At 67.2% G+C, this 112,086-nt stretch carries 106 protein-coding genes, 1 pseudogene and 1 riboswitch (2 of these 108 only partly in view); of the genes and pseudogenes, 60 read left to right on the top strand and 47 right to left on the bottom strand.

The window, feature by feature from the left end:
* The 3 genes from AC6RIC_RS25090 to AC6RIC_RS25080 form a co-directional block, all read right to left on the bottom strand.
* Positions 1-689 carry the start of an ABC transporter substrate-binding protein gene (locus AC6RIC_RS25090; RefSeq protein ID WP_499734389.1) on the bottom strand. 904 nt of this gene lie to the left of the window's left edge, so only the first 689 of its 1,593 coding nucleotides appear in the window; it begins with the start codon at positions 687-689; the stop codon falls past the left edge of the window.
* 283 nt (positions 690-972) lie between these two features.
* Positions 973-1,638: a GntR family transcriptional regulator gene (locus AC6RIC_RS25085; protein ID WP_454658665.1), complete on the bottom strand. Its 666-nt coding sequence runs from the start codon at positions 1,636-1,638 to the stop codon at positions 973-975.
* A gap of 52 nt (positions 1,639-1,690) precedes the next feature.
* Entirely contained in the window at positions 1,691-3,097 is a 1,407-nt protein-coding gene (locus AC6RIC_RS25080) for a flagellar biosynthesis protein FlgA (protein ID WP_499734388.1), read from the bottom strand.
* Positions 3,098-3,249: 152 nt separating this feature from the next.
* On the opposite strand from AC6RIC_RS25080, the gene AC6RIC_RS25075 reads away from it, so the two are divergent.
* The 6 genes from AC6RIC_RS25075 (at position 3,250) to AC6RIC_RS25050 (ending at position 9,363) form a co-directional block, all read left to right on the top strand.
* Positions 3,250-4,284: a 4-hydroxythreonine-4-phosphate dehydrogenase PdxA gene (locus tag AC6RIC_RS25075; protein ID WP_499734387.1), complete on the top strand. Its 1,035-nt coding sequence runs from the start codon at positions 3,250-3,252 to the stop codon at positions 4,282-4,284.
* 69 nt (positions 4,285-4,353) lie between these two features.
* Entirely contained in the window at positions 4,354-5,349 is a 996-nt protein-coding gene (locus AC6RIC_RS25070) for a Bug family tripartite tricarboxylate transporter substrate binding protein (RefSeq protein WP_454658662.1), read from the top strand.
* Between the two features lie 192 nt (positions 5,350-5,541).
* Entirely contained in the window at positions 5,542-6,030 is a 489-nt protein-coding gene (locus tag AC6RIC_RS25065; RefSeq protein ID WP_499734386.1) for a tripartite tricarboxylate transporter TctB family protein, read from the top strand.
* A gap of 18 nt (positions 6,031-6,048) precedes the next feature.
* Positions 6,049-7,560, top strand: a complete 1,512-nt coding sequence (locus tag AC6RIC_RS25060) for a tripartite tricarboxylate transporter permease (RefSeq protein WP_499734385.1) — start codon at positions 6,049-6,051, stop codon at positions 7,558-7,560.
* A gap of 34 nt (positions 7,561-7,594) precedes the next feature.
* A complete protein-coding gene (locus tag AC6RIC_RS25055) occupies positions 7,595-8,512 on the top strand; it encodes a dihydrodipicolinate synthase family protein (protein ID WP_499734384.1) in 918 nt (305 codons plus the stop codon).
* 131 nt (positions 8,513-8,643) lie between these two features.
* Positions 8,644-9,363 (top strand): ribonuclease activity regulator RraA, encoded by a 720-nt coding sequence (locus tag AC6RIC_RS25050; RefSeq protein WP_454658658.1) that lies wholly within the window; start codon positions 8,644-8,646, stop codon positions 9,361-9,363.
* A 28-nt stretch (positions 9,364-9,391) separates the two neighbouring features.
* On the opposite strand, the gene AC6RIC_RS25045 is transcribed toward AC6RIC_RS25050, so the two are convergent.
* The gene (locus tag AC6RIC_RS25045; RefSeq protein WP_499734383.1) at positions 9,392-9,865 is read right to left on the bottom strand and encodes a hypothetical protein; all 474 of its coding nucleotides are present in this window, start codon (positions 9,863-9,865) and stop codon (positions 9,392-9,394) included.
* Positions 9,866-10,080: 215 nt separating this feature from the next.
* On the opposite strand from AC6RIC_RS25045, the gene AC6RIC_RS25040 reads away from it, so the two are divergent.
* The 10 genes from AC6RIC_RS25040 to AC6RIC_RS24995 all read left to right on the top strand — a co-directional run bounded on the left by AC6RIC_RS25040 (position 10,081) and on the right by AC6RIC_RS24995 (position 21,442).
* A complete protein-coding gene (locus AC6RIC_RS25040; protein ID WP_499734382.1) occupies positions 10,081-10,737 on the top strand; it encodes a helix-turn-helix domain-containing protein in 657 nt (218 codons plus the stop codon).
* A 173-nt stretch (positions 10,738-10,910) separates the two neighbouring features.
* A complete protein-coding gene (gene ccoN / locus AC6RIC_RS25035; protein ID WP_454659064.1) occupies positions 10,911-12,533 on the top strand; it encodes a cytochrome-c oxidase, cbb3-type subunit I in 1,623 nt (540 codons plus the stop codon).
* A 12-nt stretch (positions 12,534-12,545) separates the two neighbouring features.
* Entirely contained in the window at positions 12,546-13,310 is a 765-nt protein-coding gene (gene ccoO / locus AC6RIC_RS25030; protein WP_499734381.1) for a cytochrome-c oxidase, cbb3-type subunit II, read from the top strand.
* Between the two features lie 11 nt (positions 13,311-13,321).
* Positions 13,322-13,477 carry a cbb3-type cytochrome oxidase subunit 3 gene (locus AC6RIC_RS25025; protein ID WP_055728507.1) on the top strand — a complete coding sequence of 52 codons (156 nt, stop codon included), beginning with the start codon at positions 13,322-13,324 and terminating at the stop codon, positions 13,475-13,477.
* Positions 13,478-13,479: 2 nt separating this feature from the next.
* On the top strand, positions 13,480-14,367 hold the full coding sequence (gene ccoP / locus AC6RIC_RS25020; protein ID WP_454658654.1) for a cytochrome-c oxidase, cbb3-type subunit III: 888 nt from the start codon (positions 13,480-13,482) through the stop codon (positions 14,365-14,367).
* A 1-nt stretch (position 14,368) separates the two neighbouring features.
* The gene (ccoG, locus tag AC6RIC_RS25015) at positions 14,369-15,823 is read left to right on the top strand and encodes a cytochrome c oxidase accessory protein CcoG (protein ID WP_499734380.1); all 1,455 of its coding nucleotides are present in this window, start codon (positions 14,369-14,371) and stop codon (positions 15,821-15,823) included.
* A gap of 20 nt (positions 15,824-15,843) precedes the next feature.
* Entirely contained in the window at positions 15,844-16,365 is a 522-nt protein-coding gene (locus tag AC6RIC_RS25010; protein ID WP_499734379.1) for a FixH family protein, read from the top strand.
* Between the two features lies 1 nt (position 16,366).
* Positions 16,367-18,565: a heavy metal translocating P-type ATPase gene (locus tag AC6RIC_RS25005; RefSeq protein ID WP_499734378.1), complete on the top strand. Its 2,199-nt coding sequence runs from the start codon at positions 16,367-16,369 to the stop codon at positions 18,563-18,565.
* On the top strand, positions 18,562-18,735 hold the full coding sequence (gene ccoS, locus AC6RIC_RS25000) for a cbb3-type cytochrome oxidase assembly protein CcoS (RefSeq protein WP_454658650.1): 174 nt from the start codon (positions 18,562-18,564) through the stop codon (positions 18,733-18,735). Before AC6RIC_RS25005 ends, ccoS begins: the two co-directional genes overlap by 4 nt.
* Positions 18,736-19,108: 373 nt before the next feature.
* The gene (locus tag AC6RIC_RS24995) at positions 19,109-21,442 is read left to right on the top strand and encodes a DNA translocase FtsK (protein WP_499734377.1); all 2,334 of its coding nucleotides are present in this window, start codon (positions 19,109-19,111) and stop codon (positions 21,440-21,442) included.
* 171 nt (positions 21,443-21,613) lie between these two features.
* Here the strand turns inward: AC6RIC_RS24995 and AC6RIC_RS24990 are convergent, their stop codons facing one another.
* From AC6RIC_RS24990 to AC6RIC_RS24910, 17 genes are all read right to left on the bottom strand, one after another.
* A complete protein-coding gene (locus AC6RIC_RS24990) occupies positions 21,614-22,438 on the bottom strand; it encodes an inositol monophosphatase family protein (protein ID WP_499734376.1) in 825 nt (274 codons plus the stop codon).
* The gene (locus tag AC6RIC_RS24985; RefSeq protein WP_499734375.1) at positions 22,435-23,277 is read right to left on the bottom strand and encodes an endonuclease/exonuclease/phosphatase family protein; all 843 of its coding nucleotides are present in this window, start codon (positions 23,275-23,277) and stop codon (positions 22,435-22,437) included. The genes AC6RIC_RS24990 and AC6RIC_RS24985 overlap by 4 nt, the downstream gene beginning before the upstream one ends.
* 10 nt (positions 23,278-23,287) lie before the next feature.
* Positions 23,288-24,151, bottom strand: coding sequence for a carbohydrate ABC transporter permease (locus AC6RIC_RS24980; RefSeq protein ID WP_454658646.1), 864 nt, complete (start codon positions 24,149-24,151; stop codon positions 23,288-23,290).
* Positions 24,148-25,026 carry a carbohydrate ABC transporter permease gene (locus AC6RIC_RS24975; protein WP_499734374.1) on the bottom strand — a complete coding sequence of 293 codons (879 nt, stop codon included), beginning with the start codon at positions 25,024-25,026 and terminating at the stop codon, positions 24,148-24,150. Before AC6RIC_RS24975 ends, AC6RIC_RS24980 begins: the two co-directional genes overlap by 4 nt.
* A 10-nt stretch (positions 25,027-25,036) precedes the next feature.
* Complete coding sequence (locus AC6RIC_RS24970) at positions 25,037-26,326, bottom strand: ABC transporter substrate-binding protein (RefSeq protein WP_499734373.1); 1,290 nt, start codon at positions 26,324-26,326, stop codon at positions 25,037-25,039.
* Between the two features lie 53 nt (positions 26,327-26,379).
* Positions 26,380-27,417: an ABC transporter ATP-binding protein gene (locus AC6RIC_RS24965; RefSeq protein ID WP_499734372.1), complete on the bottom strand. Its 1,038-nt coding sequence runs from the start codon at positions 27,415-27,417 to the stop codon at positions 26,380-26,382.
* A 171-nt stretch (positions 27,418-27,588) separates the two neighbouring features.
* Complete coding sequence (locus tag AC6RIC_RS24960; RefSeq protein WP_499734371.1) at positions 27,589-28,869, bottom strand: acyl-CoA thioesterase/bile acid-CoA:amino acid N-acyltransferase family protein; 1,281 nt, start codon at positions 28,867-28,869, stop codon at positions 27,589-27,591.
* A gap of 10 nt (positions 28,870-28,879) precedes the next feature.
* Entirely contained in the window at positions 28,880-30,451 is a 1,572-nt protein-coding gene (locus tag AC6RIC_RS24955) for an ABC transporter substrate-binding protein (RefSeq protein WP_454658641.1), read from the bottom strand.
* Entirely contained in the window at positions 30,448-31,467 is a 1,020-nt protein-coding gene (locus AC6RIC_RS24950) for an ABC transporter ATP-binding protein (RefSeq protein WP_499736656.1), read from the bottom strand. The genes AC6RIC_RS24955 and AC6RIC_RS24950 overlap by 4 nt, the downstream gene beginning before the upstream one ends.
* 2 nt (positions 31,468-31,469) lie before the next feature.
* Positions 31,470-32,459 carry an ABC transporter ATP-binding protein gene (locus AC6RIC_RS24945; RefSeq protein ID WP_499734370.1) on the bottom strand — a complete coding sequence of 330 codons (990 nt, stop codon included), beginning with the start codon at positions 32,457-32,459 and terminating at the stop codon, positions 31,470-31,472.
* A complete protein-coding gene (locus AC6RIC_RS24940; protein WP_454658639.1) occupies positions 32,456-33,358 on the bottom strand; it encodes an ABC transporter permease in 903 nt (300 codons plus the stop codon). Before AC6RIC_RS24940 ends, AC6RIC_RS24945 begins: the two co-directional genes overlap by 4 nt.
* Complete coding sequence (locus AC6RIC_RS24935) at positions 33,355-34,329, bottom strand: ABC transporter permease (RefSeq protein ID WP_499734369.1); 975 nt, start codon at positions 34,327-34,329, stop codon at positions 33,355-33,357. The genes AC6RIC_RS24940 and AC6RIC_RS24935 overlap by 4 nt, the downstream gene beginning before the upstream one ends.
* A complete protein-coding gene (locus tag AC6RIC_RS24930; protein WP_499734368.1) occupies positions 34,329-35,783 on the bottom strand; it encodes a SidA/IucD/PvdA family monooxygenase in 1,455 nt (484 codons plus the stop codon). The genes AC6RIC_RS24935 and AC6RIC_RS24930 overlap by 1 nt, the downstream gene beginning before the upstream one ends.
* The gene (locus AC6RIC_RS24925) at positions 35,780-36,736 is read right to left on the bottom strand and encodes a LysR family transcriptional regulator (RefSeq protein WP_499734367.1); all 957 of its coding nucleotides are present in this window, start codon (positions 36,734-36,736) and stop codon (positions 35,780-35,782) included. The genes AC6RIC_RS24930 and AC6RIC_RS24925 overlap by 4 nt, the downstream gene beginning before the upstream one ends.
* A gap of 1 nt (position 36,737) precedes the next feature.
* Positions 36,738-37,319, bottom strand: coding sequence for a peroxidase-related enzyme (locus AC6RIC_RS24920; RefSeq protein WP_061966413.1), 582 nt, complete (start codon positions 37,317-37,319; stop codon positions 36,738-36,740).
* Positions 37,316-37,795, bottom strand: a complete 480-nt coding sequence (locus AC6RIC_RS24915) for a hypothetical protein (protein WP_499734366.1) — start codon at positions 37,793-37,795, stop codon at positions 37,316-37,318. Before AC6RIC_RS24915 ends, AC6RIC_RS24920 begins: the two co-directional genes overlap by 4 nt.
* A gap of 159 nt (positions 37,796-37,954) precedes the next feature.
* Positions 37,955-38,734 (bottom strand): DUF899 domain-containing protein, encoded by a 780-nt coding sequence (locus tag AC6RIC_RS24910; protein ID WP_499734365.1) that lies wholly within the window; start codon positions 38,732-38,734, stop codon positions 37,955-37,957.
* Between the two features lie 116 nt (positions 38,735-38,850).
* Between AC6RIC_RS24910 and AC6RIC_RS24905 the strand changes: the two genes are divergently transcribed.
* Both AC6RIC_RS24905 and AC6RIC_RS24900 read left to right on the top strand, forming a co-directional pair.
* Positions 38,851-40,071 carry a helix-turn-helix domain-containing protein gene (locus tag AC6RIC_RS24905; RefSeq protein WP_499734364.1) on the top strand — a complete coding sequence of 407 codons (1,221 nt, stop codon included), beginning with the start codon at positions 38,851-38,853 and terminating at the stop codon, positions 40,069-40,071.
* A 34-nt stretch (positions 40,072-40,105) separates the two neighbouring features.
* Entirely contained in the window at positions 40,106-40,744 is a 639-nt protein-coding gene (locus AC6RIC_RS24900) for a Vgb family protein (protein ID WP_499734363.1), read from the top strand.
* A gap of 160 nt (positions 40,745-40,904) precedes the next feature.
* Here AC6RIC_RS24900 and AC6RIC_RS24895 read toward each other — a convergent pair whose 3' ends face one another.
* Positions 40,905-42,068, bottom strand: a complete 1,164-nt coding sequence (locus AC6RIC_RS24895) for a M20 aminoacylase family protein (protein WP_499734362.1) — start codon at positions 42,066-42,068, stop codon at positions 40,905-40,907.
* A 193-nt stretch (positions 42,069-42,261) separates the two neighbouring features.
* On the opposite strand from AC6RIC_RS24895, the gene AC6RIC_RS24890 reads away from it, so the two are divergent.
* Complete coding sequence (locus tag AC6RIC_RS24890) at positions 42,262-42,966, top strand: SDR family oxidoreductase (protein WP_454658629.1); 705 nt, start codon at positions 42,262-42,264, stop codon at positions 42,964-42,966.
* Positions 42,967-42,984: 18 nt separating this feature from the next.
* On the opposite strand, the gene AC6RIC_RS24885 is transcribed toward AC6RIC_RS24890, so the two are convergent.
* Genes AC6RIC_RS24885 through AC6RIC_RS24875 form a run of 3 tightly spaced genes read right to left on the bottom strand, consistent with a single transcriptional unit; the run spans position 42,985 to position 45,940 of the window.
* Positions 42,985-44,499: a tripartite tricarboxylate transporter permease gene (locus AC6RIC_RS24885; RefSeq protein WP_499734361.1), complete on the bottom strand. Its 1,515-nt coding sequence runs from the start codon at positions 44,497-44,499 to the stop codon at positions 42,985-42,987.
* Position 44,500: 1 nt separating this feature from the next.
* The gene (locus AC6RIC_RS24880; protein WP_454658627.1) at positions 44,501-44,926 is read right to left on the bottom strand and encodes a tripartite tricarboxylate transporter TctB family protein; all 426 of its coding nucleotides are present in this window, start codon (positions 44,924-44,926) and stop codon (positions 44,501-44,503) included.
* Positions 44,927-44,968: 42 nt separating this feature from the next.
* The gene (locus AC6RIC_RS24875; protein WP_499734360.1) at positions 44,969-45,940 is read right to left on the bottom strand and encodes a Bug family tripartite tricarboxylate transporter substrate binding protein; all 972 of its coding nucleotides are present in this window, start codon (positions 45,938-45,940) and stop codon (positions 44,969-44,971) included.
* Between the two features lie 211 nt (positions 45,941-46,151).
* Here AC6RIC_RS24875 and AC6RIC_RS24870 point away from each other — a divergent pair, with 211 nt between their 5' ends.
* The 5 genes from AC6RIC_RS24870 (at position 46,152) to AC6RIC_RS24850 (ending at position 51,683) form a co-directional block, all read left to right on the top strand.
* Positions 46,152-47,603, top strand: coding sequence for a bifunctional 2-methylcitrate dehydratase/aconitate hydratase (locus tag AC6RIC_RS24870; RefSeq protein ID WP_499734359.1), 1,452 nt, complete (start codon positions 46,152-46,154; stop codon positions 47,601-47,603).
* A gap of 6 nt (positions 47,604-47,609) precedes the next feature.
* Complete coding sequence (prpB, locus tag AC6RIC_RS24865) at positions 47,610-48,542, top strand: methylisocitrate lyase (protein WP_499734358.1); 933 nt, start codon at positions 47,610-47,612, stop codon at positions 48,540-48,542.
* A gap of 105 nt (positions 48,543-48,647) precedes the next feature.
* Positions 48,648-49,598 carry a Bug family tripartite tricarboxylate transporter substrate binding protein gene (locus AC6RIC_RS24860; protein WP_454658623.1) on the top strand — a complete coding sequence of 317 codons (951 nt, stop codon included), beginning with the start codon at positions 48,648-48,650 and terminating at the stop codon, positions 49,596-49,598.
* 78 nt (positions 49,599-49,676) lie between these two features.
* Entirely contained in the window at positions 49,677-50,159 is a 483-nt protein-coding gene (locus AC6RIC_RS24855) for a tripartite tricarboxylate transporter TctB family protein (protein WP_499734357.1), read from the top strand.
* 3 nt (positions 50,160-50,162) lie between these two features.
* Positions 50,163-51,683, top strand: coding sequence for a tripartite tricarboxylate transporter permease (locus AC6RIC_RS24850; protein ID WP_499734356.1), 1,521 nt, complete (start codon positions 50,163-50,165; stop codon positions 51,681-51,683).
* Between the two features lie 6 nt (positions 51,684-51,689).
* Here the strand turns inward: AC6RIC_RS24850 and AC6RIC_RS24845 are convergent, their stop codons facing one another.
* On the bottom strand, positions 51,690-52,457 hold the full coding sequence (locus tag AC6RIC_RS24845) for a GntR family transcriptional regulator (RefSeq protein WP_454658620.1): 768 nt from the start codon (positions 52,455-52,457) through the stop codon (positions 51,690-51,692).
* A 66-nt stretch (positions 52,458-52,523) separates the two neighbouring features.
* Positions 52,524-52,722, top strand: a riboswitch (cobalamin riboswitch).
* Between the two features lie 122 nt (positions 52,723-52,844).
* On the opposite strand from AC6RIC_RS24845, the gene AC6RIC_RS24840 reads away from it, so the two are divergent.
* The 8 genes and pseudogenes from AC6RIC_RS24840 to AC6RIC_RS24805 all read left to right on the top strand — a co-directional run bounded on the left by AC6RIC_RS24840 (position 52,845) and on the right by AC6RIC_RS24805 (position 60,138).
* Positions 52,845-54,791 carry a TonB-dependent receptor plug domain-containing protein gene (locus AC6RIC_RS24840; RefSeq protein WP_499734355.1) on the top strand — a complete coding sequence of 649 codons (1,947 nt, stop codon included), beginning with the start codon at positions 52,845-52,847 and terminating at the stop codon, positions 54,789-54,791.
* On the top strand, positions 54,788-55,648 hold the full coding sequence (locus tag AC6RIC_RS24835; protein WP_499734354.1) for an ABC transporter substrate-binding protein: 861 nt from the start codon (positions 54,788-54,790) through the stop codon (positions 55,646-55,648). Before AC6RIC_RS24840 ends, AC6RIC_RS24835 begins: the two co-directional genes overlap by 4 nt.
* Positions 55,645-56,658: a FecCD family ABC transporter permease gene (locus AC6RIC_RS24830; protein WP_499734353.1), complete on the top strand. Its 1,014-nt coding sequence runs from the start codon at positions 55,645-55,647 to the stop codon at positions 56,656-56,658. Before AC6RIC_RS24835 ends, AC6RIC_RS24830 begins: the two co-directional genes overlap by 4 nt.
* Positions 56,659-56,729: 71 nt before the next feature.
* Positions 56,730-57,446 (top strand): annotated as a pseudogene (locus AC6RIC_RS24825) (ABC transporter ATP-binding protein); the annotation flags it as partial.
* 72 nt (positions 57,447-57,518) lie between these two features.
* Positions 57,519-58,157 (top strand): lysophospholipid acyltransferase family protein, encoded by a 639-nt coding sequence (locus AC6RIC_RS24820; RefSeq protein WP_499734352.1) that lies wholly within the window; start codon positions 57,519-57,521, stop codon positions 58,155-58,157.
* Positions 58,154-59,104: a phosphatidate cytidylyltransferase gene (locus AC6RIC_RS24815; protein ID WP_499734351.1), complete on the top strand. Its 951-nt coding sequence runs from the start codon at positions 58,154-58,156 to the stop codon at positions 59,102-59,104. Before AC6RIC_RS24820 ends, AC6RIC_RS24815 begins: the two co-directional genes overlap by 4 nt.
* Positions 59,101-59,490: a hypothetical protein gene (locus tag AC6RIC_RS24810; protein WP_499734350.1), complete on the top strand. Its 390-nt coding sequence runs from the start codon at positions 59,101-59,103 to the stop codon at positions 59,488-59,490. Before AC6RIC_RS24815 ends, AC6RIC_RS24810 begins: the two co-directional genes overlap by 4 nt.
* Before the next feature lie 3 nt (positions 59,491-59,493).
* A complete protein-coding gene (locus AC6RIC_RS24805) occupies positions 59,494-60,138 on the top strand; it encodes a CDP-alcohol phosphatidyltransferase family protein (protein ID WP_499734349.1) in 645 nt (214 codons plus the stop codon).
* 12 nt (positions 60,139-60,150) lie between these two features.
* Here the strand turns inward: AC6RIC_RS24805 and AC6RIC_RS24800 are convergent, their stop codons facing one another.
* The 6 genes from AC6RIC_RS24800 to pdxR all read right to left on the bottom strand — a co-directional run bounded on the left by AC6RIC_RS24800 (position 60,151) and on the right by pdxR (position 67,775).
* The gene (locus tag AC6RIC_RS24800) at positions 60,151-61,296 is read right to left on the bottom strand and encodes an iron-containing alcohol dehydrogenase (RefSeq protein ID WP_499734348.1); all 1,146 of its coding nucleotides are present in this window, start codon (positions 61,294-61,296) and stop codon (positions 60,151-60,153) included.
* On the bottom strand, positions 61,296-62,678 hold the full coding sequence (locus AC6RIC_RS24795; RefSeq protein WP_499734347.1) for an aldehyde dehydrogenase family protein: 1,383 nt from the start codon (positions 62,676-62,678) through the stop codon (positions 61,296-61,298). The genes AC6RIC_RS24800 and AC6RIC_RS24795 overlap by 1 nt, the downstream gene beginning before the upstream one ends.
* A gap of 50 nt (positions 62,679-62,728) precedes the next feature.
* Positions 62,729-64,096 (bottom strand): glutamine synthetase family protein, encoded by a 1,368-nt coding sequence (locus AC6RIC_RS24790; RefSeq protein WP_499734346.1) that lies wholly within the window; start codon positions 64,094-64,096, stop codon positions 62,729-62,731.
* A gap of 92 nt (positions 64,097-64,188) precedes the next feature.
* Entirely contained in the window at positions 64,189-64,533 is a 345-nt protein-coding gene (locus AC6RIC_RS24785) for a RidA family protein (RefSeq protein WP_499734345.1), read from the bottom strand.
* 57 nt (positions 64,534-64,590) lie between these two features.
* Positions 64,591-66,201 carry a GMC family oxidoreductase gene (locus tag AC6RIC_RS24780; RefSeq protein WP_499734344.1) on the bottom strand — a complete coding sequence of 537 codons (1,611 nt, stop codon included), beginning with the start codon at positions 66,199-66,201 and terminating at the stop codon, positions 64,591-64,593.
* Positions 66,202-66,233: 32 nt separating this feature from the next.
* On the bottom strand, positions 66,234-67,775 hold the full coding sequence (gene pdxR / locus AC6RIC_RS24775; RefSeq protein ID WP_499734343.1) for a MocR-like pyridoxine biosynthesis transcription factor PdxR: 1,542 nt from the start codon (positions 67,773-67,775) through the stop codon (positions 66,234-66,236).
* A 134-nt stretch (positions 67,776-67,909) separates the two neighbouring features.
* On the opposite strand from pdxR, the gene AC6RIC_RS24770 reads away from it, so the two are divergent.
* From AC6RIC_RS24770 to AC6RIC_RS24740, 7 genes are all read left to right on the top strand, one after another.
* Entirely contained in the window at positions 67,910-69,016 is a 1,107-nt protein-coding gene (locus AC6RIC_RS24770) for a mandelate racemase/muconate lactonizing enzyme family protein (RefSeq protein ID WP_499734342.1), read from the top strand.
* The gene (locus AC6RIC_RS24765; protein ID WP_499734341.1) at positions 69,013-70,506 is read left to right on the top strand and encodes an aldehyde dehydrogenase family protein; all 1,494 of its coding nucleotides are present in this window, start codon (positions 69,013-69,015) and stop codon (positions 70,504-70,506) included. The genes AC6RIC_RS24770 and AC6RIC_RS24765 overlap by 4 nt, the downstream gene beginning before the upstream one ends.
* Before the next feature lie 20 nt (positions 70,507-70,526).
* On the top strand, positions 70,527-71,825 hold the full coding sequence (locus AC6RIC_RS24760) for an NAD(P)/FAD-dependent oxidoreductase (protein ID WP_499734340.1): 1,299 nt from the start codon (positions 70,527-70,529) through the stop codon (positions 71,823-71,825).
* Positions 71,826-71,980: 155 nt separating this feature from the next.
* The gene (locus tag AC6RIC_RS24755) at positions 71,981-73,042 is read left to right on the top strand and encodes an ABC transporter substrate-binding protein (protein WP_499734339.1); all 1,062 of its coding nucleotides are present in this window, start codon (positions 71,981-71,983) and stop codon (positions 73,040-73,042) included.
* Entirely contained in the window at positions 73,039-74,178 is a 1,140-nt protein-coding gene (locus AC6RIC_RS24750) for an ABC transporter ATP-binding protein (RefSeq protein WP_499734338.1), read from the top strand. The genes AC6RIC_RS24755 and AC6RIC_RS24750 overlap by 4 nt, the downstream gene beginning before the upstream one ends.
* Positions 74,175-75,089 (top strand): ABC transporter permease, encoded by a 915-nt coding sequence (locus AC6RIC_RS24745; protein WP_454658599.1) that lies wholly within the window; start codon positions 74,175-74,177, stop codon positions 75,087-75,089. The genes AC6RIC_RS24750 and AC6RIC_RS24745 overlap by 4 nt, the downstream gene beginning before the upstream one ends.
* A gap of 1 nt (position 75,090) precedes the next feature.
* Positions 75,091-75,906 (top strand): ABC transporter permease, encoded by an 816-nt coding sequence (locus AC6RIC_RS24740; RefSeq protein ID WP_454658598.1) that lies wholly within the window; start codon positions 75,091-75,093, stop codon positions 75,904-75,906.
* Between the two features lie 48 nt (positions 75,907-75,954).
* Here the strand turns inward: AC6RIC_RS24740 and AC6RIC_RS24735 are convergent, their stop codons facing one another.
* Positions 75,955-76,242: a hypothetical protein gene (locus tag AC6RIC_RS24735; RefSeq protein WP_499734337.1), complete on the bottom strand. Its 288-nt coding sequence runs from the start codon at positions 76,240-76,242 to the stop codon at positions 75,955-75,957.
* Between the two features lie 693 nt (positions 76,243-76,935).
* Positions 76,936-77,562: a GNAT family N-acetyltransferase gene (locus tag AC6RIC_RS24730; RefSeq protein ID WP_499734336.1), complete on the bottom strand. Its 627-nt coding sequence runs from the start codon at positions 77,560-77,562 to the stop codon at positions 76,936-76,938.
* A 223-nt stretch (positions 77,563-77,785) separates the two neighbouring features.
* On the opposite strand from AC6RIC_RS24730, the gene AC6RIC_RS24725 reads away from it, so the two are divergent.
* From AC6RIC_RS24725 to AC6RIC_RS24665, 13 genes are all read left to right on the top strand, one after another.
* Positions 77,786-78,652 (top strand): ABC transporter substrate-binding protein, encoded by an 867-nt coding sequence (locus AC6RIC_RS24725; protein WP_499734335.1) that lies wholly within the window; start codon positions 77,786-77,788, stop codon positions 78,650-78,652.
* The gene (locus AC6RIC_RS24720; RefSeq protein WP_499734334.1) at positions 78,652-79,671 is read left to right on the top strand and encodes an NAD(P)H-quinone oxidoreductase; all 1,020 of its coding nucleotides are present in this window, start codon (positions 78,652-78,654) and stop codon (positions 79,669-79,671) included. The genes AC6RIC_RS24725 and AC6RIC_RS24720 overlap by 1 nt, the downstream gene beginning before the upstream one ends.
* A 64-nt stretch (positions 79,672-79,735) precedes the next feature.
* Entirely contained in the window at positions 79,736-80,569 is an 834-nt protein-coding gene (locus AC6RIC_RS24715; RefSeq protein WP_454658592.1) for an amino acid ABC transporter permease, read from the top strand.
* An 11-nt stretch (positions 80,570-80,580) separates the two neighbouring features.
* On the top strand, positions 80,581-81,399 hold the full coding sequence (locus tag AC6RIC_RS24710; RefSeq protein WP_499734333.1) for an amino acid ABC transporter ATP-binding protein: 819 nt from the start codon (positions 80,581-80,583) through the stop codon (positions 81,397-81,399).
* 19 nt (positions 81,400-81,418) lie between these two features.
* Complete coding sequence (locus AC6RIC_RS24705; RefSeq protein ID WP_499734332.1) at positions 81,419-82,261, top strand: ABC transporter substrate-binding protein; 843 nt, start codon at positions 81,419-81,421, stop codon at positions 82,259-82,261.
* Positions 82,262-82,330: 69 nt separating this feature from the next.
* Complete coding sequence (locus AC6RIC_RS24700; protein ID WP_499734331.1) at positions 82,331-83,203, top strand: polysaccharide deacetylase family protein; 873 nt, start codon at positions 82,331-82,333, stop codon at positions 83,201-83,203.
* 151 nt (positions 83,204-83,354) lie between these two features.
* Entirely contained in the window at positions 83,355-84,785 is a 1,431-nt protein-coding gene (locus AC6RIC_RS24695; protein WP_499734330.1) for an amidohydrolase family protein, read from the top strand.
* A gap of 58 nt (positions 84,786-84,843) precedes the next feature.
* On the top strand, positions 84,844-85,749 hold the full coding sequence (locus AC6RIC_RS24690; RefSeq protein WP_499734329.1) for a LysR family transcriptional regulator: 906 nt from the start codon (positions 84,844-84,846) through the stop codon (positions 85,747-85,749).
* Between the two features lie 194 nt (positions 85,750-85,943).
* Positions 85,944-87,245, top strand: coding sequence for a Zn-dependent hydrolase (locus tag AC6RIC_RS24685; protein ID WP_499734328.1), 1,302 nt, complete (start codon positions 85,944-85,946; stop codon positions 87,243-87,245).
* 54 nt (positions 87,246-87,299) lie between these two features.
* Positions 87,300-87,959 carry an aspartate/glutamate racemase family protein gene (locus tag AC6RIC_RS24680; protein WP_499734327.1) on the top strand — a complete coding sequence of 220 codons (660 nt, stop codon included), beginning with the start codon at positions 87,300-87,302 and terminating at the stop codon, positions 87,957-87,959.
* A 16-nt stretch (positions 87,960-87,975) separates the two neighbouring features.
* Positions 87,976-89,457 (top strand): dihydropyrimidinase, encoded by a 1,482-nt coding sequence (gene hydA / locus AC6RIC_RS24675; protein ID WP_499734326.1) that lies wholly within the window; start codon positions 87,976-87,978, stop codon positions 89,455-89,457.
* A 207-nt stretch (positions 89,458-89,664) separates the two neighbouring features.
* Positions 89,665-90,876: a M24 family metallopeptidase gene (locus tag AC6RIC_RS24670; protein ID WP_499734325.1), complete on the top strand. Its 1,212-nt coding sequence runs from the start codon at positions 89,665-89,667 to the stop codon at positions 90,874-90,876.
* A gap of 149 nt (positions 90,877-91,025) precedes the next feature.
* Positions 91,026-91,544 carry a hypothetical protein gene (locus AC6RIC_RS24665; protein ID WP_499734324.1) on the top strand — a complete coding sequence of 173 codons (519 nt, stop codon included), beginning with the start codon at positions 91,026-91,028 and terminating at the stop codon, positions 91,542-91,544.
* A 33-nt stretch (positions 91,545-91,577) separates the two neighbouring features.
* Here AC6RIC_RS24665 and minE read toward each other — a convergent pair whose 3' ends face one another.
* The 10 genes from minE to AC6RIC_RS24615 all read right to left on the bottom strand — a co-directional run bounded on the left by minE (position 91,578) and on the right by AC6RIC_RS24615 (position 102,961).
* Positions 91,578-91,844, bottom strand: a complete 267-nt coding sequence (minE, locus tag AC6RIC_RS24660) for a cell division topological specificity factor MinE (protein ID WP_454659062.1) — start codon at positions 91,842-91,844, stop codon at positions 91,578-91,580.
* Between the two features lie 2 nt (positions 91,845-91,846).
* Entirely contained in the window at positions 91,847-92,662 is an 816-nt protein-coding gene (minD, locus tag AC6RIC_RS24655; protein ID WP_454658581.1) for a septum site-determining protein MinD, read from the bottom strand.
* A gap of 33 nt (positions 92,663-92,695) precedes the next feature.
* Positions 92,696-93,430, bottom strand: a complete 735-nt coding sequence (minC, locus tag AC6RIC_RS24650) for a septum site-determining protein MinC (RefSeq protein ID WP_499736655.1) — start codon at positions 93,428-93,430, stop codon at positions 92,696-92,698.
* A gap of 306 nt (positions 93,431-93,736) precedes the next feature.
* Positions 93,737-94,738, bottom strand: a complete 1,002-nt coding sequence (locus AC6RIC_RS24645) for a D-cysteine desulfhydrase family protein (protein WP_499734323.1) — start codon at positions 94,736-94,738, stop codon at positions 93,737-93,739.
* 111 nt (positions 94,739-94,849) lie between these two features.
* A complete protein-coding gene (locus tag AC6RIC_RS24640; protein ID WP_488848860.1) occupies positions 94,850-95,731 on the bottom strand; it encodes an ABC transporter permease in 882 nt (293 codons plus the stop codon).
* Positions 95,732-95,744: 13 nt separating this feature from the next.
* Positions 95,745-96,686: an ABC transporter permease gene (locus AC6RIC_RS24635; RefSeq protein WP_499734322.1), complete on the bottom strand. Its 942-nt coding sequence runs from the start codon at positions 96,684-96,686 to the stop codon at positions 95,745-95,747.
* Positions 96,687-96,860: 174 nt separating this feature from the next.
* Complete coding sequence (locus AC6RIC_RS24630; protein WP_454658577.1) at positions 96,861-98,462, bottom strand: ABC transporter substrate-binding protein; 1,602 nt, start codon at positions 98,460-98,462, stop codon at positions 96,861-96,863.
* A gap of 103 nt (positions 98,463-98,565) precedes the next feature.
* Positions 98,566-100,035: a M81 family metallopeptidase gene (locus AC6RIC_RS24625; RefSeq protein ID WP_499734321.1), complete on the bottom strand. Its 1,470-nt coding sequence runs from the start codon at positions 100,033-100,035 to the stop codon at positions 98,566-98,568.
* A gap of 186 nt (positions 100,036-100,221) precedes the next feature.
* Complete coding sequence (locus AC6RIC_RS24620) at positions 100,222-101,763, bottom strand: ABC transporter substrate-binding protein (protein ID WP_499734320.1); 1,542 nt, start codon at positions 101,761-101,763, stop codon at positions 100,222-100,224.
* Between the two features lie 49 nt (positions 101,764-101,812).
* On the bottom strand, positions 101,813-102,961 hold the full coding sequence (locus AC6RIC_RS24615; protein ID WP_499734319.1) for a C45 family autoproteolytic acyltransferase/hydrolase: 1,149 nt from the start codon (positions 102,959-102,961) through the stop codon (positions 101,813-101,815).
* A gap of 93 nt (positions 102,962-103,054) precedes the next feature.
* On the opposite strand from AC6RIC_RS24615, the gene AC6RIC_RS24610 reads away from it, so the two are divergent.
* A complete protein-coding gene (locus AC6RIC_RS24610; protein ID WP_499734318.1) occupies positions 103,055-103,954 on the top strand; it encodes a GntR family transcriptional regulator in 900 nt (299 codons plus the stop codon).
* Positions 103,955-103,974: 20 nt separating this feature from the next.
* Here the strand turns inward: AC6RIC_RS24610 and AC6RIC_RS24605 are convergent, their stop codons facing one another.
* Positions 103,975-104,757 carry an IclR family transcriptional regulator gene (locus AC6RIC_RS24605; protein ID WP_499734317.1) on the bottom strand — a complete coding sequence of 261 codons (783 nt, stop codon included), beginning with the start codon at positions 104,755-104,757 and terminating at the stop codon, positions 103,975-103,977.
* A gap of 142 nt (positions 104,758-104,899) precedes the next feature.
* On the opposite strand from AC6RIC_RS24605, the gene AC6RIC_RS24600 reads away from it, so the two are divergent.
* From AC6RIC_RS24600 to AC6RIC_RS24570, 7 genes are all read left to right on the top strand, one after another.
* Complete coding sequence (locus AC6RIC_RS24600) at positions 104,900-105,562, top strand: amino acid ABC transporter permease (protein WP_499734316.1); 663 nt, start codon at positions 104,900-104,902, stop codon at positions 105,560-105,562.
* Positions 105,559-106,209 (top strand): amino acid ABC transporter permease, encoded by a 651-nt coding sequence (locus AC6RIC_RS24595; protein WP_499734315.1) that lies wholly within the window; start codon positions 105,559-105,561, stop codon positions 106,207-106,209. Before AC6RIC_RS24600 ends, AC6RIC_RS24595 begins: the two co-directional genes overlap by 4 nt.
* On the top strand, positions 106,196-106,927 hold the full coding sequence (locus AC6RIC_RS24590) for an amino acid ABC transporter ATP-binding protein (RefSeq protein ID WP_499734314.1): 732 nt from the start codon (positions 106,196-106,198) through the stop codon (positions 106,925-106,927). The genes AC6RIC_RS24595 and AC6RIC_RS24590 overlap by 14 nt, the downstream gene beginning before the upstream one ends.
* A gap of 39 nt (positions 106,928-106,966) precedes the next feature.
* A complete protein-coding gene (locus tag AC6RIC_RS24585) occupies positions 106,967-107,749 on the top strand; it encodes a transporter substrate-binding domain-containing protein (RefSeq protein ID WP_454658568.1) in 783 nt (260 codons plus the stop codon).
* A 233-nt stretch (positions 107,750-107,982) separates the two neighbouring features.
* A complete protein-coding gene (locus AC6RIC_RS24580) occupies positions 107,983-109,020 on the top strand; it encodes a succinylglutamate desuccinylase/aspartoacylase family protein (protein WP_499734313.1) in 1,038 nt (345 codons plus the stop codon).
* Positions 109,020-109,964 (top strand): threonine ammonia-lyase, encoded by a 945-nt coding sequence (locus AC6RIC_RS24575; protein WP_499734312.1) that lies wholly within the window; start codon positions 109,020-109,022, stop codon positions 109,962-109,964. The genes AC6RIC_RS24580 and AC6RIC_RS24575 overlap by 1 nt, the downstream gene beginning before the upstream one ends.
* Positions 109,965-110,007: 43 nt before the next feature.
* On the top strand, positions 110,008-110,475 hold the full coding sequence (locus AC6RIC_RS24570; protein ID WP_454658565.1) for an MmcB family DNA repair protein: 468 nt from the start codon (positions 110,008-110,010) through the stop codon (positions 110,473-110,475).
* A 13-nt stretch (positions 110,476-110,488) separates the two neighbouring features.
* On the opposite strand, the gene AC6RIC_RS24565 is transcribed toward AC6RIC_RS24570, so the two are convergent.
* Together AC6RIC_RS24565 and AC6RIC_RS24560 are read right to left on the bottom strand one after the other, a co-directional pair.
* On the bottom strand, positions 110,489-111,055 hold the full coding sequence (locus tag AC6RIC_RS24565; protein WP_454658564.1) for an ActR/PrrA/RegA family redox response regulator transcription factor: 567 nt from the start codon (positions 111,053-111,055) through the stop codon (positions 110,489-110,491).
* A gap of 84 nt (positions 111,056-111,139) precedes the next feature.
* On the bottom strand, positions 111,140-112,086 hold the 3' portion of the coding sequence (locus tag AC6RIC_RS24560) for an ActS/PrrB/RegB family redox-sensitive histidine kinase (RefSeq protein WP_499734311.1). It continues 406 nt past the right edge of the window; only the last 947 of its 1,353 coding nucleotides appear in the window; the start codon falls outside the window, past its right edge — the gene reads right to left on this strand; its stop codon occupies positions 111,140-111,142.

Raw genomic sequence — 112,086 nt, 5'->3', positions numbered from 1 at the left:
GCCTTGCCGGCCCAGTAATCGGGATTGGCCTTGTAGCGGATGATCGCGTCCTTCTGGTACTGCACCAGATAGAACGGGCCGGTGCCGACCGGGTCCTGATCGAGCTTCTCCGGCGTGCCCGCCTTCAGCATCGCATCGGCATATTCCTTCGACTGCACGCTGGCATACTGCATCGCGAGGTCGGCGAGGAACGGCGCTTCCGGCTGGTTCAGCGTGATCTTCACGGTGTAGTCATCGACCTTCTCGACCGATTTCAACAGCTTGGGCATGGCCATGTCGTTGAAATAGGAGTGGTTTGAGCTGGTCACCTTGAAGAACGGGTGGCTTTCCTTCCACTGCCGCTCGATCATGAAGATGATGTCGTCGGCGTTGAAGTTGCGGGTCGGCTTGAAGTTCTTGTTGGACTGCCACTTGACGTTCTTGCGCAGGTGGAAGGTGTAGGTCAGGCCATCGGCAGAGACATCCCATTTCTCGGCGAGCGCCGGCTGGACCTTGGTGCCGCCCCGCTCGAACTGGACGATCGTGTCATAGATCTGGGTGTTCGCATCGAAGGACGTGCCGGTGGTGTTGACGCTCGGCGCGAAGTTCTCGGGGCTGCCCTCCGAGCAATAGACCAGGGTCTTGGCCATCAGCGGCTGCGCCGCCATCAGCGCGGAGGCCGACAGCGTCGCCAAAAGAATTTTCTTCATGGATGTCTCCTTGAACGCCTCTCCGCCCTGTCCGGGCGGTGAACGGCCCCGTTGTATCGGAAGCTCCTGGGGCGAAAGTCCCCGGGCCGCCTTGTCTACAGCTTATTAAAAGAACGGGGGCGCGGATAGCTGTCTCGGAGGGCGCGAAGGCCAGCTCCGGGGAGAGGGTAAACGGTCGTGCGGGAACGGCTTCCGGCTGGAGCGAGGGGGCTTTTGCCGGCCGCCGTGAGCTTGTTCGAAAGTCTATGGGCTCCAGCAGGGCCCGCGGTTCCCGGACGGGCGCTCAGAGCACCTCGCGGACCCGCACCAGCGTCGTGTCCATATGGCGGCCGATCGCCTCGGCGAGGGCGTCGCCGTCGCGCTTCAGCAGGGCTGCCATCATGTCCTCGTGTTCGGCGACCGCGCCTGCCCATTTCTCCGGGCCTTCATTGCCGACGAAGCGCAGGCGCTTGATCCGGGCCTGCAGGGTGGTGTGCATCTCGGCCAGCACCGCATTGCCGGATGCCGCGACGATGGCGCTGTGGATCGCCTGGTTCAGTTTGAAATAGTCGAGCCGCTCGCGCGTCGCATAGAGCGCGAGCATGTCCTCATGCAGCTTGTGGATCGCCGCGATCGTGGCGTCGCTGGCTTGTGCGCAGGCGATCCGGCCGCCGAGCTGCTCCAGGCTCTTGATGACCTCGAGGATATCGGCGAGATCGCGCGCCGTGAACTTCCGGACGATCGCGCCCTTGGCCGGCAGGATCTCGACGAGCCCCTCGCTGGCGAGCGTCTTGATGGCCTCGCGCAAAGGCGTCCGCGAGACGCCGAGCTGGGCGCCGACCTGGCCCTCGTTGATGCGCTGGCCCGGTTCGAGCCGCCCTTCGATGATCATGTCGCGCACGCGCTCCAGCACCTCGTCATGGAGGGTGCGGCGCGTGATCGGGATATAGTCGGCCGCCGTCTCGCTCATCGTTGCTCCCGTGTTCCCGGCCTCTCCGTTACGGCATGCGGATTCCGCGCTGTCAAACGGACGCGCCGTTGTCGGCCGCGAAGAGCGCATCCTGCCGCCGGCGCATCGCCAGCAGGCCGGAATCGGCGGCGATCTCGACATCGCCGAGGCGGATCGCCTCGCCGGCCCTGACCGGACGGACGAGCGTCCGGTTGGCGACCAGATAGAACGGGGCAGGGCGCTCGGTCGCGAGCGCCGCCGCGGGCCTCACCTCCGCGCCGACATTCTCGATGCTGTGATGGTGCCCGCCCATCGTGAGCACCGCCCCGGCGGCGAGGTCGCGCTGCGCGACCGCGACGAGGTCCTGCCTTGGTCGGTAGTCGTCGCCATAGCCGGAGCGGCCGAGCCCGGCCGCGTCGAGGATCGAGGTCGCGACCTCGACGCCTAGCAGGTGGCGCGGCAGGTAGAGCGCGGCAGTTTTGCCGCTGCGGCTGACGACATGGCCCTTGCCGGCCAGCATCTCCCAGGTCTCGTCATTGTCGCAGCGCACGACGATGAAGACGCCGCCGGCGAAGCTCGCTTCGTCCGCTAGCCGCAGATGGTGGAACACGTCGATCCGGCGCGTGCCGCCCATCAATCCGCCCTCGCTGCGCTCGGCGAAGAGATCGGCGAGTTCCGGGATGCGGGCCGGCGGCGCATGGAAGCCGGCAGCGTCGGCCGAGAAATCCAGCGCATTGGCGACGAGCGTCATCTCGCAGAGATCGGGCACGGCCCTCAAGGGGAAGGCTTCGCCGAGGATTCGCGCGCGTTCCGCTGCGGTGGCGACGACGGAACGCGAGCCCGGCAGCCAGTGCTCGCGCAGTGCCGGCAGGGAGCGGGTCACGCCGTTGCAGGTGACGTCGCCGGTCGCGGCATCGAGCACGAAATCGTACTCGCTCGACTTGCCGGCGGCGATGATCTCGAGTCCGATGACCTCGGCCCAGCTCGCGAGCGCGATCAGCAGGCTCGGCTGGTCGCCGTCGACCGGCGTCACCACGACGCCCTTGTTGCGAGCGAGTCGTGCCAGCCCCGGTCCGATGACGCTGTCGGCCTCCTTCGAGACGAGCGCGACATGGCGGCTCGCATCGATTGCGGCAAGGCTGTGCCGGGTCGCCGCTTCCGGGCTCCCGGTCGCCTCGACGAGAAGCGCGAAGGGCAGTTCCATCACGACATCGAGGCTGGACGCGGCGACGCAGCGCCCGGCATTCCACGCGGCCTTTGCCTCGGCCCCGGTCGAGCACAGCGCGATCTCGTGAGGCTCGAAACCAGCCGCAGCGAAAGCCTTGCCGGCGGCTTCGGCCGTGACGTCGACTGCTATGCGCGCATTGACCAACCGCGTCCGGCGCGACTGCGCGAGATAGCTGCGCCCGAAGCTGCCGCTGCCGACGAGGCAGGTTTCGACAGGCTCCGCGATCCCGGCGTAATGCGCATGAAAATTCATTCGGCTCTCCTCCGGCGCAGCCCGATCCGCAGCTCACGCCTGCCGAATGAGTACATCGGTTTTGATATGCTGCATACAGAATACTTGAGTGGATCGGCCGCCTGTGTTAGCCAACGGAACCAGAAGAGCAGACAGGCAGCGGAGTGGCAGTCATGAATGAGCGGACGAATGACGCCTTGCCGGTGATTGCCGTGGCGATGGGCGATCCCTCCGGCATCAGCCCCGAACTGACGGCCCGCATCCTGTCGGAGGCCGATCTGCGTGGCGCGGCCCGCTATGTCGTCTTCGGCGACAAGCGCCTGCTCGATCTCGGCATCAAGGACGGTGGCGTCGATCCGCAGGTCCAGGTCGTGAAGGGCGACGACGCGCTGCCGCTCGGTGACCGGCCCGTCTTCGTCGATCTCGCCAACCACGACCCCGCCGATCTCAAGCGCGGCACGGCGACGCTGGCCGGCGGCAAGGCTGCGACCGAGAATTTCCGCCGCGCGCTGCAATTCGCGGCGTCAGGCAAGGCCGATGCGGTGTTCTTCACGCCCTTCAACAAGGCGGCGATGCGCTTCGCCTATCCCGGTTATGACGACGAGATTCGGTTCGTGCGCGACGCGATCGGCTTCGAGGGCGCGGCGAGCGAGTTCAATATCCTCGACAAGCTCTGGAATGCCCGCGTCACCTCGCATATTCCGCTGTCGGAAGTGGCGCAGAACATCACGCAGGAGCGCATTCTGCGGGCGCTGACGCTGGCCGATGCCAATCTGCGCGCCGCCGGCTTCAACCCGCCGCGCATCGCGGTCGCCGGAATCAATCCGCATGCCGGCGATGGCGGCAATTTCGGCCGCGACGAGATCGAGACGATCGAGCCGGCGGTGAAGGCGGCGAAGGCCAAGGGCTTCACGGTCGAGGGACCGTTCCCGTCGGATACCGTCTTCCTGCGGGCGAAGAACGGCGATTTCGACGCCGTGCTGACGATGTATCACGACCAGGGCCAGATCGCGATGAAGCTGATCGGCTTCGACCGTGGCGTCACCCTGATCGGCGGCTTCCCCTTCCCGATCTGCACGCCGGCTCATGGCACGGCCTATGAGATCGCCGGCAAGGGCATCGCCAATCTCGGCGCGACGCGGGCCGCGCTCGCACTCGCGATCAAGATGGCCCGGGACGGAAAGGGCAAGACCCGCGCCGCCGCCTGACATTCAACGTTTTTGACAAAGCCGCCGGCAAGAGCGGCCTCGCGCAATCAGAACCCAGGGAGAGAAACCATGAAGACTATTGCCATTTCGGCTGTATTCGCCGGCGCGCTCACGCTTGGCGGCATCGGTGCTGCACAGGCCTGGGAGCCGACCAAGCCGATCGAGTTCGTCGTGACCTCGGGCGCCGGCGGCGGCACCGACAATTTCGCCCGCATCATTCAGTCGATCATCACCAAGCACAAGTTCACCGAGCAGCCGATCGTGGTGGTGAACAAGGGCGGCGGCTCCGGCGCCGAAGGCTATGTCTATGGCAAGGGCGCCAAGGGCGATCCGAACCGCGTCATTTTCGGCACCAACAACGCCTATCTGCTGCCTTACGTCGCCAAGCTCGGCTACAAGGTCTCGGATCTGACCCCGGTCGCAGCGCTGGCGCTCGACGAGTTCCTGCTCTGGGTCAAGGGCGATGCGCCCTATGCCGACGCCAAGAGCTATCTCGAGGCGGTCAAGGCCAAGCCGATGGGCTTCAAGATGGGCGGCAGCCAGTCGAAGGACACTGATCAGACGCTGACCTCGATGATCCAGGACGCCACCGGCGTGAAGTGGATCTACGTGCCGTTCCAGGGCGGCAGCGCCGCGGCGGTGCAGCTCGCCGGCGGCCATATCGACTCCAACACCAACAACCCCAACGAGAATATCGGCCAGTGGAAGGCCGGGCAGGTGAAGCCGCTCTGCGTCTTCTCGCCGGCCCGCCTCGCCAAGGGCGAGCCCGTCTTCGAGGGCAAGGGCTGGGGCGATATCCCGACCTGCAAGGAAGCCGGCCTGCCGCTGGAGACCTTCCAGATGCCGCGTACCGTCTGGCTGCCGGCCGACGTCCCGGCTGATGCCGTGACCTATTACGCCGGCCTGCTCGAGAAGGTCTCCAAGACCCCGGAATGGCTGGAATTCGTGACGCGCACTGCCCAGACCGCCAAGTTCATGAAGGGCAAGGAGCTCGCTGATTTCGTCGCCAAGGACGAGGCGGCGAACAAGAAGGTCTTCGAGAACGAAGGCTGGGTCGCGAAGTAAGGTGGGATCGGCGCACGCCGATTTACCTCGTAAACACGCGGTCATCCCGGGCTTGACCCGGGATCCATGCCGGAACCTCGACCGGGTACGCTCAGGCATGGATCCCGGATCTCCGCTTCGCTCCGTCCGGGATGACCCGCTTCTTCTTTCAGCCGTGCCTTCCCGCCGCTCCCGCAAGGAGGAACCCACTGCATGGTCACCCGCTTCTGGGCCGAGATCGGGACCGCGATCCTGACGCTCGTCTTCGGGCTCGTCATCGTGAAGGGCTCGCTCGAATTCGGCATCGGCTGGGATACGTCCGGTCCGCAGCCCGGCGCCTTTCCCTTCTACGCGGGCGCGCTGATCGCGCTGGCGAGCCTCGGCACGATCGCCGTGACGCTCGGTCAACGCATCTCCGGAAAGGCCGTGCTCGCCGAGGCGTTCCTCGACGCCGAGCGCGGCAAGCGGGTGCTGTCCTTCCTGCTGCCGCTCGTCGCCTTCGTCGTGGTGAGCGCGACGCTCGGCATGTATGTGGCGACGATCCTCTATCTCGTCTTCGCGATGCGCTTCCAGGGTGGTTACGGCTGGCTGCAGAGCCTTGGCACCGCCTTCGTGACGGCGGCGTTCTTCTATTTCGCGCTCGAGAAATTCTTCCAGATCGGCCTGCTCAAGGGCCCGATCGAGCCGCTCATCGGCCTCTGAGACGGCGGGGATAGCAGCATGGACAACATCGCCAACCTGATGCACGGCTTCTCGGTCGCGCTCACCACGCACCATGTCCTGCTGATGATGGCGGGCGTGCTGCTCGGCGTGCTCGTCGGCGTCCTGCCGGGGCTCGGCGCGCCCAATGGCGTCTCGCTGCTTTTGCCGCTGACCTTCTCGATGGACCCGGTCTCGGCGATCATCCTGCTGACCTCGCTTTACTGGGGCGCGCTCTTCGGCGGCTCGACCACCTCGATCCTGTTCAACATCCCCGGCGAGCCCTCATCGGTCGCGACGACCTTCGATGGCCATCCGATGGCCAAGCAGGGCAAGGCGACCGAGGCGCTCTCCTTCGCCTTCCTCTCAGCCGGCTTCGGCGCGCTGGCCGGCGTCATCCTGATCACGCTGCTCTCCGGCTGGGTCGCGAAATTCGCGCTGCGCTTCTCCTCGCCCGAATATTTCGCCGTCTATTTCATGACCTTCGCGAGCTTCATCGGGCTCGGCGGCGCCTCGCCCTTCAAGACCGTCGTCTCGATGGCGATCGGCTTCGCGCTGGCGACGATCGGCATGGACTCGGTCTCCGGCAATGTCCGTCTGACCTTCGAGTTCGACGTGTTGCTTGCCGGCGTCAGCTTCCTGATCGCGGTCATCGGCCTGTTCGGCATCGGCGAGTTGCTGCTGACGATGGAAGAAGGGCTGAAATTCGAGGGCGTCGCCGCGAAAGTCCGCGTTGGGGATGTTTTGCGGACTGCCATGAAGCTGCCGCGCTACTGGCTGGCGCTGCTGCGTTCGTCGCTTATCGGCATCTGGATGGGCATCACGCCGGGCGGGCCGACCGCGGCCTCTTTCATGAGCTATGCCATGGCCAAGCGCTCCTCGCGCCATCCCGCCAAATTCGGCAAGGGCGAGCCCGAGGGCGTGATCGCGCCGGAGACCGCCGACCATGCCGCCGGCTCCGCCGCCATGCTGCCGATGCTGGCGCTCGGCATTCCCGGCTCGGCGACCGCGGCCGTGATGATGGGCGGGCTGATGATCTGGGGCCTCAATCCCGGTCCGACGCTCTTCACCGATCGCCCGGATTTCGTCTGGGGCCTGATCGCCTCGATGTATCTCGGCAATCTCGTCGCGGTCGTGGTCGTGCTGGCGACGGTGCCGCTCTTCGCCTCGATCCTGCGCATCCCCTTCTCGATCATCGGGCCGATCATCGTGGTGATCTGCTTCATCGGCGCCTTCACCGCCGCGAGCAAGGAATTCGACATCTGGCTCGCGTTGATCTTCGGATTGGTCGGCTATGTCTTCAAGAAGCTCGACTATCCGATCGCGCCGCTCGTGCTGGCGATGGTCATCGGCGACAAGGCCGAGGACGCCTTCCGCCAGTCGATGATCTTCAGCCAGGGCTCGCTCTCGATCTTCTGGTCGAACCCGCTGGTCTCGACGCTGATGACGATCGGCCTCGCGCTGCTGGTCATGCCGGTTCTCGGCTCGATCGCGCGTCGTGTGCGCGGCACCAAGGCCGCCAGCGCTGTCTGAACCCGCCTCAGTCCGCCACCGATGAGATGACGCCATGACCGAACCCTACAAGGGCATCCTGCCGATCGCGCCGACCATCTTCCATGAGAATGGCGACCTCGATGTCGAGGGCAACAAGCGCGTCATGGACCTGATGGTCGACCAGGGCGTCGACGGCATCTGCATCCTCGCCAATTTCTCGGAGCAGTTCCTGCTCACAGACGAGGAGCGCGAGCAGGTGATGCGCCTCTCTTTGGAGCAGGTCGCGGGCCGGGTGCCGGTCATCGTCACGACCTCGCATTTCTCGACGCGCATCGCGGCTGCCCGCGCCAAGGCGGCGGCCGATGCCGGGGCCAAGATGCTGATGATGATGCCGCCCTATCACGGCGCGCTGCTCAAGGCCGACGAGCAAGGCATGATCGAGCATTTCAAGGCGGTGGCGGATGCCTGCGGTATCCCGATCATCCTGCAGGACGCGCCGCTCTCGGGCGTGACCATGACCGTGCCCTTCATGATCCGGCTGGCGAAGGAGGTGCCGCTCGTCCGCTATTTCAAGATCGAGGTGCCCGGCACGGCGAACAAGCTGCGGGCGCTGATCGAGGCCGGGGGCGATGCGGTCGTCGGCCCCTTCGACGGCGAGGAGGCGATCACGCTGATGGCCGATCTCGATGCCGGCGCGACCGGCACCATGACATCGGCGATGATCCCCGACCTGATCAAGCCGATCCTCGCGGCCCACGCTGCCGGCGACCGCAAGCAGGCGGCGGCGCTCTATGCCCGCGTCCTGCCGATCATCAATTACGAGAACCGCCAATGTGGCCTGCGCTCGGCCAAGGCGGTGATGAAGGAAGGCGGCGTGATCCGGTCGGAGGCCGTGCGTCATCCCTTGACGCCGCTGCACCCGAAAACCCGCGAGGGCCTGATCGAGTTGGCGCGCGAGCTCGATCCGCTGGCGCTGCGCTGGGGCAAATAGGCGAATACTCGCCAGGAAGGGGCGGGGTTGCGTATTTCGCGTCCGCTCCGCCTTTACAACGCGGGCCGGATCGCGGGAACCTCCTTGCCACCTGCCGCCCGGCGGGAGCCATGGACGGAGAAGGTGAACGCATGCCCAGTCTCAAGCCGGAAACCCGCGAGAAGCTGCGCACGGTCTCCGTCGCCACGCTCTGCACCGCCCTGTTCAAGCGCGGCCTGCGCAACCAGTTCATCCAGGACGTCCGCCCGCTCAATCCCGGCGCCGGCACCATGGTCGGCGAGGCCTTTACGCTCCGCTACATCCCGGCGCGCGAAGATTTGAACCAGCTCTCCGTTTTCCAGGACCGGGCCCATCCGCAGCGCAAGGCTGTCGAGGATTGCCCGCCCGGGGCCGTGATGGTGATCGACAGCCGCAAGGACCCGCGCGCGGCCTCGGCCGGCGGCATCCTCGTCTCGCGCCTGATGAAGCGCGGCGTCGCCGGTGTCGTCACCGATGGCGGCTTCCGCGACTCCTACGAGATCGCGGGATTGCCTTTCCCAACCTATCACAACCGGCCGTCTTCCCCGACCAACCTGACCCTGCACCAGGCGATCGACATCAACGTGCCGATCGGTTGCGGCGATGTCGCGGTGTTTCCGGGCGATGTCGTGGTCGGCGATGCCGAGGGCGTCATCGTCATCCCCGCCCATCTCGCCGACGAGGTTGCGACTGAGGCCGTCGAGATGACCGCCTTCGAGGATTTCGTCACCGAGGAAGTGCTGAAGGGCCGCTCGATCCTCGGCCTCTACCCGGCGACGGAGGAGCAGACCAAGGTCGATTTCGCGGCCTGGCGGAAGGCCAACGGCCGCTGATCCGGACCGGTGTCCGGTTTGAGGTAGGTCAATTGGGGGGCGTCGGCGCCAGTTGTGCCCGGCCCAGCACCATCATCCGGTCGACCTGGAAGCCCGAACGCTGGAGCGCGTCATGGTCCTGCGGCCAGGCGGCGGAGCGCTCCAGCGAGATCGCGATCCGGGGCAGGTCGAGCTCGACCGCAAGCTGGTTGGCGAAGCGCAGCAGCGCATTCACCAGATAGGTGCCCGGCAGCCGGAGCATCGCGAGCTCCGATATCTCCAATGCTGCGCTTCCGGAGATCGTCTGCGCGACGCGGAAGGTGAAGACGGCATGCGGCATGGCGCGCGCATCGCGCAGCGCGAAGACGCCGCGTGGCCTGGCGCCGTCCTGTGAATTGTCGCGCACGAATTCGGCCCAGCCCTCCGGCGTCACCTCCGGATGCAGCATGGCGACGAGGCTGAAGACCGTGTCGGCGCCGGCCGGCGCGATGCGCGCGACCTCGAAGATATCATCGCCAGTCACGAACACTCTCCGGAATTGGGAAGACGCACCGTGATTGCGCGGCTAGTGAAGGCGCATTGATCTGGATCAAATCAGCTGCCTGCGACTGGAAGCGCGCTTTGTTGGCTTGAACCCATGCGGTATGGTCCGCCGATAACTTGGAAGGTGCGATCGTGAACTGTCACCCCACGGGCTGCAGTGCCTCAACCTGTAGCGATGGCGGCTGCCGTAGCTGCATGGTGCGTCTGGTCAGCGTCTGCGCGTCTCTGACGGATGACGAACTGGCGCTGCTGGAATCGCTCGCGCATCCCACACGTTTCGCCTCGGGCGAGACGCTGTTCACGCAAGGGCGCGAGGCGCATTCGGTCTACAACGTCACGGCCGGCGTCGTTCGCCTCTACAAACTTCTCTCCGACGGTCGCCGTCAGGTGGTGGGTTTCGCGCTGCCGGGCGACTTCCTCGGGCTCGCAATGCGCGACGCCTACGGCTTCTCGGCCGATGCCATTGGCGAGGTCGCGGTCTGCGCCTTCTCGCGCGGCGCCTATACGGCGCTGGTCGACGCCAAACCGCATCTGTTGAAGCGCCTGCACGAATTCGCCACCCATGAGCTGACGCTCGCCCATGAGCAGATGATGCTGCTGGGCCGGCGGACGGCCGAGGAGAAGCTGATCTGCTTCCTGCTCGGCATGCAGCAGCGCTGGGCCCGGCTCGGCAAGCCCTCGGTTACGGTGCCCTTGCCGATGACGCGGCAGGACATCGCCGATTTCCTCGGCCTGACCATCGAGACAGTGAGCCGCACCTTCACCCGCCTTGCCCGCGAAAAGACGATCCTGATCGTCCCCGGCGGCGTACGCGTGATGAATGCCGAGCGCATGAGCGCCGTCGCGGCCTGAGCCTGCGCTACCGCGCCGCACCCCGCGCGGCGCCCCCGTTGACTTGAATCAACGCCCCGCCTTCTCCCGCTCGTTAAGCCTCCCGCGAAGGGCGCGCTCATGCGCCGGAGACGAAGCGGGAGTCGGATGTGACGGCAACGGCAAGCCCTGTCAGGCAGGCAACTGTCGGCGAAATGATCGGGATGCTGATCGCGGCGGCCTGCGTGCTGCCGCTGATCGTGATCGCGGCGCTGACCGAAAGTTCCGGCTACGCCTTCCACGCCATGCTCGGTGTCGTGGCCTCCGTCGCCAGCATCGTCCTGATCGCCAATCGGTGCTTCGACGGAACCGCGCCGGCCGAGCCGCAGGAGATCGACGGCAAGCCCAACTACAATTTCGGCCCGGTCAAATTCGCGACCGTGGCTGCAATGGTCTGGGGCATCGCCGGCTTCACGGTCGGCCTGCTCATCGCCTCGCAGCTCGCCTTCCCGGCGCTGAACTTCGATCTGCCCTGGATCAATTTCGGCCGGATGCGGCCGCTGCATACCTCGGCGGTGATCTTCGCCTTCGGCGGCAACGTGCTGATCGGCACGTCCTTCTACGTCGTGCAGCGCACCTGTCGCGCGCGGCTCGCGGGCGTCCTGTCGCCCTGGTTCGTCGTGCTCGGCTACAATTTCTTCATTGTCATCGCCGGCACCGGCTACCTGTTGGGCATTACCCAGGGCAAGGAATACGCCGAGCCGGAATGGTATGCTGATCTCTGGCTGACCATCGTCTGGGTCGTTTATCTCCTGGTCTTCCTGGGTACGGTGATGAAGCGCCGGGAGCCGCATATCTATGTGGCGAACTGGTTCTATCTCGGCTTCATCCTGACCATCGCGGTTCTGCATATCGGCAACAACGTCGCCGTGCCGGTCTCGCTCCTGTCGCCGCGCTCCTACGGCCTCTGGTCGGGCGTGCAGGACGCGATGTTCCAGTGGTGGTACGGCCATAACGCGGTCGGCTTCTTCCTGACCGCCGGCTTCCTCGCGATCATGTACTACTTCGTGCCCAAGCGCGCGGAGCGGCCGATCTACAGCTACCGGCTCTCGATCATCCATTTCTGGGCGCTGATCTTCATCTATATCTGGGCCGGCCCCCACCATCTCCACTACACCGCTTTGCCCGACTGGGCGCAGACGCTGGGCATGACCTTCTCGATCATGCTGTGGATGCCCTCTTGGGGCGGCATGATCAACGGCATCATGACCCTGTCTGGCGCCTGGGACCGGCTGCGCACTGATCCGGTCCTGCGGATGATGGTCGTCTCGCTCGCCTTCTACGGCATGTCGACCTTCGAAGGTCCGCTGATGTCGATCAAGGCGGTCAACGGCCTGTCGCACTACACCGACTGGACCATCGGCCATGTCCATTCCGGCGCGCTCGGCTGGGTCGCCTATATCTCCTTCGGCGCGATCTACTGCCTCGTGCCCTGGCTCTGGAACCGCAAGGGGCTCTACTCGCTCAAGCTGGTGAGCTGGCACTTCTGGATCTCGACGCTCGGCATCGTCTTCTACATCTGCGCGATGTGGGTCTCCGGCATCCTCCAGGGTCTGATGTGGCGCGCCTACACCTCGCTCGGCTTCCTCGAATATTCCTTCATCGAGACCGTCGCGGCGATGCATCCCTTCTACGTGATCCGCGCACTGGGCGGCGCCCTGTTCCTGATCGGCGCGCTGATCATGGCCTTCAACCTCTGGATGACCGTGCGCTCCGAGAGCGCGGCCGAGATGCCGCGTGCCGACGATGCACCGGCGCCGCTGGCCATGGCCGTCTGAGGAGTTTCCGGAATGACGAGCATCGAACACAAGCCCGCGCGCAAGTCGCTCTGGGCTAAGCACAAGATCTTCGAGACCAACTCGATCATCCTGGTCATCGGCGTGCTGCTGGTGATCTCGGTCGGCGGCCTCGTGGAGATCGCGCCGCTGTTCTACCTGAAGAACACGATCGAGACCGTGCAGGGCATGCGGCCCTACACGCCGCTCGAACTCGCCGGCCGCGCGATCTATGTCCGCGAGGGTTGCTATAACTGCCACAGCCAGATGATCCGGCCGCTGCGCGACGAGGTCGAGCGCTACGGGCATTACTCGCTCGCAGCTGAGAGCATGTACGACAAGCCCTTCCAGTGGGGTTCCAAGCGCACCGGGCCGGACCTCGCCCGCGTCGGCGGCAAGTATTCCGACGAGTGGCAGCGGGCGCATCTGGCCGAGCCGCGCGCGGTCGTGCCGCAATCGATCATGCCGGGCTATCCCTTCCTGGCGAAGACCGAACTGAAATACAGCGACATCGCCGACGAATTGCGCGCCAACCGCGCCGGTGGCGTGCCCTACAGCGACGAAATGATCGCCAAAGCCGAAAGCGACCTGAAGGCGCAGGCGACGCCGGACCATCCCGGTCAGTCCGATCTGGAGAAGCGCTACCCCAAGGCGCAGTCGCGCGATTTCGACGGCGACCCGCAGCGCATCACCGAGGCCGACGCCATGATCGCCTATCTCCAGGCGCTCGGCACGCTCGTCGACTTCAAGCTCTACGACGACAAGGCCAACATCCGCTGAGCGAGGCTGCCATGCAAACGACCTATCACTGGCTTGCCGGCTTCGCCCAGTCCGTCGGCCTTCTCTACTTCGTCGCCGTCTTCCTCGGCGTCTGCGTCTACGCATTCTGGCCGAAGAACCGCGCCCGCTTCGAGCAAGCCGCGCTCAATCCGCTGCGCGAGGACTGATCATGGACCAGAAGAACCACGACGCCCCGCATATCGACCCGCATACCGGCATCGCCACGACCGGCCATGAATGGGACGGCATCCGCGAGCTCAACACGCCGCTGCCGCGCTGGTGGCTCGGCATCTTCTACGCCAGCATCCTCTGGTCGATCGGCTACTGGGTCGTCTATCCCGCCTGGCCGCTCCTGACCGACACCACAAAGGGCGTGATCGGCTATGCCAGTCGCGCCGATATCAGCGCGGACATGGCGCAGCTGAAGGCACAGCGCGCGGTCCAGGCTGCGGGCATGGCGGACGCGACACCTGCCCAGATCAAGGCCGATCCGACCTTGTTCCAGATCGCGATGGCGCAGGGCAAGGCTGCCTTCGGCGACAATTGCGCCGCCTGTCATGGCGTCGGCGGGGCCGGAGCCAAGGGCTATCCGAACCTCAATGACGACGACTGGCTCTGGGGCGGCTCGCTCGAGGCGATCCAGCAGACCATCCTCCACGGCATCCGCGCCGCCGGCAATGACGAGACGCGGGTCAGCCAGATGCCGGCCTTCGGCCGCGACGGCCTGCTCAAGCGCGACGAGATCAATGCGGTCGCCAACCATGTCCGCGAGCTCGCGGGTCTTCCGACCGAGCCCAAGGCCAATCTCGCGCTCGGGCGTAAGCTCTTCGCCGACAACTGCGCCTCCTGTCATGGCGAGGCCGGCAAGGGGAACGTGGAGATGGGCGCGCCGAATCTTGTCGATGCGATCAGCCTTTACGGCATGGACATGGCCTCGCTGACCGAGACCATCTCCAACAGCCGCAACGGCGTGATGCCGGCCTGGGGCGGTCGCCTCGACGCGACGACGATCAAGGCGCTGACCGTCTACGTCCACTCGCTGGGGGGAGGGCAGTAGCGTGAGCACGGCCGGGACCGATTCCGACGACCTGCCGCTCTTCGCGGCGTCGCGGAAGGTCTATCCGCAGAGCGTGTCGGGCCCGTACCGGCGCGCGAAGTGGCTCATCCTCTTCCTGTGCCTCGGCATCTACTACCTGCTGCCGTTCCTGCGCTGGGACCGCGGCCCGCACTTGCCGAACCAGGCCGTTCTGGCCGACATCGCCAATGGCCGGTTCTATTTCTTCTTCATCGAGATCTGGCCGCAGGAGGTCTATTACTTCACCGGCCTGCTGATCCTGGCCGCCTTCGCGCTCTTCCTGATGAACGCGCTCGCCGGTCGGGTCTGGTGCGGCTATCTCTGCCCGCAGACGGTCTGGACCGACCTCTTCCTCGCCGTCGAGCGTGTCTTCGAGGGCGACCGGCGCGAACGCATGCGCCTGGATGACGCGCCCTGGAGCTTCGACAAGCTCTGGCGCAAGGTGGCCAAGCACGCGGTCTGGATCGTCATCGCCTGGTGGACCGGCGGCGCCTGGGTGCTCTACTTTGCCGATGCGCCGACGCTGGTGCGGGAGCTCGCGACATTCACCGCGCCGCTCTCGGCCTATGTCTGGATCGCGATCCTGACCTTCACGACCTATTCGCTCGCCGGCATCATGCGCGAGCAGGTCTGCAAGTTCATGTGCCCCTGGCCGCGCATCCAGGCGGCGCTGACCGACGACGAGGCGCTCAACGTCACCTATCGCTACGACCGCGGCGAGCCGCGCGTCTCGGTCAAGCATGCTCTGAAGCTCAAGGCACAGGGCGCGCCGGCCGGTGACTGCATCGATTGCCACCAATGCGTCGCCGTCTGCCCGGTCGGCATCGATATCCGCGACGGCGCCCAGCTCGACTGCATCCAGTGCGGGCTCTGCATCGACGCCTGCGACACCGTCATGGCCAAGGTCGACCGTCCGAAGCGATTGATCGCCTATGACACCGAGACCAACGTCAAACGGCGGATGGCCGGCCTGAAGGCGATCTACCGCCCGTTCCGGGCGCGCACGGCGATCTATGCGGCACTCATCGTCGTGGTCGGCGGCGCCATGCTCTGGCAGCTCGCGACGCGCCGCACCGCCGATATCTCGGTGCTGCACGAGCGCGCACCGCTCTTCGTGACCTTGAGCGACGGCTCGATCCGCAACGCCTATGCGGTCCGCCTGCTCAACAAGCGTCCCGAGGTTCGCCCCTTCGCGCTGACTGTCGATGGCCTGCCGGGCATCCGCATCGAGGCCGTCGGCGTAGCGCCCACCGCCGATGTCAGGCCGGTCGTGACCGTCGATCCCGATTCCTCCCGCGAGGTGCGCGTGCTCGTCACCGTGCCGGCCGGCGTGCCGCTGGAAGCGTCGCAGGCGATCACCATCACCGCCTCCGATCTCTTCGCCGGGGAGACCGTGCGCGCGGCCGACCACTTCATGGCGCCCGGAGCCAAACCATGAGCTGCTGCGGAGTTTTCCTGATGTCCTGCGACACCCCTGCCGCCCCGCGCCCGCGCCGCCCCTTCGAATTGACCGGCTGGATGGTCGCCGCGATGCTGGTGCTGTTCTTCGGCGTCATCATCTCGGTCAATGCGACGATCCTGACGCTGGCGCTGCGCACCATGCCGGGCGTCGAGACCAAGAGCACCTACGAGACCAGCCAGCATTTCAACGAGGAGATCGCCCGCCAGCATGCGCGCGATGCCCGCGGCTGGAAGGCGGCGGCCACGCTCGCCCGCCAAGGCGGTGGTGCCACGCTCGGCGTGACCATGGCGGACAGCCTCGGCCAGCCGCTCTCCGGCTTCACGGCCACGGCGCGGCTGCGCCACCCTGCTACCTCGGCGCGCGATCACGCCGTCACACTGAACGAGCGCCAGCCCGGCCGCTACGAGGCGAGTTTCGATCAGATCGAAGCCGGCTCCTGGATATTCGAACTGCAGGCGAAGCGCGGCGATGAGGTCGTCTTCGTCTCGCGCAGCCGCATCACCCTGCCGGAGAAATGAGATGGCGGCGCAGGATCTCTCCGTCTTCGTGCGCCACCGCGACGGCGGCATCGCCAGCATGGAGCTGGCGGTCGACGGCATCCGCTGCGCCGGCTGCATGCAGGCGATCGAGAGCGGGCTCGGTCGCGAGCCCGCCATCCTCGGCGCCCGCGTCAACCTCGCGCTGAAGCGCGTCTCGGTCGAATGGCGCGAGGCGCTTTTGCGGCCGGAAGCTGTCGTCGACAAGCTCGGCGCGCTCGGCTTCAAGGCCTATCCCTTCGTGGCCGAGCGGCAGGAGGACAGCTCTGTCGCCGAGGAACGCAGCCTGATGCGTCGCCTCGGCGTCGCCGGCTTCGCCTCGATGAACATCATGCTGCTTTCGGTCGCGGTCTGGGCCGGCAATAGCGGCGACATCGACCCGACGACGCGCGACTTCTTCCACTGGCTCTCGGCGCTGATCGCCCTGCCGACGGCCGCCTATGCCGGCCGGCCCTTCTTCGAGAGCGCGCTGCGGGCGCTCCGGGCCGGCGCCGTCAACATGGACGTGCCGATCACGATCGGCGTCGTGCTGGCGCTCGTCATGTCGGTCGCGGAAACCTGGACCCATGGCCGTCACGCCTATTTCGACGGCGTGGTGATGCTGCTCTTCTTCCTGCTGATCGGGCGCTATCTCGACCAGCTCATGCGCCGCCGCACCCGCGATCTCGCCGGCAATCTCGCTGCCCTCAAGGCCGAGACCGCGACGAGGCTCACTGACGATGGCAGCTGGACGATCACGCCGATTGCCGCGATCCAGCCGGGCGACTGCGTTCTCGTACGCCCGGGCGAGCGCGTCTCGGTCGACGGTCTCGTCGAGACCGGCCGCTCCGAGCTGGACCAGAGCCTCGTCACCGGCGAGACCGCGCCGGCTGCGATCGGTCAGGGCGAGCGCGTCCATGCCGGCACGCTGAACCTCACCGGCGCCCTGACCATCCGCGTCGAGGCCGCAGGCCAGGGCACGCTGCTCGACGAGATCGACCGGCTGATGAGCCAGGCCGTCGGCAGCCGCTCACGCTATGTCCACTTGTCGGACCGCGCAGCGCGGCTCTACGCGCCGGTGGTCCATACCCTGGCGGCCGCGACCTTCCTCGGCTGGCTTGCCTGGGGGCTGGCCTGGCCGGAGGCGCTGCTGATCGCCGCAACCGTGCTGATCATCACCTGCCCTTGCGCGCTCGGCCTCGCGATCCCCGCCGTGCAGGTCGTCGCCGCTTCCGCCCTGTTCAGGCGCAAGATCATGCTCAAGGAGGGCGATGCGCTGGAGCGCCTCGCCGAGGCCGATATCGCCGTCTTCGACAAGACGGGGACGCTGACCCTGCCGGAGCCCGATATCCTCAACCCCGAAGCACTGCCGGCCGAGCGCCGGGCGGAGATCGGTGCGCTTGCCATGGCCAGCACCCATCCGCTGGCGCAGGCTTTGGCGCGCGCTCTCGGCGCCACCTCTCCCCGAACAGATGTTCACGAAGAGCGCGGGCAGGGCCTGTCGGTCGGCGAGGGTGATGGCGAGCAGAGGCTCGGCAGCCTCGCCTTCTGCGAAGCCGCAGCCGAGGCCGTCTCGGTCAAGGCGCAGCATCCCGGCGCCTCGCTGATCGCCTATCGTCACGGCTCCTATCGTACCGTGCTGGCGCTCGGGCAGAGCCTGCGTCCGGATGCGCGCGCGACGATCGATGTCCTGCGCGCGGCGGGGCTCGAAATCGCGATCCTCTCCGGCGACCGGCCGGAAGCGGTGGCGCCGATCGCGGCCGCGCTCGGCATCGCGCATGTGCAGGCGGGCCTGCTCCCGGCCGACAAGCTGAACCTGCTCGACGCCATGGCGGCCAAGGGTCGCAAGGTTCTGATGGTCGGCGACGGGCTCAACGATGCGCCGGCGCTCGCTGGCGCGCATGTCTCGGTATCGCCGGTCAGTGCCACGCATCTGGCGCAGGCTGCCGCCGATATCGTCTTCCTCGGCGACAGCTTGGCGCCGGTCTCCGCAGCGCTCGAAATTGCCCGCAAGGCGCGCGGGCTGATGCTGCAGAACCTGTGGTTCGCCGTGCTCTACAACGCGGTCGCGGTGCCGATCGCGATCGCCGGGCTGGCGACGCCGCTGGTCGCTGCCGTCGCCATGTCGGGCTCGTCGCTGGTCGTGACCCTCAACGCCCTGCGCGCGCGCGGCCGCAAGGCATTGCCGGAGGCAGAGGCATGAACATCATCGTCATCCTGTTTCCTCTCGCGCTCGGGCTCGGCCTGCTGGGCCTGGGTGCCTTCTTCTGGTGCATGCGATCAGGCCAGTTCGCCGATCTGGAAGGGGCCGCCTGGCGCGTGCTGCAGGACGATGACGCTGCAGCGCCGTCCCCGGAAACACAGGCGCGTTGACGGCCGCGGAGGGGCTAGGCGCGCCACCTCGGACACCGAAAAGGAGACCGCCGGAACGGTCTCTTAACCCTGCCGGGCTAGCACTGGGTCTCAGGTTAACGAAGCGTAGTGTTCGCCTAAGCCCATGCAAAAACTGGATCGCCTCCGCCGCGCGAACGCCGTTGTTTCCGAGGATAATCGCCTCGCTCAACCACAGCAGACCGCAACACCCCACGCCTCTGCCGCTGAGCCGTTTCGGACTGAAACAGCGTCATCCAATCTCTGGCCGACCTATGTCCGTCCCTCGCGCGCTGCCGACGCCCAGCGCAAGCTGGCACAGGCCGAGCGAGAGCTCTCCGCCTCCCCGGTTCTCGGGCAGCGATTCGACATCAGCATGTCCCCGAATGCTCCTGCGTCGGGCGAGAGCCGCGTCCGTTTCTGGCGCACGCCGGATCATCTGATCCGGCAGGTCTGGGGCGCGCCCGGCACCGAGCCGACGCCCGAACCCGTCATGGACGAATCGGCCGATGTCGAATTGACTTTCGACGCGGACGAGAATGCCTTCGTCGATGAGATGCAGCCTGCCGAGATGGATTTCGAGGCCTCTCCGGAGGTCGATGCCTTCCCTGAACAGCCCGTCGCGACGCCGCTCGATTTCATCTCGGATCACGCTTTCTGGGAATGCGTGCCCGAGGCGGAGCGCGACGATGCCGATTTTGCGTTCGATCCCGTTGTTCGGTCGACGGCGGCGGATGCGATGGCTCATGCTCCGGCCCCTGTCTTTGAAGAGCCTCAGGCCGCCATGCGCGAGGCCGTGCCGCTGGCGATGACGGCTCCGGTCGTTGCGCCTGCCTGGTCCGGCTGCGGTTGGGGGCAGAGCTATCAGGTGAGCTTCCAGATCGCGACGCCGTCCTGGTCTGTGCCGGCCACTGAGGCGCCCGTGATCGAGGACGAGGCTCCGATCTCGGAGCAGGCCGTGGCTGTGGCGAAGCCCGGCGTGCCGCTGGCGCGCAGCACGCGCCCCCCGGTCGAGCCGAAGCCGGCTCTGTCCAAGCCCGTTCAGCCTCAGCCTGTTCAATCCGAGCCCGCCAAGCCTGAACCTGTCCGCCCCGAGCCGGTAGCAGTCGAATCCGCCAAGGTCACCCCGTTCAGGGCAAAGCTGCGTCTCGTGGAGCTGCCGGTGGTGCAGGATGCTGGCTTCCAGCTCCCGCCGATCGAGTTCCTGGCCGAGCCGCCGCAGGCGCAGGCCGAGACCATGCCGGTCGAGATGCTCCAGCAGAATGCCGGCCTGCTCGAAGGCGTGCTGGAAGACTTCAACATCCGCGGCGAGATCGTCCAGGCCTGCCCCGGCCCGGTCGTCACCTTGTACGAACTGGAGCCCGCTCCCGGCATCAAGAGCTCCCGCGTGATCTCCTTGGCCGACGACATCGCGCGTTCGATGAGTGCGGTGTCGGCGCGTGTTGCGGTGGTCCAGGGCAAGAACGCGATCGGCATCGAACTGCCCAACACCCGCCGCGAGACCGTCTTCCTGCGCGAGTTGCTCGCCAGCCAGGATTTCGAGGCGACCAAGCACAAGCTCGCGCTCTGCCTCGGCAAGACCATCGGCGGCGAGCCGGTCATCGCCGATCTCGCCCGCATGCCGCACCTGCTGGTGGCGGGCACCACCGGCTCGGGCAAGTCCGTCGCCATCAACACCATGATCCTGTCGATCCTCTACCGGCTGAAGCCGGAGGAATGCCGCCTGATCATGGTCGATCCCAAGATGCTCGAACTCTCCGTCTATGACGGCATCCCGCATCTGCTCACTCCCGTCGTCACCGATCCCAAGAAGGCGGTCGTCGCCTTGAAATGGGCGGTGCGCGAGATGGAGGAGCGCTACAAGAAGATGTCGAAGCTCTCGGTGCGCAACATCGACGGCTTCAATGCCAGGGTCGGCGAGGCCAAGGCGGCCGGCGAGGTCATCACGCGAACCGTCCAGACCGGCTTCGACAAGCATTCGGGCGAGGCGATCTACGAGGAGGAGGTCATGGACCTCGAGCCTCTGCCCTATATCGTCGTCATCGTCGACGAGATGGCCGACCTGATGATGGTCGCCGGCAAGGAGATCGAAGGCACGATCCAGCGCTTGGCCCAGATGGCGCGTGCCGCCGGCATCCATGTCGTGCTCGCCACGCAGCGTCCCTCGGTCGACGTCATCACCGGCACGATCAAGGCGAACTTCCCGACCCGCATCTCCTTCCAGGTCACCAGCAAGATCGACTCGCGCACGATCCTCGGCGAGATGGGCGCCGAGCAGCTGCTCGGTCAGGGCGACATGCTCTACATGGCCGGCGGCGGGCGCATCACCCGCGTCCACGGCCCCTTCGTCTCGGACAACGAGGTCGAGAAGGTCGTCGCCCACCTCAAGACCCAAGGCCGGCCGCAATATCTCGACGCCGTCACCTCCGAGGAGGACGAGGGTGGCGAGGACGAGGACGGCGCCGTCTTCGACAAGAGCGGCATGGGCCAGGCCGACTCGGACGACCCCTACGAGCAGGCGGTCGCGGTCGTGCTGCGCGACAAGAAGGCCTCGACCTCCTATATCCAGCGCCGCCTCCAGATCGGCTACAACCGCGCCGCATCCATCATGGAGCGCATGGAGAACGAGGGCATCGTCGGACCGGCCAACCACGCCGGGAAACGCGAAATCCTGGGGGAAGGTCCGCGTCAGCGCGACGACGAGGACTGAGTGCCCCAGAAAAGGGCTGTCATCCCGGGCGAAGCGAAGCGCAGACCCGGGATCCATGCCTGAACATCAGCCGGAAGCGCTCCGGAATGGATCCCGGATCGGCGCCGCTTCGCGGCTTGTCCGGGATGACGGTGAGGTTCTGACGACGGTGCGGCGAGCTCACTGTGTCGTTCAGTCCAGCAGGATCGACCTGATCTCCTGCCAGCTCGCCTCGTCGGGCGCGCAGAGCAGGCCGGCTGGGCGCCCGGTCGGCGAATAGGGCCGGCCGTCCAGCAGGCGCGCATGGCCGCCGGCCTCGCTGTAGAGCAGCACGCCCGGCGCATGGTCCCAAGGGTTGAGCACGCCGTAGAGCAGGAACTGCAGGCGTCCCGCCGCAGCCAACCGGTATTCCTGCCCGCAGCAGCGCAGCGATCCGACTTCGAGGAAGGCTGGAAAACGTCCGGGAAGCGTGCTGCGCATCGGCTCGGGAAAGTACTGCCAGCTCGCCATGCCGTTCATCTGCCCGGTCGCGACAGCCGGCGCGACGCGCAGGTCGCGGCTTGTGCTATCGGCAGAGCCCATCCAGGCGCCTTCGCCGCGCAGCGCCATAGCGCTGTCATCGGCTGTCGGATCATGGATCACGGCGGCGGCGATTTCACCCCGGACGACGACTGCGGCCATGACGGCGAAGAGCGAGAGGTCGCTGGCATAGTTCAGCGTACCGTCGATCGGGTCGATGACGAAGGCAAGCTCGGCATCGGAAAGCTTCGAGAGGAGCGACGGGTCTCGCGTCACCGCCTCCTCGCCGATCAGTGCTGCACTGGGAAAAGCCTTAGCTAGCTCGGCGCAGATGAAGCGCTCGGCCGCCTCGTCGGCCTCGGTGACGACATCGACCGGGTTCTGCTTGGCCCGGATGTCGCTATCCGCCAACCGGCGGAAGCGCGGCATCACCTCGCGTCGTGCCGCCTCGCGCAGGATGGCGTCGAGCCGCTGATGATCCTGCCGGGTGAAGATCATCCGAGATCGAATTCGACGAGGATGGGCTGGTGGTCCGAGGCCCGCGTCTCGATGTCGTAGGTGATCGAACGTGCCCGCTCGGCGAGGTCCGGCGTCGCCAGTATGAAGTCGAGGCAGCCCAGCGGGCCATAGGTCTGGTCGCAGATGAAGGCGGAGGGCGGATGCGGCTCCGCGCCCTTCAGCACGGGCCAGAGATCGACCAGCGGCGGCACATCGCCATCGAACGGAGCGAGCAACTGCGCCAAACCGGCATCGTCGGGGCGCATGTTGAAATCGCCGGTCAGGATCGCGCTCGCCGCGTTCGGCGTCGGCGCGTAGGTGTGGGGACCGGGCTGGCGCGGCGTTGCTTGCCGTGCGGCCGCCATGCGGTGGATCTGCCGGATACCCTCGACCTGCGCGGCGCGCAGCACCGGGGAGGAATATTCCAGATGGGTCGTCATCACCCGGATCGGGCCGAACGAGGTCTCGACCATGGCCTCGACCAGCACGCGCGGCATATTGCGCGTCGCCGCCGCCTCCCAGGGCAGGACGTGGCGTAGCGCCTGCGCCACCGGCAATCGCGACAGGATGAGGTTACCGAAGCGCTTGCGGCCGCCCGCGCCGTCCGGAACATCGACGCCAACAGCCTCGATCGGTGTGAAGCCCGGCAGCAATTCGCTGAACAGGGCGAACTGGTCGGTGCGGTCATTGCCGTCGAGGTCGGGAAAATTCGCCGCGACCTCCTGCAGGCAGAGTACGTCGAAATCCGCCATCTGCCGGGCGTGATCGATGATGCGGCGCGGATCGACCTTGTCGTCGGCGCCGCGGGCCCACTGGATGTTCCAGGTGATCAGCTTCATCGGAGCGCCGTCACTTGATGCCGGCGCGCATGAAACTCTGCACGAACTGGCGCTGGAACAGCAGGAAACCGACGAGCAGCGGCGCCGAGGTCATCAGCGTCGCCGCGCAGATCACCGCCCAATCGATGCCCTGGTCGGCCGAGGAGAAGACCTGCAGGCCGACCGTCAGCGGCCGCGATTCCACGGAGTTGGTGACGAGCAGCGGCCAGAGGAAATTGTTCCAGTGATAGCTCACCGAGACGAGGCCGTAGGCGACATAGGTCGGCTTCGCGAGCGGCACATAGACCTTCATCAGCACCTGCAGCGGGCTCGCGCCCTCGACGCGGGCGGCGTCGTCGAGTTCCTTCGGCACGGTCTTGAAGGTCTGCCGCAGCAGGAAGATGCCGAAGGCCGAGGCGATATAGGGCAGGGCGATCGCCGGGATCGTGTCGATCAGGTTGAGCTTGGCGAGCGTGCGGTAGTTCTCGACGATCAGCGCGTCCGGCATGATCATGAGCTGCGCCAGGATCAGCACGAAGGCGACGTCGCGGCCCCAGAAATCCTGCCGTGCCAGCGCATAGGCGGCGAGCGTGCCCAGCACGATCTGGAAGGCCAGGATCAGGGTGACCAGGATGAAGGTGTTGAGGAAATAGCGGGCGAAGGGCGCTGCCGCCCAGGCGCGCGTGAAATTGTCGAGCGTCAGCGGTGCGGTCAGCACGAAGCGCGTGGTGTACTCGGCCGGGTGGAACGCTGCCCAGACGGCATAGGCCAGCGGCAGCACCCAGAGCACGGCAAGCAGGATCGCCCCCGTCGATTCCAGCGTGAGTGCGAGGCCCTTGGGCGCATAAGGGTCGGTCCGCGTCGCGGCCGGGGCGGGTTGTGTCGCAGCGCTCATTGATAATGCGTCCTGCGTTCGAGCCAGCCGTACTGGACGAAGGCGACGAGCGCGAGCAGCGCCAGCAGCACGCAGGTCAGCGTCGCCGCATAGGCCGTGTCCCAGAAGCCGAAGCCGGCCTGGTAGATGTAGAAGAGCAGCAGCGTCGTCGCGTTGTCCGGGCCGCCGCGCGTCATCACGAAGACATGGTCGACCATGCGAAAGGCGTTGATCACGGCATTGATCAGCACGAACAGCGTCGTCGGCATCAGCAGCGGGAACTGGATGCGCCGGAAGAAGGTCCAGCGCGTGGCGCCCTCGATCGCCGCGGCCTCGCCAAGGCTGGGCGGTATCGCCTGCAGCGCCGCGAGGTAGAAGATCATGAAGAAGCCGGCTTCCTTCCAGATCGCGACGATGGTGATGGCGTAGAGCGCGGTGTCCTGCGAGCCCAGCCAGTTGGTCGAACGCGCGCCGAACAGGCCGGTGAACTGCTCCAGCAGCCCGTATTGCGGCGTGTAGAAGAACAGCCAGATATTGGCGACCGCGATCATCGGCAGGATCGTCGGCGTGAAGAAGGCCATGCGGACGAGCGTGCGCCCCGTGATCCTGTCGTTGACCCAGACCGCCATCAGGAGCGCCAGGGCGATCGAGGTCGGGATCGTGCCGAGCGCGAACCAGAGATTGTTGCTCATCGCCTTCCAGAAGATCGGATCGGCGAGCATCTGCTGGTAGTTCTCGAGCCCGATGAAGCGCGCCGGGCGGCGCGCCTTCGGTGTCGAGTAGAAGCTTTCGATGAAGCTCGCGACCGCGGGCCAGTGCGTGAACAGGGCCAGGCAAGCCATGGCCGGCAGCAGGAGCAGCCAGCCATGGATCGTCGCGGTCGCGCGGTTCGTCATCTGGGCGGGATCAGCGATAGGCCTTGAGGATGCGCTCGGCCTCGGCCTGCGCGTCCTCCATCGCCTTCTGCGGCGTCTTGGTGCCGGTCAGCGCCGCCTGCAACCCGTCGTTCAGCGCCTTGGTGACGCGCTGGTTCTCATGGGTCGAGAGCTCGGCCACCGCGCTCGACAGCTGATCGCGCGCGACGAGCGCGGGCGGGAAGTCGGCGACGTATTTCTTCATCGCTTCGGTCTCGTAGGCGGCCGGCGTGACGCCGACATAGCCGGTATTGATGCTCCACTGCGCGGCGCGCTCGGGCGTGGTGATCCAGCGCACGAACTTGAACGCGGCCTCCTGCTCGGCCTTGGTCGCCTTCTTGGAGAGGTAGAAATTGCCGCCGCCGGTCGGGCTGCCCGGCTTCTTGCCGGCCGGCAGAACCGCGACGCCGAAGGGGAATTTGGCGTTGGCGCGGACATTGGTGAGGTTGCCGGTGGTGGTCCACATCATCGCGACCTTCTTCTCGAAGAAGTCGCGCGGCGTGGTGCCCCATTCGACGATGCCGGGCGGATGGACCTTGTGCTTCTGCGCGAGGTCGACCCAGTACTGCAGGGCTTCGACCACACCCGGGTTGGCGTAATCGGTCTTGTCGCCGGCCGCATTGGCGAGGATCGTACCGGCCTGGGTCGAAAGACCCTGGAACAGCCAGTAGGGGAAGCCGGAGGAGGGGATCTGGATGCCCCATTGCGTGACATTGCCGGCGGCGTCGCGCTTGGTCAGCTTCTGCGCGAATTCGAGCTGTTCGGCCCAGGTCTTCGGCGGCTTCTCGGGATCCAGCCCGGCCTCCTTGAACAGCTCCTTGTTCCAGTACAGCACCACCGTGGAACGCTGGAACGGGATGCCCCAGGTCTTGCCGCCGGTCTGGCTGTTCTCCATGAAGCCGGGATAGAAGCCGGCGAGCCACTTCTTGTCCTCGTCGGTCTTGATGAAGTCGTCGAAGGGCACGATCGCCTCTTCGTCGATCAGCGTGAACATGTCGGTCGAGAGCAAGACCGAGAGCACCGGTGGCGCGCCGCTCTTATGCGCGGTCAGCGCCTTAACGATGGTCTCCTGATAGGTGCCGGCATAGATCGGCTTCAGCTTGACCGAGGGGTTGTCCTTCTCGAAATCGGCGGCGTAGGTGTCGATCAGCTTGGTGATCGGGCCGCCGACCGCGACCGGGTAGAAGAACGAGAGCTCGGTGCTCTGCGCGCGGGCAATGCCGGGCAGGGCGGTCGCGCCCGCAAGGGCGGCCGTGCCGCCAAGAAATTCACGCCTATCCATGATGTCCTCTCTCCCTTGTTGGGATGGTTCGCACGCCCGACGCTCCGGCCGGTTCAGTTGCGAACCACCTTCCGTTCCGACGCCTGGTCGAACCAGTGCAGCGCCGATTGTGACAACGTGATGTAGATCTGTTCGCCGGCTGTGGCTCTGACCTTGCCGGGCCGCTTGACGATGAAGGAATGGCCGTCGATGCGGGTTTCCAGCAGCGTGTCGGAACCGAGATATTCGACCGCGACGACATCGGCTGCGACGCCGCTTGCGGTGATCTCGACCATCTCGGGGCGGATCCCGACGGCGAGGCTGGCGGGATCGAGGCCATCGGGAGCGCTGATCGCGCCGCCGCGCGCCTGAACCGTCGAAAGCGGCAGCACGTTCATCGGCGGCGTGCCGACGAAGCGGGCCGCGAAGATCGTCGCCGGGTTCTCGTAGAGCACGTCCGGCGGGGCGTCCTGCTCGATCCGGCCGTTGCGCATCAGCACGACCTGGTCGGCCATGGTCATGGCCTCGACCTGATCATGCGTGACATAGACCATGGTCATGCCGAGCCGCTGCTGCAATTCGCGAATCTCGCGGCGCATCTCGACGCGCAGCTGGGCATCGAGATTGGAGAGCGGCTCGTCCATCAGGCAGACCGGCGCCTCCGCGACGATGGCGCGGCCGAGCGCGACGCGCTGCTGCTGGCCGCCGGAGAGCTGCGAGGGTTTGCGTTCGAGCAGGGCGGAGAGCCCCAGGATCGAGGCGGCGCGGGCAAGGCGCTCGTCGCGCTCGGCGCGCGAGACCTTGCGCACCTTGAGCCCGAACAGGATGTTCTCGGCGACGCTCAGATGCGGGAACAGCGCGTAATTCTGGAAAACCATGGCGATGCCGCGCTGCGAGGGCGAGGCATGGGTGACGTCGCGCCCGCCGATCGCGATCGTACCGCTGCTGGTGTCCTCCAGCCCGGCGATCAGCCGCAGCGTCGTCGACTTGCCGCAGCCGGAGGGGCCGAGCAGCGCGACGAGATTGCCGCCTTCGACGGTGAAGCTGATGGCGTCGACGGCGGCCGTGCCGCCCCAGGTCTTCGAAACCGTCTTCAGCGCTACAGAAACCATTCGCGATCCGGTGAGCCGAGGTCATGGTGAGCCGGCACAGCAATAGCGTGTCACCGGCGTGAAGTCAGCGCGACCATGACGCGAAAATTCTTTTGCGCACAAGAGGCGGCCGGCCAGCCGACGACCGGCTTCCCCGCTCGATTGGATTACGCTCGGCAGATTGCCGTCGCCTTAGCCTGTCAGCCCGCCATGACGCCTGACAAAGGCAAGCGCTGTCTCCCAGGCGCCGGCATTGGCCTCGGCGTTCGCCGCCGGCGTGCCGCCCATCGTCGTCGCGATGCCGCTGACCGGATGGCGATGGGCGATGCGGGTCGCCGGCGTATGGGGAAACAGGATGGAATGGCCGGCAAAGGGCCAGTTCTTCCAGAGAACCTCGTGCGGATGTCCGGCCGCGAGCAGGCTCGACTGGATGATCAGCGAATAGAGGTCCGAGGGCCAGGCGCCGTCATCGCCGCCGGACAGCAGCAGAACCGGTCCGGCGATCCGCTCGACCGGGATGCGGGCGCGCGCCATGGCGGCGGGGTCACTGAGCGCGGTGCGCATCGCATCGGCATTGCGGCGCGTCTGCGTCGCCTCGTCGTAAGGCTTCCAGCTTGCCGTGGCGTTGTCTTGCCATTGATGGACGAGCGGCTTGCCGTCCAGCGTCCAGCCGGGTCCGTCGCGGCCGAAGGCCGGGTCGGCAGCGGCCTGCCCGCCATGGACGAAGGCGCTGGGTACATAGCCCAGCACCGCCGAGACCTTGTCGGGGAAGGTCGCGCCGAGCAGGAGTGCGAGCTCGCCCCCGCGCGACTGCCCGGCGACAGCGACGAAGTCGTTCTTTGGCCGCACGCGGGCGCGCAGCCAGTCCAGTCCTCGGGCGAAATATTCCAATGGCGTGTTGGAGATGTATTTCGGCAGGCCGGGCGCGCCGAAATAGCCGAGCGCCAGCGCCGCGGCCCCGCGCGAGGCCCAGAGCGAGGCGCGCGGCTCGTTGATGCCGCCGCCCGAGCCGTTGAGGATCATGATCGCCGGGTACGGGCCAGCGCCCGCCGGCAGGAACAAGGTTCCGACGAGCCCATCCTCGGCGAGGGGGTGCCGCGTGACGCCTTCGGCCATCAGAATCTGGCTGAATTGCCCGGAGGCGATCGTCTCACCGCCGATTTCGGCGGTGAGCGTGGTTTCGAGCGGGCGGGACAGCTCGGCCGGAAACAGCTCGCCTTCACCAGTCTGCGCCCAGACCAGCCCCATCGCCGCGACGCCCGCGTAATCGCCGCGCAAGGGCGCATCGCGTTCGAGGTCGATGCTGCCATCGGCCCCGGCCGCGAACACCGCCTGCGCCCGCCAGAGATGACCGTCGCGCGGAGTTTCCGCGGCGATGGTCACCTCCGCGCCCGCCGTCAGTCCGGTCAGGACAATCCGGCGGGACACGTCGATCAGGTCGATAGCGGGGCTGATCGCGAAGGCGGCGGCCATGGCGGCGTCCTTATTTGGCCTTGCTGACCTGCATCGCGACGGTGCGGTCGCTGTGCCAGGGCACGACCTTCAGGTCCGGCCGGCTCGCCCAGATGTTCTTGTAGTGGTAGAGCGGCATGATCCCGACATCGTCCATCACGACCTTGACCGCGTCTTTGATGATCGCCTCGCGCTTGGCGTCGTCGAATTCGGCGCTGGCTTTGGCGAGGGCCTCGTCCAGCTTCGGGTTGCTGTAGCGGCCCCAGTTGGAGGCACCCAGCCCCTTGGCAGGATCGACGGTCGCGAGGATCGCCAGCATCGCATAGGTGCCCTCACCGGTACCGTTGCCCCAGCCGATCATGCTCATCGCGTATTCGTTCTTGTTGGCCGCGCCGGAATAGACCGAGAAGGGCACGACCTCGACCTGCGTCTCGACACCGATGCGGGTCCAGAACTGCGCGATCGCCTGCGCGGTCTCGGGCGCCAGCGGATAGCGCTCGCCCGGCACATGCATGGTCAGCTTGAAGCCGTTGGGGTAGCCGGCTTCAGTCAGCAGCGCTTTTGCCTTGTTGGGATCGACGTCGATCTTGGAGCGGTCGGGGTCGTAGCCGAAGCTGCCGGCCGGCATCCACTGCGTCGCGACGGTCACGCCGCCGCGTGCGACGCGGTCGGCGATCGCCTCGCGGTTGATCGCCATGTTCAGCGCCTTGCGGACGCGCACGTCGAGCAGCGGGTTCTTGTCGAGCGGCTTGCCGGCCTTGTCGGTGAGGAACTTCGACGGGTTCGGGTTGAAGCTCGGCTGCATGATCAGCGCCCGCAGGCCGGGATAGGACCAGACCTTGACCTTGGGGTTCTTCTCCAGCTTCTCGATATCGGAGAACGAGACCTTGTCGATGACGTCAACATCGCCCGAGAGCAGGGCGGCCGTGCGCGCCGCCGGATTGGCGATATAGCGGTAGTTGACCTTCTCCCATTCGGGCTTCGGACCCCAGTAGCGCTCGTTGCGCTTCATCTCGATGCGGTCGCCGGGCGTATAGCTGACGAAGGAATAGGGGCCTTCGGTGACCATCGCCTTGCCGCTGTTATAGTCGTCGGTCGTCGCGGTCTGGCCGACATGCTTGCTGACGATATAGATGCTGGAGATGTTGATCGGCAGCAGCGGATCGGGCGCGCGGCTGGTGATCACCAGCGTATGCGGGTCCTTGATCTCGACCTTGGCGACATTGCGCAGGAAGCCCTTGTAGCTCGCGACCGTGCCCGGCACGTTCTGGGCGCGCTCGTAGGAGAACGCGATATCCTCGGCCGTGACCGGCTTGCCGTCGCTCCAGACCGCGTTCTCGCGCAGCTTGAACTCCCAGGTATTGGGCGCGAGGTTCTTCCAGGATGCGGCGATGTCGGGCACCACGCCGCCCTCGGTCTTCTGCGCGACGAGCCGCGACCAGAAATGCTGCGAGACCGAATGGTCGCCGGCATGGTTGTTGAGTTGCGGATCGATCGCCGAGACCGGGTCGGCAAAGGCAATGCGCAGGTCTTCCGCATGGGTGGCTCCCGCGGCGACGATCAGCGCCGCCGAGAGGGCGAAGGTGCTCAGTTTGGTCGTCATGCGATCTCTCCTGTTTGCGCGCGGGCCGGGGCCGCTGCGACGTCGTTGAGGTGGCAGGCAGAACGGTGGCCCGGCACGATCTCGCGCAGGGCAGGTCTTTCGATGCGGCAGCGGTCGAAGGCGGCCGGGCAGCGCGGGTGGAAATGGCAGCCGGGCGGCGGCGCGGCCGGGCTCGGGATCTCGCCCTTCACCGGCGCATAGACGCGCCGCCGTTGCTTGAGGTCGGGGATCTCCGCCAGCAGCCCTTGCGTATAGGGGTGGTTCGGATGGGCGAAGAACCGTGCGGCCGGCGCATCCTCGACGATGCGGCCGAGATACATGATCACGACGTGGTCGGCGATGTGCTGGACGACGCGCAGGTCGTGGCTGATGAAGAGATAGGTCAGGTCCAGCTCGCGCCGGAGCTGCATGAACAGGTTGAGGATCTGCGCCTGGATCGAGACATCGAGCGAAGCCACCGACTCGTCGCAGACCAGGAAGCGCGGCTGCAGGGCGAGCGCACGGGCGATCGAGATGCGCTGGCGCTGGCCGCCGGAGAACTGGTGCGGGAAGCGCTGGCGTAAGGCCGGATCGAGCCCGGCCCGACGCATCTGCGCGCAGACATAGTCGTCGATTTCGGAGCGCGAGGCGATGCCATGGACGAGCGGCGCCTCGCCGATCGCTTCCGCGACCCGCATGCGCGGGTTCAGGCTCGCCTGCGGGTCCTGGAAGATCAATTGCACGTCGCGATGGACCGAGCGGTCGCCCTCCGGCGAGCGCCCGAACACGGAGACCTCGCCCGTGCTCGGCGGCAACAGGCCGGCCGCGATGCGCCCGAGCGTCGACTTGCCGGAGCCGGACTCGCCGACGAGCCCGACGAATTCCCCGGTCGATATGGTCAGGTCGATGCCGTCGAGCGCGCGGATGATCGGCTGGCGCTTCGCCAGATGCAGTTTGACCGCAAGCCCGTCCGGGCGGCCGAAATGCCGGGTCAGGTTGCGCGTCTCCAGCGCGGGCGCGGAAGGTGTCACGGTCATGTTCATGCCGGCACCTCGGCGGCCGAGGCGGGGCCGGAGAGGGGATGGAAGCAGCGCAGGCGGTGCGCGCTCTCCGTGAAGGCCGGCTGGCGCTCGCAAGCGTCATCGCGGCGGGCGCAGCGCGGCCCGAAGGCGCAGCCTGGGGGCGGATCGACCATGTCCGGCGTGGTGCCGGGGATCTGCACCAGCATCGAGCCCGGCGCGCTCGCCCCCGGCAGGCTGCCGATCAGCCCGGCCGTATAGGGATGGCTGGGCTGGTCGAGCACGGCATCGACGCTGCCTTGCTCGACGATGCGGCCGGCATACATCACCGCGATCTCGTCGGCGATGCCGGCGATCACCGAGAGGTCATGGGTGATCCAGAGCAGGGCGGTGCCGCTCTCACGGGTCAATTGCTGCACCTCGGCCAGGATCTGCGCCTGGATGGAGACGTCGAGTGCGGTGGTCGGCTCGTCGGCTATGATCAGGTCGGGCTTGTTGATCAGCGCAATGGCGATGGCGACGCGCTGGCGCATGCCGCCGGAGAGCTGGTGCGGAAAGGCGTCGAGCCGCGCCTCGGGGCTCGGGATGCCCATTGCGCCGAGCAGGTCCCGTGCCCGGACGCGCGCCGAAGCGTCGTCGATCGTCTCGTGCGCGCGGATCGTCTCGATCATCTGCGTGCTGATCCGCAGCACCGGATTCAGCGTCATCATCGGGTCCTGGAAGACCATGGCGATGCGGTTGCCACGTAAGGAGCGCATCGCCTCCTCGTCGAGCTTCGTCAGGTCCTGTCCCCGGAACAGGATTTCGCCGCCGACGACCTGGCCGGGCGGGTCGATCAGCCCCATGATCGAGAAGCCGGTGACCGACTTGCCGGAGCCACTCTCGCCGACGAGGCCGAGCGTCTCACCGGCCCGCAAGGTGAAGGAGACGTCGCGCACGGCGTCGAGATCGCCGCGATCGGTGCGGAAGCGCGTGCGCAGGTTGCGGATTTCGAGCAGGGGCGCGGTCATTTCAGCGCCCTCGGGTCGAGCACCTCGCGCAGGCGGTCGCCGACGAGGTTGATCGCGACGATGGCCGTCAGCAGCGTCAGGCCCGGAAAGAAGCTGATCCAGTATTCGCCCGAGAGCATGAACTGGAAGCCGTTGGCGATGAGCAGGCCGAGCGAGGGCTGCGTCACCGGCGCGCCCAATCCGAGGAAGGACAGCGTCGCCTCCAGCGTGATGGCGCGCGCGACCTGCAGCGCGCCGATGACCAGCAGCGGCGGCAGGCAGTTCGGCAGGACATGGCGCAGCAGGATGCGCGAAGTCGGGAGGCCCAGCCCCCGCGCGGCTTCGAAATAGTCGCGCTTGCGCTCGACCAGCGCCTGGGCGCGGGCGGTGCGGGCGTAATAGGCCCATTCCAGCAGCACCAGCGTCAGCACGACATTGCCGATCCCCTTGCCGAGCAGCGCCAGCATCAGCAGCGCGACCAGGATCGAGGGCAACGACATCAGGAGATCGACGAGCCGCATGATCAGCGCGTCGATCAGCCCGCCGCTCCAGGCCGCGATCAGTCCCAGCAGGATGCCGATGATGCCGGCGAGCACGGCCGAGCCGACGCCGACGGTCAGGCTGGTCCTGAGCCCGTAGAGGATCGCCGAGAACAGGTCGCGGCCCTGTCCGTCGGTACCCAGCAGGTAGGTGATATCGCCGGTCGAAGACACGGAGCCCGGCGTCATCCGGGCGTCGAGTACGTCGATGGCGGCGAGGTCGAACGGGTTCTGCGGCGCGATCTGAGGCGCGAACACCGCGCCGATGACGAGCAGGGTCATCAGGCCGAGCCCGATCCAGGCGGAAGGCGCGCGCAGGAAGCGGCGGAGCGCAGCGCTTGCCGGACGGCGGGCGGAAGCGGCGGCTGGAACCGTGGTCATGCCGAGGCCTCCTCGCGGACGCGCGGATCGAGGAAGCGATAGAGGATGTCGACGATGAGGTTGATGATGACGAAGAGCGTCACCACGACCAGCAGATAGGCCATCACCACCGGCCGATCGAGCGCGTTGATGCTGTCGAGGATGAGCTTGCCCGAGCCCGGCCAGGCGAAGATGCTCTCGGTCACCACGGCGAAGGCGATGGTCGAGCCGAGTTCGAGCCCGAGCACGGTCACCAGCGGGATCATGATGTTGCGCAGGATATGCATCATCACGACCCGGCCGCGGCGCAGCCCCTTGGCCCGCGCGAAGCGGACATAGTCGAGTGGCATCACCTCGCGCACGCCGGCCCGCGTCAGGCGGATCACCAGCGAGACCTTGAACAGCGACAGGTTGATCGCCGGCAAGAGCAGATGGCGCCAGCCGTTCAGCGTCAGGAACGACCATTCGACCCCGAAGACCCGTACCGTCTCGCCGCGCCCGCTCGCTGGCAGCCAGCCCAGCGAGACGCTGAAGGTCATGATCAGCAGGAGGCCGACCCAGAAGGTCGGCAATGAGAAGCCGAGGATGCTGCCGGTCTGGATCAGCTTCGACAGCAGGCGCTCTGGATAGAGCCCGGCATAGAGCCCGAGCGGCACGCCGATGATGACGGCGAAGATCATCGCCGCGAAGGCCAGTTCCAGCGTCGCCGGCAGGCGCTGCAGGATCAGCGTCACGGCGGGCACGTTGTAGACGAAGCTGCGGCCGAGATCGCCCTGCAGGGCGCTGCCCACGAAGTTGAGGTATTGCTCCCAGAGCGGCCGGTCGAGGCCGAGCCGCGCGACGAGTTCGGCCCGGTCGATCTGGGTCGCATCCGGCGCCAGCAGGAGGTCGGCGGGGTTGCCGACCGCATGCAGCCCGAGGAAGACCACGAGCGACATCGCAAAGATGACGAGGAGCGCCTGCGCGACGCGCTGGAGCAGCCGGCCGAGCATCAGACCGGAACCTTCGCGGGTTCGGGCAGGATCGGCACCCATTCGTCGCCGAAGATCTCCGGCTCGGCATAATCCTGGCCGCGCCGGAAATGCACCTCGATATCCTCGCGGAAGAGGCTGGACGCGATCGCTTGGGACAGCCGTTCGGCGCCGTCGCTGATCGCCGGGATGTCGCCTGAGACCGTGCCATGCGACATCATCGCGGGGTAGCAGAAGCAATGGATGCGCTCGAGCCCGGGGCAGGTGCCGGGCAACTTCGGCTGGAACTCGAAGGCAGGTCCGAGATCGGGCATGGCGCCGAGGCTGGGCTCGGCATCCTCGGGCACGCCGCGATCGACCCAGTTGCGGGCGCAGGCCGCGATCTCCCGGAGGAAGGGCCGGCTGCCCCAATCGACCTTGAAGCCGGTCGAGAAGATCATGAAGTCGAAGCGCATCGTGCCGGCGCTGGTCTCGACCACGATCTCGTCGCCCTCCATCCGCGCCGAGATCAGGGCGGTGCCCTGCCGGAAGAAGGCGTTGGGATGGCGCGAGACGCGCAGCACGCTGGCGCGTGGCGGCGGCACCTGCTCGCGGGCGACGTAGCTGTTGATCCGCCATTTCCAGGCATCGGGCAGATGGCGATAGCCGGCGATCGAGCCGGGATGGCCCATGCCCTTGCCGCGATTGATGCGGGGGATGTCGCGGCGGCGGATCAAGAGGTCGACGCTGGCCGCACCGGCTTCGAGCGCCGTGCCGGCGCTGTCCATGGCCGAGGCGCCGGCGCCGATGACGGCGACGCGCTTGCCGCGGAGCTGCGCATAGTCGTTCTCATCCGAGGAGTGTGCCCAACGCTCGCGTGGCAGGCTCTCGGCAATCTCCGGCACGGCCGGGCCGCCGAGCCCGTCTCTGCCGGTCGCGAGCACGACATGGCGGGCGAGGACGCGCTGGCGCTTACCGGCGGCGTCGATCTCCAGCGTCGCATGCTCGGGGCCGGGATGGATCATCGCGATCTCATGGCCGTTGCGGACATCGAGAGCGAGAACCTCGCGGAACCAGCGCAGATAGTCCATCCACATCAGGCGCGGAATCTTGTCGAGCGCCTCCCAGTCGGCGGCGTTGAACTGCGCCTCGAACCAGGCGCGGAAGGTCAGCGAGGGGATGCCGAGCGCCGGCCCGGTCAGGGTCTTGGGCGAGCGCAGCGTCTCCATCCGCGCGGTCGTCGCCCAGGGGCCTTCGAAGCCTTGCGGCCGGCGGTCGAAATTGACGGCGCGCAGGCCGATATTGCGGAAGGCGGCGGCCGCGGCGAGCCCTGCCATGCCGGCGCCGATGATCGCGACATCGAGCACCGGCTCGCCGTCGATGCTGCGCTCCGGCACCCAGGGCGCGGCCGGCAGGGTCAGCAGTTCGAGCTCGCGGGCGACGCGGCGGTTCAGCGCCTCCAGCCCTTCCGGTATCCCGGTCTGCTTCGTCGTCACAGCCGCGTTTCCTGTTTGGTCAGCGAGGCGAGGAGAGCGTGGTGCTCTTCGGGCGGGATCAGGGTGAAATCGGTGAGCCGCCTCTCGGCGCTCGCCTGGAGCGCGGTGATCAGGTCGCGGGCCTTGTCGGAGACGGTGACGCCGCGCGCGGTCACGACGCCGAAGCAATAGGGGATCGAGGTCGCCAGCGGCAGGACGCGGATGCCGGGCGTCGGGTTGCCGGTCAGCGTCAACGGCTCGACGATGGCGATGCCCGCCCCGGCGCGGATGAAGGACAACACGTTCATGGTCGAGGTCGTCCGGACCCTGACCCGGACATCGACGCCGGCTTCGTTGAGCGCTGCGCGGATGCGCGCCGGCACGCCCCGGCGCAAGGACATGCCGACGAGGTCCCGTCCCGAGAGGGCGGCAAGATCGATCGGCCCTTCGATCCGGGCGAGCGGATCGGTCTCGGGCACGGCCAGCACGCAAGGCGCCGTGCCCAGCCATTCGAGCGCGAGGTCGCGATGTAGCAGGGGCGCGCTGGTCGCGCCGAGCTGCGCATTGCCGGAGATCACCGCGTTCTGCACGCGGTCGGGGTTCTCGACCTCGATCGCGAGCCTGGGCGCATCCGCCCCGTTCCAGGCATCGGTGAGCAGACCGAAGGCGAGCGACGACACCGCCGATATCCGGATCGGCGGCTCGGCCTCGCCGATCACCTCGCGGGCGCGCTCCCACAGGTTGACGAAGCCGGCCAGCGCCCGCTCGACATCGTCGCGCAGCACCATGCCCTTCTGCGTCAGCACCAGCCGCTGGCCGACGCGCTCGAATAGCGGCTGGCCGAGATCGCGCTCCAGCTCCTGGATCATGCGGCTGACCGAAGGCTGGGACACGCCCAGATGCTTCGCTGCCGCCGTGACGCTGCCGAGCGAGGCGACCTGCAGATAGGCCTCGAGGATCTTGAGACGGCTCATCTCACCCGTCTTTGCGGACGGGGTCGCCGAGGATGTGCATCAGCCGGTTGGCCCAGCCGAACAAGGCCGTGGACAGGATGAGATCGACGATCTCGGCCTCGTCCAGCCCCGCCTCGCGCAGGCGGGCGGTGTCGGCCTCGGTCACCGCCGGCGGCGATTGCGAGAGCTTGACGGAATAGTCGAAGATCGCCTGGTCGCGCGGGCCGAGCTTGGCCTTCTCGCCATTGGCGAACAATTCGTCGGTGACGGCGGTGTCCTTGCTGAGCTGCGCATGACGCGCGGCATGCACGGCGGCGCAGTAGATGCAGCGATTGACGACCGAGGCGCCGATCGCCCCGAGTTCGCGCTCGGCCCGGCTCAGGCCGCCGGGATCGTACATGATGCCGTTGAACAGCGGCGAGCGCACGTTGAGCGTTTCCGGATCATGCGCCAGCACGAGCACGTAATCCGAGACCTTGGTGTTGGAGGGCGTGACCTTCAGCGCGTCGAGCTGCTCGGGGCTCGCCTTGGCGAGATCGACCGGGGTGACCCGTGGCTGCCAGTCCGGCACGTTGCGGGTGAAGCGATGCACGACCCGGCTCATGCCGAGGCTGCCTTGAGAGCGGCGAGCCCGGCGAGGACGCGGCACTGATAGCTCATGAAGGCGTTGAGTTCGCAGAGCCGCACGATATCGGCTTCCGCGACACCGGCCGCCTTGAGCCCTTCGATCTCCTCGGCCTGCACGGCGCGCGGCTGGGTCGCGACCCGGTCCATGAAGGTGATGACGCTGCGCTCGCGGTCATCGCGTCCGGCCGCGCTGGGGTCGGCGAGGCCGCGCAGCGCCGGATCGGTCACATCGGCGAGATAATGGGCGGCAAGGTCCGGCAGCGTGTTCTGGACCGCGATCCGGGCTGCAACGGCACGGCGCCATTCGGAGGGAAAGCCGCCGGGATCGCGCGGGTCGATGACCGCGTTCTCGGCCTGGCGGCTCATCTCGAAGATGTTGCTGCGCGATTGTGCGGCGGCCGATGCGGCGGCGCCGAGCCAGGGAGAGGCCTCAGGGGTGGCGGGTCGAGCCATGGCAATCCCTTCTATGCATCAACTTCGATATTTGATGCTTTAGATGAATGAAGCAACGAATTTGCGCTGCGTCAAGGAACTTTGCCGGCACCGTGTTAAACTGATCGCCACGGGCGCTTCGCGACGTGGCGCGCGGCGCCCTCGCGAGGTTCTCGCACGCTACGACACGGCTTGGCGGGCGGCGTAGCGGTCGCGATGGAGCCACCACGGGCCTTGAGCCTCGTTGCGGCCCTTCGGCGCCCGGTCGAGCCAGGCATACATGCCCCAGATGCCGTCCACGCCGCGCGAATAGCTCGAATAGGTGTGGTAGATCGCGCCGTCCTCGCGGATGAAGGCGCTCAGGCCCGGCCGGTCGCGGTGATAGGTGGGGACGTCCACACCGGCCATCGTTGCGAAGGAGCGTTCGATTGCGTTGCCGGGGCCGCGCCACTCGAATTTCGGCTGATGGCGGAAATTGTAGTCGACCCCTTGCGTCCGCTCCTGCATCTCGGTGAAGGAGACGTTGTAGTCGAAATTGAAATCGGTCTGACCGGACGAGGCCCAGGGAAAGCTCCAGCCCATCCGCTCGCGGAAGCCGAGCAGCTTTTCGACCGGCGCCCGCGACACGGCCCAAAGCATCACGTCGTGATTGGCGAGATGCGTGGTCGAGCCGTTGAACCCGTCGGCGATCGCCGAGCAGGACGGGCAGCCGGCCTTGTAGTCCGGTCCGAACATGAAATGGTAGACGAGGAGCTGCGAGCGCCCCTGGAAGAGATCGGCGAGAGAGGCGTCGCCCTGCTCGGTCTGGAAGCGATAATCCTTCTCGACCTTGACCCAGGGCAGAGCCTGCCGCCGCTCGGCGAGCGCATCGCCCTGCCGCGTATACGCCTTCTCCGCTTCCAGCAGTTCGAGCCGGGCGGCGAGCCATTCTTCGCGTGTTCCGATCGTGTGACTGGTCATGGTGCTTCACTCCTGTCGCCGGATGTCCGCGCCGCTTCGACACTCGATGCGGCGTCGCGATCGGTGGTAAGGCGGAGGCGGCAGACGGTGGGAGTGACAAGTTTGGCGGGATTCCGATGGACTCGCTGATCACGGCTGCGGCGCAGGCGCTGGCGAAGGGCGATCCGCTGGGCGCGCTGAACCGGGTCGCCTTGCGTGACGATGCGCCCGCGCTGGCGCTGCGCGGCATCGCCATGGCGCAGCTCGGTGACTTCGCCCGCGCCAGAGTTTTGCTGCGCCGTGCCGGCCGCGCTTTCGGGCCAAGGGAGGCGGTCGCCCGCGCTCGCTGCACCGTCGCCGAGGCGGAGGTCGCCCTGGCCGCGCGCGATCTCGGCTGGGCTCCCGGGAGGCTCGACGAGGCTGCCTCGGTGCTCGAGACCCACGATGACCGCGCGAATGCCGCCCATGCCCGCCTGCTCGACATCCGCCGGCTGCTGCTGATCGGCCGGCTCGACCATGCGGGCGAACGGCTCGCCGACCTCGATCCCGTGCAGCTTCCGGCGCCGTTGCGGGCGGTCCACGGACTCGCGAAGGCCGGCATCGCCTTGCGCCGGATGGAGGCCCGCGCTGCGCGAGTTGCGTTGGAAGGCGCACGCGACGCCGCCGGGCGAGCTGGCATTCCCGCGCTGATCGCCGAGGTCGAAGCCGCCCGCCACCTGCTTGATGAGCCGGCCGCGCGTTTGATCGCGGGGGGCGTCGAGTGCCCCGTGTTGCTCGACGAGGTCGAGAACCTGCAGGCCTCGGAGGCGCTGATCGTCGATGCCTGCCGCCATGCCGTGCGCGAGCGGGACAAATCGGTTTCGCTGGCGACGCGCCCTGTGCTCTTCGCCCTGCTGCGGACGCTGGCCGAGGCCTGGCCGCAGGCTGCGCCGCGGGATGTGCTGATTATCAGCGCCTTCGGGTCGCGCTTCACCGATGAATCGCACCGGGCGCGATTGCGCGTCGAGATCGGCCGCCTGCGCGCGGCGCTGCGGCCGTTGGCACGGATCAGCGCGACGGAGCGCGGCTTCGCGATCGCGCCGCGCGTTGCGGCCGGGGTCGTCGTGCTGGCGCGTCCGGTCGAGGAGAAGCATGCCACGGTGCTCGCCCTCATGGCCGATGGCGAGGCATGGTCGAGCTCCGCCCTGGCACTCGCGCTTGGCTCCAGCCAGCGCAGCGTCCAGCGTGCGCTCGATGCCCTCGCCGAGGCCGGCAAAATCCAGTCCTTCGGGCAGGCGCGGGCGCGCCGCTGGGTGATGCCGCCGATGCCGGGTTTCGCGACGAGTTTGTTACTCCCGCTGTCCTGGCCGGATGGCTAGGGTCCGGCATCGCAACAGACGCAGGAGCCAAGCCATGACGATCCCCGCTGCCGAGATCACCCGTACCTATGGTCCTTTTCCGGGCGTCGAGAAGGTTCATGGCGTCAGTTTCGACGGCGCCAATGTCTGGTTCGCCTCCGGCGACCGGCTGAACGCGCTCGACACCGCCAGCGGCGAGGTTGTCAGAACGATCGACGTGCCCGCCCATGCCGGCACGGCCTTCGACGGCACGCATCTCTTCCAGATCGCCGAGGATCGCATCCAGAAGATCGATCCGCGGACCGGCTCCGTGCTTGGCACGATTCCCGCTCCCGGCAAGGGTGGCGATTCCGGCCTCGCCTGGGCCGAGGGTTCGCTCTGGGTCGGCCATTACCGCGAACGCAAAATCCATCAGATCGATCCGGCCACGGGCAAGGTGCTGCGCAGCATCGAGGCCAACCGCTTCGTCACCGGCGTGACCTGGGTCGAGGGCGAATTGTGGCACGGCACCTGGGAAGAGGGCGAAAGCGAATTGCGCCGGATCGATCCCACGACCGGCAAGGGGCTGGATGCGCTCGCGATGCCCCACGGCGTGGGCTTGTCCGGAATGGAATCGGACGGCGCCGAGCTGTTCTATTGCGGCGATGGCGCCAAGAGCACGCTGCGCGCCGTGCGCCGGCCGAAGCGCGCCTAAGTGTTGGGTCATGAGCCTGTTCGACAGCCATCAAGGCGAGAGCAGGCTCAGGTCTACGCCGGAGGGCGCAGGGTTTGGCTCCATAAATCAGGGAATGTTTGAAAGGCTCTTCCCCAAGAGCTCGTCCGCCGGAAAGATCTGTCTCTCGTGGGGTGGAAGCTCAACCAGCGGCAAGCCTTCGCCTGACAATCGCGGCGTGGAACCGTGCGCCGTGGATCAGTCCGCGATCGTCGAAATCAAAGGACGCATTGTGCAGCGGCGCAGAGCCTTCGCCATTGCCGACATAGGCGAAGCAGCCGGGCACATGGTCGAGGAAGCGGGCGAAATCCTCCGAGCCCGTCATCGGCTCGGATGCGACCGCGACATTGTCCTCGCCCAGCACGGTCCGCGCGGCGGCGAGGGCTTCCTGCGAGAGCGCGGCGTCGTTCACCAGTGGCACGAACTCGCGCGTATAGGTCAGCTCGTGGCTGAGGTTGTAGCTTTCGGCGGTGCCGCGCGCGATGATGCCCATCTGGCGCTCGATCGCGGCGCTGACCTCGGGGCGGAAGCTGCGGGCATCGCCGAGGATGCGCGCCGTCCCCGGCAGCACGTTGCGTGTGCCGTCCGTCAGCAGTTCGGTGACCGAGACCACCGCGATATCGGCCGGGCTCAGGCGGCGCGACACGATGGTCTGGAGCTGCATCACGAGTGCGCAGGCGGCGACGAGGACCTCACTGCCCGCATGAGGCTTGGCGGCGTGGCCGCCGACGCCCTTCAGCACGATCTCGAAATTGTCCTCGGCCGACATGAAGGAGCCGGCGCGCGTCTGGAAGCGGCCGATGCCGAGGCCCGGCATGTTGTGCAGGCCGTAGATCTCGTCGAAGGGAAAGCGCTCCATCAGCCCGTCATCGAGCATGGCGAGGGCGCCGCGGCCCCATTCCTCGGCCGGCTGGAACAGGAAGCGCACGGTGCCGTCGAATCCACCTTCCTCTGCCAGCAGCTTCGCTGCGCCGAGCAGCATGCTGGTATGGCCGTCATGGCCGCAGGCATGCATCACGCCGGGGGTCTGCGAGCGATAGGGGCGTTCGCCCTGCTCTGTGATCCGCAGCGCGTCCATATCGGCGCGGAGCGCGATCGCACGGTTCCCGCTGCCGCGCTTGAGCGTGCCGACGACGCCGGTGCCGCCGATGCCTTCGACGACCTCGTCAAGTCCGAATTCGCGCAGTTTATGAGCGACGAAGGTGGCGGTGCGCTTCTCCTCGAAGCCGAATTCGGGATGCGTGTGCAAGTGGCGCCGCCACGCGGTCATCTCGGATTGCAGGGCGTCGAGATCGGGCTTGGGCATCGGTGCGGCCTCGTTGCGCGGATTGCGAAGCAATAGTGCAGATGCGCCGAAAGAAGCGCTGCAAACCGGTCTGTCGGATGCACATTTGTTGCGCATGGCGATGGGCAGGCAAGCGCACAGGCGCGTTCGTCACGGCCCGGCGGGAGTGCTAGGAACGTCGCAGGATTCGAGTCAGCCGATGCAGGAGGATGGAATGGCAGTGGACAAGGTTGCCCTGGTCACCGCGGGTGGGAGCGGCATGGGCGCTGCGGCGGCGAAGCGCCTCGCGCAGGACGGCTTCGCCGTCGGCATTCTCTCCTCCTCGGGCAAGGGCGAGGCGCTGGCCGCAGAGCTCGGCGGCATCGGCGTCACCGGCTCGAACCAGTCGAACGATGACCTGAAGCGCCTTGTCGATCTCGCCATGGAGCGCTGGGGCCGCATCGACGTGCTCGTCAACAGCGCCGGTCACGGGCCGCGCGCCGCGATTCTCGACATCACCGACGAGGATTGGCATCGCGGCATGGATACCTACCTGCTCAACGCCATCCGCCCGACGCGGTTGGTGACGCCGATCATGCAGAAGCAGAAGGCGGGCGCGATCATCAACATCTCGACCGCCTGGGCCTTCGAGCCGAGCGCGATGTTCCCGACCTCTGCGGTGTTCCGGGCGGGGCTCGCCTCCTTCACCAAGATTTTCGCCGACACCTATGCGGCCGACAATATCCGCATGAACAACGTGCTGCCGGGCTGGATCGACAGTTTGCCGGCCACCGAGGAGCGGCGGCAGGGCGTGCCGATGCAGCGCTACGGCACCAGCGACGAGATCGCCGGCACGATCGCCTTCCTCGCCTCGAAGGACGCGGCCTATATCACCGGCCAGAACCTGCGCGTCGACGGCGGCATCACCCGCTCGATCTGAGGTTGCTCCGGGCGCCGCTCAGGCGCCCGGCTTTCCGGCTTCGGCCATCGCCGCTTGATGAAGCTTCGGCTTGCGGATCAGCGGGAGGCCGATCGCGACGACCGCCAGCAGCCAGAGCACGATGCTCGTCGGCGTCGAGAACAGGATCTCGTAGCCGCCATCCGACAAGGACAGCGCCCGGCGGAAATTGTCCTCCAGCAGCCGGGCGAGCACGAAGGCCAGCATCAGCGGAATCAGCGGAATGCCGACCTTGCGCAGGATATAGGCGAGGACGCCGATCCCGGTGGTGATCAGCAGTTCGAAGGCCGAGTTCGAGACGGCGTAGACCCCGGCATAGGACAGGGCGAGGATGCCGGGATAGAGGATCCAGGCCGGCACCAGCAGCAGCCGCGCGAACAGCCCGACCAGCGGCAGGTTCAAAACCAGCAGCATCAGATTGCCGATATACATCGAGGCGATCAGACCCCAGGCGACCTCCGGCCGCTGCGTGAACAGCAGCGGGCCGGGCGTGATCGAGTACATCATGAAGGCGCCGAGCATCACGGCGGTGGTGCCGGAGCCGGGAATGCCGAGCGCCAGCATCGGCACCATCGAGCCGGTCTGTGCGGCGTTGTCGGCGGTTTCCGGCGCGGCGAGGCCGCGCATGTCACCCTTGCCGAAGGTGCCCTTGTCCGAGATGCGCTTCTCCGCGGTATAGGCCATGGCCGAGGCGACGGAGGCGCCGGTGCCCGGCAGCACGCCGAGGAAGAAGCCGAGCCCGGTCGCGCGCAGCATTGCGGGGATGCAGTAGACGATTTCCCGGAAGGTCAGGCGCGCGCCGTTGCCGGTGCGGGAGACCACGCCGCTGATCATGCCTTCCGCCAGGAAGAGGATCTCGGCGACGGCGAAGAGGCCGATCGTCAGGCTGGTGAAGTCGATGCCGCCCAGGAGTTCCAGCGAGCCGAAGGTGAAGCGCTCGACGCCGGTGCCGCCATCGATGCCGACCATGGCGAGCAGGAGCCCGAGCGCGACCGCGATCCAGGTCTTCACCGCCTTGCCCTCGCTCATCGTGCCGAGCAGCGCGAAGGACAGCACCATCAGCGCGACATAGTCGGCCGGGCCGAAGGAGAGCGCGAGCCGCGTCAGCGGCACGGCGAGGAAGGTCATCAGAATGACGGCGCTGGTTCCGCCGACGAAGCTGCCGATGCCGCTGATGGCGAGTGCCGCCGCGCCGCGCCCGGATTTGGCCAGCGGATAGCCGTCGAGCGTCGTCATCACCAGCCCGGGATCCCCGGGGATATTGAGCAGGATCGAGGAGATGCGGCCGCCATAGCCGCTACCATAATAGAGTCCGGCGAGCAGGATCAGTGCCGTCTCCGGCGGCAGCTTCAGTGCGAAGCAGAGCGGCAGCAGCAGCGCCACCGCATTGATCGGCCCGATGCCGGGCAGCGCGCCGATCGCGGTGCCGAGCGCCACGCCGGCAAAGGCGACAGTGAGATTGAGCGGGGTGAGCGCGACCTGGAAGCCGGTGAGGAGGGCGGCGAATGCGTCCATCTCAGATCCCCAGCGGTCCGCGCGGCAGCGGCAGGTCGAGCATCTTGTCGAGCAGCACGAAGAACACGACCGCGGTGGCGACGGCCGACACGGCGGCCGGCAATGGCCGCGCATGGAAGGCCAGTGCGGCCACGAAGCAGAGCAGGGCCGTGGCCGCGATGAAGCCGATCGGCAGCAGGAGCAGCGGGTAGATCAGGCTGGCCACGAGCACGGCAAGCGCGCGCGGCCATGTCCCGAACTCCATCGTCACCGGCCCTGGGCGCAACATCAGGATGAACCCGCCCAGGATCAGCACGCCGCCGATGATCGTCGGGAACACGCGTGGCCCCACCGGATCGGCCGCGAACGGCACATGCAGGGTCTGCGCGTGCCAGATCGCGCCCGCGCCGATGAGCGCGCAGATCAACCCGACCAGGCGATCGATCATGATCTCCTCCCGTTCCGCTGCCTTGTCGAAGGGCTTTTGGCCTTACTTGGCGAGGCCGACCTCGGCGGCCAGCGCCCGGAAATCGGCGGTTCGCTTCTTGGCGAAGGCGTCGAACTCCGCGCCGACCATGCTGAATTCGAACAGGCCCTGCTCGCCGCGCGCCTTTTGCCAGCGCGGATCGGCGTTGAGCTTGGTCAGCACGCCCGTCCAGTAGGTATAGGACGCTTCGGGCGCCTTCGGCGGGGCGTAGAAGCCGCGCACGATCGGCCACTGCACGTCATAGCCCTGTTCCTTGGCCGTCGGCACCTGCGCGAAGGCGCCGGGCAGGCGCTTCTCCGAGAAGGTCGCGAGCAGGCGGATCTCGCCGGCCTCCAACTGGCCGCGCACCTCGGAGGCATCGCCGGGGAAGAGGTCGATATGGCCGCCGATCAGGGCGCCGATCGCCTCGCCGCCGCCTTCATAGGCGAGATAGCGCATCTTGCGCGGATCGACGCCGGCCGCCTTCAGGACGAGCGCCGGCTTCATCCAGTCCTGGCTGCCGACTGTGCCGCCGGCGCCGACCTTGACCGAGGTCGGGTCCTTCTTCAGGGCCTCGACGACCTCGGCGAGGGTCTTGAAGCGGCTGTCCTTGCGCACGGCGAGCACGCCGTAATCGGCGCCGATCGCGCCGAGCCAGCGCACGTCGGATTCGCTGAAGCGGCCGAACTTGCCCTGGGCGAGATTGACCCAGGAGCCGGTCGAGACCGCGACGATGACATTGGCGTCGGCGGCGCGCTGCGCCTGGATGTTGTTATAGGCGATGGCGCCGATGCCGCCCGGCATGTTGGTGGTGCGGATTGACGGGCCGACCAGTCCCGTCTCGTTCAGCATGCGGCTGGTCAGCCGGCAGGTCAGGTCGAAGCCGCCGCCGGGGGCGGCAGGTGCGATGCATTCCGGGTTCTGCGGCTGGAAGTCCTGTGCGTGGACGGTTGCCGAGAGCAGCAGCGCACAGCAGGTGGCGATCGTTGTCCTCATGGCGTTCCTCCGAAAGTCCTGTTGCTCCCACCTGTCGGTGGCGGGGGGGCGTCGCAGTCCGGGCTCATGACTGGCCCGGTTCGATTGTCGACAATTTTTAGATTAGCGAGCCGGAGGCGCTTGTCAAACGGGCGGGTCAATGTAATTTGTGTCGACAATAAATGCTGGCCAGGCTGAAAAGGCGAGCGATCGATGCGAGGAACGGCCCAAAATGGCGACATTCAACAACAATGAGCGTCCGGCTCCGGACGGTGTTCTCGTCGATATCGCCGACTACGTGCTGAACTATCGCGTCGAGAGCAGCCTGGCCTACGAGACCGCCCGCAACTGCCTGATCGACACGATGGGCTGCGGCATGGAGGCGCTCGAATACCCCGCCTGCACCAAGCTGCTCGGCCCCGTCGTCCCCGGCACGACCGTGCCGAACGGCGCCCGCGTGCCCGGCACGCCCTACCAGCTCGATCCCGTTCAGGCCGCCTTCAATTTCGGCACGATGATCCGCTGGCTCGACTTCAACGATTGCTGGCTCGCCGCCGAATGGGGCCATCCGTCCGACAATCTCGGCGGCATCCTCGCGGTCGCCGACTGGCTGTCGCGCACCGCGGTCGCCGCCGGAAAGTCGCCATTGACGATGCGCGACGTCCTGACCGCGATGATCAAGGCGCACGAGATCCAGGGCTGCCTCGCGCTGGAGAACGCCTTCAACAAGGTCGGCATCGACCATGTCATCCTGGTCAAGGTCGCCTCGACCGCGGTCGTCGCCGGCATGCTCGGGCTCGACCGCGACGAGATCGTCAATGCGCTCTCGCTCGCCTTCGTCGACGGGCAGGCGCTGCGCACCTATCGCCACGCTCCCAATGCCGGCTCGCGGAAGAGCTGGGCGGCGGGTGATGCCACCAGCCGTGCCGTCCGACTCGCGCTGATCGCCCGCACCGGCGAGATGGGCTATCCCTCGGCGCTGTCAGCCAAGACCTGGGGCTTCTACGACGCCTCGTTCCGCGGCCAGAGCTTCAAGTTCCAGCGCCCCTACGGCTCCTATGTGATGGAGCACGTGCTGTTCAAGATTTCCTATCCGGCCGAGTTCCACTCGCAGACCGCGGTCGAGGCTGCGATGACCCTGCACGATCAGCTCAAGGCGATGGGCCGCAGCAGCGACGACATCGCCTCGATCAAGATCCGCACGCACGAGGCCTGCATCCGCATCATCGACAAGCGCGGCCCGCTGCATAACCCGGCCGATCGCGACCACACGATCCAGTACATGGTCGCCGTGCCCTTCATCTTCGGCCGCCTCACCGCTGCCGATTACGAGGACGATATCGCCGCCGATCCGCGCATCGACGCCCTGCGTGACAAGATCGAATGCGTCGAGGACCCGGCCTTCACCAAAGACTATCACGACCCCGAGAAGCGCTCGATCGCCAACGGCATGACGGTGACGCTGAAGGACGGCACGGTGCTGCCCGAGCTCGTCGTCGAATACCCGATCGGCCACAAGCGTCGCCGCGCCGATGGCATCCCGCTGCTGGAAGCCAAGTTCCGCACCAATCTCGCCCGCCGCTTCGTCGAGAAGCGCCAGCGCCAGATCCTCGATATCTCCCTGGATCAGGCGAAGCTCGAGGCGATGTCCGTCAACGACTACGTCGATCTCTACTGCAACTGAGTGCCCATGCCCTATCTCGTCGCCTCAGATCTTCCGTCAGAGCCGGCCGGCCAGCGCTTCCGCGCGCTGGTCGAGCGCGGCGGTATAGCCCAGCTTCCCGGTGCCCATAACGGCATGGCCGCGATTCAGGCCAGGATGGCCGGCTTCGAGGGCTTGTATCTGTCGGGCGCGGCGATGACGGCCTCGATGGGCATCCCCGATCTCGGCATGATCACCGTCGACGAGGTCTCCTTCTTCATCCGCCAGATCGCGCGGGCCTCCGGCCTGCCGCTCCTGGTCGATGGCGATACCGGCTATGGCGAGGCGCTCAACGTCATGCACATGGTCCGCGTCTTCGAGGAGGCCGGCGCCGGCGCCGTCCATATCGAGGACCAGCTGCTGCCGAAGAAATGCGGCCATCTCAACGATAAGAAGCTGGCCGACGCCCATGACATGGCGGCTAAGGTCGCCGCTGCCGCCCGGGCGCGCCGCCATCTCTACGTCATCGCCCGCACCGATGCCGCCGCGAGCGAGGGCATCGACGGCGCGGTCGCGCGTGCCAAGCTCTATCTCGAGGCCGGCGCCGACGCGATCTTCCCGGAGGCGCTGACCACGGCCGAGATGTTCCGCGAGTTTGCCCGCCGCATGCCCGGCGTGCCGCTGCTCGCCAACATGACCGAGTTCGGCCGCACGCCCTTCTTCACCGCCTCCGAGTTCGAGGCGATGGGCTATCGCATGGTGATCTGGCCGGTCTCGTCGCTCCGCGTCGCCAACAAGGCGCAGGAGAAGCTCTACGCCGCGCTTGCCCGCGACGGCGGCACGCATGCCATGGTCGACCAGATGCAGACGCGGGTCGAGCTCTACAAGACGATCGGGCTCGCCGATTACGAAGCACTCGACGCCTCGATCGTCGCGACGATCACGCCGGAAGGCATGCCCCAGCGCGAGCGCAGTGCGTGAGGACAGCGGGGCGCCGGAACGACCCGGCGCCCGAACCGCGGATGATGCGGCAAGAAGCGACCAGCTCGAAAAGGGCGGCGTAACGACAACGGGAGGAGATGAAAGATGCTGAAGCGTTTGACGATGGCCGGCGTCCTGGCCCTGGGGCTCGGCACTGGTGCGGCCCTCGCTGAACCGGCCAAGGTGATGATCCCCGCCAATCCCGGCGGCGGCTGGGACGGCGCCGGGCGCCACACAATGGCGGCCTTCGCCCAGTCCAAGGTCTTCACGGACGGGGCGTCCTTCACCAACAAGGGCGGTGCCGCCGGCACGATCGGTCTCGCCGAATTCGTCCGCACCGCCAAGGGCGACGACAACGCCCTGCTGGTCACCGGCGTCATCATGGTCGGCGGCGTCATCACCAACCAGACGCCGGTCTCGCTCAAGGACACGACGCCGCTGCTGCGCCTGACCAACGAGTACAATGCCATCGCCGTGCCTGCGAACTCGCCGATCAAGACCCCGGCGGACTTCATCGCCGCGCTCAAGGCCGATCCCGGCGCGCTCTCCGTCGGCGGCGGCTCGGCCGGCGGCGCCGACCATGTCATGCTGGCGCTGCTCGCCAAGCATGCCGGCGCGCCTGTCGGCAAGATCAACTTCGTCGCCTTCTCCGGCGGCGAGATCCTCGCTGCGCTCGGCGGTGGCAAGATCAAGGCGGCGATCTCCGGCGCCTCGGAATTCCGTGCCTTCGCCGAATCCGGCCGCATCCGCATCATCGCGACCTCCGGCCCGACGCGGGTCGACGGGCTCAATGCCCCGACGCTGAAGGAAGCCGGCATCCCGGTCGAGGTCGGCAACTGGCGCGGCTTCGTCGGCGCGCCCGGCATGAGCGACGCCGCCAAGAAGACCTGGCTCGACCGCTTCGCCAAGCTCCACGCCACCAAGGAGTGGAAGGAGACGCTGAAGACGCAAGGGTGGGAGGACGCCTATCTGCCGGGCGACGCCTTCAACGCCTTCCTCAAGAGCGAGGAGACCAACTGGACGAGCGCGCTCAAGGAAGTCGGCATCCTGAAATAGCCTCCGTCGAAGCCGGGCGGCGCGCCTGAGCGTGCCGCCCGCCATCCATCGCGAAGGGCGGCAAGGCAGATGTCATCGATGAAGAACGGTTCGGCTGCTGCGGGTGGACGGCCCTGGTGGCTCGGGCTCGCCATCCTGATCATGGGCGCGCTCTGGCTCAACGGCGCACGCAGCATCGCCTCCACCACCAACTATGTCGGCGTCGGGCCGGCCGCGATGGTGCTCGCCGTCGGGCTCGGGCTCGTCCTGCTCGGCTTCCTGCTGATCCTTCAGGCGCTGAAGGGGCAGCTCGCACCCGCCGGTGAAGACGAGGAGGAGGCGCCGTTCTCGCGCCCCGCCTTCCTGATGGCGCTGGCAGGGGTCGGCGTACCCTTGCTGACGATCCGCTGGCTCGGTTTTCCGTTCAGCGCGATGCTGGCCTTCACGCTGGTGACCCATGCCTTCGGCTCGCGCCGTACCCTGCTTGATCTCGGCATCGGCGCGCTGATCGCCAGCCTCGCCTGGCTCGGCTTCTCCCGCCTCGGCATCAGCCTTGGCCCCTTCTTCCCGCTGCTGGGTTGAGCCATGGACATCCTGAACCAGTTGCTCGGCGGGTTCGCGGTTGCCTTGCAGCCGATGAACCTGTTCTGGGCCTTCATCGGCTGTGGCCTCGGCACGGCGGTCGGCGTCCTGCCCGGCATCGGCCCGGCCCTGACCATCGCCCTGCTCCTGCCGGTGACCGCACAGGTCAATCCGGCCTCGGCCTTCATCATGTTCGCCGGCATCCTCTACGGTGCGCTCTATGGCGGCTCGACCACCTCGATCCTGTTGAACACGCCGGGCGAGAGCGGCTCGGTGATGACGGCGCTCGAAGGCAACCGCATGGCCCGCCGTGGCCGCGGCGCCGCCGCGCTGGCGACGGCCGCGATCGGCTCCTTCGTTGCCGGCACGATCGGCACGCTGGCGTTGACCTTCCTCGCGCCCGCCATCGCCGAGCTCGCCTTCGTCTTCGGCCCGGAGGACTATTTCGCGCTGATGATGCTCTCCTTCACCGCGGTCGCCGTGGTGATGGGGCGCTCGATGGTGCGCGGCTTCGCCGCCCTATTCTTCGGGCTGGCGCTCGGCACGATCGGCATCGATACCCAGACCGGCCAGACCCGCATGGTCTTCGGCACGCTCGAACTGCTCGACGGCATCTCGTTCACGGTCGTGCTGGTCTCGCTCTTCGCGATCGGCGAGACGCTCTATGTCGCAAGCCGGCACAGCGCGGCTCCGGCCGCCGTCAATCCGCTCTCCGGTGGAAGCTGGATGACGAAACAGGATTGGAAGCGCTCCTGGAAGCCCTGGCTGCGCGGCAGCGTCATCGGCTTCCCGATCGGGGCGCTGCCGGCCGGCGGAACGGAAATCCCGACCTTCCTCTCCTATGCGCTGGAGCGCCGCCTGACCAAGCATCCGGAGGAGTTCGGGCAGGGCGCGATCGAGGGCGTCGCCGGCCCCGAGGCGGCCAACAACGCGGCCGCCGCCGGCATCCTCGTGCCGTTGCTGACGCTCGGCCTGCCATCGACCGCGACGGCCGCCGTCCTGCTCGCCGCTTTCCAGAATTACGGGCTCCAGCCCGGCCCGCTGCTCTTCGCGACCAATCCCGATCTGCTCTGGGGCCTCATCGCCTCGCTCTATATCGGCAACGTCATCCTGCTGATCCTCAACCTGCCGCTGGTCGGCATCTGGGTCCGGCTGCTGCTGATCCCCCGGCACTACATCTATGGCGGCATCGTCGTCTTCGCGATGGTCGGCGTCTGGGGGCTCTCGACCTCCTGGATGGATCTGGCGCTGATGTGCGGCCTCGGCCTCGTCGGCTATGTCGCGCGCGTCCATGATTTCCCGATCGCGCCGGCCCTGATCGGGCTGATCCTCGGCCCGCAAGCGGAAATCCAGCTCCGGCGCGCGCTCGCCGTCAGCCAGGGCGACTGGAGCGTGCTGGTCGGCACGCCGATCGCGGCGACGCTGCTCGGGATCGCGGCATTGGTCCTGATCGTGCCGCCGCTGCTCGCCCATCGCCGCCGCCGCGCCGAGGCGGAAGGGCAGTCGGTCGCTGCTACCGGCTGAACCGGATCAGCGCTTCCCACCGTTCCGGCGCTTGCCCGGCTTGGCGCTTTCGCTCACGGCTAGCGCCGCCTGAAGCGCCATGCGGGCGGCGCGGATATGGCGGCGCATCAGGATTTCCGCGAGTTCGCCGTCGCGGTGGCTGATCGCCTCGGTGATCCGCATATGCTCGCCCCAGGCCTCGCGGCCGCGCCCGGGAACGGTCGAATGCAGGCGCCGGCACAGGCGCAGGCGCGGGTAGAACTGCTCGCAGAGCAATTCGGCCAGAATCGGATTGCCGCTGCCCTTGGCGATCCGGCGGTGGAAATCGGCCTCGGGCTCGTCCTGGAGATAGGCGCCCATCGGGTTGCGCTCGATCTCGCCGCGATGGCCCCGGACCAGTGCATCGAGCGCCGCGATCTCGGCCTCGCTCATGCTCTCGGCGGCGAGACGGGCAGCCATGCCCTCGGTCGCCTCGCGCACGTCGAGCAGGGCGAGGAACTCGGCCGCGCTCGGCTCGGCGACGCGCGCGCCCTGATTGGCGACATAGGTGACGAGCCCGCGCTCCTGCAGGCGCCGGATCGCCTCGCGAACCGGCGCGCGGCTGACGCCGAAGCGGCGCGCGATCGCCGGCTCGCTCAGCTTGGCGCCGGGCGCGATCTCCCCGGAGACGATGGCCGAGGAGAGGTCGTCGTAGAGTTTGACGGTAACGCCCACGCTCGCGGGGGGCAAAGTCTCGGCCAGCATCGAGCGGGTGCCTATCTGCTTCTGTTGCTGCGAGTATAGCGCAGTCGCCACGATTGCCGAGCCTGTTCATGCCCCCGATGTCGGCAAGGCAGCTGTTTGACGTCGCCACTTTTTTGCCCTACTCGTCGATCCGACGGTTCCCTCACGGGATCAAAAGGGAACGCGGTGCGGGTGGCGAGCCACCCCATGCCGTGGCTGCCCCCGCAACTGTAAGCGGCGAGCCTTTCGCCATACGCCACTGGGGCCTCGGACCTGGGAAGGCGGTGAAGGGCAGCGACCCGCGAGCCAGGAGACCTGCCGTCAGCCGTGGTCACACGCGGACACGTTCGGCCGGGGTGCGCCGATTGCTGATTCGACCGTTCGCCGTCTTTCATACGGCTGATGGGAGATCGCGTTCGCGGTGACGTGCCACTGACGTCAACGCCCGAGGTCTCCATCGTGAACGTCTTCCTCCCGGCCGCCGGACGCGGCCGCTTGCTGCTCTCCGCCTCCTGCCTCGCCATCGCCGGCGCAACAGCCCCGGCCTTCGCCCAACCCGCTCCTGCGACGATGGCGCTCGACGAGATCGTCGTCAGCGCCACGGGCACGCCGACACCCGCGCGCGAGATCGCGAGCTCGGTCACCGTCATCACCGCCCGGGATATCGAACAGCAGCAGCGCCGGACGCTGCCGCAGGCGCTCGCCGCCGTGCCCGGCCTCAACATCGTGCAGACCGGCGGGCCGGGCGGCCTGACCTCGGTCTTCATGCGCGGCACCAACTCCAACCACGTCAAGGTGCTGATCGACGGCATCGAGGCCAATGATCCCTCGGCGCCGAACCGCTCCTTCGATTTCGGCTCAATGCTGACCGAGGATATCGAGCGCATCGAGGTGCTGCGCGGCCCGCAGAGCGGCCTCTACGGCGCCAACGCGCTGGGCGGCGTCATTTCGGTGACCACGAAGCGCGGCGAGGGGCCGCCGAAGATGACCGCGCGCGTCGAAGGCGGATCGCACGGCACGTTCAACCAGTCCCTCGGCTTCAGCGGCGGCGACGCGCGGTTCAACTATGCCTTCAACGCCGCCCATTTCCGCGCCGACGGGACCGAGGTGACGCCACCGAACCTCGTGCCGCCCGGCCGCCGGATCAACCCGAACATCTTCGACAATTACAGTTACTCCGGCCGTCTCGGCTTCGCCCTCACCGATACGCTGACGCTCAACTGGGTCGGTCGCTATCAGGACGGCCAGTTGCGCAATACCGGCGACACCGGTTTCCCGAGCAAGCCCTCGCCCTATCGTTCCCAGCAGAACTATGCGCAGGCCTTCACCCGTGGCGAACTCGTCTGGGACCCGCTCAGTGGCCGCTTCGTCAACACCTTCGGCGTGTCCTATTCACGCCAGGACAGGGGGACGCGGACGGCTTCCGCGGTGACCGGCCTGCTCGGCCTGCCCAATCAGAGCCTTGGCGAGCGCACCAAGCTCGACTGGCGCGGCAATCTCGAGATCACCAAGGGCCACAACCTGATCACGGGCCTGCAATATGAGCGCGAGCGGCTGGATACGGCGAGCCTGATCGCTTCGAACGGCAACAAGGCGGCCTATCTCGAATACCAGGGCAATATCGAGGATCGCTATTTCATGGCGGCCAACATCCGCCACGACCATGACGACAGCTATGGCGGGCACACGACCTACCGCATCGCGCCGGCCGTCCTCATCCCAGGTACGGAGACCAAGCTAAAGGCGAGCTACGGCACCGGCTTCAAGGCGCCGACGCTAAGCGAGCTCTTCATCGACTATCGTCCCGGCTACAATTTCTTCGGCAACCCGAACCTGAAGCCGGAGGAAAGCCGAGGCTGGGATGTCGGCTTCGAGCAGCCGCTCTTCGACAAGCGCCTGCAACTCGGCGCGACCTGGTTCCAGAACGATATCGAGAACCTGATCGTCACCAATACAAGGCGCGATTCCTACGCCAATATCGGCAAGGCGAAGACGAAGGGCGTCGAGGCCTTCGCCGCGCTGGAAATCTCGCCGCAGTTCCGCATCCGCGCCGACTACACCTTCACCCTCGCCAAGGACGAGATCGCGCGGCAGGAGCTGCTGCGCCGGCCGCGCCACAAGGCGAGCGCGACCGCGACCTGGACGCCGACGGACAAGCTCAGCCTCTCGGCGACGCTGATCCATATCGGCTCCTGGGTCGACGGCAACCGCGACTTCTCGGTGCCCCGCATGCGGGCGAAGGGTGCGACGCTGGTCAACCTCGCCGCCGAGTACAAGGCGACCGACAAGGTGACGGTGTTCGGGCGGGTCGATAACCTCTTCGACAAGCGCTGGGAGAATCCGGTCGGCTTCCTCGTGCCGGGCCTCGGTGTCTTCGGCGGTATCAAGGTGGCCATCGGCGGATGAACCTGCCTCTCGTCCTGCGCCGTCTGCGCGGCGCCTGCCTCCTGCCCATCGCGCTTGCGGGCGCGATGGCATCGGTCTCGCTTGCTGCGGACCGGCCGGCACGCATTGTCTCGCTCAACATGTGCACGGACGAGCTCGTCCTGCGCCTGGCCGATCCCGTACGCATCGCTTCGGTGACGTGGCTGTCGCAGGACCCGCGCAACGCCAACATGGCCGAGGCCGCGCGCCGGGTCCCCGCCAATCACGGCCTTGCCGAGGAGGTGCTGGGCTTCAAGCCCGATCTCGTCGTCGCCGGTGCCTATACGACGCGCGCCACCGTTTCCCTGCTCGGGCGCGTCGGCGTTACGGTCAGGGAGTTCGGCGTTCCCCGCAATCTCGCGGAGATGAAGGCGCAGATCACGGAGATGGCCGACCTGCTCGGCGAGCCCACGCGCGGACAGGCCTTGCTCGCCGGGATCGAGCAGCGCCTGCAGGCTCTGGCCGCCCGCCGCGTCGAGCGGCCGTTGCGGGCGGTCGTGCTCCGTCCCAGCGGCTTCACGGTTGGCCGGGGTTCGCTCGTCGACGAGATTCTGACACGCGCCGGCCTCGTCAACATCGCGGCCGAGCTCGGCGTCGAGAGCTATGGCCAGATCGCGCTCGAAACCGTGGCGCTTGGCCGCGCCGAGGTTCTGATCCTGAACGAGACGCCGGACGGCCCGCCGTCCCTGGCGCATGAGATCCTGCACCATCCTGTCATCGACCGGCTCGGCGCCCGGCTGAAGCTTGTCGCGCTGCCGTCGCGGCTCTGGACCTGCGCCGGCCCGAGCGTGCTCGACGCGATCGAAATGCTGGTGCGTGCCGTGGAGGAGAAGTCATGAGGTCGGAGGCTTCACGCGGCGTCAGGCCGGTGGTGCTGTTGAGCCTGCTCGCTCTCGCCACCTTGGCCGCGACCGTGATGTCCATGGCCGTCGGCTACGCGCCCCTGGCGCTCGGCCAGGCGGTGACGGACCTCCTCGCAGGGGAGAAAAGCCTGCCGGCGCTGGTGCTCTACGAACTGCGCCTGCCGCGCGCCCTGCTCGGCGCCCTCGTCGGCTTCAGCCTTGGCATGGCCGGCGCGGCGATGCAGGGGTTGTTGCGCAATCCACTCGCCGAGCCCGGCGTGATCGGCATTTCCAGCGCCGCGGCCTTCGGCGCCGTCCTCGCCTTCTATAGCGGGCTCTCTGCCAGCCTTGCCCTTGCCCTGCCGCTCGGCGGTATCGCCGGCGCGCTGCTGGCGACCGTGATCCTCTTCGTCCTGCTCGGCCGCGGCGCGAGCACGACCACGCTGATCCTTGCGGGCGTGGCGCTGAACAGCTTTGCCGGAGCTGCGACCGCGCTCGCGCTCAATCTCGCGCCCAATCCCTATGCGGCGCTGGAGATCGTCTTCTGGTTGATGGGCTCGCTGGCGGATCGGAGCATGAACCATGTCGCGCTCGCCTTGCCCCTGATGCTGCTCGGCTGGGTCCTGCTCGCCTCGGCGGCGCCGGCGCTCGATGCGCTCAGCCTCGGCGAGGACACGGCCGCGAGCCTCGGTTTCGACCTCGCCTGGCTGCGGGCGCGGTTGGTCGGCGGCGCGGCGCTGGCCGTCGGGAGCGCGGTCGCCGTCACCGGCGCGATCGGCTTCGTCGGTCTGGTCGTGCCGCATCTGCTGCGCCCTCTGGTCGGCCATCAGCCGGGCCGGTTGCTGATCGCCTCCGGCTTCGGCGGCGCCATTCTCGTCCTTGCGGCCGATATCGGCGTGCGGCTCATGCCGGTCCGGCCGGAACTCAAGCTCGGCGTGGTCACCGCGCTGATCGGCGCGCCCTTCCTCTTCGCGCTGGTGCAGCGCCTGCGCCGGGAGGCCATGTGATGGCAATCACGGCGTCCGGCCTCACGGTTTCGCTCGGCGGCAGGCCGATCCTGCAAGGGGTCGATGCGCAGGTCCGGCCTGGCGAGGTTCTCGGCCTGATCGGCCCCAACGGCGCCGGCAAGACGACCTTGCTGCGCGTGCTGGCCGCGCTGCTCGCGACTGACCGTGGCGGCGTCGATTACGACGGCTCTACGGCACGGGAGCTCGGTCGAGCCACGCTCGCGCGCCGCGTCGCCTTTCTCGCTCAGGGCGGCGAGGCGCCTGCGGCTCTCTCCGTCGAGGCGCTGGTCGGGCTCGGTCGCTTGCCGCATCGCCGCCCCTTCGCCGAGGCCGGCGAAGCTGACCGGCAGGCGGTCGCACGGGCGCTGGCGCTTTGCGACGTCGCCGACTTCGCCGGCCGCGCGGTCGGCACGCTCTCGGGCGGCGAGCGCCGTCGCGTCCTGCTGGCGCGGGCATTGGCGGTGGAGGCGCCTTATCTCCTGGCAGACGAGCCGCTGGCCGGCCTCGATCCGCAGCATCAGCTCGACAGCTTGCAACTGCTGCGCCGGATCAGCCGCGACGGCACCGGGGTCGTCGTCGTGCTGCACGACCTGACGCTCGCCGCCCGCTTCTGCGACCGGCTCCTGCTGCTCGATCGCGGCCGGCGGGTTGCCGACGGGCCTGCCGCGGATGTCCTCGACGACGTCAGGCTCGCGCAGGTCTTCGGTGTCCACGCCCTGCGCGGCTCCCATGCCGGCGAGCCCTTCCTTCTGCCCTGGCGCAGGCTCGACAATGAAGATGCGCCCTGAGCGGCGCCGATATCGACAGGGCTCGAAACAGGCGCTACCTCGTCTAGACGGCTAACGGGGGTGGATCGGGGAATGCGTGAGGCAGGGGCAAGTCTGGCTGGCGCGCTCATTCTCTTCTTCGCCCGCTTCATCACGGCCGTCCGTGGCCGCTGGGCCGGCATCGAGCCCACGGACGAGCAGCGCATCTACTTCGCCAACCATGCCAGCCATGGCGATTTCGTCCTGATCTGGACCGTGCTGCCGCGGCGCCTGCGCTTCATGACCCGTCCCGTCGCGGGGAGCGATTACTGGCTGAAAGGCGCCTTGCGCCGCTTCATCGGCCGCGACGTCTTCAATGCCGTCCTGATCGACCGCGATCGCGGGAGCCGCACCAGTGATCCAATCGTGCAGATGACCGAGGCGCTCGATGCCGGCTCATCGCTGATCGTCTTCCCGGAAGGCACGCGCAACACCACGGAGGCGCGCCTGCTGCCGTTCAAGAGCGGCCTGTTCCATCTGGCGCAGGCGCGGCCGAACGTGGCGCTGGTGCCGGCCTGGATCGACAATCTCAACCGCGTCATGCCGAAGGGCGAGTTCGTGCCGATCCCGCTGATCTGCACCGTGACCTTCGGCGCGCCGCTTCGCCTCGATGAGGGCGAGGCCAAGCCCGATTTCCTGGCGCGGACTGAGGCCGCGCTGCTCGCCCTGTCCCCGAAGGCGAACGCGTCATGACGATGCCGCATCCCGATCTGGTCGCCGTGCTCGCCGGCATTCTCGGCGTCCTCGTCGTCGCCTCCACCATCGGCTTCGTGCTGCAGCGCAAGCTCTCGCCAGACGGTTCCAATGCCGTGGTCGAGAATCTCAACGACCGCATCCGGGCCTGGTGGGTCATGGTCGTGCTGATGGGGCTCGCGCTCATCGGCGGCAAGACCGGTGTGACCCTGCTCTTCGGCTTCTGTTCCTTCGCGGCGCTGCGCGAGTTCATCACGCTGACCGATACGCGCCGCGCCGATCACTGGGCGCTGGCTACGGCTTTCTTCGTCGTGCTGCCGGTGCAGTACTACCTGATCTGGATCGAGTGGTACGGGCTCTACTCGATCTTCATTCCCGTCTACGCCTTCCTGCTGATGCCGATCATCGCCGCGGCGCGCGGCGACACCGACCATTTCCTGATCCGCATCGCCGAGGTGCAGTGGGCGCTGATGATCTGCGTCTTCGCCACCTCGCATGTGCCGGCTTTGCTCAGCCTCGATATCGCCGGCTATGAGGGCCGCAATGTCCTGCTGATCGCCTTCCTCGTCATCGTCGTGCAGATCAGCGACGTCCTGCAATATGTCTGGGGCAAGCTTCTGGGCCGCACCAAGATCGCGCCGAAGCTCTCGCCCTCGAAGACGGTGGAGGGCTTCGTCGGCGGTGCGCTCAGCGCCACCGCCGTCGGCGCCGGCCTGTCCTGGATGACGCCGTTCACGCCGCTTCAGGCGGCCTTCCTCGCGCTGGTCATCGTTCTCATGGGCTTCTTCGGCGGGCTCGTCATGTCGGCGATCAAGCGCGACCGCGGCGTCAAGGACTGGGGCAACCTGATTGCCGGCCATGGCGGCTTCATCGACCGGCTCGATTCGGTCGTCTTCTCTGCGCCGATCTTCTTCCATCTCGTCCGCTATGGTTGGTCGGCCGTATGAGCCCGCCTTTCGCGCGCCTGATGCGGAGCAGCATCGTCCATGTCGGCTTCGCTTTCCTCGCGATGGGCGGCTGGGCGGCCTTCGCCAACCGCGCCCATCCGATGCCGGCGCCGCTCCATGCCGGCCTGCTGCAGGGCGCGATCTCGGCGACGATCACGCTGGTCCTGAAACGCGCGATCGAATGTCTCGCCAGCCGCTTCTCCGGCCTCGCCGCCTTGCTGGCGCCGCCCGTGATCGCCGGCCTCGTCTCCGCGACCCTGCTGACGATCCTGCACACGCTCGGCGGCACGCCCGAGATCGCGAAGACCATCGCCGTGCCGCTCACCGTCGCGACGAGCTATGCCGCGCTCTACAATTATTCGCTCTGGCGCACCCGGAAGGCCTGAATCATGGCGCAGGACGAGAACCGCCGCCCGCTCGCCAGCCGCGATTCCGGCTGGGCCCGCACGATCGCCCGCAAGCTGAGCACGGCCTCGGTGACGCCGAACCAGATTTCGATGGCGAGCATGGCGATGGCGGCCGTCGCCGGCATCGCCTTCTGGCAAGCGGGGGCGGCCACCGGTGGCTCCCGCGTTGCTTTGCTGCTCGTCGCAGCCCTGTTCTGCCAGTTCCGATTGCTCTGCAACCTCTTCGACGGGATGGTGGCGATCGAGGGCGGCAAGCAGGCGCCGGACGGACCCTTCTGGAACGATTTCCCGGACCGCGTCGCCGATATCCTGATCCTTGTCGGCGTCGGCTATGGCGTGGGCCAGCCGGCCTTGGGCTGGGCCGCGGCGGCCTTTGCGGTGCTCACCGCCTATACCCGCGAACTCGGCCGCAATTGCGGACTGCCCGCCGATTTCTCGGGGCCAATGGCCAAGCAACATCGCATGGCGGTGGTCACCGCGGCGGCCGTGCTCTCGCTGGCGGAGCCGCTCTGGAACGGGCACAACCAGATCCTCGTCGGAGCGCTCTGGCTGATCGCAGTCGGGGCTGCGATCACCGCGATCCGGCGCGCTGCGAACATCGTCCGCCAACTGCGCGCCGGTCGATAGTCATCTTCGATCTCAGATCGATTCGATCAGCAGCTTGCGCGCCGCATCGACCGTGAGCTCCACCGGGTTGCCGCCGGTCGAGGGGTCGGCCACGGCGGCCTCGGCCAGTTCGTCGATCCGGTCGGTGCCGACGCCGAGCGCGCCGAGCTTGTCGGGGATGCCGAGATCGGAGCGTAAACCCAGCACGAAATCGTAGAAGCCGTCGAAGCCCCCGGCGATGCCGAGATAGGCGGCGGCGGCCGCGATCCTCTCCTCGATCGCCGGCCGGTTGAAGCGCAGCACCGGCGGCATCACCACGGCGTTCGTGGTGCCGTGATGGGTATGGTAGACCGCGCCGACCGGGTGGGAGAGCGAATGGATCGCGCCGAGCCCCTTCTGGAAGGCGACGGCGCCCATCGCGGCCGCCGCCATCATCTGCGTGCGCGCCTCGATATCGCTGCCGTCGGCATAGGCGCGGGGCAGATAGGTCTTCACCAGCCGCATACCTTCGAGCGCGATGCCTTGGCTCATCGGATGGAAGAAAGGCGAGGAATAGGCTTCGAGGCAATGCGCGAAGGCATCCATGCCCGTGCCGGCGGTGATCGCCTTGGGCATGCCGACCGTGAGCTCGGGATCGCAGATCGTCACGCCCGGCAGGAATTTCGGGTGGAAGATGATCTTCTTGGTATGGGTCTGCGAATTGGTGATGACCGAGGCGCGGCCGACCTCGGAGCCGGTGCCAGCCGTGGTCGGCACGGCGACGATCGGCGCGATGCCCTCGACAGAGGCGCGCGTCCACCAGTCGCCGACATCCTCGAAATCCCAGACGGGTCTGGTCTGGCCGGCCATGAAGGCCACGCATTTGCCGAGATCTAGGCCGGAACCGCCGCCGAAGGCGACGACGCCGTCATGCCCGCCCGCCTTGAAGGCGCGGACGCCGTCGTCGAGATTGCGGTCGTTCGGGTTCGGATCGACATCGGCGAAGATCGCCCGGCCGAGCCCGCCGGCCTCGAGGATGTCGAGCGCGCGGCCCGTGATCGCCATCGTCGCCAGCCCGCGATCGGTGACGAGCAGCGGCCGCTTCATGCCGAGCGCCTTGCAGTGGTCGGCCAGTTCCCTGATCCGCCCGGCGCCCAGCTTGACGGCGGTCGGATAGCTCCAGTTCGCGGTGATCGGCATCAGCCAGCTCTCTTCAGATGGTAGGATTTCGGACGGGTGAGGTTGTGGAAGCCGATGACCGAGAGCGAGCCGCCCCGCCCGGTCTCCTTGACGCCGGTCCAGCACAGCGCCGGGTCGAGATAATCGGCGCGGTTCATGAAGACGGTGCCGGTTTCAAGCTCCGCACCCAAACGGGCGGCACGCTCGGCATCGCCGGTCCAGAGCGAGACGGTAAGGCCGTATTTGGAATCGTTCATCAGCGCGAGCGCTTCGGCATCGTCGTGCACCTTCATGATGCCGACAGCCGGGCCGAAGGTCTCCTCGCGCATGATCGTCATCGAATGATCGACGTCGACCAGGATCTGCGGCGCGAGATAGGCGCCGCCATCGTCCTGCGGGAAGAGCTTGGGATCGACCAGCGCCCGCGCGCCCTTCGCGGTTGCTTCCGCGATCTGCTCGCGGACGACCTGTGCGAAGCGCTTATGCGCCATCGGGCCGAGCGAGGACTCGGGATCGAGCGGGTTGCCGAGCCGGTAATTCGAGACCCAGGCGACCGATTTCTCGACGAAGGCGTCGTAGAGGCTCTCATGCACATAGATGCGCTCGATACCGCAGCAGCACTGCCCGGAATTGAAGGTCGCGCCGTCCATCAGCGTATCGACGGCCTTGTCGAGATCGGCGTCCTCCATGACATAGCCGGGGTCCTTGCCGCCGAGCTCAAGCCCGATGCCGGTGAAGGTGCCGGCCGCCGCGCGCTCGATCGCCTGCCCGCCCGCGACCGAGCCGGTGAAATTGATGAAGTCGAACTGCTTCCCGGCGATCAGGCGCGACGAGGTCTCGTGGTCGAGAAAGACATTGGCGAAGACCTCCTCCGGCACGCCGGCCTCGTGAAAGGCGCGTGCCAATCGCTCGCCGGTGAGGAGCGTCTGGCTGGCCTGCTTGAGGATGACCGCATTGCCGGCGATGAGCGCCGGCGCGACCGAGTTGATCGCGGTCATATAGGGGTAGTTCCATGGCGCGATGACGAAGACGACGCCATGCGGCTCGCGCGCGATGAAGCGCTTGAAGGCGGCGCTGTCCTCGATGACAACAGGTGCCAGCGCCTCGCCCGCGATCGAGGCCATGTAGTTCGAGCGCTCGTTGAAGCCCTTGAACTCACCGCCATACTTCACCGGACGGCCCATCTGCCAGGCGAGCTCGGTCACCACCTCCTGGCCCATCTCGTTAAGCCGCGCGACGCCCCTGAGCACCAGCGCGATGCGCTCGTCGAGCGGGCGCTTCGCCCAGGATTTCTGCGCCTTGCGGGCGCGAGCCACCACGGCTTTGGCGCCGTCGAGGCTCAGGGCAGGCCGCTCGGCATAGACCGAGCCGTCCACCGGCGACACGCATCGGATCATCGTCATCGTCACTATCCGTCTGGCTGAAGGCTTTTGCTGCGGGAGGAGGGGGGCGGTCAGGCGCGTTCGAAACCGCGCTTCACTTCCCAATCGGTGATCCGGCGATCGTATTCCTCCTGCTCCCATTCGGCGGCGCGGACATAATGGTCGATCACGTCGTCACCGAAGGCCTTGCGCAGCATCGCCGAGCCCTTCAGCGCCACGGTCGCATCACGCAGGGTCTTCGGGATTTCGCGGACGTTCCGGTCGCCATAGGCATCGCCGACGAAAGCCTCCTCCAGCTCCATCTTCTTCTCGATGCCGTCGATGCCGGCGGCGAGCAGCGCCGCCATGGCGAGATAGGGATTGAGGTCCGAGCCGCCGACGCGGCATTCGATGCGAATACCCTTGGTGCCGGCGCCGCAGAGCCGGTAGCCGGCGGTGCGGTTGTCGGCGCTCCAGATCGCCTTGGTCGGCGCGAAGGTACCGGCGACGAAGCGCTTGTAGGAGTTGATATAAGGCGCGAGGAAGCCGGTGATGTCGGAGGCATGGGCGAGAAGCCCCGCGACATAGTTCCGCATCAGCGGCGACATGCCGTGTTTCGCCTGCGCATCGAGGAAATGCGGGGTCTTGCCGTCGGCGCTCCAGAGCGACTGGTGGATATGCGAGGAGGAGCCGGCATGCGCGTTGCTCCACTTGGCGAGGAAGGTGATCGACTTGCCCTGCGACCAGGCGATCTCCTTGCAGGCGTTCTTGATGATCGCATGCCGGTCCGCCATCGTCAGCGCGTCGGCATAGCGGACATTGATCTCCTCCTGCCCGGCCGAAGCCTCGCCCTTGGAGTTCTCGACCGGGATGCCGGCGCCCTGCAGGCCGTTGCGGATCGCCCGCATCACCGCCTCTTCCTTGGTCGTCTGGAAGATGTGGTAGTCCTCGTTGTAGCTGCTCGCCGTCTTGAGATCGCGATAGCCGCTGGCGCAGGCGTTCTCGTAGCTCTGGTCGAACAGGAAGAATTCGAGCTCGGTCGCCATATAGGCCTTGAGCCCCATCGCCTCGAGCCGCCTGACCTGCTTCTTCAGCACGGCGCGCGGCGAATGCGGAATGTCATGGCCGTGATGGTCCTGCACGTCGCAGAGCACGAGCGCGGTGCCTTCGAGCCATGGCACGCGGCACAAGGTCGAGAGGTCGGGCTTCATGGTGTAGTCGCCGTAGCCGGCGGCCCAGCTCGTCGCCGCATAGCCGGCTACGGTTTCCATCTCCATGTCGGTCGCGAGCAGGTAGTTGCAGCTATGCGTCTCGTGATGCCCACTCTCCAGGAAGAAGGCGGCATGGAAGCGCTTGCCCATCAGGCGCCCCTGCATGTCGACGAGACAGGCCAAAACCGTATCGATGCGGCCGGCGGTGACATCCTGCTTCAGAGCGTCGAGCGTGTAGGCTTGCGTCATGCCGGTCATCCATCTCCGATGCGCGATCTTCACACGGGAATGCGTCCGGCGGAATAGCCGGCTCGCATGTTCTCGTGCGGTTTATGCGGGGATCAGACCAGCGCCTGGACCTGGATCTCGACCAGGATGTTCTCGGCCGCCAGGCGCGACTCGACGGTGGCGCGGGCCGGCGGTTGCGCCGGATCGACCCAGGCTTCCCAGGCGGCGTTCATCTCGCTGAAATTCGCGATGTCCTTCAGCCAGATATTGGCGACGACGATGCGGGTCTTGTCGGTGCCGGCCATCGCCAGATAGCCGTCGATCTGCTTGAGGATGTCGGCCGTCTGCTCGCGCACGCCACCGCTGCGATCGGCTGCAGTGAGGCCTGAGAGGAAGGCGAAGCCGTTGGCGACGAGCACCTTGCTCAATCGTCCGGTCACTTCATGGCGTGTGATCATGGTCTGTCCTCCGGGGAAAGATGCCGGCGACGGCCGGCGGGGCAGGGGAATTCGCTCTCAGCCTTCCGCCATCAGGGCGGCGGCGCGCTCTCCGACCATCATGGCCGGCGCGTTGATGTTGCCCGATGGGATAGTGGGGAAGATCGAGGCGTCGACGACGCGCAGGCCTTCGACGCCATGCACCCGCAATCTGGCGTCGACCACGGCGTCGCTCACGTCGGGGCCCATCCGGCAGGTCCCACAGGGGTGGAAGACCGAATAGGCGTTCGCGCGGATCGCGGCGACATGCGCCTCCTCGTCGGCGGCTTCCGGCCCCGGCCGGATCGCGGTGTCGATCACGGCGGAGAGCGTCGGTGTCGCGGCGAGCCGGTGCAGGAAGCGCGCGCCGTCCAGCAGGATGCGCAGGTCCTCGGGATCGGAGAGATAGTTCGGCGCGATCTCCGGCGCGACCTGCGGATCGGGCGAGCGGATCGCGACATGGCCACGGCTGAGCGGGCGACAGGGCGAGACGCTGAGGCTGAAACCGGGGAACGGGTCGGGCTTCATCAGGGCGCGCACGCCCGGCACGGCGCGCTCATAGCTCAGCGGCGAGAAATAGAGCTGCATGTCGGGCCGCGTCAGCTCCGGCCGGGTGCGATAGAATCCACCGCCCTGGTTGACGCTGAGCGAGAGCGGCCCGCGCCGCCGCAACAGATAGTTCGCGGCCATGCCGATGCGGGCGGGCCAGGACAGCAGCGCCTCGTTCAGGCTCGGCCGCTTCGAACGATAGACATGGTCGTAGCAGAGATGGTCCTGCAGGTTGCTGCCGACGGCCGGCTGGTCGAGCAGCGGCGTGATGCCGTGCTGCTTCAACAGCTCCGCCGGGCCGATGCCGGAGAGCTGCAGCAATTGCGGCGAGTTGAATGCGCCGCCGGAGAGGACGACCTCCCTGCGGGCGCCGAAGCGCAAGGTCTCGCCGCCGCGCTTGGCTTCGACGCCGATGGCGCGCCGTCCGTCGAACAGGATGCGCGTCACCTGCATGTCGGTTTCGAGTTTCACGCCCCCGCGCCGCCTTGCCGGATGCAGGAAGGCGCGCGCAGCCGACTCGCGCCGGCCACCGCGCGTGGTGATCTGGTAGAAGCCGGCGCCTTCGCTGGTCGCGCCGTTCAGGTCCGGATTGAAGCCCAGGCCCGCTTCGCCGGCCGCCTTGACGAAGAGCGGCGTGAGCAGATGAACCTCCTTGGCGACGTTCTCGACATGCAAGGGGCCGCCTGCACCATGCCAGATGGAGGCGCCCAGCGCGTGGTCCTCCATGCGCCTATAGGCGGCGAGCACCTCGGCCCAGCCCCAGCCGGGATTGCCGAGCCGCTGCCATTCGTCGAAATCCTCGGCCTGGCCGCGGGCATAGACCATCGCATTGATCGCGCTCGATCCGCCGACCACCTTGCCGCGCGGCTGGTAGATTTCCCGCCCATCCAGCCCGGCTTGCGGCGTGGTCCGGTACATCCAGTTCATGCGGCGATGGTAGAAGGTCTTGCCGTAGCCGATCGGCAGATGGACCCAGGGGCTGAGATCGCGCGGCCCGGCCTCGATCACCAGGATCGAACCATGGCCGGCTTCGGCGAGCCGCCCGGCCAGCACGCAGCCGGCCGAACCCGCGCCGACGATGATCACGTCCCATTCGCTCAAGATGCTCTCACCCGCTGTGCCTGCCGGAATTGCTAGGGAGAATTGGGCTTCCCGCTAAGGGCCATTCCCGCCGAAGCGTCAGTCCACTCGCCGGCCGCCATGAGGTCGTCGATGCTGCGGCGCAGGTCGAGGACGCCGGCCTTGATCTCCGCCGTGGTGAAGCCGCTGAAGCCCAGCACGAGACCGTCTTGCGCGACGGGTTCGAGGCAGAAGCGGCTGATCGGCGCGACCGTCACGCCGCGCCGGGCGGCGGCCTGCGTCAGCGCGACGGCATCGAGCCCGTCACGGAGAGAGGCGATGGTATGCATGCCGGTCTGGGTCGGCACGACCTCCAGATCGGGCGCCAGATACTCCCGCGCAGCGTCCTCCAGCGCCTGGTAGCGCTCCTGGTAGAGCTTGCGCATCCGGCGCACATGCGTCGCGAAATGCCCCTCGACGATGAAATCGGCGACGATGCCTTGCAGCGCCGTCGGAACGCCCGGCGAAAAGGCTTCGAGGCAGATGCCCATCTGCTCGACCAGATGCGGCGGCGTGACGAGGAAGCCGAGCCGCAATGACGGGAACAGCGTCTTCGAGAAGGTCCCGACATAGATGACGCGGCCGCTGCGATCGATGCTGGTCAGCGTCGCCATCGGCGCGCCCTGGAAGCAGAACTCGCCGTCCCAGTCGTCCTCGATGATCCAGGCGCCGCTGGCCTCGGCCGCCTCCAGCAGGGCGAGCCGCCGCTCCAGGCTCATCTTGGCGCCGAGCGGTTGCTGATGTGCCGGCGTCACGAAGGCGAGCCTGAATTCGGGCGCGCGGCGCAGGCCCTCCTCGACCACGAGCCCGGCCTCGTCGACCGGGACGGGCACGATCTCGACGCCGGACTGGATCATGCTGTTGCGGGCGCCGATCGCGCCGGGATCCTCGAACCAGACCTTGTCGCCGGGGTCGAGCAGCGTCGCGGCGATCAGTTGGAAGGCCTGCTGCGCGCCGGCCACCACGAAGACCTGCTGCCATTCGCAGGCGATGCCGCGATTGAGTCTGAGATGCGCGGCGATGGCCTGGCGCAGGGCCCGCTCGCCATGTGGATCGGGATAGCCGAGCACCTGATGGCGCGGCTTGCGCCAATGCTTGCCGGATAGCCTGGCCCATTGCGCCATCGGGAAGGCGTCGAAGGCCGGCATCGCCGTGGTGAAGGCGCGGGGCTGGTGCGGCAGGCGCGTGCCGAACAGTTTTGACGCCGTGTTCATGGCCTGCGCCAGCTTGACCCGCGCCGTCGGCGCGGCGACGGCGGCGGCGGCCGGCGCGGGCCGTTCGTTTGCCAGCGCCTGGCTGACATAGGTGCCGGAGCCGACGCGGGTCTCGATCAACCCCTCCGCCGCAAGGCGCTCGAAGCTTTCGACGATGGTGGTGCGGGCGACCCTGAATTCCTGCGCCAGCGTCCGCGTCGCCGGCAGGCGCTCGCCGACCTTGAGCGTGCCGCCGAGGATCAGTTCGCGCAGGCCGGCGCAGATCTGGACGCTGAGCCCATGCTCGCCCTCGCGATCCAGCACGATCGACTGGAGCAGGGCGCCTTCCTCGCGTTTGACCATGATGCCTTGAGTGAGAGTGGACTGTCGATTTGGCGAGAATGGACCTTGGGATCAGGCCAATTCAAGCCCCTTCTTGCACCGAAGCTGCCCCGCGGTCCCGCCGGGCGGCGCTCCCGGAACGGATAGCGGCAGCGATGAAGATCACCCGGCTCGAAAGCTTCTCGACGCAGGACGTCGGCTTCGTCCGCGCCACATGCGAGGATGGCAGCCAGGGCTGGGGCCAGTTCTCGCCGTATAATGCCGACATCACCGCGACGGTCTTCCACCGGCAGGTCGCGCGCTGGGCGGTTGGCGCGGATGGCTTCGACATCGACGAATTGATCGCGACCATCGGTGAGCGCGAGCACAAGTTCCCCGGCTCCTATCTCTGCCGCGCCATGACCGGGCTCGATACGGCCCTGTGGGACCTGCGCGGCCGGATCGAGCGGAAAAGCGTCTGCGAATTGCTCGGCGGCACGCCGCGTCCCTTCCCGGTCTACGCCTCCAGCATGAAGCGCGGCGAGATCACGCCGGAGGACGAGGCCGAGCGCTTCCTGCGCCTGCGCGATGCTTATGGCTACCGCGCGTTCAAGTTCCGGGTCGGGCGCGAATGCGGCCGCGATATCGACGAATGGCCGGGCCGGACGGAGGCGATCGTGCCGCAGATCAGGCGCGCGCTCGGCGCCGAGGCGACGCTGCTCGTCGATGGCAACAGTGCCTATTCGCCGGCCAAGGCCATCGCGGTCGGCAGGATGTTGCAGGACCACGGCATCGTCCATTTCGAGGAGCCCTGTCCCTATTGGGAGCATGCCTGGACGCGTGAGGTCCGCGAGGCCCTCGATCTCGACGTCACCGGTGGCGAGCAGGACTGCGATCTCGCCGTCTGGCGCGCGATGATCGACGGCCGCGTGGTCGACGTCGTGCAGCCGGATGTCTGCTATATCGGCGGCGTCGGGCGCATGCTGACAGTCGCCCGCTGGGCGGAGGCCGCCGGCCTGCCGGTGACGCCGCATTCGGCGAACCAGTCGCTGGTGACGGTGTTCACGCTGCACATCATGGGCGCGCTCGCCAATGCCGGCCCCTATGTCGAGTTCTCGATCGAGGGGCCGGATTATTACCCCTGGGAGCAGGGGCTGCTGCGCAACCCGCCGCAGGCGCGCGACGGCATGGTCGCGATCCCCGACGGCCCGGGCTGGGGCGTCGAGATCGAGCCGTCCTGGCTCGACAAGGCCGCCTATCAGGTCACGGAGATCGGCGCGTGATCCTGGACCGTGCCGAACTCGTCGCCGAGGCCGTCAGGACGGGAGCACTCGCCGGCCTGCCGGGCGGGCATTTCATCGACGGGCGCTTCGTCGAATCCGTCTCCGGGCGGCGGATGGAGAGCTTCGACCCCGGCCGGGGCAAGGCTTTCGCAACGGTCGCAGCCGGTGATGGCCAAGACATCGATCGCGCGGTCGCAGCCGCCCGCGCTGCGCTCTCCGGCCCATGGTCGCGCCTGAGCCCGGCCGCGCGCGGCGACATCCTGATGCGGGCCAGCCGCCTGATCGCCGAGCGCGCGGCCCGCTTCGCCGTGGTCGAGACCCTCGATTCCGGCAAGCGTCTTGCGGAAGCCGAGGGCGATGTCGGCGGCGTCGTGAAGGCCTTCGCCTATTATGCCGGCGCGGCCGACAAGCTGCATGGCGACAGCATACCTGTTGGCCCCGACCATATCGGGCTGACGATCGAGGAGCCGGTCGGCGTCGCCGCCCAGATCGTGCCCTGGAACTATCCGCTCTCGACGGCGGCGCGCGGCATCGCGCCCGCGCTCGCGGCCGGCTGCACGCTCGTGGTCAAGCCGGCTGAGCAGACGCCTTTCACCACGCTGATGCTGGCGGAGTTGTTGCACGAAGCCGGCCTGCCCGTAGGCGTGCTCAACGTCGTCGCTGGCACCGGTGCCGAGGCAGGTGCTGCGCTCGTCGCCCAGCCCGGCATCGACCACATCACCTTCACCGGCTCGGTCGCGACCGGGCAGCGCGTGATGCGCGCCGCGGCCGAGCATGTCACCCGCCTTGTGCTCGAGCTCGGCGGCAAATCGCCCCTCGTCGCGCTCGCCGATTGTGATGTCGACGCAGCCGTGGCCGGGATCATGGAAGCGATCTTCGAGAATGCCGGACAGATCTGCTCGGCCGGCTCGCGCCTGATCGTCGAGGAGGCGATTGCCGAACCCTTGCTCGAACGTCTTGTCGCCAGCGCGAAAGCCTTGCGGCCGGGCCATGGCCTGAGCGATGCGGGTATCGGGCCGATCAATTCGGCGGCACAGCTCGCGCGCGTCGCAGCCCATGTCGACCGCGCCCGCGCCGCCGGCAATCGCATCCTGACCGGTGGCGCGATCGTCCCGCCCGAGGATTGCGGCGGAGGCTGGTTCTACCAGCCGACCATCGTGCTCGCGCGGGGGACGGACGATCCGCTGGTGCAGGAGGAGATCTTCGGGCCGGTGCTGACGGTGCAGGTCGTCCCCGATTTCGACGAGGCCATCGTCGCGGCGAACGCGACGTCCTATGCGCTGGTCGCGGGCATCTACACCCGCGATCACGCCAAGGCCTGGCGCTATGCGCGGGCTGTCGATGCGGGCCAGGTCTATATCAACGAGTTCTTTGCCGGCGGCATCGCGATGCCTTTCGGCGGCAACCGCAAATCCGGCTTCGGCCGCGCCAAGGGCATGGCGGGCTTGCGCTCCTACTGCAAGCTCAAGAGTGTGGTGGCGCGAATCTGATCCGGGGGGATGACGCGATAATGTCGAGCGATCTGTTCGCCAGTGATTTCAAGGCTGCGCCCTATTGGTGGGACGAGGTGCCACGGCCCGACCTGCCGCGTAGCGAGCCGCCGCAGCAGGCCGAGGTCGTCATCGTCGGCTCCGGCTATACGGGCTTGCAGGCCGCGCTCCAGACCGCGCGCGGCGGGCGCCATACGGTCGTCCTCGATGCCGAGGCGGCGGGCTTCGGTTGCAGCACCCGCAATGGTGGCCAGATTTCGACCAGCGTGAAGCCGGGCTTCGACGAACTCGCCCGCCGCCATGGCCGTGAACGCGCCTTCGCGATCATGCAGGAGGGCCGGAATTCCCTTCGCTATATCGGCGATTTCGTCCGGGACGAGGGGATCGATTGCGATTTCGGCGTCGTCGGTCGCTTTCATGCGGCGCATGCGCCGGGCCGATACGAGGAGCTGGCCCGCAGCGTCGGCACGCAGCCGAAGGGGCTGGAAGTCGCCTGCCATGTCGTGCCGCGCGCTGAGCAGCGCAGCGAGATCGGCTCCGATCTCTACCATGGCGGCGTCGTCTACGAGAGCCATGCCTCGATCAACCCGGCCCGCTACCATCAGGGGCTGTTGCAGCGCGTCGTCGCGGCAGGCGCCGAGCTTGTCCCGCATTGCCCGGCGACGGGCATCGAGCGCATCGGGCAGGATTTCCTCGTCCAGACCCCGCGCGGCACGATCCGCACCCGCGATATCGTCATCGCCACCAATGGCTATACCGGCCCGCTGACGGCTTGGCTGCGCCGCCGTGTCATCCCGATCGGCAGCTATGTCATCGCAACCGAAGCGCTGGAGCCGGCGCTGGTCGACAGGCTGATCCCGAAGAACCGCATCGTCAGCGACACCCGCAAGGTGGTCTATTACTACCGCGCCTCGCCCGACCGGCGGCGCATCCTGTTCGGCGGCCGCGTCTCGCTGAGCGAGACCGATCCGCGCCGCAGCGGGCCGCTGCTCCATGCCGCGATGAGTCGCATCTTCCCGGAACTCGCCAATCGCAAGATCAGCCATTCCTGGTGCGGCCTCGTCGCCTACAGCTTCGACGAGCTGATGCATATCGGCCGGCACGAGGGCATGCATTACGCCATGGGCTATTGCGGTTCCGGCGTCGGCATGGCGAGTTATCTCGGCATGCGTCTGGGCCAGCAGGTGCTCGGCCTCGCCGAAGGCAAGACCGCCTTCGACGGCCTGCCCTTCCAGACGCGACCTTTCTACAGCGGCAATCCCTGGTTCCTCGCGCCGTCCGTCCTCTACTACAGCTGGCGCGATCGTTTGGCCCGCTGACGCGATAAAGTGGTCGCCCCGAATTCTCAGAGTGGACCTTATGGCCAGACCAATTTCGCCGGACCCTGCATGAGGCGAGACGTGCGGACGCCGTTGATCGGCCAACCGCGCGCTCATCTTTGGGGAACGCATCGTTCAAACGGGAGAACAGACACATGCCGCGCCAGCCGATCACGCCGACGAAAACGGCCCTTGCCCTCGTCATGGGCCTGGGCCTGTTGAGCGCTGCGCCCGCCTGGGCGCAGGAACTGACCGTCGTCTCCTTCGGCGGCTCCTATCAGGAGGGCCAGAGCAAGGCGCTCTTCCAGCCCGCGGCGAAGGCCTTAGGCATCAAGGTCAAGGAGGAGACCTATACCAGCATCGCCGACCTGCGCCTCAAGGTGAAGGCCGGCGCCGTGACCTGGGACGTGGTCGCCAGCGGCTCCGGCAGCGCCGCCCGCGCCGGCGCCGAGGGCATCCTCGAGAAGCTCGACTACAAGGTCATCGACACCTCGAATTTCCTGCCCGGCACGGCGCAGGATTATTGCGTCGGCGGCGACGTGTTCTCGACCGTGCTCGCCTGGAACACCAAGACCTACGGCCAGAACGGCCCGCAGAGCTGGGCCGACTTCTGGGACGTCAAGAAATTCCCCGGCAAGCGCTCCTATCGCAAGGGCGTGGCCGGCGCGCTGGAGCCGGCCCTGATGGCCGACGGTGTTCCCGCCAACAAGGTCTATGAGGTTCTCTCGCAACCGGGCGGCATCGAGCGCGCGATCAAGAAGATCCGCGAATTGAAGCCGCATATCGCGGTCTGGTGGAGCTCGGGCGCGCAGCATGCCCAGCTCATGAAGGACGGCGAGGTCGACATGATCACCGGCTGGAACGGCCGCTTCGACGTCGCCGCCAAGGACGGCGCCAAGGTCGCCTATACCTTCAACCAGGGCCTGCTCGACTATGATTGCTTCGCGATCGCCAAGGGCGCGCCGAACAAGGATCTGGCGATGAAGTTCCTCGCTGAGATCAGCAAGCCGCAATACCAGGCCGAGTTCACGAAATACATCACCTACGGCCCGACCAACAAGAAAGCCTATGAGGGCGGCGCGATCGATGCGGCCTATGCCAAGACGCTGCCGTCCCATCCCGACAATGCCGGCAAGCAGCTGCCGGTGGACCTCGACTGGTACACCAAGTTCGAAGCCCAGGCCTCCTCCGCCTACCAGAACATGCTGACCGAATGAGACTGGCCGGCGACCACGAGCGGCCGCGCGATGCGGCCGCCTCGGACCCGGGTTCCGCGACGGCCCTGCCCATCGCGGTCCGGCGGCTGAGCAAGGCTTATGGCGCGGTGCCCGTGCTGGACGAGATCGATCTCGATGTCCGGCCGGGCGAGTTCCTGACCCTGCTCGGCCCCTCCGGCTCGGGTAAGACGACGCTGCTGATGGCGATCGCCGGCTTCCTGCGGCCCGACAAGGGCTCGATCCGCTTCGGCGAGCGCGAGGTCGTGCGCCTTGCGCCGCACAAGCGCGAGATCGGCATGGTCTTCCAGAACTACGCGCTGTTTCCGCATATGGATGTCGCGCGTAATGTCGGCTTTCCCTTGCGATTGCGCCGCGTGCCGGCGGCCGAGGCCGCCCGGCGCGTCGAGGCGGCCCTGGAGATGTTCCAGCTCGGCGGCTTCGGCGGGCGCCGCATCGACCAGCTCTCCGGCGGCCAGCGCCAGCGCGTCGCGCTTGCCCGCGCCATCGTCTTCGAGCCGCGCATCATCCTGATGGACGAGCCGCTCTCGGCGCTCGACAAGCAGCTGCGCGAGCGCATGCAGATCGAGTTGCGCCAGCTCCATGAGCGGCTGGGCACCACGACCGTTTATGTCACGCATGACCAGCGCGAGGCGCTGACCATGTCGGACCGCGTCGCCATCCTCGATCGCGGCCGGATCGCCCGTATCGATACGCCGCGCGCGATCTATGACGATCCCCGCAGCCGCTTCGTCGCCGAATTCATCGGCGAATCCTCCTTCCTCGACGTCGCGGTGACCGATGGCGTCGCTCGTGCTGCCGGCGCGACCATCCGCGCCGACAACCTGCCGACCCGGCAGGGGCGCTGCACGATGGTGCTGCGGCCGGAGCGCCTGCATCTGCTCGGACCGGGCGAAGGTGAGGGGATGAACTGCTTCGAGGGCCGCGTCACCGGCGCGGTCTACCAAGGCGACACGCTGCTGCTGCAGACGGTCCTGAACGGCGGCAGCCCGGTCGCGCTGCGCCTGACCACACGCGGCGGCGAAGGCCCACCGCTTGCGCCCGGAACGCCCGTCCGCATCGGCATCGCGGTCTCCGATACCGTGCTGCTGCCCGACGAGGCGCGAGGCGCGCTGTGACGACCGTCAGCGCCTTCGATCCCGCCGGTTCGGCCGGGGACGACCACGCCGCCGGCCTGCGGCGCGACCAGTGGCGCGAGCGCATGGGGCTCGCAGGGCTGGCGGCGCCGGCGCTCCTGCTCGTCACCGTCACCATGCTGGTCCCCGTCGGCTGGCTCTTCGGCCTATCCTTCCTCGACGATAACGGAGCGCTGAGCCTCGAACACTATCGGCGCATGCTGGCCGAGCCTTCCTATGGCCGGACCTTCCGTACCACTTTCGAGATCAGCTTCGTTACCACGCTGATCTGTATCCTGCTCGGCTATCCCCTGGCCTATTTCCTGTCGCAACTGCCGCGCCGCGCCGCCAATCTCTGCATGATCGCGGTGCTCCTGCCGTTCTGGACCTCGCTGCTGGTGCGCACCTATGCCTGGCTCGTGCTGCTCCAGCGCAGTGGGCTCATCAACACATGGGGCATGAAGCTCGGCCTCTGGAGCGAGCCCTTGCAGCTGGTGCACAACATGGGCGGCACGCTGATCGGCATGGTCCATATCATGCTGCCCTTCATGGTGCTGCCGCTCTACGGCACGATGCGTGCGATCGACCGCAACCTGCTGCGGGCAGCCGCCAGCCTCGGCTCGACGCCGGTCCATGGCTTCTGGACCGTGTTCTTCCCGCTCTCGCTGCCGGGGCTCGCGGCCGGCGCCGCGCTCGTCTTCGTGCTCTGCCTCGGCTTCTACGTGACGCCGGCCATGCTCGGCGGCGGCAAGGTGACGATGGTCTCGAACCGCATCGCCAACGATATCGAACTCTTCTTCAACTGGGGCGCGGCGAGCGCGCTTGGCGTCGTGCTGCTGGTGATCACGCTGGTCGTGCTCGTGCTCGCGGCGCGGCTGTCGCGCGGGGCCGGTCTGTTCGGGGCGGGGCACTGAGATGAGCTGGCTCGATCGTCCCGCGAGCGATACGCAGATAAGCCACGGCGCGCGGCTCTGGCTCTATGCGGTCGGCGCGCTGGTGCTGGCCTTCCTGGCCATACCCACGCTGATCGTCATCCCGATGTCCTTTTCCCAGTCGCAATATCTGGAATTCCCGCCGCGGGAATGGTCGCTGCGCTGGTACGAGGCCTATTTCTCCTCGTCGAGCTGGATGGCGGCGACCGCGACCTCGTTCAAGGCGGGCTTCTGCACCGCGCTGCTGGCGACGCCGATGGGCACGCTCGCCGCCTATGGCCTGCACGCTGCGCGCCTGCGCTTCGCCGGGCTCGCGATCCTCGCTTTGCTGACGCCGACGATCGTGCCGGTCATCCTTGTCGGGATCGCGCTGTTCTACGCCTATGTGCAGCTCAAGATGGTCAACTCGTTCCTCGGCATCGTGCTGGCGCATACGATGCTGGCGGTGCCGATCGTGATGATGATCGTCGGCTCGGCCCTGAAGAGCTTCGATCTCGATCAGGAGCGGGTGGCGCGCAGCCTTGGCGCGACGCGGACGCAGGCCTTCCTGCAGGTGACGGCGCCGCAGATCGGCTTCGCCCTCGTCACCTCGGCGGTGCTGTCCTTCCTGACCTCCTTCGACGAGGTCGTGGTCGCGCTCTTCGTCTCCGGTGGCGACAATGCGACGCTGACGCGGATGATGTTCCTGGCGCTGCGCGATCAGATCGACCCGACCATCGCCGCGATCTCGACGATCATGATCGTGATCACGTCGCTGCTGCTGGCGGTGTCGCAGCTCTTCGGCAAAAGCGAGAGCTGAGGACGCGACCGCTCGCCTCTCGTCGAACTGATCGTCTGTTGGGCGCCCTCAATCGCGCTTCCGCCGGGAGCGAAAGCGATCGAGCAGGCCGAGACACCACAGCGCGAAGCGCGCCATCGGCCTTTGCAGCACGGGGAAGTCGGCGGCGAGAAGGAGCAGGCCGAGCGGCAGCATCCAGGCGCCCAGCAGAGGCAGGAACGAGAAGATCCCGCCCGCGATCAGGCCGATCCCGGCGGGAATGCGGACCAGCCGGGACTCGGGATGACGCAGCCAGCGCAGGCCTGCGGCCAGCCAGGGAGGCAGCTCGCGCTCGATGCGCGTGAAGGCCTGGCGCAATTCCTGTCGGGACGAGAGCGGCTGCATGATCGGGCGTCTGTCGCCTCATCGGGCCGGAGGAAAGCCGGCTATCGGATCAGCGAACGACGACGCCTTGCCGACGCACCCCTTTGGACGTGCGGCACGAGCAATCGTCTCCGAGAGAGGCCGGTCGCGCGAGGGCGCACAGCCGTGCAGACGTTCGGCAATGGCGCCCGAGTCCGCTCGTCCGCTCCGCCCTGCGATAGTACTGGCCCGATGACCGGCTCGGTTCGTAGAAGCGCGGGCTGTTGGCGCCGGCCCCGACCGGCGGCCCGGCTCCCGGAATGCCACCCTGGCTCGAATGCAGCCTGAGATCCGGCACATTGTCCGTGATCGACGGCGGCCCCAGCCCCTGTCGCGGGCCGCCGGGGTAGAGCGGGCCAGTACCGGGCGTCGCGTCGAACTGGGCGCTGGCGGGAAGGGGCATCAGCGCGGCCAGCAGGGCTGCAGTCGCTGCGATGAGAGCGCGCATCATGCTGCACCTGTTCTTCCGAGTGGGCTTGTGTCGCATCGTCCAACCATCTGCTCGCGTCGGTGTGGAACGCAAGGCGGATGGTCCTGTTCCGGTGCCTAGAGCGCATCCGCGATTCTTCGAATCCCGGATGCGCTCTGGACCTTTATTCTATCGCATTTTCTTCACGCGAACCGGTTTCCACTTCGCTCGAAAATGCGCTAGCGGCCGGGGCTGATCACCGATGTCACCTCCGACCACTGCGTCCAGCCCAGCACCTGATACAGGGCCCGGCCATCCGGCGTCGCGATCAGCGTGCCCTGGCTTGCGCCACGTTCCACCGCGCGCCGGGTCAAGGCACCCATGACCGTGGTCCCCAGGCCCAGCCGTCGATGCGCCGCCTGCGTGAGAATCTGGTCGAAGACGGCATGGCCGTCGACCATGCCGGCAGAACCGCTGGCCGCCAGGTCCCCGTCGTCGCTCGTGACCTCGACCCTGATCGCCGCGCCATCATCCCGTGAGGCCAGCCGGTAGCCGGGCGGCAACGGCAGGTCTTCGGGTGCTGCGAGCGTGGTCGTCATGAGAAAGGCGCGCTCGCGTAGGGTCCAGTTGTCCGGGAGCAGCGGCGCGGCGGCTTCGCGTGGCGCCGGCGCCTCGATATAGATCCCCCGCGCCTCGATCGACCGCGCCAGCTCCGACAGTACCGCGGGATCGAATCCGGGCAGTACGAAACGGCCGCGCTGGTCCGGCTTGCCGATCTCCAGCCACAGGCCGGTCGGCACGGCTTCCGGGGCAGGGTAGCCGCGCGTCAGCGCATAGCCGGAAGCCCAGATTTCGATGGGATTCATGGTCCGATCTCCGCTCGTAAGACAGGCGGAGAAGGCCCGGCCCGCACGATCCTCGCGCATATAAGCGCACCGAATAGAGGCCGGAAATATATCATAGCGCGTGGCCGCTCCGTTCCCGGGCATGCCCGCTAAGATCGCGCAGCGCCAAAAAGGCGCTCGGTTGCCGAACCTGCTCGACCTCAGGGTCTCGCGATTTCGCCAGCCGGCAAAACGGGGAACCATGATGACCGCTCATTTTCCGGCCGGACGACACCTTTCGGCAGCCGCTTTCGCCCTCGCATCCGCGCTCGCCGCCGCGACCCCGGCTTCCGCTCAGCAAAGCAGCATCCCGCTGCCGGCTGCACTGAAATCGGCCGGGCAGATCGTCGTCGGCATCGAAACCACCTATCCGCCGATGGCCTTCAAGGATCCGAAGACCAACGAGCGCGCCGGCTTCAATGTCGAGCTCGTCAATGCGATCGCTCGGGAACTCGGCATCGCCGTGAAGTGGGAGGAGATGAGCTTCGAACAGCTCATGACCTCGCTGACGACCGGCCGCATCGACATGATCGGCACCGCGATCAGCGACCTGCCGTCCCGCCGCGAGAAGCTCACCTTCGTCGATTATCTCGCGACCGGCGCGCAGCCCTTCGCGCTTGCCACCAAGGCGGGCGAACTGAAGAGCAATGCCGATCTCTGCGGCAGGACGGTCGGTGCGCCCCGCACCACGAGCTACATGCCGGTGACCGCAGCCTGGAGCGAGAAGAACTGCACCGGCGCCGGCAAGCCCGCGATCACGGTGAACGGCACGGCCGGCGCGACCGCGACGCGGCTCGAACTCAAGCAGGGCCGGCTCGATGCCGCCGTGCTCGGGCCGGAATATGTCGCCTATCTCATGGCCGACGAGCCCAACACCTACGCCTTCGTCGGCGAGCCGCTGAATAAGACGCTGTTCGGTCTCGCCTTCGACAAGAAGAGCGTCGAATTGCGCGACGCCGTCGCCAAGGCGACTGCGGTGGTGATGAAGAACGGCGGCTATCAGCAGGCCCTGAAGAAATTCGGCCTCGAACGGCAGAGCCTTTCCGAACCCACGATCGACGCCGGCCAGTGATGCCGGCCCTGGCGATCGGCGATACGTTGATGAAGGCCGCGGTGCTCAGGCAATTCGGCGGGCCGGAAGCGCTGGTCTGGGACGATGCTCCGGCCCCGCGCGCCGGGCCGGGCGAGATCGTGCTGCGCGTCCACGCGGCGGCGCTGAACTATGCCGACCTGCTGCAGCGCCGCGGCAGCTATGGCATCGAGCAGAGCCTGCCGCGCATCATCGGCTATGAATGCTCAGGCGTCATCGCGGAGACCGGCGCCGGTGTGGCCGGCTGGCAGGTCGGCGATGCAGCCTGTGCCCTGGTTTCGGGCGGCGCCTATGCCAGCCTCGTCGCGGTGCCCGCGGCGCAGGTGCTGCCGATTCCCATCGGTATCGGCCTCATCGAGGCGGCCGCTCTGCCCGAAGCGGCCTGCACCGTCTGGTCGAACGTGCTCGATCTCGGCGCCCTCAAGGCTGGCGAGACCCTGCTCGTCCATGGCGGAGCCGGCGGCATCGGCTCCTTCGCCATCCAGGCGGCCAGGGCGATCGGCGCCCGCGTCTTCGCCACGGCCGGCAGCGGGGACAAGCTTGATCGTTGCCGCGATTTCGGCGCTGACCGGGCGATCTCCTATACGGACGAGGATTTCGTCGCCGTGATCGAGGCCGAGACCGGCGGGCGCGGCGTCGACGTCATCCTCGACAATATGGGCGCCGCCTATCTCGGCCGGAACGTCGCGGCGCTCGCTTTCGATGGCCGCATCACGATGATTGGCCTGCAGGGCGGGCGCGATGCGCAGGTCAATCTCGGTGCGATGATGCGCAAGCGCGCCGCCCTGTTCACGACCTCGCTGCGAGACCGGCCGCCCGCGGCCAAGGCGCGGATCGTGGCCGGCGTCCGTGATGATCTCTGGTCGCATGTCGCCGCCGGGCGCATCCGCCCCGTTATCGACCGCAGCTTTCCGCTCGCGGAGGCCGCTGCCGCGCATCGCTACATGGAAAGCGGCAGCCATGTCGGGAAGATCCTGCTGATCGCGCCGGAGTCCGTCTGAGCTTCCGGCAAGTCTTTTGCTTACCCACCGCCTTTCACCGACGACCTCAAGCCATCGAGGCCAGATGACCGCCGAAACCGAAAACCTCATCATCGTCCCCCGCCGGCATTTCGGGCGGATCATAGGTGCCGCGATCGTCTGCATCGCGCTGGCCGCGATCGTGCGCGCCTTCGCCGTCGGCCAGATCGAGTGGGACTATGTCGCCGAATTCCTGACCGTGCCGGCGATCCTGACCGGTCTCGTCAACACGATCGTCATGGCGATCCTGGCGATGGTGCTCGGCATCACGCTCGGCGTCGTCTTCGCGGTGATGCGGCTCTCGGCCAATCCCGTGCTCTCGAATACGGCGATCGGCTATATCTGGTTCTTCCGGGCCGTGCCGGCGCTGCTGCAATTGCTGCTCTGGTTCAACCTCGCGCTGGTCTTCCCGACGCTGGGCATCCCCGGCCTGTTCTCGTTCAAGACCGTCGAGGTGATGACGCCCTTCGTCGCGGCTTTGCTCGGGCTCGGCATCCAGCAGGGCGCCTTCACGGCTGAAGTGGTCCGCGCCGGCCTGCTCTCGGTCGATAACGGCCAGTACGAGGCGGCCCAGACGCTGGGCATGACGCGGCTGCAGCTCCTGCGGCGGATCATCATGCCCCAGGCCATGCGCGTGATCGTGCCGCCGATCGGCAACGAGTTCATCGGCATGGTGAAGCTCACCTCGCTGGCGAGCGTCATCCAGTTCGCCGAGATCCTGCACAGCGCGCAGAACATCTACTACGCCAATTCGCGCGTCATCGAGCTGCTGATCGTGGCCGCCATCTGGTACCTGGTCGTGGTCACCGTGCTCAGCCTGATCCAGGGCCGGATCGAGGCCTATTATGCCCGCGGCGTCGCCGCGCCGGCGAAGCGCTGAGGAGCGGCACGATGACCGATACCCTCCCTCAGGTCCGCACGACCGATCCCGATCATCTCGCGGCCGGCGCCCCGCTCGTCCTCGCCCAGAAGGTCGAGAAGCACTTCGGCCCGCTCAAGGTGCTGAAGGGCATCGACATCGCCGTCCCCAAGGGCGAGGTGCTCTGCATCATCGGCCCCTCCGGCTCGGGCAAGAGCACCTTCCTGCGCTGCATCAACCAGCTCGAGCGCATCGATGGCGGCGCGCTCTGGGTCTCCGGCGAGCGCGTCGGCTATCACCGCGACGGCAACAAGCTCTATGAGCTGGACGACAAGGCCATTGCTCGCCAGCGCCGGTCGATCGGCATGGTGTTCCAGCGCTTCAACCTGTTCCCGCATCTCACCGCCCTGCAGAACATCATCGAGGGGCCGGTGCAGGTGCTGCGCGAGCCGGCCACTGACGCGACGAAGCGGGCGCTCGCGCTGCTGGAGCGCGTCGGCCTTGCCGACAAGCGCGACGCCTATCCTTCGCAGCTATCGGGGGGCCAGCAGCAACGCGTCGCCATCGCCCGTTCGCTCGCCATGCGGCCCGAACTGCTGCTCTTCGACGAGCCGACCTCGGCGCTGGACCCGGAGCTGGTCTCCGAGGTGCTGAAGGTGATGCGCGACCTCGCCGAGAGCGGCATGACCATGATCTGCGTCACCCACGAGCTCGGCTTCGCGCGCGACGTCGGCCATCGCGTCGCCTTCATGGACCAGGGCCAGATCGTCGAACTCGGCGATCCGCGCACCGTGCTGACCGATCCCAGGGAGGCGCGCACCCGCGCCTTCATCAACGCCGTCCGTCACTGATCACAAAAAGGGGAATACCATGTCGAAGACATCCATCCTGCTCGGCCTCTCGGCCATCGCGCTCTGCGCCACTGCCGGCTTCGCCCAGGCCCAGAGCCTGCCGGCGCGCATCCTGGAGAAGAAGACGATCTCGGTCGCCAATGTGCCGAATTACCCGCCGCTCGAGTTCAAGGATCCCAAGACCGGCACGCTGACCGGCCTCGACATCGATCTCGGCAACGCGATCGCCCAGAAGCTCGGCATCACCATCAAATGGGAGGAGATCAGCTTCGAGGGCATGATCCCGGCGCTGACAACCGGCCGCGTCGACATGATCCTGTCCGGGATGAGCGACCTGCCGACGCGGCGCGAAACCCTCGATTTCGTCGATTATCTCGCCTCGGGCGCGCAGTTCTACACCAATGCCGACCGCAAGGACGAGTTCAAGGATCTCGCCGCGCTCTGCGGCAAGAAGGTCGGCGCCAGCCGCCGCACCTCCTTCCCGAAGGAGATGGAGACCTGGAGCAAGGAGAATTGCGAGGCCAAGGGCAAGCCGGCCATGCAGATCGTCGGAACCGAAGGCTCGGCCGACGCCCGCACGCAATTGCGCCAAAAGCGCCTCGACGCCGCCGTGCAGGGCAGCGAGACCTTGCCTTATCTGATGGGCCAGGAGCCCGGCGTCTATGCCATCCTCGGCGCGCCCTTCACCACCGTCTACCAGGGCCTGGCCTTCGCCAAGAAGGACACCGAATTGCGCGATGCCGTCGCCAAGGCCTTCGCCACCATGCTGGCCGACGGCACCTATGCCGCCGTGCTCAAGAAATGGGAGCTCGGCGAGGCCAAGGTCGACAAGCTGATGATCAACGGCGAAGCCAAGAATTGATCACGCACTAACCGCATTCGTCGCGCCCCGGCCATCCGGCAGGGGCGCTCCTCTCGAAAGACGACCTCCATGCTGACCGACTTCCCTCACCGCGTCGCCAATCTCGCCGATCCCGCGCCGGATTATCCCTGGCCGGAGGGCTATCGCAGCGCGGTCTTCCCGGCCTTCGACGTCGATGCCGAGACGGCCTGGCTGAACTACGATGCGAAGAACACCGACCGGCTGGTGACGCTCTCCCATGGCGGCTACGAGCAGCGGGTCGGCGTGCCGAAGATCCTCGAGCAGCTTCGCCTCCAGGAGATCAAGGCGACCTTCTTCATCCCCGGCTGGGTTGTCGAGGTGCATCCGGCGATGTGCGAGGCCATCGCCAGGGACGGGCACGAGATCGGCCATCACGGCTATTCGCACAAGCGGCCGGAGCCCGGCGACTTCGCCGTCGACAAGGAGGAGATCGACAAGACGCTCGACATCTTCAAGCGCATCCTCGGCGTCACGCCGGTCGGCTACCGCGCCCCCTCGGGCGAGAACTACGACGAACTGCTCGGCTATCTCCGCGACAAGGGCATTCTCTATTCCTCCTCGTTCCGCGACGACATCCGGCCCTATCGCCACAAGCTGCGCGACGGCTCGAAAGGCCCGATCGAATTGCCGGTGGACATGTATTTCGACGATTGGCTCTACGGCCTGTCCCAGCGCTTCTCCCCGCGCCCGATGTTCCCGAAGGAGCATGTGCTTTCGATCTGGAACGACGAGCTCGACCAGCTCCGCGAATGGGGTGGCCTTGTCTCGATGGTGATGCACCCGCAGGTCTCTGGCCGGCCGATGCGGATCGGCATCATGCGCGAATTCCTGGCCCGTGCCCGCGGGTTCGGCGACGTCTGGATCGCGACCGGCCAGCAGATCGCCGAGCATTTCATCGCGCAGGAAAAGAAGGCGGGCTGAGCCCGGCCATCGACGCTCCGCCGTCATCCCGGGCGGATCGAAGCGGAGACCCGGGATCCATGCCGGAACGGTTCAGGCATGGATCCCGGATCGGCGCCGCTGACGCGGCTTGTCCGGGATCATTTCGACCAGCAGGACCAGCGACCGCATCATGACCACCCGCATCCGCAATGCCGACATCGTCATCGCCTATGACGCGGTGGCCGAAGACCATGTCTATCGCCGCGACCTCGATGTCGTCTTCGACGAAAGCGGCATCCTGCACCTTGGCGATGGCTTCACGGGCGAGGTCGCGCGCGAGATCGACGGCAAGGGCTTCATGGTCATGCCCGGCCTCGTCGACATCCATTCCCACCCCTCGAGCGAGCCCGGCAACAAGGGCATGACCGACGAGGTCGGCACGCCAAAACTCTACAATTCCTCGCTCTACGAGTTCCTCTGGCTGTTCCGTGCCGATGCCGAGGGCATCCCGCATCTCAACCATGTCGCCTGGTCGGAGCTGCTGATGTCCGGCACGACCACGCTGGTCGACCTCTCCTTCCCGAGCGAGGGCTGGCTCGACCGCGCAGCCGCGTCAGGCCTGCGCATGGTGATGGCGCCGATGTACCGCAATGGCCGCTGGTTCACCCGCAACGGCTATCAGGTCGAATACGAACTTGACGACGCGGCCGGTCGCAAGGCGATGGAGGACGCCTTCAAGATCATCGACGCCGCGCTTGCCCATGAAACCGGCCGGCTCTCGGGCATGGCTTGCCCGGCGCAGATCGACACTTGCACCGAGGAGCTGTTCCGCGCCTCGATCGCCGCCGCCGCCGAGCGCAAGATCCCGATCCAGACCCATGCCGGCCAGTCGATCAGCGAGTTCCACGAGATGGTCCGCCGCAGCGGGCTCTCGCCGATCCAGTGGCTGGACAGCGTCGGCTTCCTCGCGCCGAACGCCTCGATCGCCCATGCGATCTTCCTCGACGACCACCCCTGGGTGCGCTGGCCGACCCGCACCGATCTCACCCGCCTCGCCGAGACCGGCACCTCGGTCGCGCATTGCCCGACCGTCTTCGGCCGGCGCGGTTTTACCCTGCGCGATCTCGGCCGCTACCTGAAGGCCGGCGTCAATATCGGCATCGGCACCGACACCTTCCCGCACAACATGCTGGAGGAGCTGCGCCATGCCGGCGTCTATGCCCGCATCACCGGCGAGAGCCATGCGGTGGTGACGACCGGACAGGTCTTCCGTGCCGCGACTTTGGGCGGGGCGAAGCTCCTTGGCCGCGACGATATCGGCCGGCTGGCGAAGGGCGCCCAGGCCGATCTCGTCATGGTCGACCTGACCCATCCGATGATGCGCCCGACCCGCGACCCCCTGAAGAGCCTCGTCAATGCCGCGGCCGACCGCGCCGTCTCCCATGTCTTCGTTCAGGGCAAGCAGGTCGTCGCCGACGGCAAGGTGCTGACCATGGACTATCGCGCTGCCTCCGACGGGTTGGAACAGGCGCAGCGCCGTGCGCTGGCCAAGGCCTCCTCGCTCGACTGGGCCGGGCGCTCGGTCGACGAACTCTCGCCGCCGAGCCTGCGCTGGGCCTGAGGCTGGCCTATGATTTGCTAACCGAATAGAGTTGGCCTGCTCTATTCGGGACGCTGTCATGAATCTTCGCCAGATCGAGCTTCTGCGCGCCGTCGTCCGCTGCGAGACGACGGTTCGTGCCGCGCAGGAGCTGGGGCTGTCGCAGCCGGCGGTTAGCAACGCGATCAAGCATCTCGAAAGCCAGGTCGGCTTCCCGCTGTTCGAGCGTGTCAACAACCGTCTGTTCCCGACGGCCGAGGCGCGCTCGCTCTACGAGGAATCCGAGCCGATCTTCACCCTGCACGCAGCCCTTGAGGCGCGCGTGCAGGACATCAAGGAGAACCGTGCCGGCCATATCCGGATCATCGCGACGCCGCCTCTGGGCTATGGCGTCCTGCCGGCGGCGCTGCGCAACTTTCTCATCAAACGGCCGAAGGTCCGGGTCTCCTTCGACATCCGCCGCTTCGAGCATGTCCTGGAAAGCGTGGAGAACGGAACGGCCGAACTCGGCTTCGTCATGGGTCTGGACGACGATCGGGGACTCGATGCCGAGACCTTCTTCGCCGGCGACATGGTCTGCGTCATGCGCCCCGAGCATCCGCTCGCGGCCAAGGCGACGATCACCCCGGAGGATCTGCGCGACGCGCCCTATATCGCGCTCGAACAAGGCACCCGCATGGGTACGATCGTCCGCCGCGCCTTCGCCCAGGCCGATGTGCCCTTCCGCTTCTCCGTCGAGGTCCGCTACTGCAACACGGCTTGCGTGCTGGCGGAAAGCGGTGTCGGCGTCGCCGTGGTCGATCCGCTGTCCCCGGTTTTCAGCGGCCGTTACGATCTTGCCATCCGCCCCTTCGCGCCGGCTTCGGAGGTCCGCGCCTCCGCCGTCCGCTCGCGCAAGCGCCCGATCTCGCGCGCAGCCGACGCCTTCCTGCGCGAGGTCCGGCTCGTCGCTGCCGAGACGGCCGCCAAGCTGGGCTCCGGCTGAGAGGGTGGCGCTATTCAGCCTGCGAATGTCACCCCGGAAATCCGCATAGACGGCGCCATTGTCCGGCCGCACGGGCTGGCCCAAAGTTTCCCGGCTGCCTTCCGGCAGTGCCTATCATGAGACCAAGCAAGCCCGATCACATCCGCCGAGTATCGCGCGCGACCGGGCCGCGCCCGACACACGACCGGACAGAAATGACTGCAGCTGCCAGGACGCTCCACACCGACGCGGCGATCGCCACGGCCGTCGCCGCCCAGCGCAACTGGGTGGAGAGCCTCTTTACCCGCTTGGCGGAGGGCAGCCGCGACAACCCCGGCATCACGCGCGACACCTATGGCGCGGGCGAGGATTTCGGCCATCGCCTGCTTGTGGAGCATGGCAAGGCGCGCGGGCTCGCTGTCTCGCATGACTTCGCCGCCAACACTTATGTCACCCTGCCGGGCCGCGAGAAGGGCGCGCCACACATCCTGATGGGCTCGCATCTCGACAGCGTGCCGCATGGCGGCAATTTCGACGGCGCGGCCGGCGTGATCGCCGGGCTCGTGGTCATCGAGACCTTGCGGGCGCTCGGCATCGCGCCGCGCTGCGACGTCACCGCGATGGGCGTGCGGGCGGAAGAGAGCGTCTGGTTCCAGGTCTCCTATATCGGCAGCCGCTCGGCGCTCGGCACCCTGCCGGACGGGGCGCTGGAGGCGAACCGCATTGATGACGGTCGCGTCCTCGCCGCAAGCATCGACGCCAGCGGCGGCATGTCCGAGGCGATCCGCCGGCGCGAGCGCCATCTCGACCCAGCCGCGATCCGGGCTTTTCTCGAAGTCCATATCGAGCAGGCCCCGAGCCTGGTCGAATCCGAGCTGCCGGTCGCGATCTGCACCGGCGTGCCCGGCAATTTCCGCTATCCCGATGCGCGCATCACCGGGCGTCACGACCATGTCGGCACGCCCCGCCGCTTCCGCCGCGACGCCGCCATGGCCGGCGCCGAATTCGCCGTGATGCTCGACAAGCTCTGGCAGGACGAGGAGGAGGCGGGCTTCCCGATGGCGGTGACGCTCGGGCGCTTCCACACCGATCCCGCCGTCCATGGCCTGACCACGGTGCCGGGCAGCTTCGCCTTCAGTCTCGATGTGCGCGCCTATGACCCGGCCGTGCTGGAGCGCGTCGAGGCCAGAATGCTGGCCGGCATCAGCGAGATCGAGACGCGCAGGCGCGTCAGCTTCGAACTCGGCACCCGCGCTAGCGCCGCGGTCGGCCCGGTCGATCCCGCCATCGTCACCGGGCTGGAAGCTGCGGCCGACCGGCAAGGCATCGCGACGATGCCGCTCGGCAGCCCGGCTTCCCATGATGCCGCCGCCTTTGCCGCCGCTGGCGTGCCGATCGCCATGCTGTTCGTGCGCAACGAGCACGGCAGCCACAATCCGCTGGAAGCGATGGAGGTCGACGATTTCCTGGCGGCCTGCACCATTCTGGCGGATTGGGTCGTGCGAGAGGTCGCCTGAGCCGGCTGGCAATGCCATGCTGAACCCTAGACCTGCCAATCTGGATACTTCGCGATGAGCCGCCGCCTCCGCATCCTCGTCATCAATCCCAACTCCAACGAGATGGTCACCGAGGGGTTGCGGCAGGCGCTGGTGCCGCTCGCCTTCGCGGAGGGGCCGGAAATCCTCTGCGAAACCCTGCGCGAAGGGCCGGCCGGCATCGAGACGCAAGAGCATGTCGAAAGCGTCACCCTGCCGCTGCGCCGCCGGGTCGAGGCGGCCAGCGACGTCGATGCCTTCGTCATCGCCTGCTATTCCGATCCGGGCCTGCATGTGGCTCGCGAGGGCACGGCAAGTCCGGTCTTCGGCATCGCTGAATGCGGCGTGCTCACCGCCCTGACGCGGGCGGATCGGTTCGGCGTGATCGCGATCAAGTCGCGCTCGATCCCGCGCCATATCCGCTATCTCCGCCAGATGGGGCTGATGGACCGGCTGGCGGGCGAGCGCCCGCTCGAAATGTCGGTGGCGGAGAGTGCGTCGGGCGAAGGCACGCTCCAGCGCATGATCGCGGTCGGGCGGGAACTGCGGGACGCGGACGGCGCCGGCGCCATCGTGATGGGCTGCGCCGGCATGGCGCGCCATCGCCGCCCGCTGGAAGATGCATTAGGCGTTCCCGTGATCGATCCGACGCAAGCTGCGGTCGCCATGGCGATCGGCACGCTGATGGTACGCTGAGAAGGGACGAAGGCAGATGACGGCGAACTACGATCTGGTCATTCGCGGCGGCACGGTCGGCTCTGCGACCGGTAGCTTTCGTGCCGATGTCGCGGTCAAGGACGGCAAGGTCGCCGCTCTGGGCCTCGGCCTTGCGGCTGGTGCCCGCGAGATCGACGCTACCGGCAAGCTCGTCCTGCCCGGTGGCATCGACACCCACGCCCATGTCGAGCAGGTCTCGGCCGGCGGCTTGCTCAATGCCGATACCTTCGAGAGCGCCACGACCTCGGCTGCCTTCGGCGGCAACACGACGCTGATCTCCTTCGCCGCGCAGCATCGTGGCCTCGACCTGCGGAAGGTCGTCGACGATTATGCCGTGCTTGCCCGGCGCGGCGCGCTGATCGACTACGCCTTCCACCTCATCGTGGCCAATCCGGACGCCAAGACGATCCAGCAGGACCTGCCGGCGCTGATCGGCGAGGGCCACGCCTCGATCAAGGTCTTCATGACCTACGACCTGATCAAGGTCGACGACGAGCCGCTGCTCGACCTCCTGCTGACGGCAAGGCAGAATCGGGCGCTCATCTGTGTTCACGCCGAAAACCACGGCATGATCTCCTGGATGGGCAAGAAGCTCGTCGAGCGGGGCTATGTCGCGCCGAAATATCACGCGATCAGCCATCCGCGCGGCTCGGAGGCCGAGGCCTTCAACCGCCTGATCACGGCGGCCGAGCTGCTCGACCAGCCGATCATGATCTTCCATGTCTCGACGGCCGAGGGTGCGCAGGCGATCCGCGATGCGCGCGCGCGGGGCTTGAAGGTCTTCGCCGAGACCTGCCCGCAATATCTCTTCCTGACCCGGCATGATCTCGACCGGTCGGGCCTCGAAGGCGCGAAATGGATGTGCTCGCCGCCGCCGCGCGAAGTGGCGGACCAGGACGCGCTCTGGCAGGCAATGGCGCTCGGCGACATTCAGACGGTTTCCTCCGACCACGCGCCCTATCGCTTCGACGAGACCGGCAAGCTCTCGGCCGGCCCCAACCCGAATTTCAAGCAGATCGCCAATGGCCTGCCCGGGCTGGAGACGCGGCTGCCGCTGCTCTTCGACGCGCTGGTTTCCAAGGGCCGGCCGGAATTCGCCGGGCGCGGGCTCGAAGCCTTCGTCAATCTGACGGCGACGGCGCCAGCCGAAATCTACAACCTGCCCGGCAAGGGCGCGCTGCTCCCCGGCTATGACGCCGATATCGCGATCTGGGATCCCGGCAGGCAGGTGACGATCACCGACGCGGCGATGCATGACCTCACCGGCTTCACGCCCTTCGCGGGGCGCCGCGTCACCGGCTGGCCGGAACATGTTCTCGTCCGGGGCGAGGATGTCGTCAGCGGCGGCACGCTGCACGCGGCTCCGGGCTCGGGCCGCTGGCTTGCGCGCACCGGCGGCAGCGCGGCGACCCCGACCGGGCGTCTCGTTGCCGATATCGACCCGCAGCGGAATTTCGGCGCGGCCCTGCTCGACTGAGGGCGCGGTTGCCGGGGCTGGCGTTGGCGAGGTTTTCCGGATCGCCGCTCGGCAACCTCTGTGCGCCTATTGTCGACAAAAAATATGCAATGTACGGTGGCGACATCGTGCTGGCGTCGACGGCTGCCGGATCGCCAGCCCGGCTGGTGCAGCAAGGCCAGTCGAAGCCGGATGGCATAAGAGCCGATCGAAAGAGGATGTCGACCGATGAGCATTGGAGTGGGAGGCTCGAGCTTCGAAGCGGAGCTGGCCAAGCTTGAGGCAATGGCCGCCGGCGTCGCGCCGATCGCGGTCGGCGAGTTCAAGGCGCGGATCGCGAAGGCGCAACGCCTCCTGCGCGAACAGGGCCTGCAAGCCCTCTATCTCGATACCTCGACCAACCTGCACTATTTCACCGGCATCGAGCTCAAGCTCACCGAGCGGCTGCACGGCGCGATCATCCCGGCCGAGGGTGAGGTCGTCTATCTCAGCCCGGCCTTCGAGGAGCCCAAGACGCGCGAATACATGCAGTTCGGCGACGATGTGCGCTGCTGGGAGGAGCATGAGGACCCGACCGCGCTGGTCGTCGAGACCATCCGCAGCCTCGGCTACGAGAGCGGTTCCGTCGCGCTCGACCCGGAAGCTCCGTTCTATACCGTCGACGGACTGCGGAAGGCCGGCAACCGCTTCGATTTCACCAGCGGTGGCGCGATCACCGCCGCCTGTCGTCAGCTGAAATCGGCTGCCGAGATCGCTCTGATTCAGCGCGCCATGGACGTCACGATGGCGGTCCATCGCGCGGCGGCGCGCACGCTGCGCGTTGGCATGACGACGACGGAGCTCGTCGATTTCCTCGACAAGGCCCATCGCAAGCTCGGCCTGACCCCGACATTCGGTGCCGCGCAGTTCGGCGAAGCCACCGCCTACCCGCACGGCGTGCCCTATCCGCAGACGCTCGCCGAAGGCGACATGGTCCTCATCGACATGGGCGCCCGGCTTGGCGGCTACCACTCGGACATCACCCGCACCTATGTCTTCGGCGAGCCCACCGAGCGCCAGCGCGAGATCTGGAACCTGGAGAAGCGCGCGCAGCTCGCCGGTTTCGCGGCGGCCGTGCTCGGCGCGCCTTGCGAAGCGGTCGACCAGGGCGCACGCGGCGTGATCGAGGCCGCCGGCTTCGGCCCCGGCTACAAGGTTCCGGGCCTGCCGCATCGCACCGGTCATGGTCTCGGCCTTGCGATCCATGAGGAGCCGTTCATGGTCAAGGGCAACCGCACGCCGCTTGCGCCGGGGATGTGCTTCTCGGTCGAGCCGATGATGTGCATCTACGGCGAATTCGGCGTTCGCCTGGAAGACATCGCCTATATGGCGGAAGACGGCGCGCGCTGGTTCACGGAGCCGGCCCATAGTGTCGACGATCCGTTCGGCTACGAGGCCTGAGCCTCCTTCCGGGCCGCCCGACGCTCACGGCCGGTCCGCGCCGCCGGTGTCGGCGGGCTGATGGTGCTGGCATCGGCAGCGAGCACTCCCGCGGCATCCGGCCTCCCGCGCTCTTGCGCAGGAGGCGCTGGCGGTGACAGTGAGGCTCGATGCCGATTCTCAGCGATATCCCCGCCGACATCCGGCGCGCCGCCTGCGCGTTTCACGAGGCCGGCCATATCGTCGTCGGCTGGGAGCATCGGCGCTGCATCACGCATGCTTGGCTGCGGCCGCCCCATGGCGTCTCGGGTGAAACCTGTTTCGAGCCCTACAAGCGCGGGTTTCAAACCGGCAGTCCGATCGATCGCCAGCGGGCCGAGATCGAGATCACCATCCTGTCCGCCGGTTATTGCGGCGAGATGATCTATTGGAACGAAGAGGGGCTGAAGTGGTATCCGGGCGCGATCGCCTCCCATGAGGACGATCTCCGGCAGATGAAGCCCTATCTCGCCCTTCTGCAGCCGCCGGATGAGGCCGCGCTGCAAGCCCGCTGCGCCAATGCGGCGACGGCGATTCTCTACCGGCCGCCGATGCTGGCGGCCCAGGCCATGATTGCCCGACGGCTGTTCGACCGCCGCCGCATCGATCGCGACGAGGTCGATGAGATATGCGGGCGCACGACGGGCTGATAGCCGCCGCGCGCCCGCTTGGGTATCTGGCCGTCAGGCGGCCTTCTTGCCGGCGTCGAGCGGCACTTCGATATCGACGGCGAGCGTCGAGACCTGGGCGCCGCGCTCCATCCGGACGCTGACCTTGTCATCGTCGATCTGCATGTGCTTGGAAATCGCGCGCAGGATTTCGTCGCGCAGCTTGCCGAGCAGGTCGGCATCGCCGCCGGTCGCGGCGCGCTCATGGGCGAGCAGCACCTGCAGCCTTTCCCGGGCGGCGGGGGCCGAGCGGGGACGGGAGAAGAGGCGGAACAGATTCATGCTCATGCCGCCTTCCTTCCGAAGAACTTGCCGAAGAAGCCGCGCTTCTCGCCGGGGACCGTGACCGGGAGCTGCTCGCCCTTGAGCCGGCGCACCGCGTCGAAATAGGCGATGGCCGGGGCGCTGCCCTGATCGGCCAGCGTGACCGGCGAGCCGATATTGGAGGCGCGCAGCACGTCCATGCTCTCGGGGATGATGCCGAGCAGCGGGATCGACAGGATCTCCAGCACGTCGTCGACCTTGAGCATGTCGCCGCGCTCGGCGCGGAGAGGGTCGTAGCGGGTCAACAGCAGGTGCTTCTCCATGCGCTCGCCATTCTCGGCCTTCAGCGTCTTGGAATCGAGCAGGCCGATGATCCGGTCGGAATCGCGCACCGAGGAGACTTCCGGGTTGGTCACGACGATCGCGACATCGGCATGGCGCATGGCCAGCGTCGCGCCGCGCTCGATGCCGGCCGGGCTGTCGCAGATCACCCAGTCGAAATTCGCCTTCAGCGCGCCGATGACCGCGGCGACGCCCTCGGTCGTCAGGTTGTCCTTGTCGCGGGTCTGCGAGGCCGGCAGCAGGTAGAGCGTCTCGACCCGCTTGTCGCGGATCAGAGCCTGGGTGAGCTTGGCCTCGCCCTGGATGACGTTGACGAGGTCGTAGACCACGCGCCGCTCGGCACCCATGACCAGGTCGAGATTACGCAGGCCGACATCGAAATCGACGACCACGACCTTGTCCCCGCCCTGGGCGAGCGCGGCGCCGAGCGCGGCAGACGACGTCGTCTTGCCGACGCCGCCCTTGCCCGATGTGACGACGATGACCTTACCCATTGACCGCTCCTTCTGATTGTTGATGCCTTCGCCTCAGGCGAGCGCTTCGACCTTGAACGTTTCGCCGTCGAGCCAGATCTGCACGGGCTTGCCGCGGAATTCCGGGCCCATGTCCTCGGCCGTCTTGTAGTAGCCGTCGATGGCGATCAGCTCGGCCTCGAGCTTGCGGCAGAAGATGCGCGCGGCCGCATTGCCCATCGTGCCGGCCATCGCCCGCCCGCGCAACATCCCGTAGACATGGATCGAGCCGCCCGCGACGATCTCGGCGCCGGATGCGACCGAGCCGACGACGGTGACGTCGCCCTCGAGGAAGACCAGCGACTGGCCCGAGCGAACCGGCTGCGTCACGATGATCGACGGCACGGCCTTGGGCAGGTCCGGCATCACCGGCTCGGCGACGGCAACCTCGGCCGTAGCCGCCTCTGTCGCAGCGGCCGGAGGCTCGAAATCGGACGTCGGGCGCCCGTCCGCCATCGCCGGCGGCAGGTCGGAGCCGAGCAGGGACGGCGAGGCGCCCTCGATGCCCATGATCCTGACCTGGCGCGAGCCGAGCTGGCTGACGAAGGTGCGAAGCTGCGCCCGGTCGATATCCAGCCCGGTGATGTCGAGCACGACGGGGCGCCGCAGGAAGAAGCCGGCGGAGCGCGAGGCGAGATCGTCGAGCCGCGCCAGCCAGTCCTCGAAGGGCAGCTCCGGGGTCAGCGTCAGCGCAAGATAGGACCGCCCCTTGAGGCGGATGGGCCGGGGTTGAGTTAACACGTCGGTTATCTTGGTAAATTTTCGGTTGCTTCGGTGTATCGAGGGAATGGTTAACAGAGGGTAAACCGGGCCCTCAGAGGGGGCTTCTCGATACGGTCTGGGGGAGGCTTTCCACAGCTCCTTGACGGGGCGCGGAGCAGGCAAAAGTGACGTGGAACGTGCCGGGAAATGGCAGGGAAAGCGCAGGCGTCATGCTCGCCCTTGTGGCGGGCATCCGCGTCTTGAACACCACGTTTGCCGAAGGAAGACGTGGATGGTCGGGACAAGCCCGACCATGACGCAAGCAAGACGACGGAGTGATGCCGTCAGTCGATTCTACCCTTGGAACACTTCCGGATAGGCATAGAGCCCCGGTGCACCGCCGGTATGCCAGAAGACGACGGTCTCGTCGGGACCGATGGCGCCGCTCCTGACCAGCGCGACGAGCCCCGCCATGGCCTTGCCGGTATAGACGGGGTCGAGCAGGATGCCTTCCGTCCGCGCAACCAGCTCGACAGCCTCGATCATCGCGGGCGTCGGTTGGCCATAGCCGGGGCCGACCTGCGAATCATCGATCTCAAGCGCGGCCTGCTTGCCCCGCTGCCGGCCTTCCAGTGCGTAGATGTCGTTCACCAGACCGGAGACGATGGCGCCCGCCTGCTCGGCCGAGCGGGAGACGCTGACGCCCCGCACGCGGCAACCGAGTCCGGCATCCTCGATGCCGGCGAGGATGCCGGCATGGGTGCCGCCGCTGCCCGTCGGCACGACGAGATGGTCGATGCGGACACCCTCGGTCTTCGCCTGTCCGGCCAGCTCCAGAAGGGCATCGCGATAGGCGAGGCTGCCCAGTGCATTGGAGCCGCCGACCGGGATGAAATAGGGGCGTTTTCCCTGCGCCTTCAGTCCGGCCACAGCCTCGTCCGCGATCACGGTCGCATCGCCGCCGGCCGGCAGCAGGCGAATCTCCGCGCCAAAAATCTGGTCGAGCAGCCAGTTTCCGTTCGTCCGGTAGGATTCACTGCGGTTAGCCACCGAATCGGTGAGGAGCAGCACGCAGGCGAGGCCGTTGCGCGCGGCGGCCGCTGCCGTCTGGCGGGCATGGTTCGACTGGATCGCGCCCATCGTGACCAGCGTGTCGGCACCCTGCTTCAGGGCTTCCGCGACGAGATACTCGAGCTTGCGCACCTTGTTGCCGCCACCGGCGAAGCCGGTGCAGTCGTCGCGTTTCATCCAGATCGACGGGCCCTTGCCGCTGCGGGCGAGGGCCTGCGACAGGCGCGGGAGTTGCTCGAAAGGCGTCGGCAGCAATGCCAGTCTGATCGTGTCGCGGCGGTTCATCCCGGCAGGCTCCCAGTTTCTTGTCGCCATTGATGGCGAGGGCAGCATAGCGCGGTGCCGGGGATTCGCCGGGCGCGCGAATGCATGCCCGGCGTGCAGTCTGAGCTTAAGCTACAGCCGCCGCGACAGGCGCGGATCGAGCCGGTCGCGCAGGCCGTCGCCGAGCAGGTTCACCGCCAGCACCACCAGCGCGAGCGCGATCGCCGGGCAGAAGATCGTCCAGGGCGCGCGGGCGAGATAGAGCCGGCTCGAGGCGATCATGTTGCCCCAGCTCGGCACTTCCGGCGGCACGCCGGCGCCGAGGAAGGAGAGCGAGGCTTCGACGAGGATGGCGGACGCGCAGATATAGGTCGCCTGCACGATGAGCGGCGCGATCGTGCTCGGCATGATGTGGCGGAACAGGATGCGCGGCGTTCTGGAGCCGCAGGCCCGCGCGGCCTCGACGAAGGGCAGTTCCTTGACGCTGAGAACGATCGAACGGACGAGGCGGACGACACGCGGCAGTTCCGGGATCGAGATCGCCGCGATGACGATACCGATGCTGCCCTGGTTCAGGGAGACCATGGCGATTGCCAGCAGGATGGCGGGGATCGCCATCAACCCGTCCATCAGGCGCATCACGATCGCGTCGAAGCGGCGATAATAGCCGGCGAAGAGGCCAATCGTCAGGCCGACGAGGATCGAGATCGTCGCGACGCTGAACCCGACGATGAGCGAGACGCGGGCGCCGTAGACGGTGCGCGCGAAGACGTCCTGGCCGAGCTGGTCCGTGCCGAAGCGCAGTTCGGGCGAGGGTGGCTGGAGCCGCCGGTTCGGCGCCTTCAGCATGGGGTCGCCGGCGATCAGCGGCGCGATGATGGCGACGATGAGGAAGAAGATCAGGATCGCGGCGCCCAGCAGCATCGTCGGGTTGCGGCGCGCGAAGCGGCCGAGGCGGGCCAGGCGACTGCCGGCGGCGGGAGCGGGGACGGTCGGGGCATCGATTGCAGTCATCGGTCTCGCCTCCTCAATGCCGGATGCGGGGATCGATGAGCGAATAGGAGAGATCGACCGCGAGGTTGATCAGCACATAGACGCCGGAGAAGACCAGGATCACGCCCTGAATGATCGGGTAGTCGCGCTTCGAGATCGCGTCGACGACGAGGCGGCCGATGCCGGGGATGTTGAACACGGTCTCGGTGATCACGACGCCGCCGATCAGCAGGGCGACGCCGATGCCGATCACGGTGATGATCGGCACGCCCGCGTTCTTCAGCGCGTGCTTCATCAGCATGGTGCGCGCCGGAACGCCCTTGGCATTGGCCGTGCGGATGTAATCCTCCTCCAGCACTTCCTGCACGGAGGCGCGGGTCATGCGCGCGATCAGCGCGACATAGGCGAGGCCCAGCGTCACCGTCGGCAGCACGAGATGCAGGAACCACGGGCCGACACCGTCCAGGATCGGCCGGTAGCCCTGCACCGGCAGCCAGCGCAGTTCGATCGCGAAGACATAGATCAGGCAATAGCCGACCACGAAGGTCGGCATCGAGAAGCCGAGCACGGAAAAGCCCATCAGCAGACGGTCGACCGGCCGGCCGGCCTTCCAGGCCGCCAGGACGCCGAGCGTGACCGCGATCGAGACCGCGAAGATCATGGTGAGCACGGCGAGCGACAGCGTCGGCTCAAGCCGTTGCAGGATCAGCGTCGAGACGGGTGTGCTGGAGAAAATCGAGACGCCGAGATCGCCCTGGATCACGCGTAAGCCCCAGCGCCCGAACTGGACGAGCAGGGGATCGTCGAGGCCGAGCCGCTGGCGGATCGCGACGATCTGCTGCGGCGTGGCGTAGTCCCCGGCGATGATGGCGGCGGGGTCGCCGGCCGAGAGGTGGAGCAGGAGGAAGACGAAGATGCCCACCAGCGTCATCACCAGGATGGTCGATGCCAGGCGCTGTACCAGATAACTCAGCATTGCGTCGTTCGTCCTCCGTCGGCTTGCTTGTTTCGGGGCGCTGCGGAACGCCCACTCGGGCACGGCATTGCGTGCTCGCCTCTCACGTCGCCGGCACGATGACCTGAAGACGGCTGGGCAAGCGGAGCCCGCCGAGGGGCGGGCTCCGCGGATCGGTTCGCGATCGGGCTGGAATCAGCCCTTCCGGACGTTCCAGAACGGGATCAGCTCGGGCATGCCGATCAGCCCCGTCAGGTTGCGCAGGGCGGCCGGCTGGAACCACTGCCCGAAATAGGCATGCGGCACGAAATCCCAGGCGTTCTGCTGGATGTCGCGAGCGATCTGCTTGCGCTCCGCATCGCTCGAGGCACCCGCCCATTTGTCGCGCAGCTGTTCGTGCAGTTCGTTGCTCGGCCAGCCGAACCAGCCCTTCTCGCCGCTGGCGGCATGGCCGCTGAGCGAGACCGGGTTGCCGAAGGCATTGACCGAGCCGGAGGTGAAGAACACGTTCCAGCCGCCCTGGTCCGGCGCGGCCTTGACGGCGCGGCGGGTGACGACGGCGCCCCAGTCGGAGGCCTGCAGCGAGACGTTGAACCCGGCCTGGCGCATCCGTTGCGCGATCAGGTTGGCGGCGTTGTTCATATAGGCGATGTTGGTCGCCTGCAGCACGACGACCGGGCGCCCGTCATAGCCGGACTCCTTCACGAGCTGCTTCGCCTTCTCGATGTTCGGCGCGCCCTTGAACCAGTCGATATTGGCGTCGTTCTCCATCGGTGTGCCCATGCCGAACAGCGAGGAGCAGCCGCGGAAATATTTCTCGTCGCCGAAGGTCGCCTTCATCACCTCGGTCGGGTGGATCAGGTGCAGCATGGCCTGGCGGGCCTTGACGTTGTTGAACGGCGGATGGAGCCAGTTCACGCGTGCCCAGCCGAGCTGGCCCTGCTTGTTCAAGACCTCGAGCTTGATCGCCTTCTCGCCGGCGAGCGAGTCGAGCAGATCGACGTTCGGATACTCGATCATGTCGATCTCGCCGGCCCGGATCGCGGCGATCGCGGTCGCTTCGTCGGCGATGTTCTCGAACACGACGCGGTCGACATTCACGACCTTGCCGCCCGAGGTCATCACCGCCGGTTCCGAGCGCGGTACATAGTTCGGGTTCTTGTCGTAGACATAGCGCTGGCCCTGGACGACCGCGCTCTCGTTGAAGGTGAAGGGGCCCGAGCCGATGATCGTGCTGATCTGCTGGTTCGGGTCGGTCCCGGCCTCCTTCTCGCGCATGATGTAGCAGACATTGGTCGCGGCCTTGGCGAGCCATTCGACCACGAGCCCATAGGGCTCCTTCATCACGATCTGGAAGGTCTTGTCGTCCTTGACCGGCGTGTCGGCCAGACGCGCCATCATGTGCTGGCCGCCGCCGTCGCGGGCGCCCCAGCGCCGGATCGAGGCGACGCAATCCTTGGCGGTGACCGGGGTACCGTCAGTGAACTTCAATCCGTCGCGCAGCTCGAACGTATAGGTCTTGCGGTCGTCCGAGAGCGACCATTTCGAGACCATCTGCGGCTGCGGCTCGAACTTGTCGTTCACGCCGAACAGCGTGTCGTAGACCATGCCGGAGTGGTACGAGGTCATGTTCGCCGTCGTCCAGATTGGATCGAAGACGCGAAGATCGCCGTGCAGGACGGCGCGAATGGTGCGGGCGGCTGTAGGCGTGGTCTGGGCGCGGATCGTGGCCGGTGCGGCGACGAGCGCGCCGGTTGCCAATCCGCCCTGTACGAAGCGTCTGCGTGTCGTGGTCATGTCGTTCTCCTCCGCGTTGCAACAGAGGGCCGCAGGCATTCGCCTCGTCTGGCCCTCATCGGGTCATGCTTCTTCTCTCCTGTTCCTTTCGGGTGCGGTGGCGTCAGACGACGAGCCGGCCCGGCGGGAGCGGATCATGCGGCCAGAGCGGCCGGTTGATCTTGCGATAGGGATATTTGCGCACGTCGAGATGCGAGGGCCCGCCGCCATCGGTGTAGATCACCTCGCTGGCGATCGGGCCGTAGGCCGCATGGAAATGGTTGGTCGACTTGACGCTGACGATGCGCTTCTGCGTCGGGTCGATGCCGACGCTGGTGAAGATCTCCAGCCCCAGCGCCTGCGTCCGGTGCGAGAGCAGCGCGACATCGATGCCGTCGATGCGGATGCCGACCGCGTTGCCGATCGGCACCTTGGCGGTGCCGAAGCTCTGGGTGCCGTTGCGGATGGCGCCGAGCACCGTGACCTCGCCGTCGACCGGCGTGCCCGAGGTCGAGGCCGCCTTGCCGCCGAAGCGCAGCGGAATCGTCGCGCCGACGCCGGCCGTCAGGCAGAACTCGACCGCGACCGGGTCCCAGACCGGGCCGACCGCAGCATCGCCGATGCCACGCTCGCGCAGCCGGTGGATGATGTTGGTGTTGTCGGAGGCTGCGCCGCCGCCGGCATTGTCGGTGGAATCCGCGATCACGCGCGGGCCGTTGGCGGCGCCGCCGAGCGCGCGGTCGAGCGCCTCGTCGAGCGGCGTCACCGGCGGGGCGAACTGGCCCTTGAGCGAGCGGAATTCCTCGCCGAGCTTCGCGGCGAGCGCATCGCCTTTCGCCTTGTCGTTGTCGGTGATGACGAGGACGCGGGTGCCGATCTCCGGCACGTCACCCTGCTGGAAGCCATGCGCCAGCGAGACCGAGAGAATGCCGTCCTTGCCTTCGAGCGCGCTCATCCGGTCGACGAAGGAGCGGCCGGGCTCGCGCGTCGTCGGCACCAGCTCGATCATCCGGCAGTCGTAGAGCGACATCACCGGCTTGATCTCGCCGCGGATCGTCCGAAGGATGATGTCGACCAGTTCCTCGGCCCGCTCGACGAAGTCGATATGCGGGTATTCCTTGTAGAGGATGACCGCATTGGCGAGGCGCACGCGCTTCTCGGTCAGATGGCAATGTGGATCGAGCTCGACGCCGATCGGCACGGATGGGCCGACGATGGCGCGGACATGCTCGAGAATGTCGCCTTCGCAATCGTCATAGCCATGCGCGACCATGGCGCCGTGCAGCCCGAGCAGCACGCCGTCGACCGGCATTGCCGCCTTGAGCTGGACGAGGATCTCGTCCCGCATCTCCTCGTAATCGGCCTTGGCGCAGGTTCCTGACGGCTCGGCCCAGAAGCAGGAGCCTTCGATCAGCTCGAAACCCTCGCGCCTGGCGCGCTGCCGCGCGACATAGAGCGGGGCGGTGGTGTGGGTCGCCCGGTCGGGGTGCTTCCCCGCCGGGAAATAGGCGGAAGCCTCGAAATTGGCCCGGGATGTCGGGATCGGAGAGAACGTATTGGTCTCGGTTGCGAGCGACGCAGCAAACAGGCGCATAAGCTACCTTTCCGACAATGTGATCGTCATGTTCGGTTGGCCGCGAAGGCCATGTCAAGCTGCAGCGCGAGCAGAGGGGATTGCAGATGCAGCATTGATGCGGTGCACCTCATTATTGCGAATGAGGCGCATTCGTATTTGATGATTGTGGCTTTGCCGTAAGCCCGGCCGAATGAATGTGACGGCTCACTTCGCCAGCGTGACTTCCCACATCCGCAGCTTGGACTGCCAGGGCTGGAAGCCGGAGATGGCCTTGCTCATCGCGACCGCGTCGAGTCCGTTGTAGAGGAAGATCAGCGGCACCTCGTCGATGACGCGGCGATGCAGCTCGTCGAAGATCTTCTGCCGCTCGGCCTTGTCGGAGATCAGCATCGACTTGTCGATCAGCGCCTGCGCGTCCGGATTGTCCCAGACCTTGCGCGGCTGCTTGTCCTTCGGACCGGAGAACTGTTCGAAGGCGATCGCGGGGTCGAAGCGAGCCGAGAACGAGAAGGACTGCATCTGGTAGTTGCCCTTGTTGAACCGGTCGAGCTGCGTCGCCCAGTCCAGGATCTCGATCTCGGCGTTGATCCCGACAGCCTGCAGCATCTGCTGCCAGACCACCGCCGCCGGGAAGCTCGGCACGGTCGGCCGCTTGTTGGCGAGGATCACGATCTTCTCGCCCTTGTAGCCGGCCTCCTGCAGCAACTGCTTCGCACGGGCCGGATCGTACTTATGGCCCTGTTTCTCGACCTCGCCGAAATAGCCGGAGGTCGAGTAGATCGGCGAGTTGTTCGGCGTGGCCAGATTGTTGGAGGCGGCTGCGACCAGCTCGGGATAGTCGAGCGCGGCCGCGATCGCCTGGCGCAGCTTCTTGTTGCCCATCACGGCGTCTTTGGTCTGGATCAGGAAGATGTGGCGCACCGCATTGGGCGCGACCGCGACCTTGAGGCTCGGCACCTTCTTGAGCTCCTCGACATCGCTCGGCAGCGTCTCGCTCATCTGAACCGCGCCGGAGATCAGCGCTGCCTTCACGGTGGCGGCATCCTTGACGACCAGGAACTTGACCTCCTTGAGCAGGGGGCGCTTCGAGCCGACATAGCCGTCGATCTTGCCCTGGCCGGGCGACTGGTAGCCGTCGAAGGCGGTCATCGTGAAATACTCGCCGCGCTTCCATTCGCCGAACTTGTAGGGGCCGGTGCCGATCGGCTTGTCCCAACTCCCATCGGCCTTGACGGAATCCTTGTGCAGGATCGCGGTCATCGCGCAGTCGGTGCGGGCCATCGTGTCGAGGAACAGCGCGTTCGGCTTGTCGATGGTCATGACGAAGGTCTTGGCATCGGGCGCCGAGACGGATTCGACCTTGAGGCCGCTGCGCCCGTCGAATTCCGACGTGCAGCGCCACTCGGTCTTCGGGTCCATGTAGCGGTTCCAGCTCCACAGCACGTCGGCCGAGGTCAGCGTCGCGCCATTGTGGAACTTCACGCCCTCGCGCAGCGTGAAGGTATAGGTCCTGCCGTCGGCGGAGAGATCGACCTTCTGCGCCAGCAGCGGCGTGGCATTGCCGCCCTCGTTATAGCCGACGAGCCCCTCGACGAGCTGCAGCGCGAAATCGTCGGTGCTGTCGTCGCGATTGACGCCAGGATTGTTGCTGCGGATGTCGGCGGCGACTGCGACGGTGATCGACTGGGCCGCGGCCGGGCTCGCGCAGGCTGCGAGCAGGATGGCAAGGGGAAGTGGGCGTCTCATGGCATCGGCTCCCTCAAGGTGTCGCCACAAGCGGCGCGATCGGTCTCGGTCAGGCGGCCTGCTCGGTCGCGAAAGGCTCGCCGGTCAGGCTGTAGCAAGTGAAATGCCGGTTGAGCGCCGGCAGCGGCGCCACCTCCATCACGCCCTTGCCCGGTTCGAGCAGGATCATCGCCACGCTGGCGGTGATGTCGCCGCGCTGGCCGGGGCGCGGCGGGCGGCAGACTGAAAAGGGCGAGAGGAAATCGTCGAACAGCGCGGCCTTCAGGTCTTCGCGGCCGAGCGGTCGGCGCGGCTCGTTCAGAAGATTGCGGACGCGCCAGTCGCGATAGGGGCTGTCGGGCGCGCTGGCGAGGCCGGTCTCGCGCAACTTCGTCAGGGCCGTCGGGTTGGTCCAGTGATTGGCATGCACGATCAGCCCGTCCTCGGGCAGGATCGGGAAGGCCTCGTCCGGCGCGCATTCGAGATCGATACCGAAGCCCTTGTCCTGGCTCAGCATCATGTTGGTCGAGCAGGCCTTGGGCGTGGTCGCGACCACCTTGATCGCCAGCGCCAGATGCTCCTGTTCCAGCGCCTTGCGGCGGACCAGCGCCAGCGGCACGCCTTCCTGGCAATAATCGCGGTCGCTGCGCAGGTAATTGCCGGTGACGCAGATGCCGGCCTCGTTCATGCCGTGCCGGCCCAGCCCACCGGCCTCGACGAAGGTCAGGAGGTCCGGCCCGTTCTTTCGCTGCACCCTGAGCACGATCGCGGTGTTGGCGCATTCCGGCTGCCAATCCCAGTTCTGGCCCTGGATGACGCCGCCGGTGGCGCTGCGCTCGGGCAGGATGATCGCGCCGGTGCAGCCATCGTTGTCGGCCTCGTCTTCCTCTTCCTCCTCCTCGGCGCGGTTGGCGAGCAGCCTTGCCTTCGCGACGATCTCGGTACGGGCGTTGATCATGATGATCGCGTCGAGCGGCACGCCGGAACCGTCGGCGATGCCGCGCATCTCCTCCAGATAGGCTTCGTCGAAGGCGGCGATCCCTTGCCGGGCTTCGTCGATCAGTCTGCTGCGAAGTGTGGGGCTGGAACCCAGCCCGTCCAGTTGTCCGGAATAGAACCGGGCGCTGCCGGCGATGCGATCCGGCACCGCCGCGCCATAGCTGCGGCCGCGCTCGTAGGGGGAGCCTGAGACGGAAACGAAGGGGAACGGTTCGATCATGAGACACTGTCGTGTTTTTTGATTGACCAATATACACAGTGGCGCATCATTCCGCAGATTGTCAAATCGCTCCCCAAGAAGCGGAACCACGACATGGCCAGTAGCCTGCGCGGCGAGATCATCGGCGATATCCTGCGGCTGGCCCGTTACGAGGGCTGGCCGGTGGGCGCGGCCGTCGGCGTAAAGCCTTTGGCGGCGCGATTCGGCGTTTCGCGCACGCCGGTCAGAAGCGCGCTCCTGATGCTGGTCGAGGCCGGCTTGCTGACGCGTGACCAGGAGGGCTTCAGCCTGCTGCGGCCGGTCGATGATGTGGCGGTCGCCGCGCATATGCCGGCGCCGGCAGGCCGCGGCGAACTCTACCAGAGAATTTTGACCGAGCGGGCGCGAGGCGATCTCCCGACCGAGGTCACCGAGAATGCGATGATGGTGCATTTCGGCGCAGCCAAGGGCGATCTGCGCAAGGCGCTGATGCGGCTTTCGTCGGAAGGGCTGGTCCAACGCCAGCGCGGCCATGGCTGGCGCTTTACCGAGAGCCTCGATACGCCGGAGGCCATCCTCGAATCCTACGCCTTCCGCATCGCCATCGAGACGGCGGCACTGAGCCAGCCCGGCTACAGCGTCGATGCCGCGGAGCTTGACCGGTTGCGCACGGCGCATGAGGCGCTGATGCGCCGGCCAGTGGGCGCGGTCACGCCGCAGCTCTGGTTCGAGGTCAACTCGACCTTCCACGAGACGCTCGCCTCATGGTCGCGCAACCGCTTCTTTCTGCAGGCCGTCAGGCGTCAGAACGCATTGCGGCGCATGCATCAATTCGCCGATTTCTGGGAGCTGGAGCCGGAGCAGATCCTGCAATCCTGCCGCGACCACCTCGCCATCCTCGCCGCGCTGGACAAGGGCGACCGGCCGGGCGCCGTGAGACTGCTCGTCGAGCATCTCTCCGGGGCGGCCCGGGACTGGGAAGCGCAGCCGCCGGAGAGTTCAGAGCGGCCCTGACATACAGGCCTGCATCGCCGCTACAGCGACAATTGCGAGCCGGCCTCGGCGCAGCTCGCCTTGAGCGCTTTCAGGATCGCGTCTTCGTCGGTCGCGATGCCGTGGCGCTGCAGGCAGGGCACGAGGATCGCCGCTTCCGCATGCCCGCCCGGCCCGATGACCGGGCAGGCGATGTCCGTCACCGCCATGATGTCGCGGCTGGCGGCGACGCGATGTCCGAGGGCCCGGATCTCGGCGAAAATCCGCTCGGTCTCGGCCGCTTCGAGGCGCTGCTTGTCGGCCTCGGACGCCTCCCGCATCAACTGGCGCCTGCGCGTTTCGCTCTGGAAGGCGAGGATCAGCAGGCCGGAATTGGCGTCGAGCGCCGGCCGGCCATAGCCCGGCCTGACGATGACGCTGGCATCGAGATGACCCGAGGTCGTTGCAAGTACCACTGTCTGCGCCCGGCTCAGCACGACGAGGTGGGCGACCTGACCGCTCGTCTCGCTGAAGCGCTCCATCACCGGCAGCACGATCGAGGTGAGCTGGCGCCCGGCCGGCGTGCGGATGCCGAGGTCGAACAGCCGCCGCGACAGGCCGAGCCGGTCCGTCCCGGCCTCGCGGGCGAGATAGCCACGCTGCTGCAGCACGAAGACCATGCGGAAAATCTCGCTCTTCGAGCGGGCGAGGCGTTCGGCGATCTCGCGGGTCGAAAGCGGCTCGCCGACTTCGGCGAGGAGTTCGAGGATGTCGAGCCCCTTCTCCAGCGCCGGCGCCGCGTAGCTGCCCTTGTCTCCGTTCTCGGTATCCGGCAGGTCGCTCATGTCTCTCTGTTTCATATATGAAGCTTGACATCAAATAAGAAACGAACCTAGCCTCCCCGTCAAAGGGGAGGCGGATGGTACGATCGTCGGATCATATCGCAGGTTCTGGGGGCGTCGCGCCGCTGTCGCGAGGCGGCCGGCGATGAAATACGGCCTGCAGTTCCGCGATGTCTTCGCCGCCTGGGAATCGATCCTCGAAGGCGTCTGGATCACGCTGCTGCTGTCCGCCGTTGCGATGATCGGTGGCCTCGTCATCGGCATCGCCTGCGCCGCTGCCCGCGTCTATGGCCCGGCCTGGTTGCGCCGCATCGTCGGCACCTATGTCGAGGTCATCCGCAACACCCCGCTGCTCGTGCAGCTCTTCCTGATCTTCTTCGGCCTGCCGAGCTTCGGCGTCAGGCTCGACGGGCTCACTGCCGCGATCATCGCGCTGGTCATCAATCTCGGCGCCTACACCACCGAGATCGTCCGCGCCGGGCTGGAGGCCGTGCCGAAGGCGCAGGTCGAGGCCGGCCATTCGCTCGGGCTCTCCGGCCTGCAGGTCTTCCGCTATGTCGTGATGTTCCCGGCGCTGAAGGCGATGTTCCCGGCGCTCGCCAGCCAGTTCGTGTTGCTGATGCTGGCGACCAGCGTCGTCTCGCAGATCTCGGTCGAGGACCTGTTCCACGCGGCCTCGATCGTGCAGTCGCGCACCTTCCGCGATTTCGAGGTCTACACTGTCATCGGTGTGCTCTATCTCGGGCTCGCCTTCGCCTTCCGCGGCCTGTTCGCGGGCATCTATTACTGGGCGTTCGTCAGGCGATGATCCGGGAATTCGGCCTCATCGATGTGATGTACCTGATCGCGGCGGCGCGCTGGACGCTGGCGCTGACCGCGACCGCCTTCATCGGGGCGTCGCTGATCGGCATCGTCATCGCCATCGCCCGCATCTTGCCCTTCGCGCCGCTGCGTTGGCTCGCCGCCACCTATATCCACATCGTCCAGGGCACGCCGCTGCTGGTCTGGCTCTTCGTGATCTTCTTCGGCCTGCCGCTCGTCGGTATCTCTGTCAATCCGTGGCTTGCGGCGGCGACCGCCTTCTCGGTCTATGGCAGCGCCTTCCTCGGCGAGATCTGGCGCGGCGCATTGGTCTCGATCGCGAAGACGCAGTGGGAGGCCGGCGCCTCGCTCGGCCTCTCGCTCGGGGAGCAACTGCGTTACGTCATCGTGCCGCAATCGGTCCGGGTCGCGATCCCGCCGACGGTCGGCTTCCTCGTCCAGCTCATCAAGAACACCTCGCTCGCCGCGGTGATCGGCTTTGTCGAACTGACGCGCGAGGGCCAGCTTACGGCGGCCGGCACCTACAAGCCCTTCGCCGTCTACATCACCGTCGCCGCGATTTATTTCGCGATGTGCTTCCCCCTCTCGCAATGGAGCCGCTCGATCGAGCGGAAGCTCGATGTCGCTCGTTGAAATCCACGGGATCAACAAGAGTTACGGTGCCGTCCAGGTGCTGAAGGACGTCACGCTCGATATCGCCAAGGGCGAGGTCGTCGCCGTGATCGGCCGCTCCGGTTCGGGCAAGAGCACGATGCTCCGCTGCATCAACGGGCTGGAGCCGATACAGGCCGGGGTCATCCGCGTCGACGGCACGCAGGTCAACGACCCCGCGACCAATCTGCGCAAGCTGCGCCAGGAGGTCGGCATCGTCTTCCAGAGCTTCAACCTGTTTCCGCATCTCTCGGTCTGCGACAACATCACGCTCGCCCCGCGCGTCGTGAAGAAGCAGGCGCCGCAGGCGGCCCGTGAGGTCGCCCGCGAGGTGCTCGCCCGCGTCGGGCTGGAGGACAAGCTCGACGCCTATCCCGCGCAGCTCTCCGGCGGCCAGCAGCAGCGCGTCGCCATCGCCCGCTCGCTCGCGATGCGGCCGAAGCTGATGCTGTTCGACGAGGTCACCTCGGCACTCGATCCGGAGCTGACCGGCGAGGTGCTCAAGGTGCTCGAATCCGTCGCGAAGGAGGGCATGACCATGATCCTCGTGACCCACGAGATGGGTTTTGCCCGCCGCTTCGGTTCGCGCGTCGTCTTCATGCATGAGGGGCGCATCCACGAGCAGGGCCCGGCCGCCGCCGTGCTGGCCGAGCCGAAGACGCCGGAACTCCAGACCTTCCTCAGCGCAGTCCTGCACTGAGGCGGAATGCCAACAACATCAACGAGGGGAGAGAAGACGATGCGTTCACTGTTCGCTGGTTTAGCCGCCCTGGCCATCGCCGCCTTCGGCGCCGCCGAGGCCAAGGCCGACAAGCTCCAGGACATCCTGTCCAAGGGCGTGGTCCGCATTGGCGTGCCGCTCGATGCGCCGCCCTTCGGCTCGCAGGACAAGGACCGCAAGGCCATCGGCTTCGATATCGAGATGGCCGAGATGGTCGCCAAGGGCCTCGGCGTGAAGCTGGAGATGCAGCAGATCACCGGCGCCAACCGCATCCCCTTCCTGATGACCGACAAGGTCGACATCGTGATTTCGGTGATGGGCCTGACGCCTGAACGCGCCAAGCAGATCCAGTTCACGGCGCCCTATGCCAACACCTTCCTCGCGGTCTACGGCTCGAAAAGCTCGACCGTATCGAGCCCGGAGACGATCGGCTCGGCCCGCGTCGCCGCCGCCAAGGGCACGACGCAGGAACTCGCCATCTCGGCCGCTGCGCCGAAGGCCAGCCTCATGCGCACCGAGGACGACGCGACGGCCGCCGCCGCCTATATCACCGGCCAGGCCGATCTCCTCGCCACCAACTCGATCGTGGCGCAGGCGCTCGCCAAGCAGAATCCGAACAAGGAGTTCGAGCGCAAGTTCGTCATCCGCCGCAGCCCGGCTCATATGGGCGTGCAGATGGACCAGCATAATCTCGTGCGCTGGCTCGACGGCTTCATCTTCTTCAATTCGATGAACGGCGAGCTCGACCGGCTGCACCGCAAGTACCTGGACATGCCGATGGACCCGCTGCCGACGCTGTGAGGCGGCGGCACGCACTAGCCTTCCCGAACGAAACGCGGGGAACCCCTCTCCTGTAAGGAGAGGGGCAGGGGTGAGGTGTAGGCCGCTGGACCAGTTCGCATCACCTCACCGCAGCGGCGGTCAGGTCACCGCTACAGGTCCAACGGCCGACCCCTCACCCTGCCCTCTCCCTCCGGGAGAGGGTTTCCCGCGGTTCGTCCTGCAACCAAGCGCCTGACGTTGCCGAGCCCGCCATGACCAGCTCCCGCCCCAAGCCGACCCCGCGCCCGTCCAGCGCCTTCCTCACCGTCGATCTCGACCGCGAGGGCAAGCAGACCGGCTTCCTGATGATCCCGCATTCGCCGCATGACGACGCCTGGGGCGCGACCCGCGTGCCGATCGCCGTGATCAAGAACGGCACCGGCCCGACCGTGATCATGGAGGGCGGCAACCATGGCGACGAATACGAGGGGCCGATCACGATCTGCGACCTGATCCGCGATCTCGATCCCGGCCGCGTCCAGGGCCGCCTCATCCTGATGCCGGCGAACAATGTCCATGCCGTGATGGCCGGCCAGCGCACTTCGCCGGTCGATGGGCTGAACTTCAACCGCACCTTCCCGGGCGATCCGCGCGGCACCATCACCCAGCAGATCTCGGCCTTCGTCAGCGACCATATCCTGCCGATCGGCGATGCCTTCCTCGACCTGCATTCCGGCGGCTCCTCGCTCGACATCATTCCGAGCGCCATCGTCGAGCCGACCGATGATCCAGCCCTTCACAAGCGCAATGTCGCGGCGGTGCAGGCCTTCGACGCGCCGATGATGGTCGTGATCAGCAATCTCGGCGAGCCGCGCACCGCAACCGCCGCCGCCTGCCGCGCCGGGCTCGTCACGGTCGGGACCGAGATGGCCGGCGCCGGCACGGTTTCGCTGGAGGCGCTGTCGGTCTGCCGGCGCGGGGTCGCCAACGTGCTGGATCATCTTGGTGTTGTTGTGCGCGAGAAGCCGGAACCGAAGCGCGGCGACGGCCAGATCCTCGAACTGCCCGGCATCTCCGCCTACGTCTATGCGACGGCGGACGGCATCTTCGAGCCCTTCCACGCCAACGGCACCAAGGTCAGCGCCGGTGAACCGGCCGGGCGCATCCATTGCACCTGGGACCCGACGCGCCCGCCCGAGACGCTGCACTACGCCGCCGATGGCATCCTCTACGGCCGGCGCCAGCCGGGCCGGGTGAAGCCGGGCAATTGCTGCCTGATCGTCGCGGCGCCCTATCGCGGGACCCTGTGATGATCGCGCTCGACGATATCCGCGCCGCGCGCGAGCGCATCGCGCCCTACATTCGCAAAACCCCGACGCTGCCCTACACCAGGACGCGCGGCAGCGATTTCGGCGGCGACGTCACGCTGAAGCTCGAATTGCTGCAGGCGGCCGGTTCCTTCAAGGCGCGCGGCGCGATGAACCGGCTCCTGACCCTGTCGAAGGATGAACTCGCGCGCGGCGTCGTGACCGCATCCGGCGGCAATCACGGCCTCGCCATCGCCCGTTCCGCCCATGTCCTCGGTGTGCCCGCGACGATCTTCCTGCCGTCCAATGCCGCGCCGGACAAGATCGCGAAGCTGCGCGACTGGGGTGCGGACGTCCATATCGTCGGCGCGATCTGGGACGATGCCAATGCCGCCGCACTCGCCCATTCCAGCACGACCGGCGCGACCTATGCGCATCCCTTCAGCGATCCGGTCGTTGTAGCCGGACAGGGCACGCTCGGCCTCGACATCCTCGACGACATGCCGGATGTCGATGTCATCCTCGTCGCCATCGGCGGGGGCGGATTGATCACCGGCCTGTCGACGGCGGTGAAGGCGCTTCGTCCGCAGACGCGGATTATCGGCATCGAGCCTGTGGGATCGCCGACCCTCCATGCCTGCCTCGCCGCCGGCCGTCTCGTCGCGCTCGACCGACTGGAGACCCGCGTCGCCACCATGTCCTGCCGCCAGACCGACCAGGCGATCTACGAGGCGACAGCCCGAAATGTCGACGAGATCGTACTGATCACCGATGCCGACATGGAGCGAGCTGCGAAATCGCTCTGGTTCGAGTTCGGCATCGCGGCCGACCTGTCGGGCGCGGCGGCGTTGGCCGCGCTCCAGTCGGGGCGCGTTGCGTTGTCGGGTGGCGAGAAGGTCTGTGCGCTGGTCTGCGGCGCCGGCACGGATGGCTGCCTGCCGGTATAAGACCCGGCTTGCATTCTGAGAAACAAAGAGGGAACATACGTGTATGTCTCTCTCGGATTCCGTTCTCAATCCGCCACCGGCGCGGCCCGATATCACGCGCATCGTCTGCCGTGGCGCGGCGCGGCATCTGCGCGAGCGCGGCTACGCCATCGTCAAGGAGATGACCTTCGCCAATGGCCGGCGCGGCGACATCGTCGCGCTCTCGCCTTCGGGCGAGCTTTGGGTCGTCGAGGTCAAGTCCGGCATCGCCGACTATCGTGTCGACGGCAAGTGGCCGGATTACCGCGACTATTGCGACGGCTTCCTCTTCGCCGTCGCGCCGGAATTCCCGCGCGAGATCCTGCCCGACGATGTCGGGCTGATCGTCGCCGACGCCTATGGCGGCGAATTGCTGCGCGAGCCGCCGCGCCATCCCTTGAGCGCGGCGCGCCGCAAGATGCTGACCATCGCGCTGGCGCGGCTGGCCTCCAGCCGTCTGGCCGCGGTCGAGGACCCCGAGGGCTCGGCCTGAAGGCCGGCTCGGATCAGCGTGGCGCGCGCTTCGCCAGGATGCGCTGCAACGTGCGCCGGTGCATGCCGAGGCGGCGCGCCGTCTCCGAGACATTGCGGCTGCAGAGTTCGTAGACGCGCTGGATATGCTCCCAGCGCACCCGGTCGGCCGACATCGGGTTTTCCGGCGGCTGCGGGCGGGCATCGCGCTGCGCGGCGAGCGCGGAATGGATCTCGTCGGCATCGGCGGGCTTCGCGAGGAAATCGAAGGCGCCGAGCTTCACGGCGCTGACGGCGGTCGCGATATTGCCGTAGCCGGTCAGCACGACGCCGCGCGCGTCGGGGCGGCGCTCCTTGAGACGCGCGATCACGTCAAGGCCGTTGCCGTCACCGAGGCGCAGGTCGATCACCGCGAAGGCCGGAGCGGCCTCTTCCACGGCAGCGATGCCGGCGGCGACGCTGTCGGCGATGCGGACTGCGTAGCCGCGGCCCTCCATGGCGCGGGCGAGACGGGTCAGGAACGGCTTGTCGTCGTCCACCAGCAGAAGGGACATGTCGGCCGCCGGGTCGGGCCTGTCGATTTCGCTCGCTGCATCCTGCATCGTCTTCTCCTTGCCGCTTCTCGGCGCGCTGCGGCTGCGCGCATTAGGGTTTCGGTTGGCTGTCAGGCTTCCTGTGAAGCCCGCTCAGCCAGGTTCATTTAAGGCCGATGCGTTCGCCTGGGTACCCCCATCAACCGGCAGATCGGCTTCGAAATCGTCACGGGACCAGGTGATCCGGATCGAAGCGCCGCTCGCGGGCGCTGGCCGGTTGGAGAATTCCAGCGTCGCGCCACCCCGCTCCAGCAGCGTCTTGGCGATGAAGAGCCCGAGCCCGAGGCCGCCGCCGGCGCGACCTTCCCCCGAGCCGCGCGAGAGATAGGGGTCACCCGCCCGCATCAGCACGTCGGGCGGGAAGCCCGGCCCGTCATCGGCGATCACCAGCACCACCTGGCTCTGGTTCCATTCCGCCGTGATCGCCACGGTCGAGCGCGCGAAATCGACGGCGTTGTCGACGATATTGCCGAGCCCGTAGATCATGCCGGGATTGCGGCGGCAGACCGGTTCCGGCTTGTTGCCGGTCATGGTGATCTCGAAGGGCACGCCGAAGGGGCGCTGCGGTCCGGCGGTCTCCTCGATCAGCAGGCGCAGGGTGAGCTGGCCGAGCGGGCCGGCATCCTCGTCCTGCAGGCTGGAGAGCTTGCCGAGAATGCCGCGACAGCGCTCGACCTGCTCGCGCAGCAGCGCGATGTCCTCGGCCATCTCGCCATCGGGCGGGGCGAGGCGGGTCAGTTCGCGGGCGACCAGCGCGATCGTGCCGAGCGGGGTGCCGAGCTCATGCGCGGCGGCGGCGGCGAGCCCGTCGAGCTGCGACAGGTGCTGTTCGCGCGCCAGCACGAGTTCGGTCGCCGCGAGCGCGTCGGAGAGGTCGCGCGCCTCCTTGGCGACGCGCCAGGCGTAGATGCCGGTGAAGGCGAGGCAGAGCACGAGCGCCACCCAGTTGCCGAGTTGGTAGAAGGCCGGCAGCACCGGCCGGTCCTCGCCGGCCCAGGGCAGCGGCAGGTGGTAGCGGCTGAGCAGGGTCGCGAGCCCCA

The sequence above is a fragment of the Allobosea sp. TBD101 genome (assembly GCF_059817965.1).
Note: the sequence above shows the minus strand (reverse complement) of the source record. Positions and strands in the feature narration are given on the sequence as shown.

Excerpts from the sequence above, each read along its gene's own strand:
- AC6RIC_RS25085 (WP_454658665.1), bottom strand. The coding sequence starts at position 1,638 with ATGAGCGAGACGGCGGCCGACTATATCCCGATCACGCGCCGCACCCTC.
- AC6RIC_RS25080 (WP_499734388.1), bottom strand. The coding sequence starts at position 3,097 with ATGAATTTTCATGCGCATTACGCCGGGATCGCGGAGCCTGTCGAAACC.
- AC6RIC_RS25075 (WP_499734387.1), top strand. The coding sequence starts at position 3,250 with ATGAATGAGCGGACGAATGACGCCTTGCCGGTGATTGCCGTGGCGATG.
- AC6RIC_RS25070 (WP_454658662.1), top strand. The coding sequence starts at position 4,354 with ATGAAGACTATTGCCATTTCGGCTGTATTCGCCGGCGCGCTCACGCTT.
- AC6RIC_RS25065 (WP_499734386.1), top strand. The coding sequence starts at position 5,542 with ATGGTCACCCGCTTCTGGGCCGAGATCGGGACCGCGATCCTGACGCTC.
- AC6RIC_RS25060 (WP_499734385.1), top strand. The coding sequence starts at position 6,049 with ATGGACAACATCGCCAACCTGATGCACGGCTTCTCGGTCGCGCTCACC.
- AC6RIC_RS25055 (WP_499734384.1), top strand. The coding sequence starts at position 7,595 with ATGACCGAACCCTACAAGGGCATCCTGCCGATCGCGCCGACCATCTTC.
- AC6RIC_RS25050 (WP_454658658.1), top strand. The coding sequence starts at position 8,644 with ATGCCCAGTCTCAAGCCGGAAACCCGCGAGAAGCTGCGCACGGTCTCC.
- AC6RIC_RS25040 (WP_499734382.1), top strand. The coding sequence starts at position 10,081 with ATGGTGCGTCTGGTCAGCGTCTGCGCGTCTCTGACGGATGACGAACTG.
- ccoN (WP_454659064.1), top strand. The coding sequence starts at position 10,911 with ATGATCGGGATGCTGATCGCGGCGGCCTGCGTGCTGCCGCTGATCGTG.
- ccoO (WP_499734381.1), top strand. The coding sequence starts at position 12,546 with ATGACGAGCATCGAACACAAGCCCGCGCGCAAGTCGCTCTGGGCTAAG.
- AC6RIC_RS25025 (WP_055728507.1), top strand. The coding sequence starts at position 13,322 with ATGCAAACGACCTATCACTGGCTTGCCGGCTTCGCCCAGTCCGTCGGC.
- ccoP (WP_454658654.1), top strand. The coding sequence starts at position 13,480 with ATGGACCAGAAGAACCACGACGCCCCGCATATCGACCCGCATACCGGC.
- AC6RIC_RS25010 (WP_499734379.1), top strand. The coding sequence starts at position 15,844 with ATGTCCTGCGACACCCCTGCCGCCCCGCGCCCGCGCCGCCCCTTCGAA.
- AC6RIC_RS25005 (WP_499734378.1), top strand. The coding sequence starts at position 16,367 with ATGGCGGCGCAGGATCTCTCCGTCTTCGTGCGCCACCGCGACGGCGGC.
- ccoS (WP_454658650.1), top strand. The coding sequence starts at position 18,562 with ATGAACATCATCGTCATCCTGTTTCCTCTCGCGCTCGGGCTCGGCCTG.
- AC6RIC_RS24995 (WP_499734377.1), top strand. The coding sequence starts at position 19,109 with ATGTCCCCGAATGCTCCTGCGTCGGGCGAGAGCCGCGTCCGTTTCTGG.
- AC6RIC_RS24990 (WP_499734376.1), bottom strand. The coding sequence starts at position 22,438 with ATGATCTTCACCCGGCAGGATCATCAGCGGCTCGACGCCATCCTGCGC.
- AC6RIC_RS24985 (WP_499734375.1), bottom strand. The coding sequence starts at position 23,277 with ATGAAGCTGATCACCTGGAACATCCAGTGGGCCCGCGGCGCCGACGAC.
- AC6RIC_RS24980 (WP_454658646.1), bottom strand. The coding sequence starts at position 24,151 with ATGAGCGCTGCGACACAACCCGCCCCGGCCGCGACGCGGACCGACCCT.
- AC6RIC_RS24975 (WP_499734374.1), bottom strand. The coding sequence starts at position 25,026 with ATGACGAACCGCGCGACCGCGACGATCCATGGCTGGCTGCTCCTGCTG.
- AC6RIC_RS24970 (WP_499734373.1), bottom strand. The coding sequence starts at position 26,326 with ATGGATAGGCGTGAATTTCTTGGCGGCACGGCCGCCCTTGCGGGCGCG.
- AC6RIC_RS24965 (WP_499734372.1), bottom strand. The coding sequence starts at position 27,417 with ATGGTTTCTGTAGCGCTGAAGACGGTTTCGAAGACCTGGGGCGGCACG.
- AC6RIC_RS24960 (WP_499734371.1), bottom strand. The coding sequence starts at position 28,869 with ATGGCCGCCGCCTTCGCGATCAGCCCCGCTATCGACCTGATCGACGTG.
- AC6RIC_RS24955 (WP_454658641.1), bottom strand. The coding sequence starts at position 30,451 with ATGACGACCAAACTGAGCACCTTCGCCCTCTCGGCGGCGCTGATCGTC.
- AC6RIC_RS24950 (WP_499736656.1), bottom strand. The coding sequence starts at position 31,467 with ATGACCGTGACACCTTCCGCGCCCGCGCTGGAGACGCGCAACCTGACC.
- AC6RIC_RS24945 (WP_499734370.1), bottom strand. The coding sequence starts at position 32,459 with ATGACCGCGCCCCTGCTCGAAATCCGCAACCTGCGCACGCGCTTCCGC.
- AC6RIC_RS24940 (WP_454658639.1), bottom strand. The coding sequence starts at position 33,358 with ATGACCACGGTTCCAGCCGCCGCTTCCGCCCGCCGTCCGGCAAGCGCT.
- AC6RIC_RS24935 (WP_499734369.1), bottom strand. The coding sequence starts at position 34,329 with ATGCTCGGCCGGCTGCTCCAGCGCGTCGCGCAGGCGCTCCTCGTCATC.
- AC6RIC_RS24925 (WP_499734367.1), bottom strand. The coding sequence starts at position 36,736 with ATGAGCCGTCTCAAGATCCTCGAGGCCTATCTGCAGGTCGCCTCGCTC.
- AC6RIC_RS24920 (WP_061966413.1), bottom strand. The coding sequence starts at position 37,319 with ATGAGCCGGGTCGTGCATCGCTTCACCCGCAACGTGCCGGACTGGCAG.
- AC6RIC_RS24915 (WP_499734366.1), bottom strand. The coding sequence starts at position 37,795 with ATGGCTCGACCCGCCACCCCTGAGGCCTCTCCCTGGCTCGGCGCCGCC.
- AC6RIC_RS24910 (WP_499734365.1), bottom strand. The coding sequence starts at position 38,734 with ATGACCAGTCACACGATCGGAACACGCGAAGAATGGCTCGCCGCCCGG.
- AC6RIC_RS24905 (WP_499734364.1), top strand. The coding sequence starts at position 38,851 with ATGGACTCGCTGATCACGGCTGCGGCGCAGGCGCTGGCGAAGGGCGAT.
- AC6RIC_RS24900 (WP_499734363.1), top strand. The coding sequence starts at position 40,106 with ATGACGATCCCCGCTGCCGAGATCACCCGTACCTATGGTCCTTTTCCG.
- AC6RIC_RS24895 (WP_499734362.1), bottom strand. The coding sequence starts at position 42,068 with ATGCCCAAGCCCGATCTCGACGCCCTGCAATCCGAGATGACCGCGTGG.
- AC6RIC_RS24890 (WP_454658629.1), top strand. The coding sequence starts at position 42,262 with ATGGCAGTGGACAAGGTTGCCCTGGTCACCGCGGGTGGGAGCGGCATG.
- AC6RIC_RS24885 (WP_499734361.1), bottom strand. The coding sequence starts at position 44,499 with ATGGACGCATTCGCCGCCCTCCTCACCGGCTTCCAGGTCGCGCTCACC.
- AC6RIC_RS24880 (WP_454658627.1), bottom strand. The coding sequence starts at position 44,926 with ATGATCGATCGCCTGGTCGGGTTGATCTGCGCGCTCATCGGCGCGGGC.
- AC6RIC_RS24875 (WP_499734360.1), bottom strand. The coding sequence starts at position 45,940 with ATGAGGACAACGATCGCCACCTGCTGTGCGCTGCTGCTCTCGGCAACC.
- AC6RIC_RS24870 (WP_499734359.1), top strand. The coding sequence starts at position 46,152 with ATGGCGACATTCAACAACAATGAGCGTCCGGCTCCGGACGGTGTTCTC.
- prpB (WP_499734358.1), top strand. The coding sequence starts at position 47,610 with ATGCCCTATCTCGTCGCCTCAGATCTTCCGTCAGAGCCGGCCGGCCAG.
- AC6RIC_RS24860 (WP_454658623.1), top strand. The coding sequence starts at position 48,648 with ATGCTGAAGCGTTTGACGATGGCCGGCGTCCTGGCCCTGGGGCTCGGC.
- AC6RIC_RS24855 (WP_499734357.1), top strand. The coding sequence starts at position 49,677 with ATGAAGAACGGTTCGGCTGCTGCGGGTGGACGGCCCTGGTGGCTCGGG.
- AC6RIC_RS24850 (WP_499734356.1), top strand. The coding sequence starts at position 50,163 with ATGGACATCCTGAACCAGTTGCTCGGCGGGTTCGCGGTTGCCTTGCAG.
- AC6RIC_RS24835 (WP_499734354.1), top strand. The coding sequence starts at position 54,788 with ATGAACCTGCCTCTCGTCCTGCGCCGTCTGCGCGGCGCCTGCCTCCTG.
- AC6RIC_RS24830 (WP_499734353.1), top strand. The coding sequence starts at position 55,645 with ATGAGGTCGGAGGCTTCACGCGGCGTCAGGCCGGTGGTGCTGTTGAGC.
- AC6RIC_RS24820 (WP_499734352.1), top strand. The coding sequence starts at position 57,519 with ATGCGTGAGGCAGGGGCAAGTCTGGCTGGCGCGCTCATTCTCTTCTTC.
- AC6RIC_RS24815 (WP_499734351.1), top strand. The coding sequence starts at position 58,154 with ATGACGATGCCGCATCCCGATCTGGTCGCCGTGCTCGCCGGCATTCTC.
- AC6RIC_RS24810 (WP_499734350.1), top strand. The coding sequence starts at position 59,101 with ATGAGCCCGCCTTTCGCGCGCCTGATGCGGAGCAGCATCGTCCATGTC.
- AC6RIC_RS24805 (WP_499734349.1), top strand. The coding sequence starts at position 59,494 with ATGGCGCAGGACGAGAACCGCCGCCCGCTCGCCAGCCGCGATTCCGGC.
- AC6RIC_RS24800 (WP_499734348.1), bottom strand. The coding sequence starts at position 61,296 with ATGCCGATCACCGCGAACTGGAGCTATCCGACCGCCGTCAAGCTGGGC.
- AC6RIC_RS24795 (WP_499734347.1), bottom strand. The coding sequence starts at position 62,678 with ATGACGATGATCCGATGCGTGTCGCCGGTGGACGGCTCGGTCTATGCC.
- AC6RIC_RS24790 (WP_499734346.1), bottom strand. The coding sequence starts at position 64,096 with ATGACGCAAGCCTACACGCTCGACGCTCTGAAGCAGGATGTCACCGCC.
- AC6RIC_RS24785 (WP_499734345.1), bottom strand. The coding sequence starts at position 64,533 with ATGATCACACGCCATGAAGTGACCGGACGATTGAGCAAGGTGCTCGTC.
- pdxR (WP_499734343.1), bottom strand. The coding sequence starts at position 67,775 with ATGGTCAAACGCGAGGAAGGCGCCCTGCTCCAGTCGATCGTGCTGGAT.
- AC6RIC_RS24770 (WP_499734342.1), top strand. The coding sequence starts at position 67,910 with ATGAAGATCACCCGGCTCGAAAGCTTCTCGACGCAGGACGTCGGCTTC.
- AC6RIC_RS24760 (WP_499734340.1), top strand. The coding sequence starts at position 70,527 with ATGTCGAGCGATCTGTTCGCCAGTGATTTCAAGGCTGCGCCCTATTGG.
- AC6RIC_RS24755 (WP_499734339.1), top strand. The coding sequence starts at position 71,981 with ATGCCGCGCCAGCCGATCACGCCGACGAAAACGGCCCTTGCCCTCGTC.
- AC6RIC_RS24750 (WP_499734338.1), top strand. The coding sequence starts at position 73,039 with ATGAGACTGGCCGGCGACCACGAGCGGCCGCGCGATGCGGCCGCCTCG.
- AC6RIC_RS24740 (WP_454658598.1), top strand. The coding sequence starts at position 75,091 with ATGAGCTGGCTCGATCGTCCCGCGAGCGATACGCAGATAAGCCACGGC.
- AC6RIC_RS24730 (WP_499734336.1), bottom strand. The coding sequence starts at position 77,562 with ATGAATCCCATCGAAATCTGGGCTTCCGGCTATGCGCTGACGCGCGGC.
- AC6RIC_RS24725 (WP_499734335.1), top strand. The coding sequence starts at position 77,786 with ATGACCGCTCATTTTCCGGCCGGACGACACCTTTCGGCAGCCGCTTTC.
- AC6RIC_RS24720 (WP_499734334.1), top strand. The coding sequence starts at position 78,652 with ATGCCGGCCCTGGCGATCGGCGATACGTTGATGAAGGCCGCGGTGCTC.
- AC6RIC_RS24715 (WP_454658592.1), top strand. The coding sequence starts at position 79,736 with ATGACCGCCGAAACCGAAAACCTCATCATCGTCCCCCGCCGGCATTTC.
- AC6RIC_RS24710 (WP_499734333.1), top strand. The coding sequence starts at position 80,581 with ATGACCGATACCCTCCCTCAGGTCCGCACGACCGATCCCGATCATCTC.
- AC6RIC_RS24705 (WP_499734332.1), top strand. The coding sequence starts at position 81,419 with ATGTCGAAGACATCCATCCTGCTCGGCCTCTCGGCCATCGCGCTCTGC.
- AC6RIC_RS24700 (WP_499734331.1), top strand. The coding sequence starts at position 82,331 with ATGCTGACCGACTTCCCTCACCGCGTCGCCAATCTCGCCGATCCCGCG.
- AC6RIC_RS24695 (WP_499734330.1), top strand. The coding sequence starts at position 83,355 with ATGACCACCCGCATCCGCAATGCCGACATCGTCATCGCCTATGACGCG.
- AC6RIC_RS24690 (WP_499734329.1), top strand. The coding sequence starts at position 84,844 with ATGAATCTTCGCCAGATCGAGCTTCTGCGCGCCGTCGTCCGCTGCGAG.
- AC6RIC_RS24685 (WP_499734328.1), top strand. The coding sequence starts at position 85,944 with ATGACTGCAGCTGCCAGGACGCTCCACACCGACGCGGCGATCGCCACG.
- AC6RIC_RS24680 (WP_499734327.1), top strand. The coding sequence starts at position 87,300 with ATGAGCCGCCGCCTCCGCATCCTCGTCATCAATCCCAACTCCAACGAG.
- hydA (WP_499734326.1), top strand. The coding sequence starts at position 87,976 with ATGACGGCGAACTACGATCTGGTCATTCGCGGCGGCACGGTCGGCTCT.
- AC6RIC_RS24670 (WP_499734325.1), top strand. The coding sequence starts at position 89,665 with ATGAGCATTGGAGTGGGAGGCTCGAGCTTCGAAGCGGAGCTGGCCAAG.
- AC6RIC_RS24665 (WP_499734324.1), top strand. The coding sequence starts at position 91,026 with ATGCCGATTCTCAGCGATATCCCCGCCGACATCCGGCGCGCCGCCTGC.
- minE (WP_454659062.1), bottom strand. The coding sequence starts at position 91,844 with ATGAATCTGTTCCGCCTCTTCTCCCGTCCCCGCTCGGCCCCCGCCGCC.
- minD (WP_454658581.1), bottom strand. The coding sequence starts at position 92,662 with ATGGGTAAGGTCATCGTCGTCACATCGGGCAAGGGCGGCGTCGGCAAG.
- AC6RIC_RS24645 (WP_499734323.1), bottom strand. The coding sequence starts at position 94,738 with ATGAACCGCCGCGACACGATCAGACTGGCATTGCTGCCGACGCCTTTC.
- AC6RIC_RS24640 (WP_488848860.1), bottom strand. The coding sequence starts at position 95,731 with ATGACTGCAATCGATGCCCCGACCGTCCCCGCTCCCGCCGCCGGCAGT.
- AC6RIC_RS24635 (WP_499734322.1), bottom strand. The coding sequence starts at position 96,686 with ATGCTGAGTTATCTGGTACAGCGCCTGGCATCGACCATCCTGGTGATG.
- AC6RIC_RS24630 (WP_454658577.1), bottom strand. The coding sequence starts at position 98,462 with ATGACCACGACACGCAGACGCTTCGTACAGGGCGGATTGGCAACCGGC.
- AC6RIC_RS24625 (WP_499734321.1), bottom strand. The coding sequence starts at position 100,035 with ATGCGCCTGTTTGCTGCGTCGCTCGCAACCGAGACCAATACGTTCTCT.
- AC6RIC_RS24620 (WP_499734320.1), bottom strand. The coding sequence starts at position 101,763 with ATGAGACGCCCACTTCCCCTTGCCATCCTGCTCGCAGCCTGCGCGAGC.
- AC6RIC_RS24615 (WP_499734319.1), bottom strand. The coding sequence starts at position 102,961 with ATGATCGAACCGTTCCCCTTCGTTTCCGTCTCAGGCTCCCCCTACGAG.
- AC6RIC_RS24610 (WP_499734318.1), top strand. The coding sequence starts at position 103,055 with ATGGCCAGTAGCCTGCGCGGCGAGATCATCGGCGATATCCTGCGGCTG.
- AC6RIC_RS24605 (WP_499734317.1), bottom strand. The coding sequence starts at position 104,757 with ATGAGCGACCTGCCGGATACCGAGAACGGAGACAAGGGCAGCTACGCG.
- AC6RIC_RS24600 (WP_499734316.1), top strand. The coding sequence starts at position 104,900 with ATGAAATACGGCCTGCAGTTCCGCGATGTCTTCGCCGCCTGGGAATCG.
- AC6RIC_RS24595 (WP_499734315.1), top strand. The coding sequence starts at position 105,559 with ATGATCCGGGAATTCGGCCTCATCGATGTGATGTACCTGATCGCGGCG.
- AC6RIC_RS24590 (WP_499734314.1), top strand. The coding sequence starts at position 106,196 with ATGTCGCTCGTTGAAATCCACGGGATCAACAAGAGTTACGGTGCCGTC.
- AC6RIC_RS24585 (WP_454658568.1), top strand. The coding sequence starts at position 106,967 with ATGCGTTCACTGTTCGCTGGTTTAGCCGCCCTGGCCATCGCCGCCTTC.
- AC6RIC_RS24580 (WP_499734313.1), top strand. The coding sequence starts at position 107,983 with ATGACCAGCTCCCGCCCCAAGCCGACCCCGCGCCCGTCCAGCGCCTTC.
- AC6RIC_RS24575 (WP_499734312.1), top strand. The coding sequence starts at position 109,020 with ATGATCGCGCTCGACGATATCCGCGCCGCGCGCGAGCGCATCGCGCCC.
- AC6RIC_RS24570 (WP_454658565.1), top strand. The coding sequence starts at position 110,008 with ATGTCTCTCTCGGATTCCGTTCTCAATCCGCCACCGGCGCGGCCCGAT.
- AC6RIC_RS24565 (WP_454658564.1), bottom strand. The coding sequence starts at position 111,055 with ATGCAGGATGCAGCGAGCGAAATCGACAGGCCCGACCCGGCGGCCGAC.